61 protein-coding genes, 1 tRNA gene and 1 pseudogene are annotated in these 99,033 nt (G+C 41.4%); 34 read left to right on the forward strand and 29 right to left on the reverse strand.

The window, feature by feature from the left end; genetic code table 11:
- Positions 1 to 320: 320 nt before the first annotated feature.
- From AB5217_RS17055 to xerD, 5 genes are all read right to left on the reverse strand, one after another.
- A complete protein-coding gene (locus AB5217_RS17055; RefSeq protein ID WP_032846126.1) occupies positions 321 to 1,874 on the reverse strand; it encodes a sensor histidine kinase in 1,554 nt (517 codons plus the stop codon).
- Between the two features lie 98 nt (positions 1,875 to 1,972).
- The gene (locus AB5217_RS17060; protein ID WP_032846128.1) at positions 1,973 to 3,511 is read right to left on the reverse strand and encodes a YifB family Mg chelatase-like AAA ATPase; all 1,539 of its coding nucleotides are present in this window, start codon (positions 3,509 to 3,511) and stop codon (positions 1,973 to 1,975) included.
- Between the two features lie 13 nt (positions 3,512 to 3,524).
- Positions 3,525 to 4,595 carry a TlpA disulfide reductase family protein gene (locus tag AB5217_RS17065; protein WP_032846130.1) on the reverse strand — a complete coding sequence of 357 codons (1,071 nt, stop codon included), beginning with the start codon at positions 4,593 to 4,595 and terminating at the stop codon, positions 3,525 to 3,527.
- 112 nt (positions 4,596 to 4,707) lie between these two features.
- Positions 4,708 to 6,402, reverse strand: a complete 1,695-nt coding sequence (locus AB5217_RS17070) for a tetratricopeptide repeat protein (RefSeq protein WP_004323895.1) — start codon at positions 6,400 to 6,402, stop codon at positions 4,708 to 4,710.
- Positions 6,403 to 6,537: 135 nt separating this feature from the next.
- Positions 6,538 to 7,497, reverse strand: coding sequence for a site-specific tyrosine recombinase XerD (xerD, locus tag AB5217_RS17075; RefSeq protein ID WP_004302532.1), 960 nt, complete (start codon positions 7,495 to 7,497; stop codon positions 6,538 to 6,540).
- A gap of 73 nt (positions 7,498 to 7,570) precedes the next feature.
- Here xerD and aroQ point away from each other — a divergent pair, with 73 nt between their 5' ends.
- The 21 genes from aroQ to AB5217_RS17180 all read left to right on the forward strand — a co-directional run bounded on the left by aroQ (position 7,571) and on the right by AB5217_RS17180 (position 41,170).
- Positions 7,571 to 7,990 carry a type II 3-dehydroquinate dehydratase gene (aroQ, locus tag AB5217_RS17080; RefSeq protein WP_032846134.1) on the forward strand — a complete coding sequence of 140 codons (420 nt, stop codon included), beginning with the start codon at positions 7,571 to 7,573 and terminating at the stop codon, positions 7,988 to 7,990.
- Between the two features lie 38 nt (positions 7,991 to 8,028).
- Positions 8,029 to 9,486: a pyruvate kinase gene (gene pyk, locus AB5217_RS17085; protein WP_004296524.1), complete on the forward strand. Its 1,458-nt coding sequence runs from the start codon at positions 8,029 to 8,031 to the stop codon at positions 9,484 to 9,486.
- A 20-nt stretch (positions 9,487 to 9,506) separates the two neighbouring features.
- Complete coding sequence (locus tag AB5217_RS17090; RefSeq protein ID WP_368112816.1) at positions 9,507 to 10,145, forward strand: O-methyltransferase; 639 nt, start codon at positions 9,507 to 9,509, stop codon at positions 10,143 to 10,145.
- A gap of 17 nt (positions 10,146 to 10,162) precedes the next feature.
- The gene (rbfA, locus tag AB5217_RS17095) at positions 10,163 to 10,495 is read left to right on the forward strand and encodes a 30S ribosome-binding factor RbfA (RefSeq protein ID WP_004296522.1); all 333 of its coding nucleotides are present in this window, start codon (positions 10,163 to 10,165) and stop codon (positions 10,493 to 10,495) included.
- 17 nt (positions 10,496 to 10,512) lie between these two features.
- The gene (locus tag AB5217_RS17100; RefSeq protein ID WP_032846137.1) at positions 10,513 to 11,739 is read left to right on the forward strand and encodes an FtsX-like permease family protein; all 1,227 of its coding nucleotides are present in this window, start codon (positions 10,513 to 10,515) and stop codon (positions 11,737 to 11,739) included.
- Positions 11,740 to 12,606: 867 nt separating this feature from the next.
- The gene (locus AB5217_RS17105) at positions 12,607 to 13,158 is read left to right on the forward strand and encodes an RNA polymerase sigma factor (protein WP_032846138.1); all 552 of its coding nucleotides are present in this window, start codon (positions 12,607 to 12,609) and stop codon (positions 13,156 to 13,158) included.
- Between the two features lie 161 nt (positions 13,159 to 13,319).
- Positions 13,320 to 14,438: a FecR family protein gene (locus AB5217_RS17110; protein ID WP_032846988.1), complete on the forward strand. Its 1,119-nt coding sequence runs from the start codon at positions 13,320 to 13,322 to the stop codon at positions 14,436 to 14,438.
- A gap of 163 nt (positions 14,439 to 14,601) precedes the next feature.
- The gene (locus AB5217_RS17115; RefSeq protein ID WP_032854855.1) at positions 14,602 to 18,003 is read left to right on the forward strand and encodes a TonB-dependent receptor; all 3,402 of its coding nucleotides are present in this window, start codon (positions 14,602 to 14,604) and stop codon (positions 18,001 to 18,003) included.
- Positions 18,004 to 18,014: 11 nt separating this feature from the next.
- Positions 18,015 to 19,949 (forward strand): RagB/SusD family nutrient uptake outer membrane protein, encoded by a 1,935-nt coding sequence (locus AB5217_RS17120; RefSeq protein WP_032847069.1) that lies wholly within the window; start codon positions 18,015 to 18,017, stop codon positions 19,947 to 19,949.
- 28 nt (positions 19,950 to 19,977) lie between these two features.
- Complete coding sequence (locus tag AB5217_RS17125) at positions 19,978 to 21,219, forward strand: SusE domain-containing protein (RefSeq protein WP_032847067.1); 1,242 nt, start codon at positions 19,978 to 19,980, stop codon at positions 21,217 to 21,219.
- Positions 21,220 to 21,311: 92 nt separating this feature from the next.
- Positions 21,312 to 22,880: a hypothetical protein gene (locus AB5217_RS17130; protein WP_032854853.1), complete on the forward strand. Its 1,569-nt coding sequence runs from the start codon at positions 21,312 to 21,314 to the stop codon at positions 22,878 to 22,880.
- A gap of 126 nt (positions 22,881 to 23,006) precedes the next feature.
- Entirely contained in the window at positions 23,007 to 24,833 is a 1,827-nt protein-coding gene (locus AB5217_RS17135) for a DUF4886 domain-containing protein (RefSeq protein ID WP_080706987.1), read from the forward strand.
- 33 nt (positions 24,834 to 24,866) lie between these two features.
- Positions 24,867 to 26,933: a DUF4886 domain-containing protein gene (locus tag AB5217_RS24965; RefSeq protein WP_032847076.1), complete on the forward strand. Its 2,067-nt coding sequence runs from the start codon at positions 24,867 to 24,869 to the stop codon at positions 26,931 to 26,933.
- A gap of 93 nt (positions 26,934 to 27,026) precedes the next feature.
- A complete protein-coding gene (locus tag AB5217_RS17145) occupies positions 27,027 to 29,234 on the forward strand; it encodes a glycoside hydrolase family 3 N-terminal domain-containing protein (protein ID WP_032847061.1) in 2,208 nt (735 codons plus the stop codon).
- Positions 29,235 to 29,243: 9 nt separating this feature from the next.
- Entirely contained in the window at positions 29,244 to 31,697 is a 2,454-nt protein-coding gene (locus AB5217_RS17150; RefSeq protein ID WP_032847060.1) for a beta-glucosidase, read from the forward strand.
- A gap of 29 nt (positions 31,698 to 31,726) precedes the next feature.
- Entirely contained in the window at positions 31,727 to 32,839 is a 1,113-nt protein-coding gene (locus AB5217_RS17155) for a glycoside hydrolase family 105 protein (protein ID WP_004323886.1), read from the forward strand.
- A 53-nt stretch (positions 32,840 to 32,892) separates the two neighbouring features.
- Positions 32,893 to 34,761: an FAD-dependent oxidoreductase gene (locus tag AB5217_RS17160; RefSeq protein WP_032847058.1), complete on the forward strand. Its 1,869-nt coding sequence runs from the start codon at positions 32,893 to 32,895 to the stop codon at positions 34,759 to 34,761.
- A gap of 7 nt (positions 34,762 to 34,768) precedes the next feature.
- Positions 34,769 to 36,835 (forward strand): alpha-galactosidase, encoded by a 2,067-nt coding sequence (locus AB5217_RS17165; protein WP_032854852.1) that lies wholly within the window; start codon positions 34,769 to 34,771, stop codon positions 36,833 to 36,835.
- A gap of 257 nt (positions 36,836 to 37,092) precedes the next feature.
- Positions 37,093 to 38,391, forward strand: a complete 1,299-nt coding sequence (locus AB5217_RS17170) for an acetylxylan esterase (protein ID WP_032847054.1) — start codon at positions 37,093 to 37,095, stop codon at positions 38,389 to 38,391.
- A 106-nt stretch (positions 38,392 to 38,497) separates the two neighbouring features.
- Entirely contained in the window at positions 38,498 to 40,294 is a 1,797-nt protein-coding gene (locus AB5217_RS17175) for a glycoside hydrolase family 2 protein (RefSeq protein WP_042994596.1), read from the forward strand.
- A 21-nt stretch (positions 40,295 to 40,315) separates the two neighbouring features.
- Complete coding sequence (locus tag AB5217_RS17180; protein WP_032847073.1) at positions 40,316 to 41,170, forward strand: DUF4886 domain-containing protein; 855 nt, start codon at positions 40,316 to 40,318, stop codon at positions 41,168 to 41,170.
- A 146-nt stretch (positions 41,171 to 41,316) separates the two neighbouring features.
- Here the strand turns inward: AB5217_RS17180 and AB5217_RS17185 are convergent.
- From AB5217_RS17185 to AB5217_RS17195, 3 genes and pseudogenes are all read right to left on the reverse strand, one after another.
- Positions 41,317 to 41,592, reverse strand: a pseudogene (locus AB5217_RS17185) (ATPase); the annotation flags it as partial.
- 266 nt (positions 41,593 to 41,858) lie between these two features.
- On the reverse strand, positions 41,859 to 42,869 hold the full coding sequence (locus AB5217_RS17190) for a 2-oxoacid:ferredoxin oxidoreductase subunit beta (RefSeq protein ID WP_004323877.1): 1,011 nt from the start codon (positions 42,867 to 42,869) through the stop codon (positions 41,859 to 41,861).
- Positions 42,870 to 42,872: 3 nt separating this feature from the next.
- Positions 42,873 to 44,723: a 2-oxoacid:acceptor oxidoreductase subunit alpha gene (locus AB5217_RS17195; protein WP_032847050.1), complete on the reverse strand. Its 1,851-nt coding sequence runs from the start codon at positions 44,721 to 44,723 to the stop codon at positions 42,873 to 42,875.
- Positions 44,724 to 44,926: 203 nt separating this feature from the next.
- On the opposite strand from AB5217_RS17195, the gene AB5217_RS17200 reads away from it, so the two are divergent.
- Positions 44,927 to 44,998: transfer RNA gene (locus AB5217_RS17200), tRNA-Arg, on the forward strand.
- Positions 44,999 to 45,172: 174 nt separating this feature from the next.
- On the opposite strand, the gene secDF is transcribed toward AB5217_RS17200, so the two are convergent.
- The 5 genes from secDF to AB5217_RS17225 all read right to left on the reverse strand — a co-directional run bounded on the left by secDF (position 45,173) and on the right by AB5217_RS17225 (position 53,128).
- Positions 45,173 to 48,196 (reverse strand): protein translocase subunit SecDF, encoded by a 3,024-nt coding sequence (secDF, locus tag AB5217_RS17205; protein WP_004302499.1) that lies wholly within the window; start codon positions 48,194 to 48,196, stop codon positions 45,173 to 45,175.
- Between the two features lie 165 nt (positions 48,197 to 48,361).
- Positions 48,362 to 50,446: a M3 family metallopeptidase gene (locus AB5217_RS17210; RefSeq protein ID WP_139147481.1), complete on the reverse strand. Its 2,085-nt coding sequence runs from the start codon at positions 50,444 to 50,446 to the stop codon at positions 48,362 to 48,364.
- A 31-nt stretch (positions 50,447 to 50,477) separates the two neighbouring features.
- Positions 50,478 to 51,563 carry an endonuclease/exonuclease/phosphatase family protein gene (locus AB5217_RS17215; protein ID WP_032847046.1) on the reverse strand — a complete coding sequence of 362 codons (1,086 nt, stop codon included), beginning with the start codon at positions 51,561 to 51,563 and terminating at the stop codon, positions 50,478 to 50,480.
- Positions 51,564 to 51,567: 4 nt separating this feature from the next.
- The gene (locus AB5217_RS17220) at positions 51,568 to 52,473 is read right to left on the reverse strand and encodes a rhomboid family protein (RefSeq protein ID WP_004296484.1); all 906 of its coding nucleotides are present in this window, start codon (positions 52,471 to 52,473) and stop codon (positions 51,568 to 51,570) included.
- The gene (locus AB5217_RS17225) at positions 52,454 to 53,128 is read right to left on the reverse strand and encodes a rhomboid family intramembrane serine protease (RefSeq protein WP_008776855.1); all 675 of its coding nucleotides are present in this window, start codon (positions 53,126 to 53,128) and stop codon (positions 52,454 to 52,456) included. The genes AB5217_RS17220 and AB5217_RS17225 overlap by 20 nt, the downstream gene beginning before the upstream one ends.
- A 221-nt stretch (positions 53,129 to 53,349) precedes the next feature.
- Here AB5217_RS17225 and AB5217_RS17230 point away from each other — a divergent pair, with 221 nt between their 5' ends.
- From AB5217_RS17230 to AB5217_RS17240, 3 genes are all read left to right on the forward strand, one after another.
- Entirely contained in the window at positions 53,350 to 53,622 is a 273-nt protein-coding gene (locus AB5217_RS17230; protein WP_004296482.1) for an HU family DNA-binding protein, read from the forward strand.
- 83 nt (positions 53,623 to 53,705) lie between these two features.
- Positions 53,706 to 55,523 (forward strand): arginine--tRNA ligase, encoded by a 1,818-nt coding sequence (gene argS, locus AB5217_RS17235; RefSeq protein WP_004323872.1) that lies wholly within the window; start codon positions 53,706 to 53,708, stop codon positions 55,521 to 55,523.
- 63 nt (positions 55,524 to 55,586) lie between these two features.
- Positions 55,587 to 56,774: a low temperature requirement protein A gene (locus AB5217_RS17240; protein ID WP_004296480.1), complete on the forward strand. Its 1,188-nt coding sequence runs from the start codon at positions 55,587 to 55,589 to the stop codon at positions 56,772 to 56,774.
- 236 nt (positions 56,775 to 57,010) lie between these two features.
- Here AB5217_RS17240 and AB5217_RS17245 read toward each other — a convergent pair whose 3' ends face one another.
- Positions 57,011 to 59,035 carry an LruC domain-containing protein gene (locus AB5217_RS17245; protein ID WP_004323871.1) on the reverse strand — a complete coding sequence of 675 codons (2,025 nt, stop codon included), beginning with the start codon at positions 59,033 to 59,035 and terminating at the stop codon, positions 57,011 to 57,013.
- A 72-nt stretch (positions 59,036 to 59,107) separates the two neighbouring features.
- The gene (gene topA / locus AB5217_RS17250) at positions 59,108 to 61,453 is read right to left on the reverse strand and encodes a type I DNA topoisomerase (protein WP_004323870.1); all 2,346 of its coding nucleotides are present in this window, start codon (positions 61,451 to 61,453) and stop codon (positions 59,108 to 59,110) included.
- Positions 61,454 to 61,792: 339 nt separating this feature from the next.
- Between topA and AB5217_RS17255 the strand changes: the two genes are divergently transcribed.
- Positions 61,793 to 62,398 carry a DsbA family protein gene (locus AB5217_RS17255; RefSeq protein ID WP_004323869.1) on the forward strand — a complete coding sequence of 202 codons (606 nt, stop codon included), beginning with the start codon at positions 61,793 to 61,795 and terminating at the stop codon, positions 62,396 to 62,398.
- 57 nt (positions 62,399 to 62,455) lie between these two features.
- Positions 62,456 to 63,355 carry an Rpn family recombination-promoting nuclease/putative transposase gene (locus tag AB5217_RS17260; RefSeq protein WP_004323868.1) on the forward strand — a complete coding sequence of 300 codons (900 nt, stop codon included), beginning with the start codon at positions 62,456 to 62,458 and terminating at the stop codon, positions 63,353 to 63,355.
- Between the two features lie 101 nt (positions 63,356 to 63,456).
- On the opposite strand, the gene AB5217_RS17265 is transcribed toward AB5217_RS17260, so the two are convergent.
- The 4 genes from AB5217_RS17265 to AB5217_RS17280 all read right to left on the reverse strand — a co-directional run bounded on the left by AB5217_RS17265 (position 63,457) and on the right by AB5217_RS17280 (position 70,371).
- Positions 63,457 to 65,178: a TonB-dependent receptor gene (locus tag AB5217_RS17265; RefSeq protein ID WP_368112819.1), complete on the reverse strand. Its 1,722-nt coding sequence runs from the start codon at positions 65,176 to 65,178 to the stop codon at positions 63,457 to 63,459.
- 20 nt (positions 65,179 to 65,198) lie between these two features.
- On the reverse strand, positions 65,199 to 68,216 hold the full coding sequence (locus AB5217_RS17270) for a tetratricopeptide repeat protein (RefSeq protein ID WP_368112821.1): 3,018 nt from the start codon (positions 68,214 to 68,216) through the stop codon (positions 65,199 to 65,201).
- 23 nt (positions 68,217 to 68,239) lie between these two features.
- The gene (locus tag AB5217_RS17275) at positions 68,240 to 69,550 is read right to left on the reverse strand and encodes an ATP-binding protein (RefSeq protein ID WP_368112822.1); all 1,311 of its coding nucleotides are present in this window, start codon (positions 69,548 to 69,550) and stop codon (positions 68,240 to 68,242) included.
- A gap of 296 nt (positions 69,551 to 69,846) precedes the next feature.
- Positions 69,847 to 70,371, reverse strand: a complete 525-nt coding sequence (locus AB5217_RS17280) for an NUDIX hydrolase (RefSeq protein ID WP_120144694.1) — start codon at positions 70,369 to 70,371, stop codon at positions 69,847 to 69,849.
- 212 nt (positions 70,372 to 70,583) lie between these two features.
- Here AB5217_RS17280 and ahpC point away from each other — a divergent pair, with 212 nt between their 5' ends.
- Together ahpC and ahpF are read left to right on the forward strand one after the other, a co-directional pair.
- Positions 70,584 to 71,150: an alkyl hydroperoxide reductase subunit C gene (gene ahpC / locus AB5217_RS17285; RefSeq protein ID WP_004307892.1), complete on the forward strand. Its 567-nt coding sequence runs from the start codon at positions 70,584 to 70,586 to the stop codon at positions 71,148 to 71,150.
- 147 nt (positions 71,151 to 71,297) lie between these two features.
- Positions 71,298 to 72,848 carry an alkyl hydroperoxide reductase subunit F gene (ahpF, locus tag AB5217_RS17290; RefSeq protein ID WP_368112824.1) on the forward strand — a complete coding sequence of 517 codons (1,551 nt, stop codon included), beginning with the start codon at positions 71,298 to 71,300 and terminating at the stop codon, positions 72,846 to 72,848.
- A gap of 109 nt (positions 72,849 to 72,957) precedes the next feature.
- On the opposite strand, the gene AB5217_RS17295 is transcribed toward ahpF, so the two are convergent.
- Positions 72,958 to 73,665, reverse strand: a complete 708-nt coding sequence (locus tag AB5217_RS17295) for a hypothetical protein (RefSeq protein WP_004302474.1) — start codon at positions 73,663 to 73,665, stop codon at positions 72,958 to 72,960.
- Between the two features lie 187 nt (positions 73,666 to 73,852).
- A complete protein-coding gene (locus AB5217_RS17300) occupies positions 73,853 to 77,800 on the reverse strand; it encodes a two-component regulator propeller domain-containing protein (protein ID WP_368117373.1) in 3,948 nt (1,315 codons plus the stop codon).
- Between the two features lie 366 nt (positions 77,801 to 78,166).
- Between AB5217_RS17300 and AB5217_RS17305 the strand changes: the two genes are divergently transcribed.
- From AB5217_RS17305 to AB5217_RS17325, 5 genes are all read left to right on the forward strand, one after another.
- The gene (locus tag AB5217_RS17305) at positions 78,167 to 81,127 is read left to right on the forward strand and encodes a SusC/RagA family TonB-linked outer membrane protein (RefSeq protein ID WP_368112877.1); all 2,961 of its coding nucleotides are present in this window, start codon (positions 78,167 to 78,169) and stop codon (positions 81,125 to 81,127) included.
- Positions 81,128 to 81,147: 20 nt separating this feature from the next.
- Complete coding sequence (locus AB5217_RS17310) at positions 81,148 to 82,782, forward strand: RagB/SusD family nutrient uptake outer membrane protein (RefSeq protein WP_368112878.1); 1,635 nt, start codon at positions 81,148 to 81,150, stop codon at positions 82,780 to 82,782.
- Between the two features lie 23 nt (positions 82,783 to 82,805).
- A complete protein-coding gene (locus tag AB5217_RS17315; protein ID WP_004323859.1) occupies positions 82,806 to 84,479 on the forward strand; it encodes a BACON domain-containing protein in 1,674 nt (557 codons plus the stop codon).
- A 60-nt stretch (positions 84,480 to 84,539) separates the two neighbouring features.
- Positions 84,540 to 85,523, forward strand: coding sequence for a glycosyl hydrolase family 18 protein (locus AB5217_RS17320; RefSeq protein WP_368112879.1), 984 nt, complete (start codon positions 84,540 to 84,542; stop codon positions 85,521 to 85,523).
- Positions 85,524 to 85,695: 172 nt separating this feature from the next.
- The gene (locus tag AB5217_RS17325; RefSeq protein ID WP_368112880.1) at positions 85,696 to 87,522 is read left to right on the forward strand and encodes an endonuclease/exonuclease/phosphatase family protein; all 1,827 of its coding nucleotides are present in this window, start codon (positions 85,696 to 85,698) and stop codon (positions 87,520 to 87,522) included.
- Positions 87,523 to 87,602: 80 nt separating this feature from the next.
- Here AB5217_RS17325 and AB5217_RS17330 read toward each other — a convergent pair whose 3' ends face one another.
- The 8 genes from AB5217_RS17330 to AB5217_RS17365 are packed head-to-tail and all read right to left on the reverse strand — an operon-like array spanning position 87,603 to position 98,839.
- Positions 87,603 to 88,580, reverse strand: coding sequence for a fibronectin type III domain-containing protein (locus AB5217_RS17330; protein WP_004296463.1), 978 nt, complete (start codon positions 88,578 to 88,580; stop codon positions 87,603 to 87,605).
- A gap of 23 nt (positions 88,581 to 88,603) precedes the next feature.
- The gene (locus tag AB5217_RS17335; RefSeq protein WP_008642584.1) at positions 88,604 to 89,611 is read right to left on the reverse strand and encodes a GRP family sugar transporter; all 1,008 of its coding nucleotides are present in this window, start codon (positions 89,609 to 89,611) and stop codon (positions 88,604 to 88,606) included.
- 18 nt (positions 89,612 to 89,629) lie between these two features.
- Complete coding sequence (locus AB5217_RS17340) at positions 89,630 to 91,150, reverse strand: alpha/beta hydrolase (protein ID WP_032844217.1); 1,521 nt, start codon at positions 91,148 to 91,150, stop codon at positions 89,630 to 89,632.
- Position 91,151: 1 nt separating this feature from the next.
- Positions 91,152 to 92,750 (reverse strand): alpha/beta hydrolase, encoded by a 1,599-nt coding sequence (locus AB5217_RS17345; protein WP_032844216.1) that lies wholly within the window; start codon positions 92,748 to 92,750, stop codon positions 91,152 to 91,154.
- Between the two features lie 12 nt (positions 92,751 to 92,762).
- Positions 92,763 to 94,310, reverse strand: coding sequence for an ADP-ribosylglycohydrolase family protein (locus AB5217_RS17350; protein WP_032844215.1), 1,548 nt, complete (start codon positions 94,308 to 94,310; stop codon positions 92,763 to 92,765).
- 6 nt (positions 94,311 to 94,316) lie between these two features.
- Positions 94,317 to 95,924, reverse strand: coding sequence for an ADP-ribosylglycohydrolase family protein (locus tag AB5217_RS17355; protein WP_032844214.1), 1,608 nt, complete (start codon positions 95,922 to 95,924; stop codon positions 94,317 to 94,319).
- Positions 95,925 to 95,936: 12 nt separating this feature from the next.
- Entirely contained in the window at positions 95,937 to 97,901 is a 1,965-nt protein-coding gene (locus AB5217_RS17360) for an ADP-ribosylglycohydrolase family protein (RefSeq protein WP_032844213.1), read from the reverse strand.
- 59 nt (positions 97,902 to 97,960) lie between these two features.
- Positions 97,961 to 98,839 (reverse strand): RagB/SusD family nutrient uptake outer membrane protein, encoded by an 879-nt coding sequence (locus AB5217_RS17365; RefSeq protein ID WP_368112881.1) that lies wholly within the window; start codon positions 98,837 to 98,839, stop codon positions 97,961 to 97,963.
- Positions 98,840 to 99,033 lie beyond the last annotated feature (194 nt).

A 99,033-nucleotide genomic window follows, 5' to 3' on the forward strand; every position in this document is an offset into this window, starting at 1 on the left:
AACAAAGCCCGGGCTTGAGAAAGTCTGGGCTTTGCGCATAAAAAAAGGCTGTGTCAGCGTTTTGACACAACCTCTTTTTGTTGTAAAAGATGGATTTATAAACCCGGAAATCCAATGGCAGAGTTTTTAATAAACTCAGATACCGTTCTTAATAAACTACTCAAAAGTTTATTAAAAACGTACTATTTGTTTATGTGGAAATTTGTTTGTTTTTTTATAAAATCTTAAATTGGCGTTTAGAACATTCTTTGTTGAAGATAACTATACTTTACAATTCGAAAAGTAATCAAACGAAACAATAGCTTTCCTGTTGGCTAAATTTATACATGAAGTTCCAGAACGAACCGTGTTCCTTTCGTATAATTCGTATCCAGTGTCAGGCTTCCGTTCATCTTGGCAGCAATTAGTGAACAGATCGGTAATCCTAGTCCATCTCCTGTAGTCAGGTCTTTCACTTCTGTGAAAGGTTTGAAGAGATTTTCCTGTTGCTCTGCCGGAATTCCAGTTCCTGTATCCGTAACGATGAATTGGTGCGTGTGCGCTCCCCGTTTCTTGAATTCGAGACTGATACGACCCTGATCGGTGTAGAAAGCGGCATTTTTCAGTAAATAGAGAAGAATGCGTTCCAATTGTTCCTTGTTTGTCTTTACCTGAAGTTTTGGTGCATTGACTGAAGATGTGACATCCTGTTTTATGTATTCTTTAACTTTATCCATCACATTCTCACAGAAAGTTCCCACGTTGATTTCACTTAGTTCATAAAACTCGGTTAATGAGTTTTCCAAAGATGACAGTTCTTGAATGTCATCACTGAATTTCTTCAAAGCTGCGACTTGTCCCTGCATTTGGGCCGCTTCTTGAGGAGCCTTTTGTGACAGTTCTTCGGCTGAAGTAGCCAGCGTATTCAGGGTAGGCTCCATTTGCGAAGATATATTCTGTATGAATTTGGTTTTTAGTTCATTGTGTTCATTGGCAATTTTTACACTTTTCTTTAATTTATGATTGTTGGCGATGAATCGTAGCAATATCACAGCCAGTATCGCCAGGCTGGCTACCAATATGACTGCCAGCACACAGAGACCTATGATTATATATTGCTTGGCAGATAGTGAGTCGTCCTTTTCCTGTATGGTCAGTTGGCTTTCGTCATATTTTCTCTTCAGTACATTTAGTTCGTCTTGTGCGGTTAATGCTTTTACCGAGTCTGTCCAGACAATGAAACTTTCGTAAGTGCGTTCCATCAGTGGAGCATTATTGCCTTTTCGTGCAATATTGATAAGATTCTTGTAGCAATCGCTCACTTTGGCGTAGTCCTTCTTTTCCTTATATTGGTTGATAAGTTTGCGGAAACAGGCATCGCCTTGTGTACTTTGGTTGAAAGTATAGTAATAATTGGCTTTTGTATACAACAGTACCTCCGTTAGGGAGTCATTCTTTGCAAGATTAGCCATTTCTTCCAGTTTGTCCAACTGAGTCTTTGCTTGTGCGGGATTTTTCAGTGCGGTGTACATCTGCAATCGTTCCTTGTTTATAAGGAAACGCAGGTCATAAAAGACTTTCTTTTTATTCTGTTCTCCGGTCCATAGAAGCTGCTCCATGTCACGGCAAAGCTCGAATCCCTCTTTGTAAAAGTTCTCTCTGACGTATAAAGCATTAGCCTGAACGCCACATTCTATTGCTTGTGGATAGTTTTCGCGGCTTGCAAATGCTTCGTATGCTTTTTTGAATAAGTAACGTGCTTTGATGTAATCTTTTTGATTAAGACTGCTTTGTGCTTGTTTTTTTAGTTCTGTGGCTCTGTCTTGGGGAGTTTGCGCATAAGCCATTATGCTCAAACAAAATATCATTAAAAGACTTGTTATCGACGTTTTCATATTTATTGCATATTTGTTTGTCACAAATGTAAAACAAATATATGAAAAAAGATAGTGTTATCGATGAAATAATTCTATTCTGTTTCTATTCATTATTATTATCCTGCCCAGTTCTCTCTGTCGAGATTCCGATAGCTGATGGCTTCTGCCAAATGACTAGGAAGTATTTGTTCTACTCCTTCCAAATCAGCGATTGTACGGGCAACTTTTAAAATCCGGTCATAGGCTCGGGCAGACAAATTGAATCGTTCCATTGCGTTTTTTAGCAATGCGAGTCCTTTCTCATTCGGTTGAGCATACATTGCAAGCAATTTGCTGTTCATTTGTGCATTGCAATAAATTCCGGCATATTCGGTGTATCGTCTTTCCTGCAGTTGACGGGCTTTTATCACTCGTTGCCGGATGATATTGCTCGGTTCTCCCTGCCTTTGATCGGAAATCTTATCAAAAGGTACAGGAACGATCTCTATTTGAATATCAATCCGGTCTAATAATGGACCGGATATCTTATTCAAGTACTTTTGGACTTGCCCGGGACTGCATACACACGCTTTTGTCGGATGGTTATAATATCCGCAGGGACATGGATTCATGGATGCGATCAGCATCAGATTGGCCGGATAACTGATAGTGCTTTTGATGCGGGAAATGGTGATTTGACGGTCCTCCAATGGTTGGCGCAATACTTCTAGCACTCCTCGGTTGAATTCCGGTAACTCATCTAAAAAAAGTACTCCATTATGTGCCAGACTGATTTCTCCCGGTTGTGGAAAACTACCTCCACCAACCATCGCCACTTGGGAAATTGTGTGGTGTGGGTCGCGGAATGGACGCTGGGAAATCAATGAGGACCCGCGTTTCAGTTGTCCGGCAACTGAATGTATCTTGGTGGTTTCTAAACTTTCACCCAGTGAAAGAGGAGGAAGAATGGAAGGAAGGCGTTTGGCCATCATTGATTTACCGCTGCCCGGAGCGCCTACCATTATTAAATTATGTCCTCCGGCTGCCGCAACTTCTAGTGCCCTTTTTACATTCTCTTGTCCTTTTACGTCTGCAAAATCCAGGTCACAGTTGGTCTGCTGTTGATAGAATTCTTCCCGTGTATTGACAACAGTCGGCTCTAATTCGCGTTCATTATTGAAGAACTCGACGACCTCCTTGATATTACTGACTCCATATACTTTTAATTGATTGACAACAGCAGCTTCCCGTGCGTTTTGTTGGGGAATGATTAGTCCTTCGAAACCATCCTCGCGAGCTTTGATAGCAATGGGAAGCGCACCTTTGATAGGTTGGATACTTCCGTCCAGACTTAGTTCGCCCATTAGCAAATAGCGGGAAAACTTCTCGGAAGAGATGGTTTCGTTAGCTCCTAATAATCCGATGGCAAGAGGCAAGTCATAAGCTGAACCCTCTTTTCGAATGTCAGCAGGTGCCATGTTGACTACTATATTGCTGGTGGGCATTTTATAACCATTCACCAGTAATGCGGAGATGATGCGTTGATGGCTTTCTTTGACCGCAGAATCCGGAAGGCCGACGAGATAGAACATACAGCCGCGCGAGCTGTTGACTTCGATTGTGATGAGTGTTGCATCAATCCCTTGAACAGCCGCTCCGAATACTTTAATTAACACGTTTGATTACTGGTTATTTTTTCTTCTTATTGTCTTGTTTTTCCTTTTCTTCAGCAGCTGTAACTGCTTCTTCAATCTTCTTTTTCAACTGTTCTCCTTTGAGGTTTTTCGCTAGAATCTTACCGTCTGCCGACAGAAGAATGTTGCTGGGAACTTCTTTGATGGCATATTGTTTGGCAACTTCGGAATTTAGCCCGCCAAAATCACAGACTTGTTCCCAATTGAGCGTATCACGTTTAATAGCATCCTGCCATTCTTTCTTGTCCATGTCAAAGGAGACCCCGAGCATAGCGATGTGTTTGTTCTTTTTGTACTTTTGATAAAGTTCTTTTAATTCGCTATTGCTTTGATGATTGGAAATACTATCTGTCCATGAGGCCCAAAAGTTGATTAACAGATTCTTCTTTTTGAGATCTTCGGATGAACGGGTAATTTTCTCTCCTTTTATATTAGGAAGGCTGAAAAACGGAGCATATTTGCCTATCTCTGTCTTTTCGGACAAGGAAATGGCTTCATTCAGTTGCTCGATGTATAGCTTGTCTTGCAGTATTCCTGTCATGACTTCAATTAATTTCTTTATCTTGTTGAAATCAGGAGAGTCTTTCTGCACAAAGTATTTATCCAACAGGTAAAGACTGACAAAAGAAGAATGATGTGCCGTGATGAATTCTTCTGCCTTTTGCTCTAAATCTTTTTCGGAAGGGTTGTTTAAACTACCCAGTTCTTTCTGAAAGGCTGTGAACTCTTCATTATATTTATTCCCGTTGATGTCCAGAAATTCGAGGTGGTCTATATTTCCTTTTATCTTGATTTGGTTTCCTTTATCGAGGAAGATTGGATATTCTATCTGGTTATCAATCAGCAGATAGGCCGAAGTTATGGTGTCTATGGAGGTGGTGTAAGAGAATTTGTCTCCGTTCGCGAAAATAGTATCTATCCGATCAAAGGATTCGTCCATTCCGTACAGGTAGAGCGTATCTGTACCCAGTCCCTTGATTTCCCCGGTTATGCTTGTTTTCTTAGAAGATTTGCCACAACCACACAGACAGATGATTATAAGGATTAAAATGCTGCTCTTTTTCATTGCTTTGAATTCTTTTCTGCGAAAGTACGGTTTTTACGGATAAAAAAAAAGAATTGCCCGTCATTTATAATGACAGGCAATTCTTAATATTTAAAATAGAGTGGTAATTCTCTTATTTAACGATGCTCATGAAATCTGCATTTGTGAAGTATTTTGCAAATTCCAGGTCAGTAGCTGCTTTCTTAGCTAATGAAGAATCTTTAGCAACTGCGCTCTTCAAGCTGCTTGTTACCATAGAAGAATTGTTAGTTCTAGCACCTAAAACCGCCATCAGGTAGTCAGTGTAAGCATCAGGTCTTTCTACGTTAGCCAACGTATTTTTAGCTTTGTTGTAGTCCTTAGCAAGGATTTGAGCCAAAGCAGCACTGTTAGTCTTAGAGTCACCGAATGAGTTAACTGCTCTTTCATATTGACCTTGAGCGATGTACAGGTTACCCATAGATTCGCCAAGTTCTTTTGTTCCGGCAGCTTTACCGAAGTATGCTTCTGCAGCAGTTTTGTCACCCTTCATCAAAGAAACCAAACCTAAGTTCATGTTAACTTCAGGAGTAGCATTAACGCTGGCAGCTTTCTTGAAGTAAGATTCAGCTTTGTCAATGTTACCAGCCTGGTAAGCTAATTTACCCAAGTTGTTGTAACCACGGTAATCGTTCGGGAATTGTTTGGTAGCTTGAGTATAGATAGCTTCTTGTTTAGCAGGATCGCTAGTCAGTGTAGCAGCATACAGCAATTCTTCTACATTCAGTTCAGAAGGATTAGAAGAAGCCAGTTTAGTGATTTCTTCGTCAGACTTACCGATGATTTCATAGTTCAAAGTCAAACGAGAACGACGCAACTGAGGAAGAATAGTGTTAGCCAATTCTTTGTATACAGCGGAGATGTTTTTGATTTCGCTTTCTCTTTGAGCAGGATCTTGGTACATTGCAATAACGCGGAGGATCAACTCTTTGTCTTGGATGTTAGATTTAGAAACCAGTTCTTGGAAACCTTCCCAGTCCTGTGCAGTATATTTAGCATCGATCGGAGCGTCGATTTTTGCTTTCTTCAGGTCTTTGCTCAACATCTTAGTAGTGTTGTCTTCGCGGTTTTCAGCAAGAGTAGTATTCAAGCTTACACCACCATCAGGAGAAGCGTATGCAGAAACTTCGATGTTGCTGATCTTCTTGTTAGCAGCTTCGTTTACGTTAGCTACTTCTTTGTTGAATTCTTTAGCAGTCTTCAATTCGCTGGAACGAATGTTAGCTTGTTGGATCAAGAACATGATGTTAGCATCGTGTTTTTCTTTGATGATACGTTGGAAAGCGTCTTCGCCCAATGCAGGGTTAGCGTTACCTAATGTATTGTTTACTAATTCAGAAGTAGAGATTACACCATCAGCAATTTTCACAGCAGGAATAGTAACTACTTTCTTACCGATAGTAGCTTTGAATTCCAGGTACAATTCAGACTTAGCCATTTCCGGAACATAGTCGAAAGAAGTTTTCATAGTGTAGCTACCGCCCATCTTGTAAGAGATAGTCTGGTCGTTACCTTCCACTTTTTCACCTTGGAAAGTAGCTGGTTGGCCTTTAGCTTCGCCGCCATTCCATTTCAAAACCGGAGTTACTTCTACAACCGCTTTCTTGTTGAAATACTTTTCAGGAAATTTACCATTGATGGTCGCAGGAACTTTACCACCTACTGCCTCCAGCACTTGCGGAGTAACAGTGAAGTAATCAGCTGATAATTCACCCATTTTTTTGCTGCAAGAAGAGAATAATGCAACAACCATTGCCATGAGTAAAGGCAAGTACAACTTCTTAGTCATTTTAGGTATAAATTAAATGTTTGTAATTGAAATATCGTCTATTTGTCAACCTCCTTCTGCTCGCACAGAAAAAGTAACGCAAAGATATTAATTCTTAATATAAATATATAGATAAGGGGCTGATTTTATCATAATTTAATGAAATAACTCCTCTTTTTCTTTCCGGTACTTGATATTTCGCGGGTGATGCTCAATAATCTCACTACGAAGCATGTTGCGGTCAATGTGTGTATAGATTTCCGTTGTCGCAATAGATTCATGTCCGAGCATGCATTGAATGGCTCGCAAATTGGCTCCACCTTCCAGTAAATGAGTGGCGAAGGAATGCCGGAAAGTGTGCGGACTGATGTTTTTGGTAATGCCTGCTTTTTCCGCTAATTCTTTTATCATGTGAAAGATCATAATCCGGGAAAGGCCTTTGCCTCTCCGTTGGCTGACGAAAACGAAATCCTCATGCCCTTTTTTTACTTCAATTTGGTTACGGTCTGGTATGTAAAGTTTTATTTCATTAATGGCTCGTGGAGAGATGGGGACGAGGCGCTGTTTGCTTCCTTTTCCTTCTACTTTGATAAAACCTTCATCAAAATAAAGGTCGGACAGCTTGAGGGTGACAAGCTCCGATACGCGAAGTCCGCAACTGTATAATGTCTCTAAAATAGCTCTGTTTCGCTGTCCTTCGGTTTTGCTGCGGTCAACGGCAGAGATGATCCGGTCAATTTCCTCCACGGTCAGTACTTCAGGAAGTTTAAAGCCTATTTTAGGTCCTTCTAATAACTCACTGGGGTCTGCTTCCAGGTAGTCTTCAATGATGAGAAAACGGAAGAATGATTTGATTCCTGATAAGATGCGGGCCTGTGAACGGGGGTGAATGCCAATATCGTGTAATCCGGCTGCAAAATGTTGAAGATCAGATAAACATACGTCTAGTATCCCTACCTTTTCCTGCTCCAAAAAGTTTATCAGTTTGTCCAGATCCGTAAGATAGGCATCCAGCGTATTAGGAGATAAAGACTTTTCCAGTTTGAGATACTGCTGATACTTCCTGATTATCACCTCTTGTTGTTCCTTCTTCTTCTTTTTTTCGTTGATTTCCATTTCTTTTTTCTACCTTTGCACCTTGAAATATTGTTCTTTGGATACAAAGGTATATAAAAAACAGGATTGCGCGATGAAGATACAAATTATTAATGGCCCGAATATTAATCTGTTGGGTAAGCGTGAACCTTCCATTTACGGAAGCGTTACATTTGAAGATTACTTGGCTGATCTTCGCAAAAGATACGTTGACGTGGAGATCGACTATTTTCAATCGAATATTGAGGGTGAAATGATAGACTGCATACAGCGGGTAGGATTTGATGTGGATGGCATCATTCTGAATGCAGGTGCGTATACACATACTTCCATAGCCTTGCAGGATGCTATTCGCTCTGTGACGTCTCCGGTGATTGAGGTACATATTTCCAATGTGCATAATCGGGAGTCTTTCCGACACGTATCGATGATTGCTTGTGCCTGCAAGGGAGTGATTTGTGGCTTTGGGTTGAATTCGTACCGTTTGGCCTTGGAAGCTTTGTTAGATAGATAATAAATAAGGTAATATAATATATAATAGGTAGAAAGACTATGTTATTGAAACAGACTAAAATTGTGGCTTCCATCTCGGATAGACGTTGCGATGTGGATTTTATAAAACAGTTGTTTGAAGCTGGGATGAATGTGGTGCGTATGAATACAGCGCACGCTAGCCGTGAAGGTTTTGAAGCTTTGATTGCAAATGTACGTGCTGTGTCCAACCGTATTGCGATCTTGATGGATACAAAAGGTCCGGAAGTTCGTACGACGGCTAATGCAGAACCAATTCCATATAAGACAGGTGATAAAGTAAAGATTGTAGGCAATCCGGATTTGGAGACAACACGTGAATGTATTGCTGTTTCATACCCGAACTTTGTGTCCGATCTGAATATCGGTGGTATGATCCTGATTGACGATGGTGATCTGGAACTGGAAGTTATTGATAAGACTAACGATTATTTGTTGTGTGAAGTCAAGAACGATGCTACTTTGGGAAGCCGTAAGAGCGTAAATGTTCCGGGTGTTCGCATTAATCTTCCGTCATTAACGGAAAAAGACCGTAACAATATTCTTTATGCTATTGAAAAGGATATTGATTTTATCGCTCATTCTTTTGTACGCAATCGTCAGGATGTGCTTGATATACGTGAAATTCTGGATGCTCATAATAGTGATATTAAGATTATTGCTAAGATTGAGAATCAGGAAGGGGTAGATAATATTGATGAAATTCTGGAAGTGGCAGATGGTGTAATGGTGGCCCGTGGGGACTTGGGTATTGAAGTGCCTCAAGAACGTATTCCGGGAATCCAGCGTGTATTGATTCGCAAGTGTATTTTGGCAAAGAAGCCGGTAATCGTTGCTACTCAAATGCTCCATACAATGATAAATAATCCTCGTCCGACTCGTGCGGAAGTGACTGATATTGCTAATGCAATCTACTATCGTACAGATGCATTGATGTTGAGTGGGGAAACTGCTTATGGTAAGTATCCGGTAGAGGCAGTGAGAACAATGACTAAGATTGCTGCCCAGGCTGAAAAAGATAAATTGGAGGAAAATGATATCCGTATTCCATTGGATGAGAATAGTAATGATGTTACGGCATTCCTTGCTAAACAGGCTGTGAAGGCTACTTCTAAACTAAAAATACGTGCCATTATTACTGATAGCTATAGCGGACGTACTGCCCGCAATCTGGCAGCTTTCCGTGGAAAGTATCCGGTGTTGGCTATCTGTTATAAAGAAAAGACGATGCGTCATTTGGCTTTGTCTTATGGTGTGGAAGCTATCTATATGCCGGAATTGGCTAACGGACAGGAGTATTACTTTGCAGCATTGCGCCGTTTGTTGAAAGAAGGTCGTTTACAGCCTTCTGATATGGTTGGTTATTTGAGTAGTGGTAAGGCAGGAACAAAGACCTCATTCCTCGAAATCAATGTAGTGGAAGATGCTTTGAAGCATGCAGAGGAGACTGTATTACCTAACAACAACCGTTATCTTTAATTTTTAAAGAGGTAAGTTTTATGCAGGAAACCGAATCGATAGACGAATATATTTTGCAGCATATTGATCCCGAGAGCGATTATTTAAAATCGCTCTACCGGGACACACATGTAAAACTGCTCCGTCCTCGTATGGTTTCCGGTCATTTGCAGGGACGGATGCTGAAAATGTTTGTAGAAATGATTCGGCCCCGTCAGATATTGGAAATAGGAACGTATAGTGGCTATTCTGCCCTTTGTCTGGCAGAAGGTCTGGCCGAAGGTGGAATGTTGCATACGTTTGAGATCAATGATGAACAAGAGGATTTTACCCGTCCATGGTTGGAAAAATCACCATTTGCCGATAAAATTCGTTTTTATATAGGTGATGCTTTAGAACTTGTTCCGTGTTTAGGTGTTACCTTTGATATGGCTTTTATTGATGGTGATAAGCGTAAGTATATTGAATATTACGAGATGACGTTGGCGCATTTATCTGCAGGCGGTTATATCATTGCTGATAATACTTTGTGGGACGGTCATGTTCTCGAACAGCCTCGCAACACGGATGCACAGACGATTGGTATTAAAGCCTTCAATGATTTGGTGGCGGAAGATGTGCGAGTGGAAAAAGTGATATTGCCTTTACGTGACGGATTAACGATTATAAGAAAAAAGTAAGATAAAAGAGTAGATTTATGGAAACAACCAGACAGAATAAGATATCTCGCCTGTTGCAGAAAGAGCTAAGTGAGATATTCCTGCTTCAAACAAAGTCCATGCCGGGCACATTGGTCTCTGTTAGTGCAGTTCGTATCAGTCCTGATATGAGTATTGCCCGTGTTTACCTCAGTGTTTTTCCTTCGGAGAAAGCGGAAGAGATGGTGAAGAATATCAATAACAATATGAAATCCATTCGCTATGAACTTGGAACTCGTGTGCGTCACCAGTTGCGCATCATTCCCGAGCTGAAATTCTTTGTGGATGATTCATTGGATTATATTGAGAAAATAGATTCATTGCTGAAGTGAAATAACTCATTGCAGAGGTGAACTTCCCTTTTTATATAGCCAGGCGTTATCTTTTCTCAAAAAAAAAGCATAACGCTATTAATATCATATCCGGTATTTCCGTATGTGGGGTAGCCCTTGCTACGCTTGCTTTGGTTTGCACTCTTTCCGTTTTTAATGGTTTTCAGGATATGGTCGCTAGCTTTTTTACGGCTTTTGACCCGCAATTGAAAATAACAGTTCGTGAAGGAAAAGTCTTTGATGCGCAGGATAAACGGATTCGCGCTGTTTGTGCACTTCCTGAAGTAGAGGTGTTTACAGAGACGCTCGAAGAGAATGCAATGGTGCAATACAAGGACCGTCAGGCTATGGTTGTACTAAAAGGGGTGGAGGATAATTTTGAAGAACTGACGGCCATAGACAGCATACTTTATGGCGCGGGAGAATTCGTTCTTCATGATTCGATCGTGAATTATGGCGTCATGGGAGTGGAATTGGTTGCGACCTTGGGAACTGGTTTGGAGTTTGTCGATCCTCTTCAGGTATATCTTCCCAAGCGAAATGCCAAAGTGAACATGGCAAATCCCGGCGCTTCTTTTAATCGTGATTATCTATATTCTCCGGGTGTCGTATTTGTGGTGAATCAGCAAGAATATGATGGAAAATATATTCTGACTTCTCTTGATTTTCTTCGTCAGCTTCTGGATTATACAACAGAAGTCTCTGCGATGGAATTGAAATTGAAATCTAATGTAAATACTTCATCGGTACAATCTAAAATAGAAAACATACTAGGTGATGATTTTGTTGTTCAGAATCGTTATCAGCAACAGGCAGATGTTTTCCGTATTATGGAGATAGAGAAACTAATCTCTTATTTGTTCCTCACTTTTATTTTAATGATAGCCTGTTTTAATGTGATAGGCTCCCTTTCTATGTTGATCTTGGATAAGAAGGATGATGTAGTAACTTTGCGGAGTCTTGGAGCTAGTGATAAACTCATCTCCCGAATATTCCTCTTTGAAGGACGTCTCATTTCTCTTTTTGGCGCTATTTCCGGTATTGTCCTGGGCTTAATCCTATGTTTTATCCAACAGAAATTCGGTATAATTTCATTGGGAGGCGGTGGTGGTACTTTTGTTGTAGACGCCTATCCTGTCAGCGTTCACGCTTGGGATGTGGTACTTATTTTTATCACCGTTTTGGCAGTCGGATTCCTTTCTGTGTGGTATCCTGTACGTTATTTAAGTAAGAGGCTTTTATAAATCAATATTTGGGTCTTTCAAAAGTCCCGATGCTTTCTGATTGCTAAAAGCATCACTTTAAGTGACCATACAGGAAATGTTGAGAACATACCCTTCACTCTTCACCTTTTCTTCGAAACCCTTTATTCATCAGCGATAGCGGGTGAAGGGGCACTCCTTCACCTCGTATTTAATTAAAAAATTGAATTGTACCGGATGCAAATGCATGAATGATGATTGAGTCATTCTTTTATGTAATTTAGTAATAGCTTACATGTAGTCTATTACTGGATAAGTTGCTTTTGCTCCTATGCAAACTTCTTTTGGTCTAGGAGTAAAGTTGTTTTTCAATGGATGCAAACTATAAATACAAGTTTTGTTTTTATAAATGAAGCTTGCGTTTATAAAAACAAAGCTTGCATTTATATGATCAGAATTTGCGTTTATAGTTTCCGTACTATCGGAAATAACTTTACTATTAGACGAAAGTAATTTTACTCCTAATGAAACAGAACTTATCTATTAATAGATTGGAGATGAAGTAGTGGGCTATAATGACCAGTCAACTAAATTGAAAAAGAACCACTAAAGTAAGGACGGTACAGCGTTCAGAGGGAAAAATTCGGTGAAAAGAAGAGCCTTCACCCGCTACCCTCGATGAATAAAGGGTTTCGAAGAAAAGGTGAAAGGTGAACCCCATGTTTGAAAACTTATTGCGTGAGGCGTAAAAGAATCTATCTCTGATGGCACGTCCTACCAAGTTACTTTTTAATCTTTCGTAATTGATAACTTTTAATCCGTTTTTGTGGTTTTTTATTTTTATAATTGCTAATATACTACTATATTTGGCACAATTTTGTTAATTAGAAATAATCTGTAAATACTTCTGTGAGACTTGAAAATGATGACATACGTAAAATTGTAAATGGTGATGAATTCGCTTTCAACCGTTTTATGGAACATTATTCTTCGCGTTTATATCACTATGCATTTGCATTATTAGGACAAAAAGAGCCAGCGGAAGAGATAGTCAGTGATGTCTTTTTTGAAGTCTGGAAAAATAGAAAAGACTTGGCGCAGATTAATAATATGGATGCTTGGATTCAAACAATCACTTATCGAAAGGCTATCTCCTTTTTGAGGAAAGAAACAGGAAAAAGTGATTTGTTGTTTGATGAGATAGGAGAATTCATATTTGATCCGGTTCAATCTCCGGACGAAAAGATGATTAGTAAAGAAGAGATAGCCAGAATAAATGAGGCTATTCAACAACTTCCTCCCAAGTGTAAACATGTTTTCTTTCTGGCTAAAATGGATGGGTTGCCTTATAAAGAGATTGCAGACATATTAAATATATCTGTGAAGACTATCAATAATCATATTGCTTTTGCTTTAGAAGAAATTGCTAAGAATCTGAATCTGGTTTTGCGTAAGAAGTGATTGAAGGTATACTGTTAATTGCTTGTATTTTAAGGGCTTAATTGTTTAAAAGAGCTTCTTGCTATTTTTACTTTTCGAGAAAAATAAAAAAAGTTCATTTTTAACTAGGAGATTTTTTTGAATGTTGCGTCTTTATTTATAAAACAACATTAAAGAAGATTATGGACTTAAAAGGATACCATTGCCTTGCTGATTTATTTGGTAAACTGAATTCTCAAGAAAAGCTTGAGGATGATTTTACTGCTATACCTGAAGGCGGGAAACTGAAATTCTTTTGGGAAAAATGCGGGCATGAAAAGATTGATGCTTCTTCTATAATAGAGCGAACCAAACAAAAAATCCGGAGAGATGTAATGAGGCGTCGAAGAAATTATTTCTTAGTAGCTTCTGCTTCTGTCGCAGCTTCTATTTTAATTTGTATTTCAACCATCCACTTCTTAACTCATTGTGAAAACACTAATTTAGATTTTCAGGCTATTGCCGAACAGATGGACAGCCAGTCTGTTGAAGAAGTGACTCTTATCACTGCTAAAGAACAGCTCAATTTGGATGAGGATGCTTTTGTTACCTATTCAAAAGAAGGAAAGGTTGCTGTTAATTCTAAAGTAATAAGAGAAAAAGAGGAGAAGAAAGTAAAGGGCGAACCGGAATATAACCAGTTACTTGTTCCCGCAGGGAAAAGAGTGCGGGTTGAACTGTCTGACGGAACCCGATTGGTTGTCAACTCTCAATCAAAAGTGATTTATCCTTGTCGTTTTAATGGGGATATTCGTAAAATATATGCCCAGGGAGAGGTGTTTCTGGAAGTTGCTCATGATAAGCAACACCCTTTCATTGTAGAATCTGAAGATTTCAAATTACGGGTATTAGGTACGAAGTTTAATATTTCAAACTACAAGGGGGGGGCAACTAATATTGTATTGGTGGAAGGTTCTGTTGAGGTGACCGATAGGAATGAGAGAAAAGCGCAGCTGGTGCCTAGTGATTTGCTGAATATAGCCAATGGCGCAATTGCCTATCAGAAGCAAGTGGACGTAGCCGAATATATTAGCTGGGTGGATGGTGTCATGTTGTTAAATGGTAATGATTTATCTCATATTATTCAGAAGTTGAGTATTTATTATGGCATTCCTATTCAATGCGATCCGATGGTAGGTAAAGAAAAGGTTTATGGAAAACTAGATTTGAAAGATGATATTGATGAGGTGATTGAATGTATCCGGCAGACAATCCCTATTGAAGTAGAAAAAAGTGATACTAGTATATACTTGAGTAAATAATGACAATTTAATTAATCTTATAAAATCAATATAGCCTATGAGAAACAGATAATACTATTCATGATACACAAAAAAATCGGATAAATATTGCCGTATTTACCCGATAGTAATTCCTTGAGTTAAATCAATAAATCCAAAATTGTTAACCTAAAAAGAAATTTTTATGGTAAAGAAAAGTATTTTTTTACACTTAAAGAAAAGACTTAAGCTTTTTTGCATTATAAACGTCTTTTTTATGATTCCATTTTCTTCATTCGGTGCTAATTCTATTAGTTGGAATTCCGAAGAAGATCTATTCTCAGTACAGTATGAGAATGCTACAGTTAAAGATATTTTAGATTATATCGAAAAACATAGTAAATATATTTTTATATACTCTGCTAATGTTCAGAAAAATCTGAATAACAAAGTCTCCATTTCAGTTTCCAATAAGAAAATAGATGCTGTGTTAAAAGAGCTGTTTTCAGAGACAGGACTGAATTATAAGATGTCGGGAAGACAAATTACAATTTCGATACCAGAAGCTCCTAAAGTACAGCAAGCTACACAACAAAAAGGTATAAAGGTAACAGGTAACGTTTCAGATGAGAAGGGAGAACCTTTGATCGGTGTGACAATTATTCTAAAAAATGATTCTACAGTACATTCATTGACAGACATGAATGGTAATTATAGTATTACTGTTCCTGCAAAGAGGTCAGTGCTCTCTTTCCGTTATATAGGTTTTGTGCCTAAAGAAGAGGTCGTTGATAATCGAAAAGTAGTCAATGTACAGATGGTAGAAGATGTCGGTCAGTTGGATGAAGTTGTCGTTGTGGCTTATGGCGCACAAAAAAAAGAATCTGTAGTGGGTTCTATTACAACAATTGAACCTGCGAAATTAAAAGTATCTACCAGTCGCTCGTTGAGTAATAATTTAGCAGGTACGGTTGCAGGTGTATTGGCAGTTCAACGTTCGGGGGAACCGGGATATGATAATTCAACTTTTTGGATTCGTGGTATTAGTACCTTTCAAAAAGTTGGTGGCGATCCATTAGTTTTAGTTGACGGTATTGAACGTGAATTAAATAATATTGATCCGGAAGAAATTGAGTCTTTTTCTGTATTGAAAGATGCTGCCGCTAGTGCTGTTTATGGAGTACGCGGTGCTAATGGTGTTATCTTGATTAATACAAAACGGGGACAGGTGGGGAAACCACGTGTAACTGTAAAAGCAGAGTTTGCAGCTACACAACCTATAAAACTTCCGGAATATATTGGGGCTGCTGATTACATGCAATTATTGGATGATGTTTTAATCGATACAGGACAGAGACCTATATATACTGATAAAATTGCGAAAACTCGTGCCAATTATGATCCTGATTTATATCCGGACGTGGATTGGGTTGACGCAGTATCTAAGGATCATGCTTCCAATCAGCGTGTGACGGTAGATATCTCTGGTGGTACAGAAATCCTACGTTATTCATTTGTGGCCGCTGTTTATAATGAACGCGGTATTTTGGAACGTGACAAAAAGCGAGAGTGGGATCCTTCTATTAAGCTGCAGAGATATAATGTCCGTTCAAATGTTGATTTAAAGCTATCTCCAACTACACAGCTGCGTTTTAATATTGGAGGATATTTGCAAGATCGTAATTCTACAACACAAAGTGTAAGTGAGATTTTTAATAGAGCTTTCCGTTCTGTTCCATTTCAGTTTCCAGCACAATATTCTACAGGACAAATTGCAGGAACTGAGGAGTCTAATGTGTGGGCAATGGCAACTCAGATGGGGTACCAGCGTACTAGTGCTAGTAAGATTGAAACATTATTTTCACTTGAACAAGACTTGAAATTTATAACTCCGGGGTTAAAGGTAAAAGGAGTATTTTCTTTTGACCGTTATTCTACGGGGACAGTAAAACGGTCAACAAAGCCTGATATATATAATGCAGCTTCTGGAAGAACGGAAGAGGGGGAATTGATGTTGACAAAAAAGGAGAATGGAAGCAATACATTAGGACATGAATCTACAGGGACTTATGGAACTAAAAGTCTCTATATGGAGGCAACCTTGTCTTATGATCATACATTTGCGGAAAAACATGCAGTATCTGGCATGTTGTTATTTAATCGTCGTCATTTTGATAAAGGAGAGAAACTACCTTATCGAACTCAGGGAATGGCAGGACGTGCTTCTTATACATATTCAGGGAAATATATAGGGGAGTTCAATTTTGGATATAATGGCTCTGAAAATTTTGCTAAGGGAAAACGTTATGGTTTTTTTCCTTCAGGGGCTATTGGTTGGATTGTGTCAGAAGAATCATTTATGCAACCTTTTCGTAGAACTATTTCTAAATTGAAATTACGTGCATCTTATGGGCAAACAGGTAATGCAACTTTGAATGGACGACGTTTTGCATATCTTTCTACTATCAATGATTCATGGGATGATTTGAAACAATATAACTGGGGTACCGAGAGCGGGTATAATCGTAATGGTATGGCTGAAGGTGAGTTTGCAGTTCCTAATTTGACTTGGGAAGTAGTAAATAAAGCGAATGTGGGATTGGAATTGGGACTATTTAATGGTATGGTAGACTTACAATTTGATTTGTTTGACGAACGCCGTCACAATATTTTTATGCCTCGTGAATCGATTCCAATAACTGCCGGATTTATAAAACAACCTTGGGATAATTATGGTAAAATGAAGAATCAAGGGGCAGAGGTTACATTGAATATCAATAAACAGTTTAATAAGAACTTGTTTGTGAGCTTGATGGGGACACTTACATATGCTCATAATGAGATTACAGAAAAGGACGAACCGGCAGCTGTTGTTGGTACAAATCGGGCAGAAACAGGATATCCAACAGGACAAAATAGAGGATATATTGCAGAACGATTGTTTACAAATGATGACTTTGCTGATGTTGCAGCTGGTACTTTAAAAGAGGGTATTCCTGCGCAAACCTTTACTGCTAAATTGCGCCCGGGTGATATTAAATATGTAGATGTAAATCAAGATGGGAAGATTGATGCATTTGATGTATCTCCAATTGGGGGGCCGATAAACCCAGAAATCGTTTATGGGTTTGGGTTAAATATGAAGTGGAAAGATTTAGATTTTGGTGTGTTATTCCAAGGTATCGGTCGAACATGGAATGTTCTTTCTGGCAATATTATTCCTGCGTCAAATAAGGGTACAACCTATAATATCTTTACTAATTATCAAGATCGCTGGACAGTGGATAATCCCAGTCAGGATGTCTTTTATCCACGTTTAGATTATGGTACAAATGCTAATAATAGCCAGAGTTCTACATGGTGGTTACGTAATATGAGTTTCTTACGCATGAAAAATATAGAATTAGGATATTCTTTTCCGAAGAGATGGATGCAAAATATGTTGATCTCCGGAGCGCGTATTTTTGTTAGAGGCTCAAATCTACTGACATTCTCTAAGTTTGATTTGTGGGATCCGGAAGTTACATCGGATAGTGGTGCTTCGAGGACTGGTGCAGTTTATCCAGCTATGAAATCTATATCTGCAGGTTTTGAAATTAAATTCTAAGAATTGATTGTATGAAAAATAAAATAAGGAAATATATAGCATTAGGCATGATTGCCATGTTTTCTCTATCTTCTTGTTCTGACTATTTGGATAAGGAGCCGGATGATCAGTTGACATTAGAAACTGTATTTGAGAATAAAACAAATATGGAACGTTGGTTAGCTTATATATATAATGCTACTCCCAAGTTCTATAATTATGATGGTGCAGATGCAGTAGCAGACGAGTTGGCACCTTCTGTTGGTTGGGAATCACAGGGATTTAAGGCTATTCTTTATCAGAATGGAAACTGGACGTCTGCAAGCGGTGGCGTGATTAACTACTGGGAGACTTTTCCTATGCGTATTCGCCAAGCATATATCTTTATTAAATATGCGCATGCACTTCCTGATGTAACAGAGAAGGAAGTGAATTATATGAAAGCCGAATGTCGCTTTTTCATTGCTTACTTTCATGCTGTGATGGCTATGACTTACGGAGCAGTTCCTATTATTCGTGATGCAACAGAAGAGATTACAGGTGAAACCCTGTTGTTGAAGCAGGAGCCGTTTAATACAGTAGTGGATTGGGCTGCAAATGAATTATTGGAGACTTCTAAATTGCTACCGGCTTATTACGATGAAGATAATAAATATGGGCGTATCACTTCTATTATTTGTCTCGCTATGCGTGCCCGTTTATTGACATTTGCTGCTAGTCCTTTGGTGAATGGTAACCAGGACCCGGACATGGTGAATATGAAAAACTGTGATGGTGTTTCTATTTTTGATTCAACCTTCAAACCAGAACGTTGGAAGACCGCTGTTGATGCTAATAAGTTGCTGATAGATGAGGCTGAAAAGGCGGGGCATAAGTTATATATTGAGACGATTGGAGATGATGTAGATGCATTTCAATCTTATCAGAATGCATTGATGTTACGTTATAATCAAGGAAATATGGAAATCCTTTTCCCACGAACATATGATGATGCAGGTTATTTTGACCGTCAGGCTAATCCTCGTAGTATGGGTGGTGCAGGTGCTATTGGTGTTACCCAATCATTGGTGGATGCATTCTTTATGAACAATGGTTTAGTGCCTATCACAGGTTATACAAATGATGGAGCTACTCCAGTTATCAATTCTGAATCAGGATACAGTGAGACGGGATATTCTACAGTTGACGAGTCATATAAGACTACATGGATGTATGCTACAAAAGGCGGTACTGAACAGGAAACAGAGCATGTGATTGTTCCTAAAAATACATATAAGATGTATTGCGGTCGTGAACCTCGTTTTTATATTTCAGTACTTTATAATGAAGAGTATCACTGGGGAAAAGATAAGTCGAATGCAAAAAATAAGTTTGCCAATTTCTTTTCAGGTGGTGAAGATGGTGGTCCTTCTCATGACTCTCCTAGTGCAGGGTATTTGATACGTAAACGTGTTGACCCCTCTGCGATTCCTGCCTCTAGTAGCGGTACTTACAAAAAACGTCAAGGAGTACTTTATCGCTTGGCAGAAGCTTATCTGAGCTATGCAGAATCATTATATGAGTATAGTGTGGCAATGGGCACATATACGGATAATGAGACAGAAATTCTGGATTATATTAATAGAGTCCGTTATAGAGCTGGTATTCCTCAGTATGGAAAGGGAGCGGATCAGATACCTGTCACAGAAGCTCAATTGCGTGATTTGATTCGTCGTGAAAGACGTGTAGAGTTGAATTGTGAAGCTGGTATACGTTTTGATGATTTACGTCGTTGGAAAGAAGCTGAAACAGCTTTGAATGGAAAATTCTATGGAATGAATGCCTTGGCTAAAAGTACCGAAAGAGATGAATATTATAAACGTACCCTTTATCAAACCAGAAGATTTATTAGTTATTGGTGGCCGATTCCTCAGGATGATATTGATAAGAATACTAATCTGAGACAATTGCCTGGATGGTGGAGATAATGTTTTATTTAAGTAAACAATGATAAATATGAGAAAAATTATATCATTCTATAATATACTGCCGTTATTTGTTTGGATTTGTTTAAGTGCATGCAATGATGATGATAATGTGGACAACAGTGATTTTTTTGCTGCTGCGGAAACATTGGAAGTACATGCGTCAAGTACAAATATCGAACTCGACGGTAACGAACCTAATAAGGTGGTTTTGACTTTTGATTGGACAGAAGCGCGCCAGATGCCGGAAGAATATTCGGTTACTTATGTCACAAAGTTAGATATTGAAGGCAATGATTTTGCTTCCAGTGTACGCACAGAAGAGGATGAAGGTGTTTTCTCCAGAAGCTATACGACCGAGCAATTGCAGAAGCTATTGGTAGAAAAGTGGGGAAGGACTTATACTAAACCCGCTACTTTGCAGTTCCGTGTACTTGCCAAATGGGATGGTGGTTCTAAATATGCGATGCCTGAAGTGAGAACAATCAATGTAGATGTGCGTCCTTATAAACCTATTGTGTTTGATGCCGATAAAGTATTCCTGGAAGGTGATGCGGTAGGTGCGGATAAGATACAAATGACATTGACACAGGAAAATGAATATCTGTATGCAGCTTTGTTGGATTTGAAACCGGGAGTGTTGAAGATACCTGTTGAGTTTGAAGGTGAGATTAATTATATCAGTCCCGAAAGTGGGGATGATGTTGCATTGTCAGCCGATAAAATAGATACATTATCTGTAGTTATGAGACAAAAAGGAGCGGCTGTCGGATGGAAGATTACGGAAACAGGTGAGCATCGCGTTGTTGTTGATATGCAAGCGAAAACAGTGTCAGTTTATCCGCCAAGTAAACAACTAGAACCATTGACACTCGAATGGAAATATAATGCAGATGTTGCTGAAGATATAATAACTACTACTGTAACGAATTTGTGGTTGCATGGTAATATAAATGGCTGGGGTACACCTGTAGATGGAAGCTTTACGCCAAGTTTGGCCGACCCGCAAGTACTTGTACATAAAGGAACTCCAATATCGGGAAGCCAAATAAAGTTCCTTATAGCAAATATAAGTGGTAAGGCAAATAATACTTATTGCTTCTCTCCTGCATTATTGAATGGATTGCGTCAGCAAAAGACGCTTACCTATGGTGTGTCGCAGGCGATTACAGGAGGAGCTGATGGTGAACAACGCAACTCATACTTTAATGTTCCGTCAAGTACTCTTGTTGTTTTAGACTTGCGAAATAAAAAGATTGTAGCATATAAATAAATTGAATTTATACTATTGCCGTATTGCACAAGATACGGCAATAGTTAATATCAACATCGAAATATATGAAAATAGAAAAAACAATATCTGTTATGAAAAGTTGGAGTGTAGTTCTTTTGCTTTTCTGTTCAGCAAATTTATCCGCATGTTCGGGTGGTGATAATAATGGTGATGAAGGAAATGGAAGTGGTGAACTGCCTGCCGGTAATGTCACAGTGAAAATCACTCCGGATAAGAAAACAGTATTGCGTAATCCATTAAACGGATGGGTGATCTATATGGGACGTGGTTGGGATGAAAATTTCTGGACTACAGAAGGTTACGATAATGTTTCTGTACCGGAACTGGCAGAACCAGTAAAAGTTTCAGATTATGCCAGTACCTGCTATATACGGACAAGTTGGAGTTCATTGGAGCCGGAAGAAGGGAAATATATATGGCAAGATCCGACTGCCCGTTTGACCAGATTGCTGAAAAGTGTTTTGGATCGTGGGATGCGTTTGTCATTCCGAATTGTAGTGGATGGACGTGACCAAGGATTAAATACTCCCCAATATGTTTTTGACGCCGGTGCACATTGGTATAAAGACCCGGGACCTACTAACGAGGCGACTGCATTAGCACGTAAATCACCTTTTCCGGATGATAAGATCTTTCAGGAAAAATATACTAAGTTCATCGAAGCACTGGCACAGGAATTTAACGATCCGGATAAAGTAGACTTTATAGATGCTTACGGATTGGGGAAATGGGGTGAAGCACATACAATGATTTATGAAGATCATTCAAAAAAGAAGCAGGTTTTCGAATGGATTACAGATTTGTATTCCCGATGCTTTACCAAAGTGCCGTTAGTTATTAACTATCATCGTTTGATTGGTGCTGAAAACACATCCGGCTGGGGGGCTTTAGACCCTGAAACGGAAGGCTTGCTTGAGAGTGCTATAAACAAGGGATATAGTTTGCGTCATGATGCTTTTGGTATGAACGGTTATTATCAGGATTGGGAAAAACAGTTTGCTGCTCGTTGGAACTATAAACGTCCTATCATAATGGAAGGAGGATGGATTGTTAATCAGCATCGTTATTGGCTTGATCCTATGGGGTATCGTGAAGGGCATCCGGAAGATGTACGTCAGGGAGAATTCGACGCATCAGCTGAGGCACGGGTCAATATGATGGATTTTCGTGCAGGAAGCGAAACCATGTCTTGGTTCAAATGTTTCGGACTTGTACAGCGTTTTGTTACCGAAGGTGGTTATCGTTTATATCCTGATATGGTTTCATTGCCTAAAGATGTTAAGAGTGGCGAGAAAATAACGATCGTTCATCGTTGGAATAATATGGGATGGGGATATTGTCCCACTAATATTCCGCAATGGAATCAACGCTATAAAGTAGCATTTGCTTTGTTGGACGATAAGAACGAAGTAAAAAAGGTGTTTGTTGATACCCAGACAGATTTATCTACGTGGTTGAAGAATAAACCGACTACTTATAATTTTGATTTGACACTGAAAGGAGTTTCCGTGGGTGCTTATAAGTGGGCGGTAGGTCTTGTGGATACCACTAAAGATAATACAATAGGGCTGCGGATGGCAGTTAAAAATAACCTGTTAGACTCCGGTTGGGTGAAGCTAATGGATATAACGGTTAAATAACAGTTTTCCTGTTATAAATATCTACATGAAGTATGTTGTTCCGCTCCTTATTGGAGGAGCGGGGTAATTCTATATATCCTTTTTATTCATTATAAGAAAATGTATGACTACTAAAACTTCTGTATTATGAAAAATGTATTTTTAAAAAGTGACATAGCATGGAAATCTTGCATGTTCCTGATATTTCTGTTTATAGGTAATGCGTTTATATCTTGTTCTGACGATGACGTGGACAATCCTATCAAGGGTGATCATTGGATGATTGTGGAAGATGTTGTTAGCTTGGAGACTGGTGATGAAATGGCTATTAATCCAATTTTTAGCAGTACGGAAGCTGAAAACCTGGAATATATATGGACATCTTCCGATCCGGAAATACTGAAAATCATAGAGGACAATGGTACCAATGTAAAGGTTGAAGGTGTGAAAGCAGGAAAGGCTTTCATCAAAGTGGAATCTCCAGGAGAGACTAAACGGCTTTCTAAAGTAATATCTGTAACGGTCAAACAATCTCCGCTTCGTATTTTGGCAATTGGCAACAGTTTTTCGCAGGATGCAGTCGAGCAATATCTGTATGAATTGTTGAAAGCGGAAGGCATTGAAGCTATTATCGGTAATATGTACATCGGAGGATGCTCTTTGGAAACTCATTGGGCCAATGCTAACGGTAATCAGGCAAAATATAGTTATCGCAAAATTGAGAACGGGAGCAAGACTACTAAGGCGAATACTACACTGGAAACAGCCTTGAAAGATGACAAATGGGATTATATCAGTCTTCAGCAAGTGAGTGGCAAATCCGGACAATATGATACATACAAGCCTTATTTGAGTAATTTGGTTAATTATGTAAAAGGGTGTGCCACTAACAAATATATGAAACTGATGTTACATCAGACGTGGGCTTATGCGTCTTATTCAAATCATACTGATTTTAAAAACTATGATAATGATCAGATGACAATGTACAGTGCTATTGTCAATGCAGTAAATGAAGCAGCGTCCGACCAGAATATCAGTATAATTATTCCTGCTGGAACTGCTATTCAGAATGGACGTACTTCCTTTATCGGCGACAATTTCACTCGTCTTGACAATGGTGACGCCACGCGATACTATCATTTGGAAACAACTTACGGGCGCTATACTGCTGCTTGTGTCTGGTTTGAGAAGATTACGGGAAAGAATGTGGTAGGTAATACATATGCCCCGAAAGGGTTGGATGAGAAAACTATAAAGGTTGCTCAAACAGCAGCTCATATGGCTGTACAGAGCCCGAATACCGTGACGGAGTTAGTTGATTTGAAGAAACGTGTCGATTCGGACCTATTGGCTGTTCCTATTTATGTTGATTTTGGTAGTTCGACTATAACGTCCGCTACTCCATGGAATAATTATACTTCTTGCGTAAGTGCTGCTCCATTGTTATTGTCCGATGCAAAGGCTAATGCTACGAATGTAAGTGTGAGAGTAGCTGGCGGATTTACTTCTGTCTATAATGGAGTATCTGGAGAACCGGATAAAGTAATGGTTGTGGATGAAGTGGAATTTCCGATGTCGGCATGGAAAGACGGGCTTATTGTAAGTGGCGTTGCTAACGCCGGAAATACTGAACCGGCAACAGTTGAAGTAACAGGCTTGAGTTCTGCAAGTAAATATAATTTCACGATATTGGCTGTTCGCTTTGGTGGTAGCAAGGCGGCCCGTACATCTGAATATACGCTGAAAGGAAAAAATACTATCGGTCCGAAAGAGATTAGGACAGGTTTGAAGTTAGGTACTAATGAGGGAGAGTATGCAACTTTTGAAGAAGTTCCTTATGGAGAATATATCACTAAGTTTGAAAATGTAGAGCCAACTGCTGACGGTAAAGTTGTTATTGAGGTTGTCGGTTTGAGCGGAGCTGCGACAGAGGGACATTTAAATGCGTTGTCTATAAAGCAGGTGCAGTAATTGGGTCTCATTCTCTTCTATATTCAGATAAAAATGAAACAAAATAAAGTTCTGATTGTAATTCTGCTTTTGTTGCTATCATTTCTTGCGAGTGGAGCATGTGCGCAGCAAAAGGCTATTAAAATATTGGCTATTGGGAATAGCTTCTCACAAGATGCGGTGGAACAGTATTTGTATGAGCTGGCAAATGCGGAAGGTATTCCTGTGATTATTGGCAATATGTATATAGCAGGTTGTTCTTTGGAACGTCATGTAAAGAATGCTCGTAGTAATGATTCCGCTTATGCCTATCGGAAGATCAGTCTGGACGGTAAGAAGATAGAAAAGAAAAAAATGGCGTTGGGAACAGTACTAGCGGATGAAGAGTGGGATTATGTCAGCCTTCAGCAAGCTAGTCCTTTCTCAGGCATGTATGAGACTTATGAGACATCGTTGCCGGAATTGGTGGAATATGTGAAAGTACGTCTTCCTAAGAAAACGGAATTGATGTTGCATCAGACATGGGCATATGCTGCAAATGCAACAAATACCGGATTTAAGAATTATGGGCGGGATCAGCTAACGATGTATCATTCTATTGTAAAAGCAGTAGATAAGGCATCGAAACTAACAAAAATAAAAATGATAATCCCTACGGGTACAGCTATTCAGAATGCCCGTACTTCATTTGTCGGTGACCACATGAATCGTGACGGTTATCATCTCGATTTGAAAATCGGACGTTATACGGCCGCTTGTACATGGTTTGAGAAAATATTCGAGCGCAATGTCGTAGGAAACCCGTATTATCCGGAAGGTATGAATTATGATCAGCGGGAAGTGGCTCAAAAAGCCGCCCATGGAGCAGTGTTGCATCCGGACCGGATTACGGAATTAACTGAATTAAAAGAACCTGCCGCGAAAGTCAATTATGATGAAAGCAAAGTTCCGGCTTATACACTTCCTGACGTATTGACCCTAAACAACGGGCAAAAAGTGGTTACCATAAAAGAATGGGTGAAGAAACGTCGTCCCGAATTGATTCATCTTTTCGAAACGCAGATGTATGGCAAAGCTCCGGCACATCCGAAGGATTTACATTTCCGGGTGCTGACCGAAGACAAAAACGCATTGAATGGCTTGGCTACCCGGCGGGAAGTGGCTGTTTATCTCACAAAAGATGAAAAGCATTATATGACAGTACTTATCTATCTGCCTAACCAACGGCAAGGAGCGGTACCCATGTTCTTCGGAATAAACTTTAAGGGTAATCATGCCATTCACCCGGATGAAGGCATTACTTTGCCGTCGGAAGAAAAATTACTGACTTATGGCAGAAAATACATGTTTCCACGTGGTAATGCTGCTTCCAGATGGCCGGTAGAAATGCTGATGAAACATGGTTATGGGCTGGCTACCTTTTATCGTGGAGATATTGATCCGGACTTTGATGATGCATTCCGTAATGGGGTTCATCCGTTATTTTATAAGAAAGGGCAAAAACGACCGGCTGACGATGAATGGGGAACTTTGGCTGCTTGGGCATGGGGAATGAGCTGTGTAATGGACTATTTTGAGACAGACAAAGACATTGACGCAAAACGTGTAGCAATTTTCGGACATTCGCGCCTTGGAAAAACTACTTTATGGGCCGGAGCGATAGACCCGCGTTTTGCATTGGTCATCTCAAATGATTCAGGTTGTGGTGGTGCAGCGTTATCGAGAAGAAAAGTCGGAGAAACCGTGCGGGCTGTAAATCGGCAATTTACACATTGGTTCTGTCGGAATTTCTGGCAATATAACGATAAGGAAGAAAACCTGCCTGTTGATCAGCATGAACTTATAGCTCTGATAGCTCCTCGTCCTGTTTATATCGCTAGCGCGGAAGAAGACTGTTGGGCCGATCCTAGAGGAGAGTTCCTTTCCGGACTTTATGCCTCTCCTGTTTATGAATTGTTCGGTCTGCCGGGATTACCGGTGAAGGAGATGCCGGCTGTCAACGAGCCTGAGTTGTCCGGGACCATTGGTTATCATATCCGTTCGGGGCAACATGACATTAATTTGTATGACTGGACGCAGTATGTACAGTTTGCTGATAAACATCTGAAAAAAGATAATTAGCAGAGCTTTGCATGAAAAACAATGATAGACAGTACGTCTGTCTGAAAAAGCTATATTTGATTGATTAAATAATAACTAACCGACGAAAACACAATGAAAAGAAAAGTATTAATTTTCGGTTTATGCCTGTTGGAAGTAACATGTGCCCTTTCGGCAAAAGATAAAAAAAGTATTCCTTTGTATAAGGATGCCAAAGCACCGATTGAAAAACGGGTTGATGATTTGTTGTCACGCATGACTTTGGAAGAGAAAATTCTGCAACTAAACCAATATACCATGGGGCGGAATAACAATGTGAATAATATAGGAGAAGAGGTTAAGAAAGTGCCGGCGGAAATTGGTTCGTTGATTTATTACGATACGAATCCGGCTTTGCGTAATAATGTGCAAAAGAAGGCTATGGAAGAATCCCGCTTGGGTATTCCTATTATTTTTGGTTACGATGCCATTCACGGATTTCGTACTGTATATCCTATTTCCTTGGGACAGGCTTGTTCATGGAATCCTGAACTGGTGGAAAAAGTATGTGCCGTTACTGCACAGGAAGCCCGTATGTCGGGAGTGGACTGGACGTTCTCGCCGATGATTGATGTGGCGCGTGACCCTCGTTGGGGACGTGTAGCCGAAGGATATGGTGAAGATCCATATGCTAATGGAGTGTTTGCCGCCGCTTCGGTGCGTGGTTATCAAGGAGATGATATGTCGGCCGAAGACCGAATAGCGGCTTGTCTGAAACATTATATCGGTTATGGCGCTTCCGAAGCCGGACGTGATTATGTTTATACTGAAATCTCTGCTCAAACTCTTTGGGATACCTATCTACTGCCTTATGAAATGGGTGTGAAAGCGGGGGCGGCCACCCTGATGAGCTCTTTTAATGATATCAGCGGAGTTCCCGGATCGGCCAATCACTATACGATGACGGAAATATTGAAAGAACGTTGGGGGCATGATGGATTTATAGTTTCCGATTGGGGGGCAATCGAACAATTGAAAAATCAGGGATTGGCAGCTAACAAAAAAGAAGCTGCAGTGTATGCTTTTAATGCAGGGCTTGAGATGGATATGATGTCTCATGCTTACGACCGTTATATGAAAGAGCTTGTCGAAGAGGGAAAGATAACGATGGCGCAGGTTGATGAATCAGTTCGTCGTGTTTTGCGGGTGAAATTTCGTTTGGGCTTGTTTGAACGCCCTTATACCCCGGTTACAAATGAGGAAGAACGTTTCTTCCGTCCGCAGAGTATGGATATCGCAGCCCAGCTTGCAGCAGAGTCGATGGTATTGTTGAAAAACGAGAACGGGATACTGCCTCTGACAGATAAGAAGAAGATTGCCGTAGTAGGCCCCATGGCAAAAAATGGTTGGGACTTGTTAGGTTCCTGGTGTGGGCATGGGAAAGATACGGATGTAGCAATGCTCTATAACGGATTGGCAACCGAGTTTGTGGGAAAAGCTGAACTGCGTTATGCGTTAGGTTGTAGCACACAAGGGGATAATCGAAAAGGTTTTGAAGAAGCATTGGAAGCAGCCCGTTGGTCTGATGTCGTTGTTCTTTGTTTGGGCGAAATGATGACTTGGAGTGGTGAGAATGCTTCTCGTTCCTCTATTGCATTGCCTCAAATTCAGGAGGAACTGGCAAAAGAACTGAAGAAAGCCGGCAAACCTATCGTACTGGTATTGGTGAACGGACGCCCGTTGGAATTGAACCGGTTGGAACCGATTTCGGATGCTATATTGGAAATTTGGCAGCCGGGTGTGAATGGTGCGCTTCCAATGGCTGGAATATTGTCTGGACGTATCAACCCTTCCGGTAAACTGGCTATGACTTTCCCTTATTCAACCGGGCAGATTCCTATTTATTATAATCGTCGCAAGAGTGGACGTGGACATCAGGGCTTCTATAAGGACATCACGAGTGAGCCCTTATACTCGTTCGGGCACGGACTGAGCTATACAGAATTCAAATATGGCACTGTTACTCCTTCTGTAACAACAGTCAAACGTGGTGGAAAACTTTCAGTAGAAGTATCTGTTTCGAATACAGGAAAACGTGATGGCTTGGAAACGGTACATTGGTTTATCTCCGACCCTTATTGTTCTATTACCCGTCCGGTGAAAGAGTTGAAACACTTTGAGAAGCAATTAATCAAGGCTGGTGAAACGAAAGTATTCCGTTTTGATGTTGACTTGGAACGCGATTTTGGTTTTGTTGACGGGAACGGCAAACGATTCTTGGAAATCGGAGAGTATTACATCCAGGTAAAAGACCAGAAAGTAAAGATAGACTTAACAGAGTAAAATTCGATAATGAGAAAATTAATACGAAGCGTAGGTGTGTTTTTATTTATGGTAGGTATCACAGCCCATGCACAGACAATCACTCCCCAAGCCGAACAACGTGCGAAGGACATTGTAACAAAAATGACTTTGCAAGAGAAAATAGAGTATATCTCCGGATATACCAGTTTTTCTCTGCGTGCCATCCCCCGTTTGGGAATACCTGAAATCAAGTTGGCTGACGGGCCGCAGGGAATTCGTAATCATGCTCCCAAGAGCACTTTATATCCTTCCGGAATACTTTCCGCTTCTACTTGGAACCGGGAATTACTTTATAAGTTAGGGCAAGGCTTGGGACAGGATGCCAAGGCAAGAGGAGTTAATATTCTGCTTGGTCCGGGCGTGAATATCTATCGTGCTCCATTGTGCGGCCGTAACTTTGAATACTTCGGTGAAGACCCTTACTTGACAGGTGAAACGGCGAAACAATATATCCTGGGAGTACAATCGGAAGGAGTCATTGCTACAATCAAACACTTTGCTGCCAACAACCAGGAATGGAGCCGCCACCATGCCAGCTCTGACATAGACGAGCGTACTTTGCAGGAAATCTATTTCCCGGCTTTCCGGAAAGCAGTACAGGAAGCTAATGTCGGCGCCGTAATGAACAGCTACAATCTCTTGAACGGTGTTCATGCCACCGAACATAAATGGTTGAATATTGATGTCTTGCGCAATCTTTGGGGCTTCAAAGGTATTCTGATGTCGGACTGGACTTCTGTATATTCCGCCGTAGGCGCTGCTAACGCCGGACTTGACCTCGAAATGCCGAAAGGACGTTTTATGAATTTGGAGAATCTGTTGCCTGCTATCAAAGCCGGCACAGTGACAGAAGAAACCATCAACCTGAAAGTACAACACATCCTGCAAACTTTGATTGCTTATGGTATGCTGGATAAGGAACAGAAAGACAGCAACATCGCAGAGGATAATCCTTTCTCCCGCCAGACAGCTTTAGAACTGGCGCGCGAGGGTGTAGTCCTGTTGAAGAATGAAGGAAACTTGCTCCCGCTGAAAGGAAAGACAGCCGTGATGGGGCCTAATGCAAATTTGATTCCTACCGGTGGCGGCAGTGGTTTTGTCACTCCTTTTTCTACCGTCTCAGTGGCTCAAGGCTTGAAAGAATTGAAGAAAAAGAATCTGTTACTATTGACGGATGATGTGATTTATGAAGATATTGTCCATGAGTTTTATACTGATGCTAATCGTCAGATGAAAGGCTTCAAAGCTGAATACTTTAAAAACAAGACCCTTTCGGGCCAGCCTGAAGTAATACGCACGGAATCCTCTGTTGATTATGACTGGGGATATGGAGCACCTTTGGACGGCTTTCCGACAGATGGATTCTCTGTCCGTTGGACAGCCTGCTACATGCCACAAACTGACGGGCAGTTGAAACTTCATATCGGTGGTGATGACGGTTATCGTCTGTTTGTGAATGACAAGCATATTACAGGAGATTGGGGAAATCATTCCTACTCTAGCCGTGAAGTTGAACTGCCGGTTGAGGGGGGTAAGGAGTACCGTTTCCGGATTGAATTCTTTGATAATATTTCTTCGGCCATCATTCGTTTTAATGCTTATAGCCTTAATGAGGCGAAACTTCGTCAAGGATTGGCAAAGGTGGATAATGTTGTGTTCTGCACAGGTTTCAATAGTAATACCGAAGGCGAAGGCTTTGACCGTCCGTTTGCCTTGCTTCGCTATCAGGAATTGTTTATCAAGAAGATTGCGTCTATGCATCCCAATGTTGTGGTTGTACTGAACGCCGGTGGCGGTGTGGATTTCACCAACTGGTATGATGCTGCAAAAGCGATTCTTATGGCCTGGTATCCGGGGCAGGAAGGCGGTCAGGCAATTGCTGAAATCCTGACCGGTAAGATTTCTCCAAGCGGAAAGCTACCGATTTCTATCGAGCGGAAATGGGAAGATAATCCAGTGCACGGCAGTTATTACGAGAACTTAAAGGCGGAGATTAAGCGTGTAGACTATTCCGAAGGTGTCTTTGTCGGTTATCGTGGATACGACCGTTCGGGAAAAGAACCTTTCTATCCGTTTGGCTACGGTTTGTCCTATACTACTTTCGCTTATAGTAATATGGCTGCGGAGAAAACGGGTGAGCATCAGGTTACCGTTAGCTTTGATATAGAGAATACAGGTAAGATGGATGCTTCGGAGGTGGCACAAGTGTATGTGCATGATGTACAGTCTTCTGTTCCCCGTCCGTTGAAAGAACTGAAAGGATATGAAAAGGTATTCTTGAAGAAAGGGGAGAAGAAGCGGGTTTCTGTTGTGCTGGATGAGGATGCATTCTCTTTTTACGATATGAATCAACACCGCTTTGTAGTGGAAAAAGGAGACTTTGAGATCTTAGTCGGTCCTGCTTCCAGTCAATTGCCTTTAAAGGCTATGGTTGAACTGTAATGACCGAATGATAAACAAATAAATATATAATGAAAAAAACACTTTTATTGGGAGCGTCTCTGTTATGTTCCGTTTTTATAATGGCAACAGAGATTCCTTTTCAAAAAGCAGAAATAAAGTCTATCATGCGAAAGGTGGCGGATTGGCAGATTGCCAATCCACACCCCGCTCTTGAACATGACGACTTGAACTGGCCGCAAGGTGCTCTTTATGTCGGCATGGTGGATTGGGCGGAATTGGCTGAAAAAGAAGACAATGATGATACATATTATAAGTGGCTTACCCGTATAGGCCGACGGAATTGCTGGCAGCCGGATAAACGGTTTTACCATGCTGATGACATCGCTGTGTCACAGTCCTTTTTGGATTTATACCGCAAGTACAAAGACGAAGCAATGATTATCCCTACGCTCGCCCGTACGGAATGGATTGTCAATCATCCGTCCGAAGGCAGTTTCAAGCTGGTGGAGGGAGACTTAAAGACCTTGGAACGTTGGACTTGGTGTGACGCTCTCTTTATGGCTCCCCCTGTATATGCCAAACTGTATATGCTGACCGGGGAGAAAAAATATATCAAATTTATGAATCGTGAGTATAAAGCGACTTATGATTACCTGTTCGATAAAGAAGAAAACTTGTTCTACCGTGACTGGCGTTATTTTGATAAGCGTGAAGCCAATGGCAAGAAAGTCTTTTGGGGACGTGGCAACGGTTGGGTGCTTGGTGGTCTGGTTGAAATATTAAAGGAACTGCCCAAGAAAGATAAGAACCGCAAATTCTATGAGGAATTATTTGTAAAACTGGCTACCCGTGTTGCCGGATTACAGCATCCGGACGGTTTCTGGCATGCCAGTCTTTTGGATCCTGCCTCTTATCCATCACCGGAAACAAGTTGCACTACTTTCATTGTCTATTCCATTGCTTATGGAATAAACGAAGGTTTATTGGATAAGGAAATTTATCTTCCTGTAATGATAAAAGGCTGGAATGCATTAGTCTCGGCTGTGGAACCGAATGGGAAACTGGGTTATGTGCAGCAAATCGGTGCCGACCCGAAGAAAGTGACTCGTGACATGACGGAAGTTTATGGAGTTGGTGCTTTTTTGATGGCAGGCAATGAAATTTACAAAATGGCGAGATAATCTGTTCCCTCTGTGAAGATAGTAGACAATAATCATAAAAACGCTGTACTGTGATGAAAAAATTCTTATTGACATGCATAGCCGTAGCCTGTAGCCTTGTGGCTGTAGCCGAAGAACTGCTCATCGAAGCAGAAAGCTTCAGCCAGCGAGGCGGCTGGGTGCTCGACCAGCAGTTCATGGATCAAATGGGTTCGCCCTATCTCATGGCACATGGCATGGGCATCCCTGTGGTGGATGCTACGGCAGAAATCAACATTCCCCAGGCGGGTACTTACTACGTATATGCCCGTACTTACAACTGGACTTCACCTTGGACCGATGCCGAGGGCCCCGGAAAGTTCCGCCTGGCTTTAGGCGGCAAATTGCTGAAAGCTACATTAGGACATACCGGTAATTCCTGGCAATGGCAATTTGCCGGAAAGACAGTATTGAAAGCAGGGACTACCACCCTTGCCCTGAAAGATCTCACCGGTTTCGATGGTCGTTGCGATGCCATTTACCTTACGACCGATGCGAACACGCAGCCTGCTACCTGGGATGCGGCAGAGACAGCCGCACTTCGTACCCGCTTGCGACAACAACAGACGGTGCCCGCTCATCAATACGACTTTGTGGTAGTAGGAGGGGGAGTAGCCGGAATGTGTGCTGCCGCATCTGCTGCCCGGTTAGGTTGTAAGGTAGCACTAGTGAACGACCGTCCTGTATTGGGCGGCAATAACTCGTCGGAGATTCGTGTACACCTCGGCGGTATCATCGAAATGGAACCTAACCAGGGATTGGGGCGTATGATACGTGAGTTCGGTCATGAACGCTCCGGCAATGCCCAACCGGGCGACTACTATGAAGACCAGAAGAAGGAAGACTTTATAGAGGCCGAAAAGAACATTACCCTTTATGCTTCTCAACGTGCGGTAGCCGTGAAGATGCAAGGAGACCGCATTGCGTCAGTCACTATCCAGCACATCGAGACAGGCGAACAAACCGAACTTACCGCTCCTCTCTTTAGCGACTGCACAGGTGATGCTACCATAGGCTATTTAGCCGGTGCCGATTGGGCTATGGGGCGTGAAGGTCGCGATGAATATGGCGAGAGCCTTGCTCCCGAGCAACCCGACTCATTGGTGATGGGGGCTTCTATACAATGGTATAGTAAGGATATGAAGAAGAAAACCTCATTCCCTCATTTTGAATATGGCGTGCGCTTTGACGCTGAAAACTGTGAGCCTGTAACTATGGGCGAGTGGAAATGGGAAACGGGTATGAACCGCAATCAAGTCAGCGAAGCTGAACGTGTACGCGACTATGGACTTTTGGTGATATATTCCAACTGGAGCTATCTGAAGAATCACTATAAAGACCATAAGAAGTATGCCAACCGTTCCCTCGACTGGGTGGCGTATGTTTCAGGCAAACGCGAATCACGCCGTCTCTTGGGCGACTACGTACTGTCACAGGACGATATTGATAAGAATGTGGCGCACGAGGATGCTTCGGTTACCACAACTTGGAGCATCGACCTTCACTTCCCCGACAGCGTGAACAGTGTCCGCTTTCCCGGCAATGAATTCAAGTCGGCTACGGTGCATCGTTGGATTTATCCTTATGCCGTTCCCTATCGCTGCCTCTATTCTCGCAATGTGGACAACCTTTTTATGGCAGGTCGCAATATGAGCTGCACCCATGTAGCTTTGGGTACGGTACGTGTGATGCGTACTACCGGCATGATGGGTGAAGTAGTAGGTATGGCAGCCGGACTCTGCCACAAGCATAGTGTAGAGCCGCGCGACATCTATCATCATCACCTGCCGGAACTGAAGCAACTTATGCAAGCGGGTCTGGGCAAACGCGATGTGCCCGATAACCAACGCTTCAACGAACCCAACAAATTGTTGGAAGTTCCGGGAGCTTACATCAAACCGTAGACAAACTATGAGCAAAAAAAATATTATCACGATATTTCTATCGGCAATATGTACCTTGCCGCTTTGGGGGGGACAACAGTATTACGCTTTTCTGAAAGGTGACACGCTACGTATGGGCAATAACTATATGGAACGCGTCATGCTGTGGAATAACGGTGCGCCTGTTACCATCAGCCTTACTGACAAGCAACACGGAAAAACCATTCCGGCACAGGGCAAACAACCCGATTTCTCGATTGTGAAAGGTATCCCTACGGATGCCACGCTTACCGTGAACGAGATACCGACGAACGGCATCCACGCCAGTTATCTGCAGGCTACCGTGGCTTGCACTATCGGTTCGCTGAATATAGAGCGTCGCTATCGCATTTATGCAGACTGTCCCGCCATTGCTTGCGACACCTATCTGAAAGGGCAAGTGGAACTTTATCAGAATAAGGAGGATAACCGCTCTAACGCTGACCGCAAAAATATAGAGCACACGGCCGATATGGCTACGGGGGTGAAAACTCCCACGCTCGACAGGCTGCAACTATCCGGCAATCATTGGAGTGCCCGCACAATAGAGTTTTTCGACTACACCGATTGGAACGACAATCTGGTGACCGGGCGTACCTGGCTTCCTTACCGTCGCAATACGTATCGTGGTAATTTGCTTTTTGCTCATGACGTAGTTACGCGTCAAGGCTTCTTTTTTTTGAAAGAGGCTCCTAGCAGCAGTACCCAATTACATTATCCGGGTTCTGACTTCGTGGCGGACTTTAGCGATTTTATGATAGTGGGGCTGGGTATTGCGTCTCATGATGTAAAGCCGGATAGCTGGACCCGCGTTTATGGATGCGTTACCGGCATCTATACCGGCGGCGAGCAAGAAGCGCTTACTGCCTTGCGCCTCTATCAGAAACAACTGCGCCATCATACCGCCGCACAGGATGAGATGATTATGCTCAATACCTGGGGCGACCGTAGCCAGGATGCCAAAATAGATGAGGCTTTCTGCCTGGCAGAACTGGACCGTGCCGCACGCATGGGCATCACCCTCTTTCAACTGGACGATGGCTGGCAGAGCGGAAAAAGCCCTAACTCGAAGACTGCCGGAGGTAGTTTTAAGGATATTTGGAAGAATACCGGTTACTGGACGCCCAACCCCACGAAATTCCCTCATGGTCTGAAACCTATTGTAGAGAAAGGCAAGAAATTGGGTATTCGCATCGGATTATGGTTCAACCCCAGCATACAGAATGATTTTGCCGATTGGCAAAAAGATGCGCAAGCCATTATCGGACTTTATAAGAAGTACGGCATCTGCTGTTTCAAGATAGACGGCCTGCAGATACCTACCAAGACAGCCGAACAGAATCTGCGCCGACTGTTTGATACCGTGTTGGAGCAAACCAACTATGAAGTGATTTTCAACCTCGATGCCACTGCCGGTCGTCGCGGCGGGTATCACTATATGAACGAGTACGGCAACATCTTCCTGGAAAACCGCTATACCGATTGGGGCAACTATTACCCTTATCGCACCTTGCGCAACCTCTGGATGCTGTCTCGCTATGTACCGGCGGAGAAGATGCAGATAGAGTTTCTTAATAAATGGCGTAATGCCGACAAGTATGACGCTGCCGATCCTTTTGCCCCCGCCCGTTACAGTTTCGATTACCTCTTTGCTATCACCTTGGCGGCACAGCCGTTGGCTTGGATGGAGGCTTCGAACTTGCCCGAAGAGGCTTATATTACGGCATCTCTGCTCAAGAAATACCAACCCTTGCAACTCCGGTTTCATCAAGGCGTCATACTGCCTATTGGTGAAGAACCCTCGGGACGCTCGTGGACCGGATTCCAATCGACCGTCTCCGGCACGCAAGGTTATCTTGTTGTTTACCGTGAAGACAACGAGCAAGCCAGGGGGACTATTGACACCTGGCTTCCTGAAGGCAAGAAAGTGGATTTTATCCCTGTGATGGGAAGTGGCAAGAAGTTTGCCGCAAAAGTCGGCGCACAGGGTAGAGTAAGTTTCGAGCTAAATGATAAGAACTCTTTCGCACTCTATCAATACGAAGTAAAACCATAAAAAGGCGGCTATCTGCATTCTACGCTAATGACGAGTGATGTGTTAACTTCTGATTTACAGAGTAGTATGGTAGGTGGAGAGAAGCATTAATACCTCTGCTGTTGGATGTTAATAGTTGAGTTGTCAGGTATTAATAGCTGAGCGGATAGGTATTAATAGTTGAGACAATGGGTATTAATAGTTTGAGACAATGAGTATTAATAGCTGATAAATGGGATATTAATATAACAACGACAAATGAAATAAAATAGGGAACTATGGTAAAAAGTGTACGTTTTCTTCTTCTCCTGATAGCATTTGTCTCCATGCAGATAGTTGCATGGGGACAGCCGCAGGAAAGACTGGTTCAAGTGCAGGTCACTCCAGACCACACCAATTGGCTGTATAAACCGGGAGAAAAAGTGAAATTCAAAGTAGTGGTATTGAAATGCAATATCCCACAGGATAATCTGGAAGTACGTTATGAGATTTCGGAAGACATGATGAAACCTCATCAGACAGGCAAACAGCCTTTGAAGAATGAAAAGCTTGAAATTAACGCAGGGACTATGAAAAAAGAAGGGTTCCTGCGTTGCCGTGCTTTTGTCACTTGCCAAGGGCGTGAGTATGAAGGCGTGGCTACCGTCGGCTTTTCTCCTGAAAAATTGCAACCGACCACTCCGTTGCCCGTCGACTTTCTGGAATTTTGGAAAAGTACCAAAGAAGCCGCTGAAAAGTGGGCACTGGAACCGATAATGACTTTACTGCCGGAAAGGTGCACGGATAAGGTGAACGTATATCATGTCTCCTTTGCGAACAATGACTATGTGTCCCGTATGTACGGCATCCTTTGTGTTCCGAAGGCTTCCGGGGAATATCCGGCGATTCTGAAAGTGCCGGGCGCAGGCATCCGTGCCTATAACGGAGAAGCTGAACGTGCCGGAAAGGGGTTCATCATATTGGAAATCGGTATTCACGGCATTCCGGTCAATATGGAGGGGGATGTGTATCACCGGCTTTATAACGGTGCTTTGAAGAATTACCACTCGTTCAATATGGACAATCGGGACAAGTACTATTACAAACGGGTTTATACAGGCTGTGTGAGAGCCATTGATTTCATTTACACACTTCCCGAATTTAACGGTAATCTGGCGACTTTTGGAGGAAGCCAGGGCGGTGCGCTTTCCATTGTAATTGCCGGACTGGATGCTCGTGTCAAGGGATTGGTTTCTTTCTATCCTGCTTTGTGTGATATGGCGGGTTATGCCCACGGTCGTGCAGGCGGTTGGCCGCATCTGTTTAAGGATGAGAAGAACCGGACACCGGAAAAGATGAAAACCATTCAGTATTTTGATGTAGTCAACTTTGCCCGTCAGGTTAAAGTGCCGGGATTTTATACCTTCGGATATAATGACAGAGTTTGTCCGCCTACCACCACTTACTCCACTTATAACGTGATTAATGCTCCAAAAGAACTGTTTGTAGCTGAAACGACCGCTCACTATGCCTATGCCGAACAGTGGAGCGCAGCCTGGAACTGGGTAATGAATTTCCTAAAAAATAAATCGAAATAGGCACGGATTACACGGATTAACACTGTTGTTTTACCTATTCTATTCTAAAAGCCGTGTAATCCGTGCCTGAACTTATTATATACACTAATTATAACAACATACTTAAATGAAAACAGGTGAGAAATTAAGTCTATGTCTATTGTTGCTAATCGCTTTTGCCGGAAGCGTTGCGGCACAGGAGCTGATAACGAATGTATATGGTCGCAACATCCATTCGCTGAATGGTAAATGGAATGCCATCATCGACCTGTACGACCAGGGACAACGGATGAAAATCTATGAAAACCGGCAACCGGAAGGAAATATTGATTTCTACGAATATGCGTTTGAAGGCGGGTTGCGTCTTAATGTTCCGGGAGACTGGAACTCTCAATCACCCGAATTGAAGTATTACGAAGGCACTGTATGGTATGCCCGTCACTTTGATGCCAAACGCTTGGCAGACAAACGCCAGTTCCTTTATTTCGGTGCTGTCAGCTATCGTAGCAAAGTCTACCTGAACGGAAAAGAGATAGCAGAGCACGAAGGCGGTTTTACTCCTTTCCAAGTGGAAGTGACAGACCTGTTGAAAAACGGTGACAACTTCCTGGCGGTAGAAGTGAACAACCGCCGTACCAAAGACGCCATTCCCGCTATGGCATTCGACTGGTGGAACTATGGCGGCATCACAAGAGATGTATTGCTGGTGAAAACTCCCCGGACATTTATAAAAGATTATTTCATCCAATTGGATAAAAACACTCCAGACCGCATCATCGCGCGCGTGCATCTTTCTGATAAAAAGGCTGGTGAGAAAGTAACAGTTGCCATCCCCGAACTCAAAATCAACGCGGAGCTCACCACCGACGCAGAAGGAAGGGCGGAAACCGTATTGAATGCGAAGAGGCTGCAACGCTGGTCGCCGGAAGAACCGAAACTCTATGGCGTGACTGTATCTTCAAGTGCCGACCGTGTGGAAGAGCAAATCGGCTTCCGCAATATCACCGTGAAAGGAACTGATATTTACCTGAACGGGAAGCCGACATTTATGTGCTGTATCTCTTTTCACGAAGAAATCCCGCAACGTATGGGACGTGCTTTCTCGGAAGCCGATGCGGCCATGTTGCTGAATGAAGCGAAAGCGCTTGGCGTGAACATGATTCGCCTGGCTCATTATCCGCAGAATGAGTACACGGTACGCCTGGCGGAAAAGATGGGCTTCCTTCTCTGGCAGGAGATTCCCATTTGGCAAGGCATTGACTTTACAGACAATGATACCCGTAAGAAAGCGCAGAGGATGCTTTCTGAAATGATTAAGCGTGATCAGAACCGCTGCGCGGTAGGTTATTGGGGTGTCGCCAATGAAACACAGCCTTCCAAAGAACGGAATGAATTCCTTACTTCCCTGCTCGAAACGGGAAAGCAACTGGACACTACCCGCCTGTATGTTGCCGCTTTCGACCTTGTGCACTTCAATAGCGAAAAACAGCGTTTTGTAATGGAAGATTCTTTTACTTCCCAACTGGACGTCGTAGCTATCAATAAATATATGGGCTGGTATCATCCGTGGCCTGTGGAACCGAAAGACGCTATATGGGAAGTAGTGACGGACAAACCGTTGATTATCTCGGAATTTGGCGGCGAAGCATTGTACGGTCAGTCCGGTGATGAGAATGTAGTCAGTTCTTGGAGTGAGGAATACCAGGCACGTCTGTATAGGGATAATATCCGTATGTTCGACAATATCCCGAACCTGCGTGGCGTATCTCCCTGGATTCTGTTCGACTTCCGTTCCCCATTCCGTTTCCACCCCACCAATCAGGATGGCTGGAACCGCAAAGGGCTCATATCCGACCAAGGTATGCGTAAGAAAGCGTGGTATCTGATGAGAGATTATTACATGAAAAAGAGAAATAACCGATAAGTTTAGTTATATTTGAATGTGATGAAGCAATATAAGATTGTAGTGATTTGTATGTGCATACTGCTCCTTCTTGCCGGAGGAGTGTATGCGCAGCAAAAAACGGTCAGGATACTTGCCATCGGCAACAGCTTCTCCCAAGATGCCGTGGAGCAATATCTGCATGAACTTGCCGAAGCCGAAGGCATTTCAACCATAATCGGCAATATGTTTATTGGCGGCTGTTCCCTGGAACGTCATGTGAAAAATGCCCGTGACAATGCTCCTGCCTATGCCTACCGGAAAATCGGTACAGATGGAAAAAAACGGGAAAAGGGTAAGATGTCTTTGGAAACGGTGCTTGCAGATGAAGACTGGGATTACGTCAGCCTGCAACAGGCAAGTCCTTTTTCGGGAATGTATGAGACGTATGAAGCTTCTCTTCCCGAGCTCATAGAATATGTAAAAGCACGCCTTCCAAAGAAAACAAAGCTGATGCTGCACCAAACCTGGGCGTATGCATCTACTTCCAAGCATAGTGGATTTAAAAACTACAACTGCAATCAACTGATCATGTATCAGGCAATTGCCGATGCTGTGAAGAAAGCGGCTAAGGTGAATAAGATAAAGATTGTCATCCCTTCGGGCACTGCCATACAAAATGCGCGTACCTCTTTCATCGGCGACCATCTGAATCGGGACGGCTATCATCTGGATGTGAAGATTGGACGTTATACCGCTGCTTGTACCTGGTTCGAACGCATCTTCAAACACAATGTAATCGGGAATCCTTATGCCCCGGAAGGGCTGGATGAGGCACGAAAAGCTGTTGCCCAGAAAGCTGCCCATGCAGCAGTAAAGCATCCGTATAAGGTAACCGATCTGTCTATTACTAACTAACAATGGACATTGCCGCCCGTCTTGCAGCAGAATCCACGGTATTATAGATGACTTGATTCAAATGTAAATGCAGCACACCAAAGGCGATTTGATTGCTCGTGGCAACCCGATGGTGTACTGCATTTATTTTTCGTATATTGTATGGTTTACTCCATTAAGAACTGGCGTATAGGACAATGGCGTATACCCTCGTAGCTGTTTCCGCTGAATGTATCTTCTGTTAACACTATTTTGGGATAGTTGTCCTGTATCTTTAGTAAGTTTCCAAATTCTCTTTCTGCTGTGTCGCCATCTATTTTTAAAGCGACCTGTATATATAGTTTTTCTCCATTCTTCTCTCCGATAAAATCAATTTCCTTATCTCCGTAATAGCCAACCTTAATGTCGTAACCTTTGTATAGAAGGTGGTTATACACTAGATTTTAACAAAAGTATGCTTTCTTATAGGGAAACACTTTGTTTCAACCTTTGAAACTAATAGTTTCCCTGTTTGAAACATTTCGTTTCTCGGTGAGAAACAAATGGTTTCATGGCATGAAACAAACCACGGCTTGTGGGGTGACGCCCAGTATGCTGTGGGATGATTGAAAATGACTTTTAAACAAACTTGAGGTGTATTTATAATGAAAGCTGGAGAAAGTGATGTTTTATCCTTCCTCCAGCTCTTATATTATTGATGAGCAGTGAATTACTTCACTTCCCAAGTATCATTAGTCATTAGCAGCTCCTGAAAATTATGATATTTTTTCTTGCCTTTGATTTCTTCGATTTGTTCAGCGACAGCATCATTGTAAGTTGGAGCATCTACATCACGGATTACACCGAGTGCAATCGGGAAGTCAGGACCTTCCATCAAAGCCAGTTTCAATTGAAGCGTATTGTCCTGGCAGTGTGCGTCGTGGATAAGGATATCTTTTTCTGTGACACCGTTCTCACCAAGTTTCACTACTTTCAGCCCGAAGCCTTCCTGCATCAATCCGAATTCCTTATTTTCACCAAATAACATCGGTTTGCCATGTTCCAGGTAGATAGCGTTCTTAGCGCGTCCTTCTTTGGTAGCAACACTGGCGTGAGTTCCGTCGTTGAAGATCACGCAGTTTTGCAGAACTTCTACAACAGAAGCACCTTTATGGTTGGCTGCTGCTTTCAACACTTCTACGGAAGCGGCACCATCTACTGCAATACAACGTGCGAAGAAACGTCCGCGGGCACCGAAAGCCAGCTCTGCCGGATGGAACGGGTCTTCCACTGTTCCGTAAGGAGATGATTTGCTGACGAATCCGCGTTCTGAAGTCGGTGAATATTGTCCCTTTGTCAAACCATAGATACGGTTGTTCAACAGAATCATGTTCAAGTCAATGTTGCGGCGAACGGCATGGATGAAGTGATTACCACCGATTGCCAAACCGTCACCGTCACCGGAAATCTGCCAGATAGTCAAATTTGGATTGGCTACTTTTGCTCCTGTTGCAACAGCAGCGGCACGTCCGTGAATAGTGTGGAACCCATACGTATTTACGTAGTAAGGCAGGCGGGAAGAACAACCGATACCGGAAATGACGGCAATATTGTGCGGAGCTACTCCCAGTTCGGCCATAGCTTTGTGCAGTGAGTTCAGGAAAGCGTGGTCACCGCATCCCGGACACCAGCGAGGTTGGCCTGATTTATAATCTTGTACGGTATATACTTTATCGCTCATCTTTTATTCCTCCAATAATTTAGTGAATGCATCTATCAATTCTCTCGTAACGAAAGGCTGTCCTTTCACTTGGTTGAACTGGCTGATGTTCAATCCGGGTATCTTCATCCGTAAATAACCTGCGAATTGTCCCAAATTCTGTTCAGCTACTACGATCTTCTTGTATTTACGCAATACATCGGCTGTATTCTTCGGCAGCGGGTTGATGTACTGGAAGTGTGCGAAAGCCACTTTCTTTCCATGATCGCGCATAAAGTCCATAGCCAGACGGAGATGCCCATACGTGCCGCCCCAGCCAACAATCAGTAAATCTGCATCTTCATCACCCAGTACTTCGAGTTCGGGGATATAGTCTGCAATTTTATCTACTTTAGTTTGGCGGAGATGAACCATCTTATTATGGTTTTCTGGTTCGGTAGAGATCGCACCTGTTTCATTGCTCTTTTCAAGACCACCGATGCGGTGCATGAATCCTTCAGTTCCCGGAATTGCCCAGTAACGTGCACCGGTTTCTTCATTGCGTTGGTATGGAGTCCAGTTACCAGCCATGTCCGGAGTCACGTATGGAGGATTGATGGCAGGATATTCATTTAAGTTAGGAAGTTTCCAAGCTGCCGAGCCGTTGGCTACGAAAGCATCCGTCAGTAATACAACCGGAGTCATGTGTTCCAGAGCAATCTTACATGCCATGTATGCGGCATCAAAACAGTTCGTTGGTGAAGTTGCGGCAATCACCGGCATCGGGCTTTCACCATTACGTCCGTAAAGAGCTTGCAATAAGTCTGTCTGTTCTGATTTAGTAGGCAAACCTGTTGACGGACCGCCACGTTGCACATTTACAATCACTAATGGAAGTTCGCCAATTACAGCAAGGTTCATGGCCTCACTCTTCAAACAAACACCGGGCCCGGAAGTAGTCGTTACAGCCAAAGCACCGGCAAAAGCGGCACCAACGGCAGAAGCACAACCCGCGATTTCATCTTCGCACTGTACGGTTTTTACTCCCAGTGATTTATGTTTAGCTAATTCGTGCAGAATATCAGTGGCCGGAGTGATAGGATAAGAACCCAAGTAGAGTTCCAGACCTGCTTTCTCGGCAGCAGCAATCAAGCCATAAGCAGTTGCTTTATTTCCGTTGATATCTGTATAAAGTCCTTTTGATTTCGGAGCTTTACTTTCAATCTTATAAGTAGAGACAGAAGCATGTGTGTTGGCACCATAGTTGAAACCATCGTTTAATACCTTAATATTAGCTTCTGCAATTTCGGGCTTCTTGGCGAATTTCTCACGCAGCATTTTTTCAGCAGCGGCAAGGTTACGGTTGAACAGCCAGCAAACCAGTCCGAGTGCGAACATGTTCTTACAACGGAGTGCTGATTTATTGTCTAGTCCGGAGTCTTTCAGGCTCTCTTTGCACATGGAAGAGATGGGAACTTCAAGTACTTCCTGTTTTATGCCTAATTCTTCAAAAGGATTGTCGGTCTTGAATCGTGCCTTTTCCAAATCTCTGGCTTCGAATGAGTCGGAGTCGGTAATGATAAGTCCTTGCGGTTTACAGAATTTGATTTGTGTTTTCAGTGCGGAAGGATTCATAGCCACCAACACGTGGCAACGGTCTCCGGGAGTGTAAACCTGTCCGGCACCGATGTGGACCTGAAAACCGGAAACACCGGTCAGTGAACCTTGCGGGGCGCGGATGTCTGCCGGATAGTCAGGGAATGTACAGATGTCATTTCCTACCGTAGCCGACACGTTCGAGAAGATGTTGCCGGCCAGCTGCATACCGTCGCCGGAGTCGCCGGAGAAACGTACTACTACTTCCTCCAATTCTTTAACCATCATTTCGTCTGCCATAACTTTAATTACTATATTTAATTTAAAAACTGATTTTACTTTCAATTTGTGAGCACAAAGGTCGGAAAGTTAATCGAATTATCAAAATAAATCGAACTTTATTGTCCTATTGACGCCAAATATTTGAAATATCTGAAAGGAACCTGTATTTTTATTCTTGTTAAATCGACAGAAACCGTTATCTTTGCAAGCAAATTTGAAGCGGCCTTGTAGTTCAACGGATAGAATAGAAGTTTCCTAAACTTTAGATAGGGGTTCGATTCCCCTCGAGGCTACTACGAAGAATCTGTGAGAAGTTGTTTTGTTTTGCTTTCATATCGTATCTGGTTTTAAGTTTAACAATGGCTTCTTTTAAGATGAACGTCTTATAGCTTCTATTTGTTTTAATAATCAATAGAAAAAGCCTCTACCGAATGTTCGGAAGAGGCTTTTTCTATTTCTGGAATTTATTATTCTTCCGTAGTTACTGGTACGACTTTTTTGTTCTTCATCATGTTGTATGCAATCGGAGATGCAATGAACAGTGATGACAATGTACCGATAACAACACCCAAGATCATTGCGAATGCAAAGCTGCGGATTGAATCACCGCCAAGGATGAAGATACACAGCAATACGATCAATGTACTTAATGATGTATTGATAGTACGTGCAAGTGTAGTATTCAATGAATCATTGAACAACTGACGTTTGTCACGTTTCGGATACAGGCCGAAGAACTCACGTACACGGTCGAAGATTACCACCTTGTCATTGATAGAGTAACCGATAGCTGTCAGGATAGCACCGATAAACGTTTGGTCAATTTCCAGTGAGAATGGAACGATACCCCATAACAATGAGTAAGCACCGATAATCATGATGGTATCGCATGATAGAGCTACGATAGAGCCAATACTATATGCGATGTTACGGAAACGGATTAAGATATACAGACCGATAGCGATCAAAGCCAGTACTACGGAATAGATGGCACCTGTTTTGATATCGTCTGCGATACTCGGACCCACTTTTTGAGAACTTACAATACTACCACCAGTGTGATTGTCACGGTCGATAAAGGTAGCTAGAGTGATGTTTTGAGTCAGCACAGGTTTCAAAGTCTCATATAAATATGCTTCGATTTGAGAGTCAACATCGTTTCCTGCATCTTCAATACGGTAGTTGGTGCTGATACGTACAGTTTTCTTATCTGTACCGATAGCGATAACACTAACGTTAGCATCACCGAACTTGCTGGAGATCAATTCACGAATCTGTTCGGGTTCTACCGGATTCTCGAACTGTACCTTGAAGTTACGTCCACCGGTAAAGTCGATACTCTGGCTTAAACCGCGCATGGCAAATGAACCGATACAAACGAGGATGATGGCTACAGTGATGATAAGGGATTTTTTGTTTGTTCCCATAAAATCAAAACGTGTGTTGGTCATCAAGTTTCTTGAAACAGGGGTTGTGAATGTAAGGTTCAATAGTTTGTCCTTGTTCATGAAGTGTTCGTAAACTATACGGGTCATGAACACAGCGGTGAAGAAGGATACTAGAATACCGATAATCAATGTCGTAGCAAAACCACGGATCGGACCGGTACCGAAGTTAAACAGAATGACACCTGTGATGATGGATGTCAGGTTCGAGTCGAAGATAGCGGAGAATGCGTTGGAATAACCGTCAGCAAGTGCTTTCTTCACACCTTTACCGGCACGAAGTTCTTCTTTAGTACGTTCGTAGATAAGTACGTTCGCATCCACTGCCATACCTAGTGACAACACCATACCGGCAATACCGGACATTGTCAATGCTGCCTGGAAGGAGGAGAGGACACCTAATACGAAGAAGAAGTTCAGGAACAATGCACCATTGGCAATCATACCCGGTATGAAGCCGTACATCATACACATATAGATCATCAACAGAATCAGAGCCACTACGAATGAGAATACACCTGCATTGATAGATTCCTGACCCAATGACGGACCAACGATATCTTCCTGTACGATGTGAGCCGGAGCCGGCATCTTACCTGATTTCAATACGTTTGCTAAGTCCTTTGCCTGTTCAGGAGTGAAATGACCTGTAATCTGTGAACGTCCACCTGTGATTTCAGAGTTTACGTTTGGTGCAGAATATACATAGTTGTCAAGAACGATAGCGATAGAACGACCGATGTTCTGTTTGGTCAGCTGTGCCCAACGACGTGCACCGTCAGAGTTCATTGTCATGCTGACAGCCGGTTTGCTGTATTGGTCGAATTCATCTTTCGCGTCTGTTACTACATCACCTTCCAACGGAGCTTTACCGTTGCGTTCGGTAGACTTGATAGCATATAATTCGAACGTCTGTCCTTTCTTGTCAAATTCAGAAGGAGAAACACCCCATTTCAAACGAAGGTCTTTCGGGAGTTCTGCTTTAACTTCCGGCATAGCCAGATATTTGTTGATATCAGCAGTGTCTTTGTAGTTAGCGTAACCGATCACAGGACCTTGTCCGCTAGAGTTCAACTGCAGGATAGCCAACAGAGGGTATTGCTTTTTAATTTCTGCCAGGTTAGCTGTTGAATTATCTTCAGTAGTTGTAGCATCTCCTTTCAGGGCAGCAGCAAGACTGTCGGCAGCACTTACGTTTTTCTTGGCCGGAGTAGCTTCTGCAAGCGGAGCTTCTTTGGTGGAATCTACAGCAGTAGAGTCTGCACCTGTCTCCTGCGCTAATACAGCGCGCAATTTAGCATCAGCAGATTGCATGGCAGGAAGAACTTCTTTAGCTGTATAAGTTTCCCAGAATTCCAGGTTAGCAGAACCTTGGAGAAGTTTTCTCACACGTTCCGGCTCTTTGATACCCGGCAATTCCACCATGATACGACCCATTTTGTCTTCCAGGCTCTGGATATTCGGCTGAACAACACCGAAACGGTCGATACGTGTACGAAGTACGTTATATGAGTTTTCAACAGCAGCTTTTACTTCTGCTCTCAATACTTTTTCAACTTCTGCATCCGATGATTTCTGGTTAACTTTGTCTTTCAACTGTTGTGTTGCGAAGAGTTCGGAAAGTTTTGCGTTAGGAGCAGCTTTGTGGTATTCTCTGACAAATAGCGTGATGATATCATCCTGGCTGTTTACAGCCTGTTTTGCAGCTTCTGCCAATGCATTGTTGAAAGCTTCATCCGGCTTGTTGTCAGCCAGTGCTTTGATAACATCAGGTACAGAAACTTCAAGGATAACGTTCATACCACCTTTTAGGTCCAAACCTAAACTAATCTCCATCTCACGACATTGTTTCAGCGTCCAGTTACCCAACCACACTTTCTCATTGGAGAGAGAGTCGAGGTAGTCTTGTTCCACTTTCGGGTCGCCGTTCGCAATTTCTTTCGCCTTGTTGGTATAATGGCGTGTTACGAAGGAGAAGGAGAGATAGAACACACATACCAGTGTGAGTAATACCGCAAAAACCTTTACAAATCCTTTGTTTTGCATTTTACTTTTAATTTATGATGATTACTTTTTTAATTTAATTTTCAGTTAAATTCTGTCGTACACAAGTTCTTTTTGCCGCATACAAGGCTGCAAATATAGTTTTTTTTTCACATTCATGTGTAATAAGCCCTCAAATATTTGATGTTTAAGGGCTTTTTTGCTGAATTATTTCATTCCTCTGTTTTTCAGTAGTGGTTCCAGGCTTGGTTCCGCTCCACGGAAATTCTTATAAAGCACCATCGGGTCTTCGCTGTCTCCCTTCTCCAATACGTTATGGCGGAACAGGTCGGCGGTGTTTTTATCAAAAATACCATGTTCTTTGAAAGCTTCGAAAGCATCATTGTCCAATACGTTGGCCCATAGGTAACTATAGTATCCGGCTGCGTATCCGCCAATGATATGATTAAAGTAAGTCACGCGATAACGCGGTGCTATTTCGGGAATCAAATTAAGCTTGTCCATCGCTTCTTTTTCGAATGCAAGCATATCCAGATTCTTTACATCTGTTATCGTGTGCAGGTTCATGTCGAGGATGGCGGCGGCCAGTAATTCGGTGGTCATGAAGCCCTGGTTGAAAGTTTTCTGTTGCAGTATCTTCTCGATGATTTCGTCGGGTATCACTTCTCCTGTCTGATAATGTTTGGCATACATTTTCAGCACTTCGGGTTCAGTCGCCCAGTGTTCGTTGATTTGAGAAGGAAGCTCTACAAAGTCGCGTACCACGTTGGTTCCCGATGTTCCTTTGTATTCGCATTTTGTCAGCAGTCCGTGCAGGGCGTGACCAAATTCGTGAAACAGGGTTTCCACTTCATCCATGGTCAATAAAGAGGGGGTGTCGCCTACCGGCTTGGTAAAGCTGCAAACGTTGCATACCAATGGACGGGTTGTTCCGTGTTGCTCACGATAGTTGCTCATCCATGCACCACCGCTTTTCCCGGGACGTGGGAAATAGTCTACATAGAAGATACCGAGCTGGGAACCGTCTGCGTCTTTCACTTCAAAGACTTCTACATCAGGGTGATAAGTTGGTATGCCTTCCAGTTTGCTTAGGGTGATGCCATATAATTTGTTGGCTACGGCGAAAGCACCATTGCGTACATTTTCCAGTTTGAAATAAGGTTTTGTATCCTCTTCAGACAGATTATATTTTTCTTTCCGCAGTTTTTCGGTGTAATACCACCAGTCCCATGCTTCCAGTTTTTCTCCTTTTCCTTCCTTATCCATTAATTTCTGAAGTTCGGTAGCTTCTGCTTTTGCTTTTGGCAGTGCGTAGCTCCAGAGGTTATTTAAAAGGCTCATTACGTTGTTGGCGTTCTTTGCCATGGTTTCATCCAGGACGAAGTTTGCATAACAGTCGAAACCTAATAAGTTCGCTTTTTCCAGGCGGAGAGAAACGATCTTGCGGATGTTTTCCTTGTTATCGTTCCCGTCGTTGTTGTTGCCGCGGTTGATATAAGCTTTGTATATTTGCTCCCGGAGCGGGCGATTTTCAGAATATTGCAGGAAAGGCAGACGGCTGGCATTGTGCAGGGTGAACAACCATTTTCCCGGTTGTCCGGCTGCTTTCGCTTCTTCGGCCGCACTTTGGCGGAACCATTCAGGCAATCCTGCCAGATCTTCTTCCTTGTCAACGAAAAGTTGGAAGGCATTATTCTCATTCAGTATATTGTTGCTGAAAGTAATGCCGAGTGTAGAAAGTTCCTTGTTGATTTCGCGGAGGCGAGTTTGGTCCTTTTCGCCAAGGTTCGCTCCGGAACGGATAAATCTTTTATAAGTCTTGTCCAGCAGACGTTCTTGTTCCGACGTCAGGTTCAATGAATCTTTCTTTTGGTAGACATCGTTCACCCGTTTGAATAGTTTCCCATTCAGGGAGATATTGTCATTATGTTCCGAAAGAACCGGTGCCAGTTTGATGGAAAGTGCGGTCAGCGAATCAGTAGTTTCCGCATCTGTCATATTGAAGAAAATGATGCTTACCCGGTCTAAGATGGGTGCGCTGTTATCCAAAGCCACAATCGTATTTTCGAATGTCGGAATTTCCGGGCTTTCGATGATGGCTTCGATATTTTGATTCTGTTCTTCTATACCTTTTAGAAAGGCAGGTTCATAGTGCTCTAATTTAATCTTGTCGAAAGAAGGAACACCATACTCGGTTTGAAACTCTGTAAAGAAAGGATTGCTTTCTGTTTTCGTAGCACAGGAGTACATCATACAACTTACTGCTAAAATGGTTAGTGTCTTTTTAATCATCATAAGTGTTTTTTATTAGAGTTTTCAGTTCTTATCGTTTACTGATATAGCACCAGATCGGGTAATGGTCTGATGCCTTGATAGACCGGTCTACCGTGCAATTGTAGGCTTTCAGGTTGGGGCTGATCAAGATATTGTCTATGCGGAAATAGAACTTGTTCTGATTGTAGGAAATACCCAATCCTTTACCGGACTGTGTGAATGCATCATCTAGTTTTTGAGTCAGGATGCGATGGGTATATGAGATAGAACCGTCGTTGAAATCGCCGCATACTATGGTTGTCGGATATTTACTTTCTGCAATGGTTTTAGCCACAGAATCTGCTTGTGTAGCCCGGATAGCCGATGCTTCCGCCAGTTTTCTTATTAATTGCCTAAGTCCGGTTTTTACTTTCTTGGCATTCGGGTCTTTAATCATATCCTCATACATCCCTCTGTCTTCTTTGGTGAGCTTGTTGGATTCCAGGTGGTTGTTGATTAATGTAAGAGTGTCGTTATTCACATTCAGTACATATTTCATGGAGCCGTTATAATTACTTTCATATTCGATGGGATGTATCGAGAGTATGGGGAACTTAGAGAAACAGGCAAGTTGCACGTCTCCTTTCCCTTGTTGGTGGACGGATTGGTAAGGATAGGCTTTCAATGCTTTTTTAATGTCCTGTTCCGTCAGGTATTTCTTGTTGGTAGCGGTGTTATATTCTTGCAGACAGATAATATCGGCGTTACTATCTACAAGATAAGACAATACCGGGTTTTTTCCATCTTTCTTCTCCAAATTGTTGAAACTCATTACGTTGTAGGATAGGATTTTGATGCTTCCTTCCGGTATGTTTTTTGTGGTGGAGTTAAAAGGAATATAAGTCCGTATCTGCGGAATACAAATTAGAAAACCGATGGCGGGCAAGAGCGTATAGCGGTAGTTGACGAATGCCCAGAAGCCGATAAAAATCAGATTAATCGTCAGGAATATCGGAAATGCAAGTCCCAAGCTGGAAGCAAGTGGATTTATTTTCGGGTTAAGGTAAGGGCTATAAGCGCTTAATATCAACGTTCCCACGAAGAGAGCGTTGACAGCAAGTATCAGATATGCGACAAATTTGCCAATATGTTCCATTCCTTTATCTTTTGCTTGCGTCGAACAAGCTTTTCTTTTCTTCAGTTGTCAGACTGTCGTAACCGGATTTCTTTAGTTTTTCCAAAATACGGTCCACTTCATCAGACTGTGCTTTTTTGTGGGCATTGTAATCATAATCCTTCTCGCGACCGGTGGCACTGTTTCCATAGTGTACCTTCATTTTCGGTTTCCGTTTCCATGTTTTCTTTTGAAACAAGGAGGTGAAACCATCCAGAATCCAGTTGATCCAGGAAGTCAAATCAGTTCCTTTACTTAGGCTGGCGGCAAACCAAAGTCCTGCAAGAGCACCGCCCAGGTGGGCGATATGTCCTCCGGCATTACTTGAGGTGATGGATAATACATCGATTCCGATAACAACCAGTGCCAGATATTTGAGACGGATAGCACCGAAAAGAAAAAGTTGCACCCTGTAATTTGGTTCACGATAAGCCGTAGCAGCTACGATGGCTAATACGGAAGCTGATGCTCCTACCAATGTTGCACCCGCCACTTGCGAACTGAATAAAGGAAATACATTGTAGGCAACCATATACAGTAAACCTCCACAGATACCTCCTAATACATATAGTCCTCTTAAATGTTTGGCCGAGAAAAAGTAGAGAAACAAACTTCCGAACCAATACAGCCAGAGCATATTGAATAAAATATGCAGGATACCGGCATGCATAAACATATAAGTAAATAACGACCACGGCTGATGAATAAATCCGATAAAGGATGCCGGCAGGGCAAATATACCGAATATATCGGGGGTACTTACTTCAAACAGTCGCAAGAAAACGTTAATCAACGTGCCGATCAGAAAGATGCCTACGTTGATATAAATCAGTTGGATGAAAATATTTCCTCTTCTGAATGTCTCCTTTAAATCAGCTATAATATGTCCCATTGTTATTGCTTTTTTTTCTCCAATACAAAATCAGGATCAATCCAAATAACATTCCTCCCAGATGAGCAAAGTGAGCGACATTGTCTCCGGCGCTATTGGCAAGTCCTGACCATAATTCAATCGCGGCGTATCCTATAACGAAGAACTTCGCTTTGATAGGAAATGGCAGCGGGAAGATAAACAACCGGTTATTGGGAAATAACATACCGAATGCCAGCAATATGGCGTAAACGGCTCCCGAAGCACCTACGGTGGTCATCATGTTCAGATACTCTTCCATTGGGATAACACCTGTACCTATATTCACTTGTGCGTAGTGGCTAAGCTCCGTTACATATTGAATATACTGCACTCCTTCCTGGATAAGTCCCGCACCGATACCGCAGAGAATATAGTAAAAGAGGAAACGTTTGGGTCCCCAGGTTTGTTCGAGAATCGGTCCGAACATAAAAACGGCAAACATATTAAAGAAAATGTGGCTGAATCCGCCGTGCATAAACATATAAGTGATAAGCTGTGCCGGATTAAAGTCACTTGCAAGGAAAAAATGTAATCCCAGATAATTCGTTAAATCCAGGCCGTAACGTTGGGCTACGATTGTCCCGAAAAATACTAGTACATTGATAATTATCAGGTTTTTAGTTACAGTTGGCATCATTTTAATTTCTGAATATTTAGATAATAGACGCAAAAGTACGAATAAATTCTGTTTTAAAGCATGAAAAACGCTTCCTATTAGCTCTTTTTCAATAATTTGCTGCGTTTTTTTTATGTTTTTATTTGATATGTTGTTTTGTTCGGCTATATTTGTGGAATCAATCCATTGTGGGATAATCTTTTGTGTAACAAATATATTAATTAATCATTTTACGTATTATGAATAAGTCTGATCTTATTAGTGCAATGGCTGCTGAAGCTCAAATGAGCAAAGCCGATGCAAAAAAAGCACTTGATGCTTTCATCACTTCAGTTACTAATGCTATGAAAGCTGGTGACAAAGTATCTCTCGTAGGTTTTGGTACTTTCTCTGTAAGCGAAAGAGCTGAAAGAACTGGTATTAACCCTTCTACAAAGGCAACTATTACTATTCCTGCTAAGAAAGTAGCTAAATTTAAAGCTGGTGCTGAATTATCTGCAGCTGTTGAATAAGATAGATAGTTGAAAGAAATTAGGAGAGGAGACGCGATGCGTCTCCTTTTTTTGTATCTTTGCGCGCAAGAAATAACTTGATTATGAAGATAGAAGATAAACTTGTAGCGTCCGTTATTAGTGGACTGAAAGCACTCTACGGTCAGGAAGTCCCTGAAAAGATGGTGCAAATGCAAAAAACAAAGAAAGAATTTGAAGGACATTTGACACTGGTCGTGTTCCCTTTTCTGAAGATGTCAAAAAAAGGACCGGAGCAAACAGCACAGGAAATCGGTGAATATCTGAAAGCAAACGATCCGGCTGTAGCAGCGTTTAATGTGATAAAAGGGTTCTTGAACCTGACTATTGCATCGGCTACATGGATTGAATTGCTGAACGAGATTCAGGCGGATGAACAGTACGGCTTAATGCAGGTCACTGACGCTTCTCCATTGGTGATGATTGAGTATTCTTCTCCGAATACAAACAAACCGCTTCACTTGGGACACGTGCGTAATAACCTTTTAGGCAACGCATTGGCTAACATTGTAGCGGCAAACGGCAATAAGGTAGTCAAAACAAATATTGTAAACGACCGTGGTATCCACATCTGTAAGTCCATGCTGGCATGGAAGAAATACGGAAACGGTGAAACTCCTGAAACTTCGGGTAAGAAGGGTGACCACCTGGTAGGTGATTATTATGTATCTTTCGATAAGCATTATAAAGCGGAAGTAAAGGAGCTGATGGCTAAATTTACAGCGCAGGGAATGAGTGACGATGAAGCGAAAGCAAAGGCTGAAGCTGAATCTCCATTGATGCAGGAAGCCCGCGAAATGTTGGTGAAGTGGGAAGCCGGTGATCCGGAAGTACGCGGATTGTGGGAAATGATGAACAACTGGGTATATGCAGGATTCGACGAAACCTACAAGAAGATGGGGGTTGGCTTTGACAAGATCTATTATGAATCCAATACTTACCTCGAAGGAAAAGAAAAGGTAATGGAAGGTCTGGAAAAAGGTTTCTTCTACAAGAAAGAAGACGGTTCCGTATGGGCCGACCTGACTGCCGAAGGACTGGATCATAAGCTCCTTCTCCGTGGTGACGGTACTTCTGTCTACATGACTCAGGATATCGGTACGGCTAAACTTCGTTTTGCCGATTACCCGATTAATAAGATGATTTATGTAGTAGGTAACGAACAGAACTATCACTTCCAGGTGCTTTCTATCTTGCTCGATAAACTTGGTTTCGAATGGGGTAAGAGTCTGGTACACTTCTCTTACGGAATGGTGGAACTGCCGGAAGGTAAGATGAAATCCCGTGAGGGTACGGTAGTTGATGCTGACGACTTGATGGAGGAAATGATTGCCACTGCTAAAGAAACTTCACAAGAACTAGGCAAACTGGATGGTTTGACACAGGAAGAAGCTGATGATATTGCCCGTATTGTGGGTCTGGGAGCATTGAAATATTTCATTCTGAAAGTCGATGCCCGTAAGAATATGACATTCAATCCGAAAGAATCTATCGACTTCAATGGTAATACAGGTCCGTTTATTCAATATACTTATGCACGTATCCAGTCTGTACTTCGGAAAGCTGCCGAATCAGGTATCGTAATTTCTGAACAGATTCCGGCTGGTATTGAATTGAGTGAAAAGGAAGAAGGGCTGATTCAGATGGTTGCCGACTTTGCTGCTGTTGTAAAACAAGCCGGTGAAGATTACAGCCCGTCTATTATTGCTAATTATACTTATGACTTGGTGAAAGAATACAATCAGTTCTATCATGACTATAGTATTCTGCGCGAAGAGAATGAGGCAGTGAAAGTATTCCGTATCGCTCTGTCTGCTAATGTAGCTAAAGTTGTTCGCTTGGGAATGAATTTGCTGGGTATCGAAGTTCCTTCCAGAATGTAAGACTTTCTCTGAACAAAATAGACTTCTGCGGGGTTTCTTTTATATATATAAAAGGAACCTCGTATGTTTTACTCCCCCCATCCATTGCTTCGGAAGAGAGAAACGGAAACTGCTACTGTCTCTTATTCCGAACTGCTGTTTGACCTGATTTATGTTTTCTCGGTCACGCAACTTTCACATTATTTGCTTCATAATCTCACTTGGGAAGGATTATTGAAAGAAACAATCCTGTGGTTTGCAGTCTGGATGTTGTGGCAACATACCATCTGGGTGACTAACTGGTTCAACCCGGATACCCGGCCGATACGTATTCTTCTTTTTATCAGTATGCTGGTGGGGCTGGTGATGGCGGCTGCTATTCCTTATGCCTTTACTTACCGGGGATTGATATTTGCTGTCTGCTATGTTCTGATACAGGCAGGGAGAACACTTTATATTATCGGGGTGTTAGGAGATCATCATCTGGCTGCTAATTTTAAGCGAATTATGGGCTGGTTCTGTATATCTGCCGTCTTTTGGATTACGGGTGCCATATTGCAGGGAGAATGGCAAATTCTACTGTGGATTATAGCCGCCATCTGTGATTATACAGCCCCGATGCACGGATTTGCTTTACCTCGTCTGGGACGTTCGGACAGTAGCAAGGAATGGACTATTGAAGGGCATCATTTGGTGGAACGTTGCCAGTTGTTTGTGATTATTGCTTTTGGAGAAACTCTATTGATGACAGGAGCTTCTTTGAGTGAAGTAGAAGAATGGACGCCTCTCGTGATTATTTCTGCTGTCATATCTTTCATTGGTAGTTTGGCTATGTGGTGGGTTTACTTTGATGTGAGCAGTGAAGCCGGTAGTCGGAAAATACAGGAAGTGAAAGATCCCGGAAAGCTGGGGTTGATTTATAATGCAATTCATATCGTACTGGTGGGAGCATTGATTATTTGTGCGGTAGGAGACGAACTGATTGTTGCCCATCCCGAACAAGAAATGAGAGCGGAAGTTGTTTTTGTTCTGATTATCGGACCAATCGTTTATATTCTGGCAAATAGTATCTATAAATATGTCACGTGCCGTATGCTTCCTTTATCACATATTATTGCTGTAATAGCTTTGGCTTTACTGCTTCCCTGGCCTTATCACATTTCTTTATTGACGATGAATATCTTGGTAACATCTGTTTTTATATTCGTGATTGTGTTTGATATGCTATTCCCTAATAAAGGTTTTAAGATAAAATGGGAGCCGAAGATTTAATGATGAAAGCCCATTCATAACGGATAATACTTATATCCTATAATATTGTGGCTTAAAATAAAAACACAGTTCACACGAATTCTTGGTGAGTATTCAAGAAGTTGTGTGAACTGCGTAATTCGCGCCTTTCTAAACGGATGTCTATTATGTCTTTTTCATCGATGGTTCGCAATGCGAAGTCCCGATAGCGATTCCGTACAATATCCGGGCTGCTCTTATTTAAATCGTATCAATCTTTATTTGTACCAATCTTTATTTTGTTTCCCATTCGATGATACCCATCCAGAGAACTTGGGATATGATTGATCGATTCGTTTCCCTTCCTCTGGAACCGGGAGATTACTTACTGGCATATTGATAGCAAACGGCATCAAGTCTGCAGAAACATAATACATCCCTTCTTCTGGTCTGTAGATGTCTTTTCCGGTTCCCAGTAACGATAAGTCGGCTTTGTCAGTCGGGGGATAATTTATCAGATGTAATTCTTTGCCTCTACCCTCGTTGGAACTGATGAAGATAAACGGGTTGTAAGGAGGTACCACCTCTTTCTCACTAGCTCCATCAAGCGTGATGGTTACAGTATATTCTTTCTTTGATTCATCAGTGATATTTTTGAATTTTGTCATGTCGTCATACAACAATATGGTTGGGTGAGACTGTCCAGGCTCTGTTTCTTTTCCTTCCATGTATATAGAACTTGATAAACCACTGGCATCAGGCCCCGTTATTTTTACACTCTTGACATTGCTGTTTGAGAGCTTGTGTAATTGATATCCAAATCCGTTTTGCAGATAACCGCCACAGTGCTGTAAGATAAACTTGTCTTCTATTTCGTAAATGCGATTGTCAAGAGCATTTCGGGTCATCGTACTGGTGTACTTTACCATTACGTCATTCATATCGTAATCACCTAACTTAGGCCATAAGTCTTCAAAAGCCAGTGTACCGGAATAAGAAATTTTATATTGCTCGGGGATTGCTTCGGGGTCTTCAGGCAATGGAGGCAATGTCGGGTCAATAGCATTCTTTTCTGACGTATGAATATAGAAGATGGCATCTGCATAATCGAAGTCAATATTATCTTCGAATCCTACTGCTACAATCTGCCCGGACTTGGAATCACGGAGAGATACAGTTCTTTGTGTATTATTCGTGTTTAGATTCCTGGTGGAGTAGCGTGCCCCCATACCTTTTATGATATCGCCCACTTTGTCTTTATCTGTTTCTGAGGTGAGTTTACTCTTGAATCCCATACCTTGAAGGCACCAGCCAATTGTGACTCCTGCAGGAAATTTGTCTTCGTATTCCTGTGTCTCTTCATTCCAATATTTGAGTTTTATTTCTTCGCCACACACTAATGCTCCTACCCCTAAAGTCTTGTAAACAGGAGAGGTGTTTGGGAATGCAATTATTTGTTTTATATCACTCTTGCTCTGGGGCGGATTGTTGGTCGGATAGGTGTAATATCCAACTGTATTGTACCATGCAGCAGAGCTGTTTATAAATACGAGGCTTACTTCGGTCGGGTTAACAATTGGAATATCTGAAGTCATTTTAATGGAACCATCAAAAAACTCCGGATAATTCTGACTGATGTTCATAACCTTGCTTTTACCGCTCTCATCTTTGACTGTAACCTTTCTGAAAACATACTTGATGTTGTATAGTACGTCTGCCGGAGGTATGTTTATTTTAGGCTCCAGATTGGTTGGTCTTCCGTTGTTATCCCAGTCTGCATCGGGAAGAACATGCCATTCTTTTAGATAGGTATGTTGGTTCACGGTCACTCCTCTGGTTTTTGATGCCGTTTGTGAACGTAAGGCAGTGATATATGCATCTTGATTAAATGAAAGCTGACGACTGTCGTCAATCGTTAGTTTAAGAGGAGATACGGTGGCTAAATAATCCGATGATAACCATACTTCCGAGAGGTCCGCCGGAATATTCATTTCTCCACTGAATTTGCCTTTTTCGTCTGTAACTGCACGGTAGATAGGCTCTATGTCCTTTTGGAACACGCTGCCGTCAGCCGAGTATTCAATGGGATCTTGATCGTAAATGTCAAAAAGGACACGATAATTTTCGCTTTTAAAACAATAATTGATATCCAAAGCAACAGCTTGGGTCATGTTGAAGTCGAAGTATGCTTCTTTTGGCATATGCCTTCTCTCCCAAGATAAGTCACGCTCTTTGTCCATACAACTGATGGAAGCTATGGTAAGCACTCCTATCATTAAATACTTTAATTTTGTTTGCTTCATAAGTTTGTGTATTAAAAGATAAAGAGCAAATATATACATTTAATTATATAATTTGCTCTTTTTCTAGTTTTTTTATTTCTTTTTTGCGAATCGTCCTTTTTTTGTGGTCGCTGGTCCTTTCTCATCTTGTAATTTGATGAGTTCCAAACAGCTAGCCAAACTCAAATCCTGCGGGACGATATCTTTAGGAATTTTATAATTGGAACCCTTATAGGTAATATAAGGTCCGTAACGTCCGTTCAGAATCTCAAGTTCCGGCTCCTCTTCAAACTTCTTGATGTGGCGTTCCGTTTCTTTCTGGCGTTTCTCCAGAATCAGCTGTTCTGCCTCTTCCAAAGTAATTTCCATCGGATCAAGTGTTTTCGGGAGCGATACATATACCTTATTGTGCAGGACATACGGACCGAAACGGCCTACGCCTACACTGACTGATTTTCCTTCATATTCGCCCAGTGTACGAGGTAATTTGAATAATTCCAGTGCTTCTTCCAAAGTGATGGTTTCCATGGATTGACCTTTCTTCATTTGTGCGAAGCGTGGTTTTTCTTCATCTTCTACAGTACCAATCTGTACAACAGGACCGAAGCGACCAATCTTAACAGAAACAGTCTTGCCTGTTCCCGGTTCTTCTCCCAGAATACGTTCGCCTACTTTATGTTCCGTCTTGATAGCCAATGTGTTTTCTACAGACGGATGGAACTTATCATAGAAATTCTTCATGATAGAAGTCCATTTCACTTCTCCTTCTGCAATCTCGTCAAATTCCTTTTCTACACTGGCGGTAAAGTTGAAATCCAGAATGTCTGGGAAATATTCGGTAAGGAAATCATTTACCACAGTGCCGGTATCCGTTGGGAACAACTTCGCCTTTTCTGCACCGGTAATTTCAGTATGGTTTTCATCCTTAATCTGACAATCTTTCAATGTCATGACATTAAACTGCCGTTCTTCCCCGTCTTTATTACCTTTCTCCACATATTCGCGTTGTTGGATGGTAGAGATAGTAGGTGCATACGTAGACGGACGTCCGATACCCAGTTCTTCCAATTTGCGTACAAGACTTGCTTCCGTATAGCGTGGAGGACGTTGGGTGAAACGTTCGGTTGCGATAATAGGCCCATGTTCCAACTTCTGGCCTTTCTTCAAAGGAGGAAGCAGGTGGCTTTCATCTTCCTGTTCGTTGTCGTCATCATAAGACTCACGGTACACGCGCAGGAAACCGTCGAACTTAATCACCTCGCCGATAGCTGTAAATACGTCGCTGCTGCCACTTATCGTTATGGTAGCAGTTGTCTTTTCCAGTTCCGCATCTGCCATTTGTGAAGCAATGGTGCGTTTCCAGATCAAGTCATACAGTTTCTTCTCTTGCGCTGTTCCTTCAACGGATTGGTTCTCTATATAAGTAGGGCGGATGGCTTCGTGAGCTTCTTGTGCACCCTTGGTCTTGGTCTCGAAATGGCGGGGATGTACGTAGCGGTCGCCCATCATTTTGATGATAGCGTCTTTACTGCCAGCCGTTGCAAATTCCGAAAGGTTGACAGAGTCCGTACGCATGTAAGTGATGAATCCCGATTCATATAAACGCTGCGCGAGCATCATGGTCTGCGCTACGGTATATCCCAGTTTGCGTGCGGCTTCCTGTTGTAAAGTAGACGTTGTGAACGGAGCAGGAGGCGTTTTCTTGATCGGGCGGGTGGTAATATCATCGATTGCAAAGCTCGCTCCCTGACAAGCGTCGAGGAAAGCCTTTGCTTCTTTTTTTGTTTTGATACGGCGAGCCAGTTCAGCTTTCATTTCCACCAGCTTTCCATCCGCGTCCGGGACGAGGAATACGGCGGTGACGCGATAAGCAGCTTCCGTTTTGAAGGCATGTATTTCACGTTCACGTTCAACGATCAGACGGACGGCAACAGACTGAACACGTCCGGCCGAGAGTGCCGGTTTCACTTTTCTCCAAAGTACGGGAGAGAGTTCGAAACCTACGATACGGTCCAGAATCCGTCGTGCTTGCTGTGCATTTACGAGGTTGAGGTCAATGTCGCGTGGTTGTTCAATAGCTTTTAAGATAGCGCTCTTCGTAATTTCATGAAATACGATTCGTTTTGTGTTTTCCGGTTTTAGTTTTAAGACCTCATACAGATGCCAGGCAATCGCCTCTCCCTCGCGGTCCTCATCGGATGCGAGCCATACGGTTTCTGCCTCTTTAGCTTCTGTCTTTAGTGTGCTAACCAGCGCCTTTTTGTCTGCCGGGATTTCGTAGCTGGGTTCAAAATCATTATTTACGTCGATACTGAAATCTTTTTTCTTCAGATCGCGTATGTGTCCGTAACTAGAAAGGACTTTGAAATCTTTCCCCAGAAACTTTTCAATCGTTTTTGCTTTTGCCGGAGACTCGACAATGACAAGGTTTTTCTGCATAATTCTTTCTTTTATAATGGCTTGTACCACAATATTCGGGGACAAAAGTAAAAAAAAAGATTCTCCCTACCTTATATTATAAGGAGAATTTAATAAAATCTTAAGATTTACATTTTATTGCAGGAAATAAAATATCAATTGGTATAGGTTAGTTTCTCTATATTCTACGTACATTTGTCTCATTAGTAAGTTAGTTTTCGTTTGACAGTTGTCAAACGAACGCCTGACAACTGTTGAGCTATCGCTTGACAACTGTCAAACGGAAACTGAATAGTAAATTGAATAAATAATATATTGGAAGAGAGAAATTAATCTTTTCCAATGAAAAACTAATAAGTAATGAGTGTTAATTATGACCTTTATGAGACTCCCAACCCTGATAAGAGTGGAGAAGAACTACCACTGCATGCACGTGTCGTTTTGAAAGGCAGTTATACAGCCGAAGAATTTGTAGAACAAGTGACTGCATTTCAGCATATGCCTCATGCGCAAGTGGTAGGTGTCATAGAAGCTATCTCGAAAGAACTAAGACATTTGCTTTTGAAGGGATTTTCCGTTGAATTGGGTGATATTGGTTATTTTACTCTTTCTTTGAATGTGAACAAAGAAGTGACTGATTCAAAAGACTTGCGTTCACCGTCAGTATCTCTTAAAGATATTAATTTGAGAATCAACCGTCAGTTTAAGAAGGATATTGAGACTGAATTGGTATTACAACGTTATCATTCGCCTTTTCGTGTGAAGAATCCATTAGCAGAAGAAAAATGCTTGCAGCGATTAAATAAATTCTTGGAAAAGAATCCATGTATTAATCGGCAGGATTATGCCTTACTTGTTGGAAAGACAAAAACACAGGCATTGCAGGATATTAATGCATTTATTGAAAAAGGGATTTTAAAAAAGTATGGAGCAGGACGATCGGTAGTCTATATAAAGGTAGGATGAGTCATTTTTCGGATATATATACTTGATATTAAACATTTTCTGCTTACCTTTGTTTGCATGAAAAAAGAAAATGGGAAAGGAGACGAACCTATGGCTAGTAATTATATTCGTTTCGATTGGGCTATGAAACGCTTATTGCGTAATAAAGCCAACTTTGCAGTTCTTGAAGGCTTTCTGACTACTCTTCTCAATGAAAAGATTGTCATTCAGAAATTGTTGGAAAGTGAAGGAAATCAAGAAGATGAGTTTGATAAGTATAATCGTGTTGATATGCTTGCGGAGAACTCTAAAGGAGAACTTATTCTGATTGAAGTTCAGAATAACAATGAGTATGCTTATTTCCAACGTATGTTGTTTGGTACTTCTAAATTGGTGACCGAGTACATCAATCGTGGAGAAGGTTATGATAAAGTACGTAAAGTGTATAGCGTTAATATTGTCTATTTTTCATTAGGCAATGGAAAGGATATAGTATATCATGGTAAAACGGAGTTTAGAGGGATTCATCAGAATGATGTGCTGGAGTTGACTCCGTTCCAAAAACAGACGTTTAAGGTCGATGCTGTCAGTCAGCTTTATCCTGAATATTATATATTAAAGGTGAATGACTTTAATCAGGTTGCCAAGAGTCCGTTGGAAGAATGGATTTGTTATCTGAATACAGGTGATATACCAGATAGTGCTACTGCTCCCGGTTTGACGGAGGCTCGTGAACGATTGAAACTCGATAAAATGACGAAAACTGAACTTGAAGCATATTATCGTCATTTGGATAATATTGTAATATTGAAAGATAATATATTGACAGAACGTGCAGAGGGTCGCGCGGAAGGTCGTGCAGAAGGACGTGCGGAAGAAAAAAGAGAAACAGCACGTAATATGAAGGCTTTGAATATTCCTATTAATACTATTTCACAGATAACAGGTCTGTCGGCAGAAGAAATACAAGGTTTATAAATCTATTGGTGACGGATTTGTAGTGAAGACAACAAAATAATTGAAGTTTAAGTTTTTGAGAAGGGGCGTTATCCGGAAATGGAAACGCCCCTTTCATTAATTTAGAATCGGAAACTCAATCCTCCTAAGAAATTGAATCCTTCCGTAGGATAACCTAAATAATATTGATATTTCTTGTTCAGCAGGTTATGTACTTGCGCATAAACAGATACTCCTTTGAATACATTATAGCTGGCTCCGATATGCAAATCATTAATTGCGGTCATTTTTGCATACTCTTTCACTTCTTTCCGGTTGATGTAATCATAACCTAGATTTATGTTAAGAGCAGAGATCGGATGAATACGTACATTGAAAGACATTTCACTGACTGGTTTCACAGCCAACAGATATTCCTCTGTTTTGCTGTCCCAATTACGGTAAGTATATTTAGCTGATATTCCGAGGATATCTTTGTAATCGTAACTGATTTCACCGCCAAGGTAGAGATTATCTGTATTATCTTGAGCAAAAGAAAGATAAGAGCCTGAATGAATATTACTTGGGTCAAAACCTAAATAAGATAAGTCGTTCTTTAGATTCTGATAACCACCGAACACGTTGAACCAAAGTCCCGGATAAGGGCTTGCTTTGAATCCGATACTACCGTTGATTTGCTCGTAAGTATCATAAGGACGTTGTACGTATCCCAAAGTAGCAGTGGTATTTGCCTCCGGCAGTTCACCGTAAGGACAGATACTTTCTAATCTGCGGAAATCATTCAATTGCTTACCGCCGGTTGCTTTTGCATAAACAATGTAGCTATCAGAAAAAATATACTGTGCAGTGATATCGGGTGAGATACGGAAAGACTTGTCAAATCCGAAAGATAAATCTACATTGGCTCCGATATGCAATTTCCAGTCATCATTATCCAGTTCGTAATATGGATTTAAAAGAAGCGTTGTGTAGTTTTTGAAGTATTCATCTCCGGTGGAAACATTCTTTGTATATCCGTTGTAGAGAAGATTGTTCATCTCCAAAGCGATAGTTATTAATTGTTGGTCGCCGATAGTTCCCGTGACATCGCCTTTGGTGCGTATGATTGTTTCCTTGATACCTGTATTGGCTTCAGATTCATTGAACATGTTATGCTGACGTTCATACATCAACAGATTTGTTTCTGCATTGAAACGCAGTGGTGCAGTCTCATCAGTGAAATGAATGCCCGCATGGAAGTCACCGGATGTGAATTTTTGCTTGCTGTTTACGCTTTCCGGTTGGAAGTTGAAGTTGCTCAATCCGAAGTTTCCGGCAATATTTAAATCCAACTTATCGAATTGATGCGTATAATCCACATTAGCACGTGTGCGGTAGTAGAAAGCATTCCATTTCTCTCCATTTGTGAAAGGAAGAGTTAACTTACCATCCATTCCATCCATTTGGAAACGAACATTCAGCCTATCTTTTTTTGACAGGCGGAATAGATAATTGGCGAGAACATCCAAATTGCCATAATTACCATATCCGGCACGTACATATCCCGGGGTAGTGCCGGGTTGAACTTCTTTTCCGGTATAGGGGCGCATCAGGCCTGCCGGAACGGAAGTGGCCGGAAAGAATGTTGTAGCATACTCTACTTCTTTCTTGCTTACTGTCGGTTCTTCTACTTTAGGCAGGACGTTTACTTTCGAGGCGTCCATAATGTCCGGGTTATATTCTTGTTCCACAACGACCGTGCGGGTCATTGTTGTATCCTTCGGTTGGGTGGTTTGGGCTTGAAGGCAGGATGGCATTGAGATTGCCAATGCGAGTCCTCCTATTATATAATGAGATCGTTTCATACTTTTCTATTTTTTTATTCTCAATTCTCAACTTTCAATTTACTAAGTCTGCTTTCAATCATGCTTTCAATATCGTCATTCCCTTGATAATTCTGTTGCAGACTTAGCAGATATTGGCGTGCGTCCAGATCTTTACCCGTAGCATGATAGACGTCGGATAGAAGGATAAAACTGCGCGCTAGCCAATAAGCATGTGGCGTACTCTGTTCTATATAGTTGAGTAACTCTTTCTCTGCAGCGGCATATTCTTTTGCGTCGTAGAGGGATTGTGCAACCTGATATTTAGCTTCGGCACCGTAAGAGTTACGTGTGTCTTTGGCCAGTTCACGATAGTCTTCCATTGCTTTCTTGTCAGCCTTTTGCTTGGTATAGGCTTTAGCACGGTAATAAAGAGCTTCATTTCTTAGCTCCGGACTAAGTTTGGCCTCTGCAAGCAAGTCGGTAGCTGCATGGATGGTTTCTATATCATCTCGTAATAGGAAGGCGCAACGCAGAATACCCGTTTCAGCAAGTTGGCGGCGCTCTACGTTGGTTGCTTTTTCTTTCAGCATTTTGTAGCTAGCCAATGCTTCAGCCATATTTTGCTGGTTGAATTGCACTTCAGCACGCAAGATCAGTGCTTCTTCTGCAAACGGATTGTTTGGATATTCCAACAACTTACCGGAATGGAGAAGAATCATATCATAATTCTTCTGCTCGTTTCCGATCAGGCAGAGATAATAATGTGCGTTCAGGCTGAAGGCTCCTTCCGGGAAAGTTTGCAGGTATTTGTTGAGGCTTGTTTTGGCTTCTTCCATTCTGCCTCGTGCATAAATCTTTTCTGCGGCGGCATACGTAAGCGAGTCTTGTTCGTTAGCATCGAAACGGATGTGTCCCGGCATGGCATTTGCTAAAGCAGCAAATTCGTCGATGCGGTTGAGATCCACATAAATAGATTTCAAATCACGCATGGCAAGGCGGGCTTCTTCACTGCCCGGATATTTTTCGATAACCTGTTTGTAGGCTTCGATTGCTTGGTTGTAATCTCCTTTTTGGTAATATAATAATCCGATTTCGGCGGCAGCTTTCCTGCTGACCGGACTTTCAGGATATTTAGTAAGCAATTCTTTGAAAGAAGTAATGGCTTGATTGTTGTTGTCCATCAAAACATAGGAACGCCCTTTCTCGTAAATAGCGTTTACGGCATAAGGAGAAGCAGGGTACTTTCCTACCAGACGGTTCAGCAAGGTAATCTTACCGGTATAGTCTTTCTGCAGACCGGATACAAGAGCCAGCTGATAGAAAGAATAGTCTCCGGAAGAAGTATTCATCTGTTCGGCTTGCGAATAATACTGTTTGGCTTCTTCGAAGTTACGTACATGCAGGTGGCAGTCACCAATACGATTGTATGCATCGGCAAGTGCGGTTGCATTTTCACCTTTCTCCAGTTGAATGTATTTTTGGAAGTAATTGTTTGCTTGCGTATAGTCTTTCCGGTGGAAAGCGATATACCCTAAGTTATAATTGGCAAGCGCATACATTTCGTTATTGGGTTGGGTGGTGAGTTGCAGATAAGCATTAAAATCACGCGCGGCTTCTACCATTCGGTTTAGACGGTAATAGGATTCTCCGCACCAATAGTAAGCGTCTGCCTTGGTCTGACGATTGTATTGTCCGATGGCAATGGATTGGTTCAGATATTTCAGAGCTTGTTCGAAGTCGGCGTTAGCGAAAGATTGAGTTCCTAATTGGAACAGTATCTTCTGTTTGGCTTCCAATATTTGTGCGCTTGGTTTGGCAATCCGGTCGATTGATTTCAAAGCTGCATCGTAGCTACGTGTATTCATGTAAACTTCTACCAGGTAGCTGCTGACTTTTTCAGCGTATGGAGAAGTCGGAAATTCATTCAGGAATTTCTCAAAGGCAGTAACTGATTCACCGAAAGCGGAGAAAGAAGTCTCGTGCAGGCAAAGAGCGTAATTGTAAGCTGCCTGTTCCTTGATTTGCATATTAGCATTGGAGGCGGCTGCCTGTTCAAAAGCCATGCGTGCTTTGTTTTTCTCTGCTAGTTGCAGATAAGAGAGTCCCATGTGGAGATATGCATTTTGGGTAAGGGCATCGTTGTCAGTTGTTACCTTACCTAATGTTTCGGCTGCTTTGGAGTATACTTTTGTTTGGTAGTAGGAGAGTCCTAGCATATAAAGGGCATCCCGCCGGGGAGCTGAGCGATCCTTATTCAAGTAATTGTTGAATGCTTCTACGGCTTGGTGATATTGTCCGAAATGGTAATAGGCATCTCCCAGAATACGGTACATTTCTGCTGCGTGCTCGTTATTCGGGTAGGCTGACAGGTAGTTTTGTGCTACAATTTGTGCCTTATCATAGTTTTTGAGCTGCGTATAAATTTCGGCTATATAATAAGGGACGAGTGCTTTGTATTTTGAGTCGTCCTGTAAGGGGAGGAAGCCTTTCAACGCTTCAGTATAACGTTTTTGTGTATAGCGGATGTAGGAAAGATAGTAATCACAATCTTTGGCGTATTTGGGGCTGTTGGCACGCAAAGTTTCAAACCAGATGGCTGCTTCTCGTAGATTATCGGTTTTCAGATAACAGGTAGCCAGTTGGTAGGTGCAGTCGTCCCGTTCTTCATTACCTAACAAATCGAGGTCGGCAGAGTTGAAGAGTGCCAGTGCTTCATCATATTTTTCTTCGTAGAAATAGCAGGAGGCTAACAGCGCATAAATGCGGTTAGCGTATGGAGTATCAGGATAACGGTCGAGATATTTGCGGAGGAGTTCGATGCGGTTTTTGTCTTTCAGTTCGTAAGCCGAACTGACTAGCATATACTCTGCGTCCTGAAGAAGGCTGGCTGCAGGCTTTTGTTTTACAAATGCTTTCAATGCCGGCAGAGCAGCTGCATAATTCTTTTCCTGGAAAAGTTCTTTCCCTTCTTTATAAAGGTTGTCAGTCGAAGTGAACTTATCACCTGTCTGGGCAAATCCTATAATGGGCGTGCAGCAGATGGCGGCACAAATGAGTCTAGTAATTTCTTTTTTCATAATCGGGTGTTTATGCAAAAGTACTACATATCTTTCAATGAGAATCCTTTGAAAGTTATTTTATAATCATTTAATTCTTTATGTAAAGTTTCTCCTTTCTTTTCCAATGCCGGGATACTTATTTTTCTCGGATTTCTTTTTACTTCTCCGATAAGTGCTGTTTTGTTAAACCGGTTGAGGGCGATCAGGTCTATTTCATTTTCTCCGTTTTTGTCCCAATAGTTACCTACGTCGGTAACTTCCTCTTCTTCAGCGATAAGTTCACGGAAATATTTTTCTAACAGTAGGCCGCTGTATTGTTCATAGTTCTTTTCTACATATTCTATCAGTAAATGGTTTTTCCCCATTTCTAGTACTGCGTTGTTTGAGAAAATAAAGCGAAACCAGAATCGTAGAAAATTGTCTTGCAGGCAATAACGGGTAGCACGACTATTAGGTTTAGCGAACATCGGTTTCACTTTTTTGATTAATGAATATTCATCCTCAAGGTTGGCTAAATAGGAACCGGTGTTTTTATTGATGATGGAATCAATCTCTCGTTGTGTTGTTTTTCCTTCTGCAATGAGAGATAGGATAGAAAAATAATTGGCATAGTCTTTCCCGAACTCGGAAATCAACATGTCTTTGCCTTCTGTCAGAAATGGTGAGCCTTCGGAAAGCGCATAATTTATCATGGCAGTTTTATTAAATGCTTTCGCTTCCATCAATAGGGTGATGTATTTGGCTACTCCACCTGTCAGCAAATACAAGCAAAGCAAATCTTCCGATGTGAATTGAGGGGCATGGTCTGCTAGAATCTCTTTGATAACGGTGGTGGTGAATGGATGCAGGGCAATTCGGGCGGTAAGGCGTCCGTATAATGGCTCCTTGCGGTCTTCGAATATTCTTTTCATCATTGAATAAACGGAACCGCATACAATGAAATTGATTTTGGAAGTCGCGTGATATTGGTCCCAAATACGTTGTATGTCACTGACGATAGACGGATTGATATAGAGAAATTCTTGAAATTCGTCAATGATTAATGTGAAATTTTCCTTTTGGGAATGTTGCATCAGCAGTTCAAAGAGCTGTGCGAACTCTCTGATTTCTCCATAGATACGAATGCCAAGCGTTTCCTGAATGACAGGTTGATATTGTGCGCAAAGCAGGACTTCACTCTTTCTTGCTACAAATATATATACGAATCGGGTGTCTTTGACAGACTCTAAGAGTAGAGCTGTTTTTCCGATTCGTCGGCGTCCGGTCATTACAGTAAAGCAAGCGCTCGTTTGTGATTGCTTTTTAGCTGCATACAGTATCGCCATTTCTTTCTTTCGGTCGTAGAACTTCATATTATTGCTATCTTAATGGCGGTTAATTTAATGACCATTAAATTAATGGTGGTTACAAAGATAACACAATATGTTGTATTTTGTTCATTTATAGTAATATAATATGATTGTTTAAGATTATGTGATAAATTACTTTGATCTATTTGGTTGAAATGAACTTCTATTTTACAAATACATCAATTGGCTACTGAAAAATGGCCCATCTTTTTTTTATCTGATGTTTTGGAGGAATATCTTAAAAATGGGACATAACTATAGATGAAATACTCTCAATCTATCAGGCTGATGAGATTATCTTAGCGGCATTGAGCTAGAAACAAGCTAAGTCCGCGACGGATAGAATCCAACCCAAAATCTTCCGGATGAATCTCGGAGAGAGGTAGGAAGAAAGAATCTGCTACATCATCCATGGCGGAGAAATGGCTCATGTCTTCTACAGTGCAGAGGAAAAACATATCGAGAGTATGTACAGGGAAACCTGAATAAACATAAATATTGGGAAGTGTGAACTGGTAAACGGCTTTTTTAACTTTCAGCCCTGTTTCTTCCAGTACTTCGCGAGCAACACCTTCTTCGCCTGTTTCATTCATATCGATGAATCCGCCGGGAAGATCGAGAGTCCCTTTGGCTGGCTCTTTGGCACGTTTGCAGACAAGCAGTTCATTTTTCTCATTCAAGATGAGTGCTACTGTGGCGGCAGAAGGATTGAAATAATAGACAAAGCCGCAATCTGCACATTTTTTAGATTTCTCGTTGTTAATCTCAAAATGAGAGGAACCACATTCAGGGCAATATAAGAATTGGGCAAGAGGATGTTCCATGATCGTATATCTTTTCCAGATTTTTGTTTATGCTTGCAAAGGTATAAAATGCTTTTATTAATTTCATCTATCACCGCATAGAAATATTCGATTGGGCTTTTTTTGCAAAGGCGGGGTTTCTGCCTTTATCTTTGCATCAGAAACAAAAAACAAAACGTTGTTTCTGATGTTATAAGTCAAATCAATTAATAACAATAAAAGCAATAAAGATTATGGAACCAATTTTAAATTCTCAACTTCCTGAATTCAGCGTTCAGGCTTTTCACAACGGAGCTTTCAAGACTGTAACCAACAATGACCTGAAAGGTAAATGGGCGATTCTTTTCTTCTATCCTGCTGACTTTACTTTCGTATGTCCTACTGAATTGGTGGATATGGCTGAAAAGTACGATCAGTTCAAGGCGATGGGTGTAGAGATCTATTCGGTAAGTACTGACTCTCATTTCGTGCACAAAGCTTGGCATGATGCTTCTGAAAGTATTCGCAAGATTCAATATCCGATGTTGGCAGACCCGACTGGCGCTTTGAGCCGTGCACTGGGTGTATATATCGAAGAAGAGGGTATGGCTTATCGCGGTACATTCGTTGTCAATCCGGAAGGAAAGATTAAAGTGGTGGAACTGAATGATAACAATATTGGCCGTGATGCAAGTGAATTGCTTCGTAAAGTGGAAGCTGCACAGTTTGTAGCCAGCCATGACGGAGAAGTTTGCCCGGCTAAATGGAAGAAGGGTGAGTCTACCCTGAAACCAAGTATTGACCTGGTAGGTAAGATTTGATAGATCTTGATAATGGTGATGACGAAAGGCCGGTAACGGGAAACGCTGCCGGCCTTTTTTAAGCAGTGGAGAGAGAGTACAAGTAATGAAGAGAAAAAAGAGAGAGAAAAGAATAAGCGAGAGAAGAAACAATAAAGGAGAAAAAGTATGTTAGAATCTGCATTAAAAGAACAACTGAAGGGTATCTTTGCCGGACTGGAGGCAAATTTCGCTTTTGATATATCCGTATCGTCCAGTCATGAGAATCGTGCTGAACTGCTGGAACTTTTGGGAGATGTGGCAGACTGTTCCGATCATATCACTTATTCGGTGAATGAAGGAAACGGGCTGAAATTTACTTTATTAAAGAATGGTAACGCCACAGGAATTACTTTCCGCGGTATTCCGAACGGACACGAATTTACTTCTTTGCTGCTTGCTATCCTCAATCTGGATGGTAAAGGGAAGAACTTTCCCGATGAGGCTGTTTGTAACCGTGTGAAAGCACTGAAAGGTCCTATACACTTAGTTACTTACGTCTCACTGACTTGCACGAATTGTCCTGACGTGGTACAGGCTCTCAATGCAATGACAACGCTGAATCCTGCCATTACTCACGAAATGGTAGACGGCGCACTTTATCAGGATGAAGTAGATGCATTGAAGATACAGGGAGTACCTTCTGTATTTGCCGATGGAAAGCTGCTTCATGTAGGTCGTGGCGAATTCAGTGAGCTGCTCGCCAAGCTGGAGGAACAATATGGTATTGACGATACCAAAGCGATGAATGAGGTGAAAGAGTATGATGTGATTGTAGCTGGTGGAGGTCCTGCTGGAGTATCGTCCGCTATTTATTCAGCTCGTAAGGGGCTGCGTGTGGCTATTGTAGCCGAACGCATCGGAGGGCAAGTAAAGGAAACTGTCGGCATTGAGAATCTGATTTCTGTCCCAGAAACCACGGGAAATGAACTTGCTAATAATTTGAAAACTCATTTACTGCGTTATCCGGTAGATTTATTGGAACATCGTAAAATAGAGAAAGTAGAAGTACTTGGAAAGCAAAAGATAGTAACTACCTCTGTTGGCGAGAGATTCCTGGCTCCGGCACTGATTATTGCAACTGGTGCAAGCTGGCGTAAACTGAATGTTCCGGGAGAAGCCGAATATATAGGTCGTGGTATTGCTTTCTGCCCTCATTGTGATGGGCCGTTTTATAAGGGAAAGCATGTAGCAGTAGTAGGTGGAGGAAACTCCGGCATTGAGGCAGCCATTGACTTGGCTGGTATCTGCTCCAAAGTCACTGTTTTTGAATTTATGGATGAGTTGAAAGCGGACAGTGTACTTCAAGAGCGACTTAAATCATTGCCGAATGTGGAAGTGTTTGTAAGTTCACAGACTACGGAAGTGATAGGAAATGGTGATAAACTGACTGCCCTGCGCATCAAAGACCGCAAAACGGAAGAAGAACGTTTGGTTGAGTTGGATGGTGTATTTGTACAAATCGGGCTTTCTGCGAATAGCAGTGTATTCCGCGACATAGTGGAAACCAACCGTCCGGGCGAAATCATGATTGATGCACATTGCCGTACGAATGTGACGGGTATCTATGCAGCCGGAGATGTTTCTACGGTTCCTTATAAGCAAATCATTATCTCTATGGGCGAAGGAGCGAAAGCTGCACTTTCTGCATTCGATGACCGAGTGAGGGGGATTATCTGATTGACATATTCAGATATAAAAAGCACATAAACATAACATTAGCAAGAGGAGGAATGACTCCTCTAAAAAATACCCTCGTTACAGATTTGTAGCGAGGGCTATTTGATATTTAGTCATGATATGTATATCTGACGAAATCAAACAATCCGGAATTTTCCTGCTGTGCCGGTTGGTCTCCAATAAATTTAAGATTCTCTACACTGCAAAAAATATGGAATGCAATGTCTTTCCCAAATTCCAGTTGAAGTTCATGTTTGGGCTCGTTGTCTATTAACCAGGTGATGTAATAGTTCCCGTTTTTTAATGTCAGATCAATTTCGAACAGATGCCATCCGGTCTTGATTACTACAGGAACGGAAGAAAAAGGATATGCCTGCGATGTCATATAAGCAATCATTTCGTCCGGAGCTGCATTTAACTCCTTGCGAACTGTATCTTTACCATATCCGACTTCAAAATCCAATTCATGTTGGTCGTCATGGTATATCCACGAACCCACGCTACATTGATCTCCTATTCCCATTTGCGGGATATGAGTACGCCAGGTATATCTTCCTGTTGTATAAATCCGTTCTACAGTATGAACCTTTTTCCGATCCACCGAGTTAGCCCGGGTAAAGATCCGTAAGTAACCATTCTCTAATATGCATTGATTATCCGGGTTGTTATCCTGATGTCCGTATTTCCATCCATCCAGATTGTTGAAATTCCATTCTTTGTTTGGCGGATTTTTAGTACTGATGTCATTGGTCTGTTGCTGTGCAAAGCAAAGGCCGCAAATGCATATTAGTAACAGAGTTAAATAGTAGTTTCTCATAATAATTGAATTTAAGTGTATTCGTTTTCTATCAATTGCTTGCTGCAAAAGTAGTCGAATGCTTTATTCTACTCATCAGATTTTAGTCATTTCAAATCATGAAACGTCCAAATCTGCACTGGAAATCCTAATCGCTCTGTTCCGGGGAGTATAATTTCTATATAAATGATAAACTAAAGTGCTGAATCTACTCTGATTGTTGTTGGGTGGAACCATGTTGTGCTCTGAATTGAGAAGGAGTCATTCCTTTCATTTCTTTAAATAACGTACTGAAATATCGTTGATAAGTGAAACCTACCTGCTCTGATATTTCAGTAATGCTCATGCCAGACTGAGTTAAAAGAATGATTGCTTTGTCGATTCTTCTACGATTGATATAATCGTTTGCTCCCATGCCGGTCAGTTCCTTGACCTTATTATATAAGGATGTCCGGCTCATAGCCATTTGAGCAGTCAGGAATTTCACATCCAAATCTGGTTGAGACAGATTCTGATCGATCATTTCATTCAATTTAATCATAAATTGTTCATCCGCATTGCTGAAAGTGGCCTCTTGCGGAGACAGAATGAATTGATTGCCCCTGTATCTGGATTTAATATATTCACGATTTCTCATCTGGTTCTGGATCACGCTAAGGAGCATTTCCATTTCAAATGGTTTGGGCAAATAGGCATCGGCTCCTAATTTGTACCCTAACATCTGGCTTTCAGAATCGGCTCTGGCGGTAAGTAGAATAACAGGGATATGGCTAATATTCAGATTCTCTTTAATTTCCTTGCATAGCTGATAGCCATTCATTTGTGGCATCATTACATCACTTACTATAATGTCCGGTTGCTGTTGCTTAATAACTTCCAGCGCTACCAATCCATTTTCTGCTTGATAGATCTTCTTGAACTTATCCTTAAGAGCATTTTTTAAGAATTCTCTTAAGTCCTGTTTATCTTCTACAATCAACAGTGAATATCCTTGTAGAGAGAAAGAACCGGATTCTATTTTCTCTTCTTCTTCCGGAGAACTTAAAAGTTCGTTGAGGTAGGAATGTTGAGGACATGATACTTCTTGTTCTTGTAGATTAGCCGGTATTTCATAAAAGAATGTGGCCCCTCTGTCTTTATTATTGAAAGCGCCCATCCTACCTCCATGTAAGTCAATCAACATTTTAGCATAAGATAAACCGATACCACTTCCTCCCTCATTATGTTTGCCTTGGTAGAAACGGGTAAAGAGCTTCTTTATATCTACATTATCCAATCCGATTCCCTGGTCTTGTACGTGTACTTGTATACTTTCATTTGTACGGATGGTTTTTATAACAATACGAGTCTGATTAGGACTATATTTCAAAGCATTCATAATCAGATTGGAAAGAACAACTTTGCATTTAGTGTCATCATACGCGATAGATTGTATACTGTCGTCAAAGTCGTATGTAATTTCAATTTCTTTGGCCTTCGATGCAGTTTGAAATGTTTCTGCCACTTCCTGTATCCACTTGTGTAAAGGATGCGAAGAGATGTGTAGCACTTCCTGTCCTACCTCCATTTTGCGTGCATCAAGCACAATGTTGATAATATCTTTCATCTGATTCGCCTGTTTGAATGCCCCCTGTAGATATTCCGGTAGCTCGTCTTGCTTCACCTCTTTATTTAGAATTCGTTTCAGGGAAGCATAGATGAGTGTCAAAGGGGTGCGTAGTTCATGGCTGATATTGATTAAGAAGCGTATTTTCTCTTCATATATCTTCTTCTCATGTTCCCGCATCTCACGTTTCAGCCGATTTTCTTTTTTTCTTATCAAACTAAAGAAGACCACTCCTGCCACTAAAAATGCAAAGAAAATGCATAGTATAATAAACCAGATAGATTTCCACCAAGGAGGTGAGACTATAATAGTTAAGATCTCTATCGGCTGGCTCCATTCACCGTTGGAGGTGTCGCAGGATACGCTGATGGTATATTCTCCTGATGCTAATGTACCCAATTCGAGTGTCTGGAGATAACTCTCGATCACCATTTTGTCTTTTCCTGTGATGACATACCGGAAAAGGTGTTTTCGGAAGGAGTTCTTTTCGTCAGCAATCACTTTAATGTTGAACGATGAATGATTCCAAGGAATCGAAATACAGTTATTATTAACCTGTTTCAGAGTTGATTTACCATTCAGTTTTACTTCAAGTAGCTTGAGAATAGGAGACGAATTACTTTCGAAAATAATATCCGTATTAATGCGTACCAGTCCCATAGTACCTCCCATATACAGATTGGGAGTACGAAGAGCAGGAATAGGGGTAAATATCAATTCGTTGGAAGGAACTCCATCGGATTCGTCCAGGATAACAAAACGTTTTTCGTTGATAATATACGCAAAGAACATGTTCTGCGCTCCTATCCAGACTTTTCCTTTTTTATCATAGGCAAGGCTGGATACACTGTTGAACAAGTTGGTATGTATTTTTTCTGTTTTTCCAGTCTGTTTATTATAGAAGAGCAGTCCGAAATTACTTCCTATCCAGAAGTTACCTTTATCATCCCGGCAGGCCGATGTGAAATCATCTCCCTCTTTCATATTGACCAATGAGGACAGTTCGTTAGTTTTGAAGTTTAGTTTAAACAGGTTATTGGTTCCCATTAGATACAGATGCGTATCGTCGGAATAAATTGCCTGCATAGCTATTTGGCGTTGAATGTCTATTTGGGGTGCGTAGAGAATAGATGTTTGCCGGGTATGCTTGTTGTAGATATAGACTTTTGCTCCTAATATGTAAATATTATCTTTTGTAGCATATAGATTTACCAAATCACCGGATGAAAATTCTCTTTTCGAAATAGAGTCATTGATAATGGGAAAAGGTTGCATCTGTGCGGTTCTCTTATTGAAGGTAAAGACCCCTTTATTAAAACATGATAATAAGAGCTCATTTTCAGAAAAATCTGTGATAGAGGTAACTTTCTCCCCGTATGTAGTAGGGTAATGATGAAATGTATTCGTTTTTTGGTCAAATGAGTTGATACCTCCTCCGTCTGTTCCAATCCAAAGCAATGTATCCTTATCTTCAAAGATGCTAACCACGGTACGTTCGCTAATTCCATTGAGATTGTTCAGTGGAACATCTTTATAGGTTTTGATGAACACTTTCTTAATGGCGAATAATCCTCCGTGTATACTGCCTATCCATATATTGTCCATCTGATCTTTATACAGCCGGTAGATAGAGTTATTCGGCAAGGATTGTTCATCATCGGAAATATGTTTAAGATGAGAGAACTTCATAGTCTGGAAGTCAAGTATGTTGATACCTCCTCCGTCAGTAGCTATCCAAAGTTGGTTGTCTTTTTCAAGAAAATCAAAAATGATATCGTTGTTGAGCCCGGAATTTTTGGTGGATAAACTGAAAAGCCTTTTCCCCTCTTTCGAGTAGCAGGCTATTCCTTTGCCATAGAATGATACCCAAAGCCGGTTTTGAGAGTCAACAAATATGGTGTTTATCTCGCGCTCTTTTACAAATGGACATCGATACATTTTCTTTTTTGTCAAGTCGTACATCCAAAGCCCGTCTTTTTTACTGCTGGTTATCAGCACATCGGGACTCCACTGAAAAATGCGATTGATACATTTTAACTTGTCTCCATCGATGTCGGGGAAGATCGTCGTAATACTTTTATCCGTCAGATTGTATTGGTATAAAGTTTCTTCTCCTCCAAACAGGAAATTGTCACCTATTTGAAGATAAGACCAAGCGTTAAATGGCTTCCCGTTATATTTCAATGGCTGAAATTGATTTTCTGCTTTATTGTAGATGGCAATTCCTTTATTGGTAGAAACGTATAAATCGCCTAAACGATCCTCTGTAATAAAACGAATGAAATTGTCGGGCAATGAGTTGGGCTGCTCCCGGTCATGAAAATAACTTTTCAGTTCAGATTGGTCATAACTATTTAATCCCCATTTGGTACCTATCCATATGACTCCTTGATGATCTCTGTAAATGCACTGCACTCTTGATTGTGACAATCCCTGTTCCAAAGAAATTTGTCTGAAGTAGTAGTCTTGTTGTTCAGCCTTGGTAGAAAGAACAAAGAATAATATCCAGATTAGAAAAGAATACCTCTTTAGTACGTGTGCTTTTGACATAGTTATGTTCTTTTGATAGAGCAAATATAAAAGAAGTTATGAAACTGTACAATAGATTTCATCTTCTTTTGTCCACAAAGCTCATTAGATAGCTAGAAAGGATATTCAGAATGATCCTTTTGAACAGTAGCGGACTAATTATGGATGTTATTTGATCTCTATTTCCATGCTTTGCCCCTATATTTGCACAGTTAACACTAAATACGAAACGTATTAAACCTTAAAAAAAGACTATTTACTATGGATACATCCTAAAACTGTAGAATGAAGAGGCGGAGTAATGTTGGGAACATTTTAAATGCCTTGACTTGTATCTAAAATTCCTAAAAATCTAATATCATTATATTCTAACTAAATGAAAAGTATATGGATAATCTAAGAAAAACGCTTGGCTGCTTGCTACTATTTCTTTTTGCAGCAGTTACATCTACTTATGCACAGGTTGCAAAGCAGTATTCGGGTACTGTTACGGATGCTGACAGCAATGAACCTGTCATCGGTGTCAACGTAACCCTTAAAGACGCACAAACAGGTACCGTAACGGATCTTTCCGGAAAATTCTCGATTAGTGCTCCTGTTGGGTCTACACTATTGTTTTCTTATATCGGATACGTGACTAAAGAGGTTAAACTGGGAACGAATACCAGTTTGAAGATTACAATGCAGGAGGATCAGAACCAATTGAGTGAGGTAGTGGTCATCGGATATGGTGTAGTGAAAAAATCAGATATAACCGGTGCTGTGGCTTCTGTTTCTTCCAAACAATTTAAGGATCAGCCGGTAAAGCGGGTGGAAGATATTCTGCAAGGACGTACTGCAGGTGTGGCAGTGACGAGCGTAAATGGTTTACCTGGTGGTACAGTTAAAGTTCGTGTTCGTGGTACCACTTCTCTTAATACCAGCAATGACCCCCTGTATGTCATCGATGGTATTATGTCTGGTGGACTGGATGTAAATCCAGCCGACATTCAATCTATTGAAGTTCTGAAAGATGCTTCGGCAACAGCTATTTATGGCTCACGCGGCGCTAATGGTGTGGTGTTGGTAACTACTAAAAAAGGGGTGGAAGGTAAAGTGCAGATTTATGCAGATGTGGCTATAGGTGTATCGAACATCCTTAAAAAATATGACTTACTGAATGCTTATGAATATGCGACTGCATTGAAGGAGTATAATGGTATCTCATTTGCAGATGATGAGATGGAAGCCTATAAGAATGGTTCCAAAGGCATTGACTGGCAGAATTTGATGTTGCAGACCGGTATTAGCCAAGATTATAAATTAGGTATTTCGGGTGGAACGGCTAAAAATAAGTATCTTATTTCAGCCAATGTATTGAATATGACAGCCATGACCATCACGACCAAGTATCAACGTGCACAGTTGCGGATAAATTTGGATAATGAACTCACTAAGTGGTTGACACTTTCTACCAAAATTAATGCTTCACGTACTCACAGTCACAATGGGGGCATTGACATTATGAACTTTCTGAACTATTCTCCTACGATGGAAATGAAAGATCCGGTGACGGGCGTTTATAATATGGACCCTTATAATTCAGTAAACGGAAACCCTTATGGTGCCCGTGTGGCAAATTATGACGATTCATATGTGTATGCTTTGAATACTAATATGGATTTGACTTTCAAAATAATGAAAGGGTTGACATTGTCTGTACAGGGTGCTGCTAATTACTCTCATGTTCCGAGTTACTCTTTCACCTCGTCGTTAGCAAAACCCGGACAAATTAGTGGTATGGAAAATGCGAGCAGGATGAATCTATTCTGGCAGAATACCAATAATGTGACTTATAATACAAGTTTCGGCGATCATCATTTGACTGCAACCGCTGTATTTGAAGCAAGTGGTGCCGAAGGCAGAAATCTAAAACTGACCGGTAGTGATTTAGCCAATGAATTTGTTGGTTATTGGAATGCAAAAAATGCAAAGACACGCGATGGAGAAAATGGCTATTCCGCAGAAGCTATTGTGTCCGGGCTTGGTCGAATTATGTACAATTACAAAGGGAAGTATATGCTGACAGGTACTTTCCGTGCCGACGGTTCATCTAAGTTTCAGAAGAAGAATAAATGGGGATATTTTCCGTCAGCAGCTGTTGCTTGGGATGTTGCTAAAGAAAACTTTATGAGCAAACAAAACATTGTCCAGCAATTGAAACTAAGAGCCAGTTTTGGTGTTGTTGGTAATCAAAGTATCGGTGCTTACACAACATTAGGTATGTTGGCTCCTACGAATTATGACGGTTATGGTAGCGATGCAATCCATACCGGTTATTGGACTGGAAATCTCGCTACGCCAGATGTAACTTGGGAAAGCACCTATCAGTATAACATAGGTTTGGACGCCAGTGTTTTAGACGGTCGCTTGAGTTTTACAGCCGAATGGTTCCGAAAGGATACTAAGGACCTGTTGCTTCGCAAACCTGCTCCTCAGTATAACGGAGGTGGCTCTTTCTGGGTCAACCAAGGTGAGGTTAGAAACTCTGGTGTTGAATTCACCATCACAGCAACTCCTTTGACAGACAAAGATATATTTGGTTGGGAAACATCGCTGAATGCATCTTATTTAAAGAATAAGATAATCGATCTGGCAGGTAGTGATTTTATCGTTGGGGAGAATTATACAAGTATTGGCGGTGGTCCCATTCAAATTAAAAAAGTAGGGTATCCGATTGGCTCTTTCTATCTTTATGAATGGGCAAACTTTAATGATCAGGGCGCCAACTTGTATAAACATCAATCTAATGGAAGTTTGACAACCAATCCGGGTGCTGACGATCTGGTTACTAAAGGGCAGGCCGAGCCTAATTGGACTTTCGGATGGAATAATACATTTACTTGGAAAAATTGGACGCTCAATCTCTTTATCAATGCTGCATTAGGACAAGATAGACTGAATGTAAGCCGCTATGCGATGGGATCTATGACAGGTGTATATCGTTTCATCTCTTTATCTGATGCTTATTACAAAAGTTGGGATAAAGTAGCCAATAAAGCAGATGCTGTGTATGCAAGTCATAAAAATTCAGATAATAGAAACTATCCTGATTCCGATTTCTGGCTTGAAGATGCATCATTTGTGAAACTGAAAAATATAAGCCTTACGTATAATATTCCTAAGAAGATAACGAAAGTAGCCGATATTCAACTGTCGGTCAGTGCTCAAAACCTGTTTACATTAACGAAATACACAGGTATGGACCCAGAAGTGTACAGTGAATCCGATTATGGCTTTAATGGTGTGGATATGGGATCTTATCCTGTTCCAAGAACATTCACTTTTGGTATGAAACTTAACTTTTAATCTTTTAACTATACATGGATATGAAAACAATATATAGACTATTCAAATCTGTCGGACTAGCATTGATCGCACTTTGGATGGTGTCTTGCCAGGATTTACTGACAGAAGATCCTAAAGGGCAGTTGGCGGTAACTAATTTCTTCAATTCAAAAGGTGATCTGGACTTGGCTCTGAATGGAATGTATTCCAAAGTTGCGAGTGATATGTATGCAAATATTTGGGCAGGTTTCGAATCAGTGATGGGTGATGATATTTCTACACACCCTGCAGCTAATAAACAGGGGTTGCGTGAGGTAGATACTTATAATGTTTCGGACAATAACACTTGGGTGACTGAATTGTGGGGAGCTCGTTGGAGATTAGTAAAAGCTGCTAATTTCATTATAGATAATGCCGGACGAACTCCGGAGGTGAGCCAGGAAGAGAAAGATGCAGCCATTGGACAAGCTTATTATTGGCGTGCCTATTCTTATTTTTACTTTGTAATGGCTTGGGGAGAGGTACCTATGGTTGTGAAAGATGAAATCAATTACAACATGCCATTGGCAACCGTTCCTGAAATTTACGAGCTGATTATATCTGATCTGAAAAAGGCAGAAACAATGGTTCCTGCTAATTATACTAAAGAACCCTACGCAAGAAATGGGGTAAACATTGCTGTTAGTCAAGGAGCTGTAAAAGCAACATTGGCTTATGTGTATATGGCAATGGCAGGATGGCCGTTGAACAAGGGAACAGAATATTATCAACTAGCCGCTGCAAAGGCAAAAGAAGTAATCGATGCTTCGAAGAAAGGTACTTACTACTACAAGCTATTACCTGATTACAAGCAAGTATATTCGATGGAGTATAATAAGAATAATCCTGAAGTGTTGCTTGGTGTTTATTATAATTTAGGAATAGATGCACTTACCAATGCCCCTTTAGCTGATTTCCTGGCAGACTATGCTTATGGTGGCGGTGGATGGGGAGATACGAACGGAGAAATTAAATTCTGGTATGATTTCCCGGAAGGCTCACGCAAAGATGCATCTTATTTCCCGAAAATCATATTGAAGAATGAAACGAAGTTGCGTGATTGGTGGGAAGACCCCAATCCGGAAGCGCCGCGTGTGGTTGTTGCTCCCTGTTTCATGAAGAAAGTAGAAACGACCACTGGAGAAGAATTCGATTATACGAATCCGAAGATTTCGATGAATCAGAATGGAGAAAAGACGCATCAGATTATTCGCTTGGCAGAAGTATATTGCTGGTATGCCGAAGCTGTAGGTCGTTCCAAAACAGGTAGTATCACGGAAGCTGTCAACTTATTGAATGAGGTACGTAATCGTGCCAATGGATCTGTTGTTGCAGACCGGGATATCTATAAGACAACCATGTCGTATGATGAACTGGCAGAAGCTGCCTATAATGAACATGGTTGGGAAATAGCCGGATATTATTGGGGAAATATTGCCACTAGAGCGAGGGATATGTTTCGCATGAATCGCATTAAAGATCATTTTGAATACAGAAAATTAAATCCGGAGATTGAAGTGGCTCCCGGAGTCTTCAGGAAAGAAGCTGTTTCCGTATCAGGTACGTGGAATGACAGTAAGATGTATCTTCCCCGTCCTTTTGTAGATTCGTCTATTAATCCGAATTTGAAGAACTGAATGAAACAATAAAAACAATCATTATGAAACTAAGATATTTATATTTAGCAATAGGTGTATTATGTAATGCCTCTTTAGTATCATGCGGTGATAGCTTCAAAGAGAAAACAGAGATTGTTGCATGCGGAATCTCCACAAATGCTTTAACATTCGGAGTCTCCTCTACTGAAGTTCAGACTGTAGATATTACGTCAGAAGCAGCTTGGGAAGTAGCAGTGGATCAGGCAGGTGGTAATTGGCTTACAGTTTCTCCTTTGGAAGGAACTGGTAATGGTACGCTAACAATTGCTGCTGATAAGAATAACGGCCCAAAACGCAGTGCAACCTTGACCATAGCGGCGAAAGGTGCTGAACTTCGAACCATCACAGTTATTCAGGATGGCTATAAAGGAACCATTTATAATTACGGTGACTTTACTGGATTGCAAAAGACGGGGCTTGTGGCAGGGATCAATCCGATCACTATCGTAGATAATGACGAATGTGAAGATGGAAAAGCGTTAAGAATCTATACCCGGGCAGGTGAAGAGTATGAAGGTACTAATGGGGACCGTTTCAAGGTGCAGACAACAACGCAATTCGGATCAGGTCGTTATGAATGGAGGATATATGTCCCTAAATTCGGAATGAATGACCGGGCTAGTATTGGAGCATTTTTATATTTTGATGATGGGCATGAATTGGATTTTGAAATTTGTTCCGGTACAGCTGCAGACCGTGCAGCACATAGTGCCGGACCAGATGATATGCTGTGCCTTGTGACTAGTCAGGCTAATCCTTTTTTCTCTGAATTCACGCCTATTAAAGGGGATGCTTGGCATACATTTGTTTTGGATTTGAAGTTAGAGAATAAGAAATATCTGGCGGAGTGGTCGGTTGATGGTAAAGTTTTAAAGAGGGCACAATTAGATTATGGTGAAGAGGCTTATTTCCGTGCTATATCTAGTGTCGAGAATCTTTATGGTATGGGCGATCATGCGGCAACTCAAGAAAATTATGCCTTATTTGATTATCTTGAATATGTTCCTTATGATTATTCAATGAAGCCGATTATCGAAGGTCAGCTTCCTCCCGAACCAGAGGGAACAACAGTGAAGTGGGACTTTGAGGAAGCTGGTTTTGTTCCTGTTGGATGGACTAACAATGGAGGAACGATTGCGGATGGAAGTTTGAATCTATCTAACGGGAATAACTTCGTTTATAGTCCGGAAGTGGGAGCTGGAAAATATACATGGGAAATAGATGTTCCTTTGGTAGGGGTAGGTGAAAAATGGTTGGCAGGTGGTAATATCGCTGCAACTAACGCTGAAGAAAGGTCATTCTCTATGTTTGTTTTCTCGGGTACTGAAAATGATCGTGCGGCTTGTACGGTTCCTCCTGTTCCAGGTCAGATGCTGGTACGTTGTTATACGGAAGCTATGGGAGTTTACGGGGTACCTATTGATCCGGGTAAACATACTTTGACTATTGACCTTAGACTTAATGCAGATGGTGCATATTGGGCGGCATGGATTATAGATGGTGAAGTGGCGAAAACATTTACTACTTGGTATACTCCGGCACAGTTTAAATTTGGATTCTCAATGATGACCTTTGCTGATGGAGGTGGCTGGCAAGGAGATAAGCCTACTGCAAAGACATATACAGTCAAATATGACTATATAGAATATAAGAAGTATAATTATGATGAAGAATAACAGTTTACTTTACATTCAGTGAGGTATTTAAGCATAATTGGAACAGCTATATGCTGTGTAATGTTGGTAATGACGAGTGTTTCCTGCAAGCAGGAAACATTCTCTTCCACCACCCAGGAGAAGAAAGTAGCTCCTTGGTATGTCTATATAGATGGAAGCTCTTTTAAGGATATAGAGCCAGTGAAAGAGATTATTAGTTCCATTAGCGTTTTCGGGAATCCTCCGAAATCATTTATCGATGAATGTCATCAGAATCATATCGAAGTATATCAGGCTGTAGGTGGGAATGAAGAAACGATTGATACGCCACAGAAAAGAAAGGCGCTTGTTGAGAAGTATGTAAGTGATTGCAATGCAAACGGATATGATGGAATAGATCTTGATCTCGAACATTTGAACCCTGATATTCAGGATGCATATACCGAATTCCTGAAACTGGCTTCAAAAGAACTCCATGCTGTTGGAAAGAAATTAAGCCATTGCGTTAGTTTTTATCCGGCTTTGTATCAGGATAACGAAACTAAGATGTTTCACGATCCGGCAGTTTTGAATACTACTTGCGACTTAGTTAGAGTGATGTGTTACGATATGTATTTTGCACCTGGGATAGATAAGCCCGAGCTCAAGCACAGAGATGATTGTATGGGCATTGGACCTACGTCTAATTATCTATGGACTAAAGAGGCGATGCTTTTCTGGATGAAACACATTCCGAATGATAAATTAGTGATGGCGTTGCCTGCTTATGCAAATGATTATGCTGTAACTGGTGACATCAAAGGAAGGCAGGTTTACCAATCTGTGCCTGACAGTATAAATGGAATTTTGCCTTCTCCTACCTGGTTATGTTATGAAAAGGTAAACATGTATCTGTATGATGGTACTGATGGTAATCGGCATCTGTTTTATGCAAGTGATGCCAGAAGTACGGAAGCGCTACTTGAACTAGCTGATGAACTGGGGATCTCTCAAATCGGTTTTTGGCACTTTAATAGCGTAGATCCGCAAATGTGGGATACTACCGCAAAGTGGCAAAAGAAATAATAAGATAATAAATCGACCTTGTAAATAATATAGCTTTATTCTCATCCCCCCATTTAGAGAAAAGTTATTCTTAACAATAAGAGGCCGCAAAGGTATGAATCCATATCTTTGTGGCTTTTTATTTTTTTCTTACCTTTGGGGGAACTTAACATAACCCCCAAAAATGAAGAACATGAAAAAGATCTTTTTACTCATTTCCGTCATCCTATTTATTTTTCCAGTACAGGCTCAACATACATTGAGACTGATGACTTATAATATTAAAAATGCGAACGGCATGGATGATATTTGTAGTTTTCAACGGGTAGCCAATGTGATAAATAATGCTTCTCCTGATGTTGTGGCTATACAAGAGGTAGACAGTATGACCCGTCGGAGCGGACAGAAATATGTGCTGGGTGAGATAGCTGAATGTACGCAAATGCATGCTTGTTTTGCACCTGCTATAGAGTTTGAAGGAGGTAAATATGGAATCGGACTGTTGACAAAGCAAGTTCCGCTACGTTTACAAACTATCCCTTTACCTGGTAGAGAAGAGGCCCGTACCTTGATTCTGGCAGAATTTGAGGATTATATTTATTGTTGTACTCATCTGTCATTAACGGAAGAAGACCGTATGAAATCTTTGGAAATAGTGAAGTCATTGATTGCTTCCTATAAAAAGCCTCTTTTTCTAGCCGGGGATATGAATGCTGAACCTGAATCCGATTTCATCAAAGAATTGCAAAAGGATTTTCAAATACTCTCCAATCTGGAAAAGCATACTTATCCTGCTCCCGATCCAAAAGAGACCATTGATTATATTGCCGCGTCAAAGCAAAACGCTACCGGATTTGCTGTCATATCTGCGAGAGTAGTTAATGAGCCAATGGCTTCCGACCATCGTCCCATACTTGTGGAATTGCGTACCGCTGAAAAGGCAGACAAGATATTCCGTACTAAACCTTATTTGCAGAATCCTGTGGGTAATGGCATTACTGTGATGTGGGAAACAACCGTTCCTTCTTATTGCTGGGTGGAATATGGCACAGATACTACCCGGCTGGAACGTGCGCGTATGATTGTTGACGGTCAGGTGGTCTGTAATAACAAGCTGCATAAAATACGTATAGATGGTTTGCAGTCCGGACAGAAATATTATTATCGTGTGTGTTCGCAAGAGATGTTGCTTTATCAGGCATATAAAAAGGTATTTGGAAATACAGCACAATCGACCTTCAGTGAATTTACTCTTCCTGTTGCTGATACAGAGTCTTTTACCGCTATTGTTTTTAATGATTTGCATCAACATGCCAATACTTTCCGCATTCTGTGTAAACAAATACAGGATGTTAAGTATGATTTTGTTGTTTTCAATGGTGACTGTGTGGATGATCCTGTGGATCACGAGCAGGCAACCACATTTATCAGTGAACTGACCGAAGGAGTGTATGGCGACCACATACCGACTTTCTTTATGCGTGGCAATCATGAAATCCGCAATGTCTATTCTATCGGTTTGCGTGATCATTTTGATTATGTGGGAGATAAAACTTATGCCTCTTTTAACTGGGGAGACACCCGTATCGTCATGTTGGATTGTGGAGAAGATAAACCGGACGACCATTGGGTATATTATGGCTTGAACGATTTTACCCAATTACGTAATGAACAGGTTGATTTTCTGAAAAAAGAGCTGTCTGCCAAAGAATTCAAGAAAGCAAAGAAACGTGTCCTTATTCATCATATTCCGCTTTATGGTAATGATGGAAAGAATCTCTGTGCAGATCTATGGACTAAATTATTGGAAAAAGCACCTTTCAATGTGAGCCTGAATGCACATACTCACAAATACGCTTACCATCCGAAAGGGGAACTGGGTAATAATTATCCGGTTATTATTGGTGGAGGATATAAGATGGACAGTGCTACGGTGATGATTCTGGAGAAGAAGAACGATGAATTGAGGATTAAGGTGCTGAATGTAAGGGGAGAGGTTTTACTGGATATAACAGTCTAAAGTCTCTAATAACTTTATAAAAAATGGAGGTGCGCCAGACTTCTAGACACACCTCCATGAATCAGTTATTTCATAAAGTGCTATTCGGAGAAATATGTATAATAGAAATTCTCTATATATCCGTCATAGTTTTTGCTTTCCTCTTTGATACAACTGTTCTCGTCATATTCGAATGTGTAAGTAGCTGTACTGGATGAATGTTGCCAACCACTGCTCGTATGGCAATTAGCCGAAGCTTTTCCAAAGAGACCAGTTTCAACCAGCCAACGACTAGCTCCACTGCTTTCCGCATAGATGCAATGTGCTCCGCTCACATTAGGCACGGCAGAATAGGTCTGAACTTTAAACTGCTCTACTCCATCTGAAAATCTGGTCCATTGCATAATATTTCCATTTTCTATGGTGATGTTAGATGCAATATTGCCATTCTTTTCAACTTTGGTCATGTAGCCATTCTCATCATAAGTATATTCGTAAGTGTTGGAACCATCTACAAAAGTTGCAACATAACCTTGGTCATTTAAAGTCATGTTATATGCGTTCTTACCTGTCACTGTGATATTATTTCCATCATAAGCAAAGAGCCATTCTCTATCCAATTCTCCTTCATATAACCTGTATACACGTTTTACAGTACCATTATCATTATATTCGTAATACCATTTATCCCAGTCGTCCGCAAAAGTGGCTATCCGATAAACTGTTACTTCAGAGGTTGTTGTAAAAGTGATTTCTGCATAGTCTGAATCTTCAAAATAGATTGATCCGGTTTTTTGAGCTTTTACTTTGAATGTATAACTTTTTTCCGGCTCTAAACCTGTCAGTTGAATTGTATTTTGGTCAGTACTTTGTTCACTACCGTTGTTCAAGCTATAAATATAAGCTGTTGCGTTTCCTATGGCTTTCCATGTAATAACAGCAGAACTCTCTTTTACATCAGGAACAGTAACTTCCGGTTTATCCAGAATGTTTGTACTGGGATGATTGTCATCATCACTGCAAGCAGTCGTACCTAGTACTACTGCCAGCATGGCTAATAAGTAAAAATACTTTTTCATGTTGTTCTATTTAAGGTTAATAATTAGTTTCCGGCAACTACTATCATTCCCAAACCAACCAGGAAGAAGATAAACATCAAGGCCAGTAGTTGATTAACAGATTTCGTTGAACCTTTAAATTCTTTCCAGATAAATACTCCCCAAATAGCGGCAATAAGTGGTGCGCCTTGTCCTAGTGCATAAGATACCGCCGGACCAGCTTCTCCTGATGCGATATAGCTGAACGCGGAACCAAGTCCCCATATCGCTCCACCAAGCATTCCGCATATATGAGTTTTCGTGTTTCCTTTAAAGTATTCGGAGTAGCTGACTTTTTCTCCGACAAAAGGATATTTCATTACTAATGTGTTGAAAACAAAATTGCTTAGTAATACGCCTATTGAAAAAACAAAGATGGCAGAATAAGGAGTCATCATTCCTATAGCAGGAGAATTGAAGTTTTCTACGTCCATACCTTTCACTACGAACCTGTAGAACAAAGACATCAGTACACCGGCAATTAATGCAATGATAATTCCCTTTTTGTTGTTTTTCCTGCTTTCTTCTCCCTTTTGCATTTTTCCGGAAGCCACTCCATTGCAAATGATAGCAATAACAATGAGAGCTACACCGCCAAATAAAAGCAAAGGATTACCAGTTGGAATTCCCAGATAATTGACGATTACCCCTAATACCAATGCAATGCCAACTCCTAAAGGAAAAGCTACAGACATACCAGCCAAGGAAATAGACGCTGAAAGAAGAATGTTTGAAGCATTAAATATTACGCCCCCCAAGATAACCCAACCAATGCTGTCTCCTGATGCTTGTCCCAGATCTTCCAGGAATGAACGTCCGGTATCTCCATGACTACCCATAGTGAAGCCTAGCAAGATGGTGAACAATACCATTCCAATCACATAATCCCAATAAAAAAGTTCATAACGCCAATTTTTGGAAACTAGTTTTTGGGTATTACCCCAGGAACCCCAACAAATCATGGTTACGATGCAGAATATAACTGCCAATAAATAACTGTTTACTGTGAACATACTATTAGTATTTAATTGTTAAACATGAATTCTGTTATTTAAATATAGTATCCAATCTTCCCAATAAGTGAAAACATTGGCTTCCTTACATTTTCTTGACCGGAACTCATGTTCCAGGTCCGATTCTTTCAAAAGGATATGTATATTACTACTAAAACCATATTCTTTTGATTCGGGTAGTATCTCCATCCAGCATCTGGGATATCTTTTGTGAGAGTTGACTGCTTTTATAAAATTTTGAGCATCATTCTCGTTGCCGATGGCATTTACACAGACTATGCCGGTAAACAAATTTTCTCTCTGAATAGCTTCTATACCTTCTTTAATATTATCTCCCAAAGTGATTAAAGCCCGCATACGTTGGGAACCTCTGATGCCGGAGAGTTGCTTTTCTATATCAGAAATTGTTTCTGACAGGTCTGTGTTAGCTTTTACGAAACAAAGAACAGCAGGCCATGTTTTATTCTCATCTACCATTTGATAAAACTGACTGACGAGAACCTTTTGCTGTTGTTCGTTGATTTCTCCCTGTACATAGATAATAGGATATTTTCTTGTGCTTCCTTGAGCCTGTTCCGGATAATAGACCGTTGCATTGGCTGTTTGGATAAACGGAGTCTCATTCGGAAGACTACTCTCACTATTTCCTGACTGCTTCCCATTGAAATATTCGTTTATGAATCTGAATGCTTTGGGCAGTGCAGTATTCCAGCAGGTGAAATCATGTCCTCCTGAACGTACTTCCCATTCATGAGGTATTTGTCTTTCCAGTAATAATCGGTGCAGTTCTTCATTACTTTCGCAAAGAGTACCTTCTTTATCTCCAATATCTAGCATGATGCCAAATCCTTTTAAATCGGGATTGCGGAGGGTGGAAAGAATGTGGTAGGGTGAATGTTGCTTATAGTAACTGGTTAGGCGCTGGTTACCATTCTTTCCCACTCCTCCGAAAATCCGTCCCCATTGATTGTCCCATCCTTTTTGTGGCCCTTCTTCCATGTATTGTTTTTCTGTACGGATGGATGGCGATAACGCAACGACAGAGCCGAATAAGTGGCGGTTGCGCAAACTAACGGATAATGCTCCGAATCCTCCCATAGAGAAACCAATGATCGAGCGTCCATTAATATCCTTGCGAGTACGATAGTTGTTATCTATATATGGAACCAGTTCTTTGATAAAGAAAGTTTCATAAAGGGAACTGCCATCATAAGTGTCACTGTAATAAGACAGGTAACCGTCAGGAATAACCATAATGAAAGGTTGAATCTTTCCTTCTTTTATCATTTTATCCATTACACGGGCAACGTTGCCGTATTCGAGCCAACTGGTATAATCACCTCCTATTCCATGAAACATGTATAAGACTGGATATTCTGTTTCTGAATGTTCATAACCTTCCGGTAAGATAATGGAGTAGGAGACTTCTTGCTTTAGGGACGGACTGTAAATACTCATCCCTTCTTTTTCTATGGGAAGTGCCCAAGCTCCATCTATACCTGATAGAAATAGGATAATATATAACAGTATCTTCTTCATATTATTTCTTTATTAACTGTTCACCAATATAATAACTCATTGAATAAATACCTGTTTGGGCGGACTGTTCACTATCCAGTCCGTTTCTGACACGATATTGCACCGGAGCTTCTGCACCTCGCAATCCATTGAACAGAGTAAAGATGCTATTGTAGTTGCTGCCTTCGTCTGTTATGTCCAAATAATAGATTTTGGCACGATTCTCGGCAGAAAGGTTGATAAAATCTGCGTCTTCTGCAAAGAAAAAGTTGATAGCAGGGGCATTGCCTGTTGACTGATTGTATAAGTAATCAGCTTCTGAACCGTAGGTTAATCCTAATCTGAAATCTGCATTGCTTTCCGTATGAACCGTCTTTTCCACAGCATCGGTAATAGCTGAAAAATTTGTTTCATTTAGAATCATTTCTTTCACATTAAAACCTGCGATTATCATACGTTTGATTTGCATAAGAGAATCTAATGCCACTGCCACCTTCTTTGTTGTAAGATCAATATTACCTTCTCCTTTGCTGTAATAAAGAACTTTGTAAGTTAGTTCGGAATTGTAGTCATCCGGTAACCATAGTTCGATATTGGAATTACCTACTTTTATGTTTTTATTAGTAGCATGTAATTCTTCTGTGAATTTTTTCAGAGTTTCCTGCGGATAGTTTTCTCCTTTGAATGAACGTTCGATAAAAGGCAGTGCCTCTTTCATGGATTCACGCCAATAACTGTCAGTGTGGGCACCGTTCCGTACACGATATTCGTGCTTGATATTTTTGTCCCATAATAGAGTATGTAATTCACCGTTTCCTGCATATAGTCTTTCTTCATCATCACCGCAGTCTATGTAATACCGTACTGTTTGAAATGTGGAACTTGGTTTATCCTTGAAAAAGTGTAGCGGACATTGGCTTTTATAATAGCTTGTCAGCCTGCCTGTTCCTGTCTGGCCGCTTCCTCCGAAGTTGTTTCCCCATTGAAGATTCCAACCGTCTTGTGACAAAGAGATGTATTGTTCATCTGTATTTAGAGAGGGACTTAATCCTATTGATACCGAGAATGTTTCAGGATGTTGCGATGCTATACTTAATGCCCCGAAACCTCCCATAGAGAATCCGGCAACAGCTCTTTCCGTCTTACTGGCTGTTGTTCGGAACCGCTTATCAATCAGGGGTACGAGTTCATTAATGAACATATCCATATAGTTGAACTTTCCGTCATAGCGGTTGCAAAAATAAGTGTTGAAACCTTCCGGCATGATGTAGATCAATGGGCGAATACTACCATTGCTGGTTTGCGCATCAGCTATGCTTTGAATATTCAGACCTGAAGGTCCCCATGAACTTTGGTTTCCTCCCCAGCCATGTAGAAGGAAAACTACTCCATATTTACCCGTACTTTCCGATAGATACTCTTGAGGCAGTAATACGGAATATTTGATTTCTTGTCCTAATATTTTGCTGTAAAAACTTTGATCGGGATTATAGCGTTTGGTAAACAGTTCCGGTGTCTCGGTCTGTTCGCTTTCGGACGGACTGTTATCATCAGACGAACATGATGACAATCCGTAGGAAAATAATAATAAGGCTAATAATAGGAGTAGTTTTCTATTCATGGCTTCTCTCTTTTATTTATAAGGATTGATTGGCTCTGCCGGTGTGGATGAATAAACCACCATGTCTTTACATTGAACGGCATATTTTTCATTTGGATTAATCCATTTAATAACCAGTTTGTGAGGTCCTTCCTCTAAATCATAATTATAGAAAATGTCATACTTTCTTTTTATGTAGTCATAAGGCATTTCTATGGTTTCTACTTTCTTGCCGTCAATGTAGGCCTCCAAGATGGCGATGTAATTGTCATTACTATCTTTAACATCTTGTCTGATCATCCCCATTAAAACAACTCCCTTGCCATTGAACTCAAATGTTTTTTCTGTACCGAGATCATATTTAATAACTCTTCTTTCAGAAGGATATAAGCCTTCAAAAGAAACTTCCCATGCTACGGTCTTTGGCTTTTGAATTGTAGTATAGTATTTATCTCCTTTTACTTTTCCTCCGTTTGCTTTTAGCACGTCACTCAATAGTTTGAGATTAATATCGTAAACAGAACTTAAAGAAATATCTGTGTAGGGGAATTTGATGTTTTCGCATCTTTCGAGTGCCGGTTTCCAATATTCGGGGATAGCCTTGTAGCCTTGTATCACTCCAAGAATTCCTGCGGCAGTTGCCGGGTTACAGTCGGAATCTTGTCCGCAACGAGTGGCTATATCCATTGTTTTGAAAAAGTCGCCGTTGCCATATAAAAGTCCCATCACACAGTAAGCCGCATTGATAGTGGCGTCAATGTTAAATGCATTGAATACCCCTTCCGGGCAGCCAATCTCAAAAGCATGGCGGTTTTCTATTTCCAGCCAGCATTTACGCCAGTCATCGGGATATTGTTTCCAATATTTAATAACGTCTGTGATGCAACGGTGAAATTTACTTTGTTCGGGTATTGTTTTAAGAGCTTCCGTGACAATTGTATAAATGTCGTTATTTACGTAAGCTAATGCATACATTGCTCCCATGTATACACCTCCATACCATCCGTCGCCGTAGTTCATGATATGCCCTATCTTGTCCGAAAAATCGGAGGCGGTATTTACCATCCCCGGACATATCATTCCAATGAAGTCTGCTTCAATCTGGAAATCAATATCGTCAGCGTGCGGATTATTTTTCCAATGTCCCGATGCTGGTGGCATAATACCGTGCAATATGTTATATCTGGCTGCCTGGTTGGCATGCCATAATTTGTAATCTGCGTTTGCAAAGGCTTTGGCAAATGATTCGGCAGGGGCATTTATCCCTTCTTTTTGCATTACTTCCAGAAAGGTAAGATCCATATATACATCATCATACAATCCCGGATCTTCTGCAAAGATGTCCTTGCAATAGTCATCATACCAGATTATTGGAGTTTTCTCATGAATGATCGCTCCTCTGTATTTAAATTCTGTAGGACCGCCATAGGTGCATCCTATGGTTTGTCCGGCCCAGCCTCCTTTAATTTTGTCGAGCAGTACCTCTTTACTTATTTCAACTGTTTTTCCATATTCTATTTGTGCCATTCCCGATATGGAAAAGGTAAATAGTAGAATGATGTTAATCAGGACTTTTTTCATCTTAACTTATTTATTAAAGTAAAATCTATCATGTTCTTTTTTCTCTGAATAATACATTATGTCGTTGATACGAATAATGTAGTCTTTTTTGCGGTTCAACCATTTCATTTTAACGTGGTGTCTTCCTTCTTTCATGAGGTATTTCCAGGCTGGTTCTACTTTGCGGTCTGTGTTTCTCATGGGTAAAGCTGCTACATGGTCCAGTTCTCCGTCAATCCATATTTCCACTTTAGCAACGTAAGGGTCATTGGGCTCTGCCAATCCGAACACCTCGGAACCGATGTGGCGTGTAGATACACGATTGATATAATCGGGAGTAATACTTCTTGTGCAGCAAATGTTGCCCCAGATAACAAATCCGTTACCATTGAAATCAAATTCAAATGTATCTGTCAGGAAGCAGTCTTTGCGTTCTCTATAAAGTGGATAGGTGTTTTCGAAATTTTGTTCTAAAGGAAGTACATCCGCCTTTTTGATTGGAATTTCTATCTCCCCACCAGATACTTTTCCACCTGTTTTGACTATGAGTTGTTTAGCTTGATCGAAACTCATTTGGTATGCTTTTGCCAACGACATATTCGTTCCTTCAAATGTAAAGTCTTCTACTTCTTTCAAAGGGTTTAACCAGAATGAAGGGATTTTATCATACCCATACATGACGCCGAGTACACCGCCGACTGTAGACGGATTACAGTCAGAATCTTGTCCGCAGCGTGTTGCAATATCGATAGAGTTGGTGAAGTCTCCTTTACCGTAGAGCATAGCTAATGCTACGAAAGCGGAATTGAGCTTGGCGTCAATATTAAAGTTTAGAAATACGCCTTTGGGACATCCTACATCGCAGTTCCATTTTTCTTGCAGGAAGTACCAGCAATCTTTCCAGTTGTCCGGGTGCAAAGAATGGAAATTGATTACATCCTGAATACATTGATGGAATGTACTCTTTTCAGGTATGGCAAAGATTGCGGTTTTTAGAATCGCTTCAGGACTTTTTTCATAGAAAGCGGAGCTATAAAGAGCTGCTACGAAAGCACCGCCATAAAAACCGTCACCGCTATTCATAATGTGGCCTACTCTGGAGGCGATATCCAATGCTTCCGGCAGCATTGCCGGAGCCATCAGACCAATGAAGTCTGCTTCGATCTGGAAATCCAGATCGTCTGCATGTGGGTTATTCAACCAATGACCGGAAGCCGGTGGCATGATACCTTGGCGGATATTATATCTGCCTGCTTGGTTAGCATGGGCCAAATGATAATCAGCGAATGCAAATCTTTTGGCAAGTTCTTCTTGTGAACAATCCAGGCCAAGTTCATCAAATGCCTCAACAAACGTGCAATCGTTATAAATATCATCGAACAATCCGGGCTTCTTTTCCCACCAATATTTTACGTAACCTTCCGCCCAGGGGATTGGCTGGTAATCTTGAATATAAGTTCCCGTGAACTTAAACTCTGTAGGTGCTCCGAAAACAACACCAATGGTTTGTCCGGCCCATCCTCCTTTAATCTTATCTAAAAGTTCTTTATCAGATAACTTTAAAGTTTTTACAGGCTGGGCTTGTACGTTGAGAGCAAAAAGCCCTATAATACATATCGTAATTATTTTCCTCATTTTTCTCCTCCTTTATTTCTCATAAACTCCCAACTCGGTGATAGAGATGAATGATGATACATTCTTTGTGTATTTATGCCAGTGTTCCTGCACTTTTGCATCCATTAGTACGCGTATTCCCTTGGTTTCTACTGCCGGGAATTCCAAAACATATTGTGCAAACGGAGGTTGGAAAAATACAATATCGGTTTCGGGAAGTGCCGGAGTTGATTTGAATTTACCTACGTCATACCAATGTCCGTCATTTCCAAGATATTGAATGTTTAGAGAAGTAAACCATCCTCCGAACTCTTCCAGACAGCCCATATCTAAAACAAGCATATTGATGTTATGCTCTTCTTTCCAACCGTATCCGAAATAGTCTATTTTAGGCAGATTACTTTTGGCCGCTAATGAATAAAATACAGATCCTACGCCATCTTTGACTCCGTCATTAATTACTTCTACATTTGTTGCGTACATCGGTTTTCCAAAGGTAATCCAGCAAGAATCGAGTACTTCTTCGTTTAGTTTGCGAATATTTGCGTAAATAGTGTCAGCCTTGGGGGCTATATTCTTGGTTTTAACCAATAACTCAAAGTCTTTAGTAATTGAGTTCTTGTTATTTGCGCTTAATTGAAGGGTAATTGGATATTTGCCGGCTTCTGTAGGAGTTCCTGCCAGTTTACCGTTTTGGAATGTAACTCCTACCGGAAGTTTACCTTTTACCAGTTCCCATTTGAAATCAGCGTTTGTTCTGCAGGCAAATGAGTAATCGGTAGGCTGTCCGATTTCCAAGTCCGGATTCGGACCGATACAGAATTCCATAGGGGGGATGAATTGTGCTTTGGGGTTAACATATACCATATCACCCTTTACTTTTCCTCCTTTGGCACAAACCAGTTCGATTGCTTTGTTGTAAGTACGTTCAATCATGTCTTCAATGGAAGCATCGGGCATATCAAACCTGGTGATATTGATATACCGGTCGTTGAAGGGTTTTTCCCATCCTTCGATAGGTTTAGTCAAACTTTCGGGAAGAGACTTTGCACCATACATTACTCCTAGAAGTCCGGAGATAGTGGCTGCCTGATTGTCGCAGTCAAATCCCATTGCACAGCTTAAATCCAATGTCCGTTGGAAATCTCCTTCGCCATACAACATAGCCAAAATCCCGCATAATCCGTTCAGATTAGCATTCCAGATTGTTTTTGTCATGGCTGGTTCATCTATGTAATATTTTTTAGCCATGATTTGACGTGCTTTTACCCAATCTTTAGGATATTTGTCATATAAAGCAATCATCTCTTTTACAGCTATCGCATATCTGTCATCAGCTGGCAATTCTTTTAAAGCGCGTGTAATAAGCTTGCGGATATCCTGGCAGAAAAAGGCGTCAGCGTACATTGCACCGTATAGAACAGTGGGAGATACCGCCCACGAATCGCTTGTGATACGGGCCGCCCAATCACTTTTTCCTGCAGCATACGAAATCATTCCCGGTGCTGTATACGCCCATATCTCGTTAATCAATTGAGGGTCGATCTGATACCAGTGGGGATTCAGATTTTCGTCACCGGTGAACGGAGGGGTGAATCCAAGATGCATTAATCCGAGTGCAGCCCTATTGGCTAGCCATACACGGTCACGGATATGATACATCCATCCTTCGCGCATATTGGCATAAGTAGGTTCTACACCATATTTCTCCATTAATAGTAAGTAGATATACTCAACATCAGTATCGTCATCAGAGAATGCACCGTTATACTTCTGCAATTTATCTATGTTTTTAGTGTAACCGAATGGAAATCTGGATTCCGGGGCAGGTTCATCTACAAACTTGTTCTCAAAAGGAAGTCCATATATGTTTCCTACCATTTGCCCGATCCAAGCTCCGGCTATTTTGTCTTTTAACTCTGTCTTTGAAATCTTCTGTGCAGAGATAAATAAGATGTTAGTAATTAAAACAAGTAAAAAGATGATTGGTTTTTTCATACTTATCAGGGTTGATTTGTTGGAAGGTACACTTTTCTATGTGAACCTTCCAATTGTGGTTAATAATCTTTGTTTTGAGATAATTTTGGATTTGCATTTAAAATATCCGTAGGAATTGGAAATACATTTCTAAAAGTTTCTGAACTTTGGTCAGGGTGTGCCCAATATTTTTTCAGATATTTTCCGAAACGTATCATATCTTCATGGCGCCATCCTTCCCATGCCAGTTCTCTGCCTCGTTCTGCATAAAGTTCATCAATCGTCAATTGGCTTGTAGTATATGCATCAAGCCCTGCTCTTGTACGAATCTTCTTGAAGTCTGCCAGTTGGATGGCCTCACTTGTTCTGTTTTGTCGTACCAAAGCCTCTACATACATTAATACAACATCGGCATAACGGAAGATGGCAAAGTCGTTGTCCATACTAACTGTATATTCTTTTAAAGAACCATCAGTCTGGTAATGCCATTTCCAGCAGCGTGCACCGTCGTATGTACCACGTCCTCCGTTGCTATTGTAATATTTTTCTTCGGGGAAGACAGGAGTATATTCGAAACCAAGATCCTTTCCGCTTAGGTCTACTTGAGGACCGTATAACCAGCTCTGACTTCTGCGAAGATCTTGTTCTGCGTATGTTTGGAAAAAGTCCGGTTGGCAGAGAAAACCCGACCATGGAGCTGCCGGAATATTAAATGTTGCTTGTGATGCAGCTTCCAGTGTTAGCGTATGCAGATAAAATGAGTTACTGTCACCGCTAGTATATACTCTGTCATACAGGATTACAAAGATGTTCTCCTTAGAATCTTCATTTTTAATATCAAAATTAGTGGAATAAGAGTCTTCAATGCTGTAAGCACCTATATCCATAATGTCTTTACAGGCTTTCTCTGCTTTGTCATACATTGGAGTACCGAACCATGCTTCTGCATTCAGATACATTTTCGCAAGAATACAATAAGCGGCAGCTTGTGTGACCCGTCCATAATTAGTATCTGAAGGCTCCCTGTCTAGGAACTCGATATTGTCATTAATTTCTTTTTCCAGATAGTTGAAAATACAATACTTCGGTAAATTTTTACCGAAAAATTAAAAGTTAAACAATAAAACCGGCAAAAGTCGGTTCGGAAACACTA

Origin of the sequence: Bacteroides sp. MSSM.1001136sp1_RTP21357st2_D2_RTP21359_211015, assembly GCF_040913205.1 — a bacterium.
GTDB classification, from domain to species: domain Bacteria; phylum Bacteroidota; class Bacteroidia; order Bacteroidales; family Bacteroidaceae; genus Bacteroides; species Bacteroides ovatus.

Coding starts and splice junctions, on each gene's coding strand:
- AB5217_RS17255 (WP_004323869.1), top strand. CDS start 61,793: ATGAGTGTTAATTATGACCTTTATGAGACTCCCAACCCTGATAAGAGT.
- AB5217_RS17175 (WP_042994596.1), top strand. CDS start 38,498: ATGAAAACAGGTGAGAAATTAAGTCTATGTCTATTGTTGCTAATCGCT.
- AB5217_RS17065 (WP_032846130.1), bottom strand. CDS start 4,595: ATGAAAAAGAGCAGCATTTTAATCCTTATAATCATCTGTCTGTGTGGT.
- AB5217_RS17155 (WP_004323886.1), top strand. CDS start 31,727: ATGAAAAAAACACTTTTATTGGGAGCGTCTCTGTTATGTTCCGTTTTT.
- AB5217_RS17345 (WP_032844216.1), bottom strand. CDS start 92,750: ATGAATAGAAAACTACTCCTATTATTAGCCTTATTATTATTTTCCTAC.
- AB5217_RS17195 (WP_032847050.1), bottom strand. CDS start 44,723: ATGGCAGACGAAATGATGGTTAAAGAATTGGAGGAAGTAGTAGTACGT.
- AB5217_RS17130 (WP_032854853.1), top strand. CDS start 21,312: ATGAAAAGTTGGAGTGTAGTTCTTTTGCTTTTCTGTTCAGCAAATTTA.
- AB5217_RS17265 (WP_368112819.1), bottom strand. CDS start 65,178: ATGAAACGATCTCATTATATAATAGGAGGACTCGCATTGGCAATCTCA.
- AB5217_RS17180 (WP_032847073.1), top strand. CDS start 40,316: ATGAAGCAATATAAGATTGTAGTGATTTGTATGTGCATACTGCTCCTT.
- AB5217_RS17245 (WP_004323871.1), bottom strand. CDS start 59,035: ATGAAGCAAACAAAATTAAAGTATTTAATGATAGGAGTGCTTACCATA.
- argS (WP_004323872.1), top strand. CDS start 53,706: ATGAAGATAGAAGATAAACTTGTAGCGTCCGTTATTAGTGGACTGAAA.
- AB5217_RS17170 (WP_032847054.1), top strand. CDS start 37,093: ATGGTAAAAAGTGTACGTTTTCTTCTTCTCCTGATAGCATTTGTCTCC.
- AB5217_RS24965 (WP_032847076.1), top strand. CDS start 24,867: ATGAAACAAAATAAAGTTCTGATTGTAATTCTGCTTTTGTTGCTATCA.
- AB5217_RS17280 (WP_120144694.1), bottom strand. CDS start 70,371: ATGGAACATCCTCTTGCCCAATTCTTATATTGCCCTGAATGTGGTTCC.
- AB5217_RS17070 (WP_004323895.1), bottom strand. CDS start 6,402: ATGACTAAGAAGTTGTACTTGCCTTTACTCATGGCAATGGTTGTTGCA.
- AB5217_RS17260 (WP_004323868.1), top strand. CDS start 62,456: ATGAAAAAAGAAAATGGGAAAGGAGACGAACCTATGGCTAGTAATTAT.
- AB5217_RS17240 (WP_004296480.1), top strand. CDS start 55,587: ATGTTTTACTCCCCCCATCCATTGCTTCGGAAGAGAGAAACGGAAACT.
- AB5217_RS17340 (WP_032844217.1), bottom strand. CDS start 91,150: ATGAAGAAGATACTGTTATATATTATCCTATTTCTATCAGGTATAGAT.
- rbfA (WP_004296522.1), top strand. CDS start 10,163: ATGGAAACAACCAGACAGAATAAGATATCTCGCCTGTTGCAGAAAGAG.
- ahpF (WP_368112824.1), top strand. CDS start 71,298: ATGTTAGAATCTGCATTAAAAGAACAACTGAAGGGTATCTTTGCCGGA.
- AB5217_RS17125 (WP_032847067.1), top strand. CDS start 19,978: ATGAGAAAAATTATATCATTCTATAATATACTGCCGTTATTTGTTTGG.
- AB5217_RS17055 (WP_032846126.1), bottom strand. CDS start 1,874: ATGAAAACGTCGATAACAAGTCTTTTAATGATATTTTGTTTGAGCATA.
- AB5217_RS17150 (WP_032847060.1), top strand. CDS start 29,244: ATGAGAAAATTAATACGAAGCGTAGGTGTGTTTTTATTTATGGTAGGT.
- AB5217_RS17350 (WP_032844215.1), bottom strand. CDS start 94,310: ATGAAAAAAGTCCTGATTAACATCATTCTACTATTTACCTTTTCCATA.
- AB5217_RS17165 (WP_032854852.1), top strand. CDS start 34,769: ATGAGCAAAAAAAATATTATCACGATATTTCTATCGGCAATATGTACC.
- AB5217_RS17360 (WP_032844213.1), bottom strand. CDS start 97,901: ATGAAAAAACCAATCATCTTTTTACTTGTTTTAATTACTAACATCTTA.
- AB5217_RS17270 (WP_368112821.1), bottom strand. CDS start 68,216: ATGAAAAAAGAAATTACTAGACTCATTTGTGCCGCCATCTGCTGCACG.
- AB5217_RS17090 (WP_368112816.1), top strand. CDS start 9,507: ATGCAGGAAACCGAATCGATAGACGAATATATTTTGCAGCATATTGAT.
- AB5217_RS17210 (WP_139147481.1), bottom strand. CDS start 50,446: ATGATTAAAAAGACACTAACCATTTTAGCAGTAAGTTGTATGATGTAC.
- AB5217_RS17190 (WP_004323877.1), bottom strand. CDS start 42,869: ATGAGCGATAAAGTATATACCGTACAAGATTATAAATCAGGCCAACCT.
- AB5217_RS17220 (WP_004296484.1), bottom strand. CDS start 52,473: ATGGGACATATTATAGCTGATTTAAAGGAGACATTCAGAAGAGGAAAT.
- ahpC (WP_004307892.1), top strand. CDS start 70,584: ATGGAACCAATTTTAAATTCTCAACTTCCTGAATTCAGCGTTCAGGCT.
- topA (WP_004323870.1), bottom strand. CDS start 61,453: ATGCAGAAAAACCTTGTCATTGTCGAGTCTCCGGCAAAAGCAAAAACG.
- secDF (WP_004302499.1), bottom strand. CDS start 48,196: ATGCAAAACAAAGGATTTGTAAAGGTTTTTGCGGTATTACTCACACTG.
- AB5217_RS17310 (WP_368112878.1), top strand. CDS start 81,148: ATGAAAACAATATATAGACTATTCAAATCTGTCGGACTAGCATTGATC.
- AB5217_RS17135 (WP_080706987.1), top strand. CDS start 23,007: ATGAAAAATGTATTTTTAAAAAGTGACATAGCATGGAAATCTTGCATG.
- AB5217_RS17215 (WP_032847046.1), bottom strand. CDS start 51,563: ATGGAACATATTGGCAAATTTGTCGCATATCTGATACTTGCTGTCAAC.
- AB5217_RS17115 (WP_032854855.1), top strand. CDS start 14,602: ATGGTAAAGAAAAGTATTTTTTTACACTTAAAGAAAAGACTTAAGCTT.
- AB5217_RS17315 (WP_004323859.1), top strand. CDS start 82,806: ATGAAACTAAGATATTTATATTTAGCAATAGGTGTATTATGTAATGCC.
- AB5217_RS17110 (WP_032846988.1), top strand. CDS start 13,320: ATGGACTTAAAAGGATACCATTGCCTTGCTGATTTATTTGGTAAACTG.
- AB5217_RS17365 (WP_368112881.1), bottom strand. CDS start 98,839: ATGTATCTGAATGCAGAAGCATGGTTCGGTACTCCAATGTATGACAAA.
- AB5217_RS17330 (WP_004296463.1), bottom strand. CDS start 88,580: ATGAAAAAGTATTTTTACTTATTAGCCATGCTGGCAGTAGTACTAGGT.
- AB5217_RS17300 (WP_368117373.1), bottom strand. CDS start 77,800: ATGTCAAAAGCACACGTACTAAAGAGGTATTCTTTTCTAATCTGGATA.
- aroQ (WP_032846134.1), top strand. CDS start 7,571: ATGAAGATACAAATTATTAATGGCCCGAATATTAATCTGTTGGGTAAG.
- AB5217_RS17225 (WP_008776855.1), bottom strand. CDS start 53,128: ATGCCAACTGTAACTAAAAACCTGATAATTATCAATGTACTAGTATTT.
- AB5217_RS17335 (WP_008642584.1), bottom strand. CDS start 89,611: ATGTTCACAGTAAACAGTTATTTATTGGCAGTTATATTCTGCATCGTA.
- AB5217_RS17120 (WP_032847069.1), top strand. CDS start 18,015: ATGAAAAATAAAATAAGGAAATATATAGCATTAGGCATGATTGCCATG.
- AB5217_RS17295 (WP_004302474.1), bottom strand. CDS start 73,665: ATGAGAAACTACTATTTAACTCTGTTACTAATATGCATTTGCGGCCTT.
- AB5217_RS17275 (WP_368112822.1), bottom strand. CDS start 69,550: ATGAAGTTCTACGACCGAAAGAAAGAAATGGCGATACTGTATGCAGCT.
- AB5217_RS17160 (WP_032847058.1), top strand. CDS start 32,893: ATGAAAAAATTCTTATTGACATGCATAGCCGTAGCCTGTAGCCTTGTG.
- AB5217_RS17320 (WP_368112879.1), top strand. CDS start 84,540: ATGTTGGTAATGACGAGTGTTTCCTGCAAGCAGGAAACATTCTCTTCC.
- AB5217_RS17355 (WP_032844214.1), bottom strand. CDS start 95,924: ATGAGGAAAATAATTACGATATGTATTATAGGGCTTTTTGCTCTCAAC.
- xerD (WP_004302532.1), bottom strand. CDS start 7,497: ATGGAAATCAACGAAAAAAAGAAGAAGAAGGAACAACAAGAGGTGATA.
- AB5217_RS17305 (WP_368112877.1), top strand. CDS start 78,167: ATGGATAATCTAAGAAAAACGCTTGGCTGCTTGCTACTATTTCTTTTT.
- pyk (WP_004296524.1), top strand. CDS start 8,029: ATGTTATTGAAACAGACTAAAATTGTGGCTTCCATCTCGGATAGACGT.
- AB5217_RS17145 (WP_032847061.1), top strand. CDS start 27,027: ATGAAAAGAAAAGTATTAATTTTCGGTTTATGCCTGTTGGAAGTAACA.
- AB5217_RS17230 (WP_004296482.1), top strand. CDS start 53,350: ATGAATAAGTCTGATCTTATTAGTGCAATGGCTGCTGAAGCTCAAATG.
- AB5217_RS17325 (WP_368112880.1), top strand. CDS start 85,696: ATGAAAAAGATCTTTTTACTCATTTCCGTCATCCTATTTATTTTTCCA.